At 70.6% G+C, this 81,639-nt stretch carries 73 protein-coding genes, 1 pseudogene and 1 riboswitch; of the genes and pseudogenes, 37 read left to right on the plus strand and 37 right to left on the minus strand.

The window, feature by feature from the left end; translation table 11 throughout:
- Positions 1-100: 100 nt before the first annotated feature.
- The 4 genes from GAS53_RS38085 (at position 101) to mug (ending at position 4,661) form a co-directional block, all read left to right on the plus strand.
- Positions 101-709: a hypothetical protein gene (locus GAS53_RS38085; RefSeq protein ID WP_151482349.1), complete on the plus strand. Its 609-nt coding sequence runs from the start codon at positions 101-103 to the stop codon at positions 707-709.
- 708 nt (positions 710-1,417) lie between these two features.
- Entirely contained in the window at positions 1,418-2,011 is a 594-nt protein-coding gene (locus tag GAS53_RS38090) for a DUF4352 domain-containing protein (RefSeq protein WP_151482350.1), read from the plus strand.
- A 665-nt stretch (positions 2,012-2,676) separates the two neighbouring features.
- Positions 2,677-4,119, plus strand: a complete 1,443-nt coding sequence (purB, locus tag GAS53_RS38095; protein ID WP_151482351.1) for an adenylosuccinate lyase — start codon at positions 2,677-2,679, stop codon at positions 4,117-4,119.
- Positions 4,116-4,661, plus strand: coding sequence for a G/U mismatch-specific DNA glycosylase (gene mug / locus GAS53_RS38100; protein WP_151482352.1), 546 nt, complete (start codon positions 4,116-4,118; stop codon positions 4,659-4,661). Before purB ends, mug begins: the two co-directional genes overlap by 4 nt.
- A gap of 4 nt (positions 4,662-4,665) precedes the next feature.
- Here the strand turns inward: mug and GAS53_RS38105 are convergent, their stop codons facing one another.
- From GAS53_RS38105 to GAS53_RS38115, 3 genes are all read right to left on the minus strand, one after another.
- Positions 4,666-5,115, minus strand: coding sequence for a hypothetical protein (locus GAS53_RS38105; protein WP_151482353.1), 450 nt, complete (start codon positions 5,113-5,115; stop codon positions 4,666-4,668).
- A 64-nt stretch (positions 5,116-5,179) separates the two neighbouring features.
- Positions 5,180-5,905 (minus strand): ABC transporter permease subunit, encoded by a 726-nt coding sequence (locus tag GAS53_RS38110; RefSeq protein ID WP_151482354.1) that lies wholly within the window; start codon positions 5,903-5,905, stop codon positions 5,180-5,182.
- Between the two features lie 2 nt (positions 5,906-5,907).
- Complete coding sequence (locus GAS53_RS38115; RefSeq protein ID WP_151482355.1) at positions 5,908-6,840, minus strand: ATP-binding cassette domain-containing protein; 933 nt, start codon at positions 6,838-6,840, stop codon at positions 5,908-5,910.
- Positions 6,841-6,948: 108 nt separating this feature from the next.
- On the opposite strand from GAS53_RS38115, the gene GAS53_RS38120 reads away from it, so the two are divergent.
- The 3 genes from GAS53_RS38120 to GAS53_RS38130 all read left to right on the plus strand — a co-directional run bounded on the left by GAS53_RS38120 (position 6,949) and on the right by GAS53_RS38130 (position 10,055).
- The gene (locus tag GAS53_RS38120) at positions 6,949-8,118 is read left to right on the plus strand and encodes a sensor histidine kinase (protein ID WP_151482356.1); all 1,170 of its coding nucleotides are present in this window, start codon (positions 6,949-6,951) and stop codon (positions 8,116-8,118) included.
- 14 nt (positions 8,119-8,132) lie between these two features.
- Positions 8,133-8,795 carry a response regulator transcription factor gene (locus GAS53_RS38125; RefSeq protein ID WP_151482357.1) on the plus strand — a complete coding sequence of 221 codons (663 nt, stop codon included), beginning with the start codon at positions 8,133-8,135 and terminating at the stop codon, positions 8,793-8,795.
- A gap of 102 nt (positions 8,796-8,897) precedes the next feature.
- Positions 8,898-10,055 carry an ROK family transcriptional regulator gene (locus tag GAS53_RS38130; protein WP_151482358.1) on the plus strand — a complete coding sequence of 386 codons (1,158 nt, stop codon included), beginning with the start codon at positions 8,898-8,900 and terminating at the stop codon, positions 10,053-10,055.
- A 118-nt stretch (positions 10,056-10,173) separates the two neighbouring features.
- Here the strand turns inward: GAS53_RS38130 and GAS53_RS38135 are convergent, their stop codons facing one another.
- Together GAS53_RS38135 and GAS53_RS38140 are read right to left on the minus strand one after the other, a co-directional pair.
- Entirely contained in the window at positions 10,174-10,935 is a 762-nt protein-coding gene (locus GAS53_RS38135) for a GntR family transcriptional regulator (RefSeq protein WP_151482408.1), read from the minus strand.
- Positions 10,936-11,180: 245 nt separating this feature from the next.
- On the minus strand, positions 11,181-12,074 hold the full coding sequence (locus GAS53_RS38140; RefSeq protein ID WP_151482359.1) for an RNA polymerase sigma-70 factor: 894 nt from the start codon (positions 12,072-12,074) through the stop codon (positions 11,181-11,183).
- 214 nt (positions 12,075-12,288) lie between these two features.
- On the opposite strand from GAS53_RS38140, the gene GAS53_RS38145 reads away from it, so the two are divergent.
- A complete protein-coding gene (locus tag GAS53_RS38145; protein WP_151482360.1) occupies positions 12,289-13,119 on the plus strand; it encodes an alpha/beta fold hydrolase in 831 nt (276 codons plus the stop codon).
- A gap of 93 nt (positions 13,120-13,212) precedes the next feature.
- Here GAS53_RS38145 and GAS53_RS38150 read toward each other — a convergent pair.
- Positions 13,213-14,055 (minus strand): annotated as a pseudogene (locus GAS53_RS38150) (DMT family transporter); the annotation flags it as partial.
- On the opposite strand from GAS53_RS38150, the gene pdxR reads away from it, so the two are divergent.
- The 5 genes from pdxR to GAS53_RS38175 all read left to right on the plus strand — a co-directional run bounded on the left by pdxR (position 14,046) and on the right by GAS53_RS38175 (position 23,258).
- Positions 14,046-15,488, plus strand: coding sequence for a MocR-like pyridoxine biosynthesis transcription factor PdxR (gene pdxR / locus GAS53_RS38155; protein WP_151482361.1), 1,443 nt, complete (start codon positions 14,046-14,048; stop codon positions 15,486-15,488). The pseudogene GAS53_RS38150 and the gene pdxR sit on opposite strands and share 10 nt — an antisense overlap.
- A gap of 288 nt (positions 15,489-15,776) precedes the next feature.
- On the plus strand, positions 15,777-17,357 hold the full coding sequence (locus GAS53_RS38160; protein WP_151482362.1) for an alkaline phosphatase D family protein: 1,581 nt from the start codon (positions 15,777-15,779) through the stop codon (positions 17,355-17,357).
- Positions 17,358-17,528: 171 nt separating this feature from the next.
- Positions 17,529-18,932 carry an SWIM zinc finger family protein gene (locus GAS53_RS38165; RefSeq protein WP_151482363.1) on the plus strand — a complete coding sequence of 468 codons (1,404 nt, stop codon included), beginning with the start codon at positions 17,529-17,531 and terminating at the stop codon, positions 18,930-18,932.
- On the plus strand, positions 18,929-21,589 hold the full coding sequence (locus GAS53_RS38170; protein ID WP_151482364.1) for a DUF7824 domain-containing protein: 2,661 nt from the start codon (positions 18,929-18,931) through the stop codon (positions 21,587-21,589). Before GAS53_RS38165 ends, GAS53_RS38170 begins: the two co-directional genes overlap by 4 nt.
- Before the next feature lie 226 nt (positions 21,590-21,815).
- Positions 21,816-23,258 (plus strand): GNAT family N-acetyltransferase, encoded by a 1,443-nt coding sequence (locus tag GAS53_RS38175; protein WP_225859349.1) that lies wholly within the window; start codon positions 21,816-21,818, stop codon positions 23,256-23,258.
- A gap of 178 nt (positions 23,259-23,436) precedes the next feature.
- On the opposite strand, the gene GAS53_RS38180 is transcribed toward GAS53_RS38175, so the two are convergent.
- Positions 23,437-24,603 carry a trans-sulfuration enzyme family protein gene (locus GAS53_RS38180; protein ID WP_151482409.1) on the minus strand — a complete coding sequence of 389 codons (1,167 nt, stop codon included), beginning with the start codon at positions 24,601-24,603 and terminating at the stop codon, positions 23,437-23,439.
- Positions 24,604-24,738: 135 nt separating this feature from the next.
- Here GAS53_RS38180 and GAS53_RS38185 point away from each other — a divergent pair, with 135 nt between their 5' ends.
- On the plus strand, positions 24,739-25,317 hold the full coding sequence (locus tag GAS53_RS38185) for an Lrp/AsnC family transcriptional regulator (protein WP_225859350.1): 579 nt from the start codon (positions 24,739-24,741) through the stop codon (positions 25,315-25,317).
- A gap of 32 nt (positions 25,318-25,349) precedes the next feature.
- On the plus strand, positions 25,350-27,041 hold the full coding sequence (locus GAS53_RS38190) for a DUF885 domain-containing protein (protein WP_151482366.1): 1,692 nt from the start codon (positions 25,350-25,352) through the stop codon (positions 27,039-27,041).
- Positions 27,042-27,112: 71 nt separating this feature from the next.
- Here GAS53_RS38190 and GAS53_RS38195 read toward each other — a convergent pair whose 3' ends face one another.
- From GAS53_RS38195 to GAS53_RS38205, 3 genes are all read right to left on the minus strand, one after another.
- Positions 27,113-27,958, minus strand: a complete 846-nt coding sequence (locus GAS53_RS38195) for an SDR family oxidoreductase (RefSeq protein WP_151482367.1) — start codon at positions 27,956-27,958, stop codon at positions 27,113-27,115.
- A 155-nt stretch (positions 27,959-28,113) separates the two neighbouring features.
- Complete coding sequence (locus GAS53_RS38200) at positions 28,114-28,629, minus strand: immunity 21 family protein (RefSeq protein ID WP_151482368.1); 516 nt, start codon at positions 28,627-28,629, stop codon at positions 28,114-28,116.
- Between the two features lie 117 nt (positions 28,630-28,746).
- Positions 28,747-29,265: a rhodanese-like domain-containing protein gene (locus tag GAS53_RS38205; protein ID WP_151482369.1), complete on the minus strand. Its 519-nt coding sequence runs from the start codon at positions 29,263-29,265 to the stop codon at positions 28,747-28,749.
- 211 nt (positions 29,266-29,476) lie between these two features.
- Here GAS53_RS38205 and GAS53_RS38210 point away from each other — a divergent pair, with 211 nt between their 5' ends.
- Positions 29,477-29,923: an Lrp/AsnC family transcriptional regulator gene (locus tag GAS53_RS38210; RefSeq protein WP_151482370.1), complete on the plus strand. Its 447-nt coding sequence runs from the start codon at positions 29,477-29,479 to the stop codon at positions 29,921-29,923.
- Between the two features lie 62 nt (positions 29,924-29,985).
- Here GAS53_RS38210 and GAS53_RS38215 read toward each other — a convergent pair whose 3' ends face one another.
- The 8 genes from GAS53_RS38215 to GAS53_RS38250 form a co-directional block, all read right to left on the minus strand.
- Positions 29,986-32,976, minus strand: coding sequence for an AAA family ATPase (locus GAS53_RS38215; RefSeq protein ID WP_151482371.1), 2,991 nt, complete (start codon positions 32,974-32,976; stop codon positions 29,986-29,988).
- Positions 32,977-33,013: 37 nt separating this feature from the next.
- Positions 33,014-34,177: an exonuclease SbcCD subunit D gene (locus GAS53_RS38220; RefSeq protein ID WP_151482372.1), complete on the minus strand. Its 1,164-nt coding sequence runs from the start codon at positions 34,175-34,177 to the stop codon at positions 33,014-33,016.
- A 78-nt stretch (positions 34,178-34,255) separates the two neighbouring features.
- Positions 34,256-34,882, minus strand: a complete 627-nt coding sequence (locus GAS53_RS38225) for a YigZ family protein (RefSeq protein WP_151482373.1) — start codon at positions 34,880-34,882, stop codon at positions 34,256-34,258.
- Positions 34,883-35,044: 162 nt separating this feature from the next.
- Entirely contained in the window at positions 35,045-35,620 is a 576-nt protein-coding gene (locus GAS53_RS38230) for a SixA phosphatase family protein (protein WP_151482374.1), read from the minus strand.
- Positions 35,617-36,366 carry a hypothetical protein gene (locus GAS53_RS38235; RefSeq protein WP_151482375.1) on the minus strand — a complete coding sequence of 250 codons (750 nt, stop codon included), beginning with the start codon at positions 36,364-36,366 and terminating at the stop codon, positions 35,617-35,619. Before GAS53_RS38235 ends, GAS53_RS38230 begins: the two co-directional genes overlap by 4 nt.
- Positions 36,367-36,451: 85 nt before the next feature.
- Positions 36,452-37,264, minus strand: a complete 813-nt coding sequence (locus tag GAS53_RS38240) for an ABC transporter ATP-binding protein (RefSeq protein WP_151482376.1) — start codon at positions 37,262-37,264, stop codon at positions 36,452-36,454.
- Complete coding sequence (locus GAS53_RS38245) at positions 37,261-38,277, minus strand: FecCD family ABC transporter permease (protein WP_151482377.1); 1,017 nt, start codon at positions 38,275-38,277, stop codon at positions 37,261-37,263. The genes GAS53_RS38240 and GAS53_RS38245 overlap by 4 nt, the downstream gene beginning before the upstream one ends.
- Positions 38,274-39,296 (minus strand): ABC transporter substrate-binding protein, encoded by a 1,023-nt coding sequence (locus GAS53_RS38250; RefSeq protein WP_151482378.1) that lies wholly within the window; start codon positions 39,294-39,296, stop codon positions 38,274-38,276. Before GAS53_RS38250 ends, GAS53_RS38245 begins: the two co-directional genes overlap by 4 nt.
- 66 nt (positions 39,297-39,362) lie before the next feature.
- Positions 39,363-39,549: riboswitch (cobalamin riboswitch) on the minus strand.
- Positions 39,550-39,687: 138 nt separating this feature from the next.
- Between GAS53_RS38250 and GAS53_RS38255 the strand changes: the two genes are divergently transcribed.
- The 5 genes from GAS53_RS38255 (at position 39,688) to katG (ending at position 44,351) form a co-directional block, all read left to right on the plus strand.
- Positions 39,688-40,095, plus strand: a complete 408-nt coding sequence (locus tag GAS53_RS38255) for a CoA-binding protein (RefSeq protein ID WP_151482379.1) — start codon at positions 39,688-39,690, stop codon at positions 40,093-40,095.
- A 109-nt stretch (positions 40,096-40,204) separates the two neighbouring features.
- On the plus strand, positions 40,205-40,606 hold the full coding sequence (locus tag GAS53_RS38260; protein WP_192583461.1) for a helix-turn-helix domain-containing protein: 402 nt from the start codon (positions 40,205-40,207) through the stop codon (positions 40,604-40,606).
- Between the two features lie 82 nt (positions 40,607-40,688).
- Positions 40,689-41,099, plus strand: a complete 411-nt coding sequence (locus GAS53_RS38265) for a VOC family protein (RefSeq protein ID WP_151482380.1) — start codon at positions 40,689-40,691, stop codon at positions 41,097-41,099.
- Positions 41,100-41,663: 564 nt separating this feature from the next.
- A complete protein-coding gene (locus GAS53_RS38270) occupies positions 41,664-42,101 on the plus strand; it encodes a Fur family transcriptional regulator (protein ID WP_151482381.1) in 438 nt (145 codons plus the stop codon).
- A gap of 33 nt (positions 42,102-42,134) precedes the next feature.
- Positions 42,135-44,351 carry a catalase/peroxidase HPI gene (gene katG, locus GAS53_RS38275; RefSeq protein ID WP_151482382.1) on the plus strand — a complete coding sequence of 739 codons (2,217 nt, stop codon included), beginning with the start codon at positions 42,135-42,137 and terminating at the stop codon, positions 44,349-44,351.
- 132 nt (positions 44,352-44,483) lie between these two features.
- Here katG and GAS53_RS38280 read toward each other — a convergent pair whose 3' ends face one another.
- Together GAS53_RS38280 and GAS53_RS38285 are read right to left on the minus strand one after the other, a co-directional pair.
- On the minus strand, positions 44,484-45,530 hold the full coding sequence (locus tag GAS53_RS38280; RefSeq protein ID WP_151482383.1) for a hypothetical protein: 1,047 nt from the start codon (positions 45,528-45,530) through the stop codon (positions 44,484-44,486).
- Positions 45,527-45,883, minus strand: coding sequence for a PadR family transcriptional regulator (locus GAS53_RS38285; protein WP_151482384.1), 357 nt, complete (start codon positions 45,881-45,883; stop codon positions 45,527-45,529). Before GAS53_RS38285 ends, GAS53_RS38280 begins: the two co-directional genes overlap by 4 nt.
- A 247-nt stretch (positions 45,884-46,130) precedes the next feature.
- Here GAS53_RS38285 and GAS53_RS38290 point away from each other — a divergent pair, with 247 nt between their 5' ends.
- Positions 46,131-48,050: a serine/threonine-protein kinase gene (locus GAS53_RS38290; protein ID WP_151482385.1), complete on the plus strand. Its 1,920-nt coding sequence runs from the start codon at positions 46,131-46,133 to the stop codon at positions 48,048-48,050.
- 51 nt (positions 48,051-48,101) lie between these two features.
- Here the strand turns inward: GAS53_RS38290 and GAS53_RS38295 are convergent, their stop codons facing one another.
- Positions 48,102-48,890, minus strand: a complete 789-nt coding sequence (locus tag GAS53_RS38295; RefSeq protein WP_151482386.1) for an FHA domain-containing protein — start codon at positions 48,888-48,890, stop codon at positions 48,102-48,104.
- A gap of 165 nt (positions 48,891-49,055) precedes the next feature.
- Between GAS53_RS38295 and GAS53_RS38300 the strand changes: the two genes are divergently transcribed.
- The gene (locus tag GAS53_RS38300) at positions 49,056-49,586 is read left to right on the plus strand and encodes a hypothetical protein (RefSeq protein ID WP_151482387.1); all 531 of its coding nucleotides are present in this window, start codon (positions 49,056-49,058) and stop codon (positions 49,584-49,586) included.
- A gap of 130 nt (positions 49,587-49,716) precedes the next feature.
- On the opposite strand, the gene GAS53_RS56925 is transcribed toward GAS53_RS38300, so the two are convergent.
- The 5 genes from GAS53_RS56925 to GAS53_RS38335 all read right to left on the minus strand — a co-directional run bounded on the left by GAS53_RS56925 (position 49,717) and on the right by GAS53_RS38335 (position 56,094).
- On the minus strand, positions 49,717-51,951 hold the full coding sequence (locus GAS53_RS56925) for a protein kinase domain-containing protein (protein WP_225859351.1): 2,235 nt from the start codon (positions 51,949-51,951) through the stop codon (positions 49,717-49,719).
- A 175-nt stretch (positions 51,952-52,126) separates the two neighbouring features.
- Positions 52,127-53,569, minus strand: a complete 1,443-nt coding sequence (locus GAS53_RS38320; RefSeq protein ID WP_151482388.1) for a hypothetical protein — start codon at positions 53,567-53,569, stop codon at positions 52,127-52,129.
- A 94-nt stretch (positions 53,570-53,663) separates the two neighbouring features.
- Entirely contained in the window at positions 53,664-54,545 is an 882-nt protein-coding gene (locus tag GAS53_RS38325) for an MHYT domain-containing protein (RefSeq protein ID WP_151482389.1), read from the minus strand.
- 171 nt (positions 54,546-54,716) lie between these two features.
- Positions 54,717-55,514 (minus strand): VOC family protein, encoded by a 798-nt coding sequence (locus tag GAS53_RS38330; RefSeq protein WP_151482390.1) that lies wholly within the window; start codon positions 55,512-55,514, stop codon positions 54,717-54,719.
- A 220-nt stretch (positions 55,515-55,734) separates the two neighbouring features.
- Positions 55,735-56,094 (minus strand): ArsR/SmtB family transcription factor, encoded by a 360-nt coding sequence (locus GAS53_RS38335; protein WP_192583462.1) that lies wholly within the window; start codon positions 56,092-56,094, stop codon positions 55,735-55,737.
- Positions 56,095-56,179: 85 nt separating this feature from the next.
- On the opposite strand from GAS53_RS38335, the gene GAS53_RS38340 reads away from it, so the two are divergent.
- A complete protein-coding gene (locus GAS53_RS38340) occupies positions 56,180-57,280 on the plus strand; it encodes a cation diffusion facilitator family transporter (protein WP_151482391.1) in 1,101 nt (366 codons plus the stop codon).
- A 9-nt stretch (positions 57,281-57,289) separates the two neighbouring features.
- Here GAS53_RS38340 and GAS53_RS38345 read toward each other — a convergent pair whose 3' ends face one another.
- Both GAS53_RS38345 and GAS53_RS38350 read right to left on the minus strand, forming a co-directional pair.
- Positions 57,290-57,847 (minus strand): YbaK/EbsC family protein, encoded by a 558-nt coding sequence (locus tag GAS53_RS38345; protein WP_151482392.1) that lies wholly within the window; start codon positions 57,845-57,847, stop codon positions 57,290-57,292.
- Between the two features lie 66 nt (positions 57,848-57,913).
- Positions 57,914-58,486, minus strand: coding sequence for a helix-turn-helix domain-containing protein (locus GAS53_RS38350; protein ID WP_151482393.1), 573 nt, complete (start codon positions 58,484-58,486; stop codon positions 57,914-57,916).
- Positions 58,487-58,579: 93 nt separating this feature from the next.
- Between GAS53_RS38350 and GAS53_RS38355 the strand changes: the two genes are divergently transcribed.
- Positions 58,580-59,515, plus strand: a complete 936-nt coding sequence (locus GAS53_RS38355; protein ID WP_225859352.1) for an EamA family transporter — start codon at positions 58,580-58,582, stop codon at positions 59,513-59,515.
- Positions 59,516-59,581: 66 nt separating this feature from the next.
- On the plus strand, positions 59,582-59,764 hold the full coding sequence (locus GAS53_RS38360; RefSeq protein ID WP_151482394.1) for a hypothetical protein: 183 nt from the start codon (positions 59,582-59,584) through the stop codon (positions 59,762-59,764).
- Positions 59,765-59,800: 36 nt separating this feature from the next.
- Here the strand turns inward: GAS53_RS38360 and GAS53_RS38365 are convergent, their stop codons facing one another.
- Positions 59,801-60,217 (minus strand): hypothetical protein, encoded by a 417-nt coding sequence (locus GAS53_RS38365; protein WP_151482395.1) that lies wholly within the window; start codon positions 60,215-60,217, stop codon positions 59,801-59,803.
- Positions 60,218-60,939: 722 nt separating this feature from the next.
- On the opposite strand from GAS53_RS38365, the gene GAS53_RS38370 reads away from it, so the two are divergent.
- Entirely contained in the window at positions 60,940-64,707 is a 3,768-nt protein-coding gene (locus GAS53_RS38370) for a chondroitinase-B domain-containing protein (protein ID WP_225859353.1), read from the plus strand.
- 60 nt (positions 64,708-64,767) lie between these two features.
- On the opposite strand, the gene GAS53_RS38375 is transcribed toward GAS53_RS38370, so the two are convergent.
- Positions 64,768-66,054, minus strand: a complete 1,287-nt coding sequence (locus tag GAS53_RS38375) for a hypothetical protein (RefSeq protein WP_151482396.1) — start codon at positions 66,052-66,054, stop codon at positions 64,768-64,770.
- An 883-nt stretch (positions 66,055-66,937) separates the two neighbouring features.
- Here GAS53_RS38375 and GAS53_RS56930 point away from each other — a divergent pair.
- Entirely contained in the window at positions 66,938-67,177 is a 240-nt protein-coding gene (locus GAS53_RS56930; protein WP_225859354.1) for a hypothetical protein, read from the plus strand.
- Positions 67,174-67,677, plus strand: a complete 504-nt coding sequence (locus GAS53_RS38390) for a DUF6262 family protein (protein ID WP_151482398.1) — start codon at positions 67,174-67,176, stop codon at positions 67,675-67,677. The genes GAS53_RS56930 and GAS53_RS38390 overlap by 4 nt, the downstream gene beginning before the upstream one ends.
- Positions 67,678-67,915: 238 nt before the next feature.
- Here GAS53_RS38390 and GAS53_RS38395 read toward each other — a convergent pair whose 3' ends face one another.
- From GAS53_RS38395 to GAS53_RS38405, 3 genes are all read right to left on the minus strand, one after another.
- Positions 67,916-69,013: a Gfo/Idh/MocA family protein gene (locus GAS53_RS38395; protein WP_151482399.1), complete on the minus strand. Its 1,098-nt coding sequence runs from the start codon at positions 69,011-69,013 to the stop codon at positions 67,916-67,918.
- A gap of 59 nt (positions 69,014-69,072) precedes the next feature.
- Positions 69,073-69,399, minus strand: coding sequence for an ester cyclase (locus tag GAS53_RS38400; RefSeq protein WP_225859355.1), 327 nt, complete (start codon positions 69,397-69,399; stop codon positions 69,073-69,075).
- Between the two features lie 203 nt (positions 69,400-69,602).
- The gene (locus GAS53_RS38405) at positions 69,603-70,208 is read right to left on the minus strand and encodes a TetR/AcrR family transcriptional regulator (RefSeq protein ID WP_151482400.1); all 606 of its coding nucleotides are present in this window, start codon (positions 70,206-70,208) and stop codon (positions 69,603-69,605) included.
- Between the two features lie 148 nt (positions 70,209-70,356).
- Here GAS53_RS38405 and GAS53_RS38410 point away from each other — a divergent pair, with 148 nt between their 5' ends.
- From GAS53_RS38410 to GAS53_RS38435, 7 genes are all read left to right on the plus strand, one after another.
- Positions 70,357-71,328, plus strand: a complete 972-nt coding sequence (locus GAS53_RS38410) for an aldo/keto reductase (RefSeq protein ID WP_151482401.1) — start codon at positions 70,357-70,359, stop codon at positions 71,326-71,328.
- Between the two features lie 201 nt (positions 71,329-71,529).
- Positions 71,530-71,859, plus strand: a complete 330-nt coding sequence (locus GAS53_RS56935; RefSeq protein WP_225859356.1) for a hypothetical protein — start codon at positions 71,530-71,532, stop codon at positions 71,857-71,859.
- Between the two features lie 18 nt (positions 71,860-71,877).
- Positions 71,878-72,051 (plus strand): hypothetical protein, encoded by a 174-nt coding sequence (locus tag GAS53_RS56940; protein ID WP_225859357.1) that lies wholly within the window; start codon positions 71,878-71,880, stop codon positions 72,049-72,051.
- 57 nt (positions 72,052-72,108) lie between these two features.
- Entirely contained in the window at positions 72,109-72,948 is an 840-nt protein-coding gene (locus GAS53_RS38420) for a transposase family protein (protein WP_151482402.1), read from the plus strand.
- A 71-nt stretch (positions 72,949-73,019) separates the two neighbouring features.
- Positions 73,020-73,625, plus strand: a complete 606-nt coding sequence (locus tag GAS53_RS38425) for a hypothetical protein (protein WP_225859358.1) — start codon at positions 73,020-73,022, stop codon at positions 73,623-73,625.
- A 412-nt stretch (positions 73,626-74,037) separates the two neighbouring features.
- A complete protein-coding gene (locus tag GAS53_RS55505) occupies positions 74,038-74,310 on the plus strand; it encodes a hypothetical protein (RefSeq protein WP_192583463.1) in 273 nt (90 codons plus the stop codon).
- Between the two features lie 154 nt (positions 74,311-74,464).
- On the plus strand, positions 74,465-75,043 hold the full coding sequence (locus GAS53_RS38435; protein ID WP_151482403.1) for a dihydrofolate reductase family protein: 579 nt from the start codon (positions 74,465-74,467) through the stop codon (positions 75,041-75,043).
- Here GAS53_RS38435 and GAS53_RS38440 read toward each other — a convergent pair.
- Positions 75,025-75,735 (minus strand): helix-turn-helix domain-containing protein, encoded by a 711-nt coding sequence (locus GAS53_RS38440; RefSeq protein WP_151482404.1) that lies wholly within the window; start codon positions 75,733-75,735, stop codon positions 75,025-75,027. The genes GAS53_RS38435 and GAS53_RS38440 overlap by 19 nt on opposite strands.
- Before the next feature lie 430 nt (positions 75,736-76,165).
- On the opposite strand from GAS53_RS38440, the gene GAS53_RS38445 reads away from it, so the two are divergent.
- Complete coding sequence (locus GAS53_RS38445) at positions 76,166-76,615, plus strand: hypothetical protein (RefSeq protein ID WP_225859359.1); 450 nt, start codon at positions 76,166-76,168, stop codon at positions 76,613-76,615.
- A 273-nt stretch (positions 76,616-76,888) separates the two neighbouring features.
- On the opposite strand, the gene GAS53_RS38450 is transcribed toward GAS53_RS38445, so the two are convergent.
- The 3 genes from GAS53_RS38450 to GAS53_RS38460 form a co-directional block, all read right to left on the minus strand.
- A complete protein-coding gene (locus tag GAS53_RS38450; protein ID WP_151482405.1) occupies positions 76,889-77,713 on the minus strand; it encodes a helix-turn-helix transcriptional regulator in 825 nt (274 codons plus the stop codon).
- Positions 77,714-78,022: 309 nt separating this feature from the next.
- On the minus strand, positions 78,023-79,456 hold the full coding sequence (locus GAS53_RS38455; protein WP_151482406.1) for an MFS transporter: 1,434 nt from the start codon (positions 79,454-79,456) through the stop codon (positions 78,023-78,025).
- 125 nt (positions 79,457-79,581) lie between these two features.
- Complete coding sequence (locus GAS53_RS38460) at positions 79,582-81,015, minus strand: aldehyde dehydrogenase family protein (protein WP_151482407.1); 1,434 nt, start codon at positions 81,013-81,015, stop codon at positions 79,582-79,584.
- Between the last annotated feature and the right edge of the window lie 624 nt (positions 81,016-81,639).

The following is an 81,639-nucleotide window of genomic DNA, read 5'->3' on the forward strand; positions in this document are numbered from 1 at the left end:
CTCCCACAGCCCGTCCGGAACAATCCAACTCCACGTACCCCGCCCCATGAACAGACCAACGTCCGCCTCACCACGTAGGACACGGTCTTAGGGGGCTGCCATGCGCCGCATCCGCACCTTCGCCGCGGCTGCTGCGGCCATCTGTCTGCCGCTTACCGCCCGCGGCAGCGGCTCCGACCCGAAACCGGCCGCCGAGCCAGCCGACAAGCCGTCCGCGAGCCGCACCGTCGACTGCAGCGACGAGACCCTCAGCCAGGAAGTCTGGATCGACAACTGCATGCCCGAGCCGCCGAACACGGACCTGAAGCTCGGCGAGTCGTACACGTGGCTCGACGGCGTGAAGACCTCCGTCACGAAGATCGAGCGGATCACTGGCCCCTACCAGCAGGGCGATACCCGGCCCGACACCGACGAGACGCTGTTCCGCGTCCACATCGCGTTCTCCAACGGTGCCGACATCCCCGTGAAGCTCGACGAGTTCAGCACGTTCATCGACGGCGCCACGAACGGCGGCGAGGCCGCAATCGGCTCGTACCAGGCCGGTGAGGAGCCCATCGTCGGGCGTCTCGCACCCGGCGGCAATGTCACGAAGACCGCCGAGTACATCATCGACGACAAGTACGGGACCAAGGTCGTCGTCACCGTGCAGCGCGGCAAGGAGGCCAGCGAACCGGGCGGCTACCCGGAGTTCACGGGCACCATCAGCTGACCCACGGGTTACGGCCCCGGTAGAAAACCGCTGGCGCCGTCGGCCACCATGACGTTGCGAGGCATCAGCACCGCCCTAACACCCCGCCCCGGCCGCCCTCGCTGGCCGACTCGTGCCAACTGGGACCTGATCCGCTGTTCCCACATCATGCAAGCCCACCCGGTGGCCGTGGTGACTCGACTCGAAGGGCTGGCGCTGCAAGCGCTGCCCCCGCTGCCGCACGCTCTGCGTATGGGGTGGGCTTGGCACGAGGCCGGCTACGTGGACCAAGATCTGGCGCTGGAAGAGTGGGGCGCCGTGCTGGCTGAACTTGATCCGTACGTCCGCCGCTTCATCTCGGCTCGCGCCGTGAACAGCCAGGAGCCGTGGCCCCACTACAGTCGTTTGACTGAGGAAGCTGTCGTTTGGGCGAGGCGCCGCGGCCAGTAGGCGGCCGGTGCTGGGTGTCAGCGGGCCCGGTCCTCGTACGTCCGACGCCACAAATTGTGCGCGCCGGCCGACGCGTAGCCGGTACTTGTGGTCGTGGCAGCGCGGGCACCGCTTCACCTTCCGCCGGCACTCCAACTCGCCCGCCTCTTTGAGCCGCCACGGGGACGAGCCTTCATTGTTTGCGCTCAGATCCATAACAGAACCGATCCAAACTCTTCACAGATCACCTACATCCGATAACGTCCCCCATCTCACGAAACACCGCACCAAGGGGGGACCATGCGCACCCGCGCCCGCATCCACACCATCACCGCACTCACCGCCGCTGGCCTGCTCGCACTCACCGCGTGCAGCACCGGCGAGGACACGGTGACCACCACGCCGAAGAAGACCTCCTCGAAGAAGGCTGCCGCCAAGACGGAGGAGAAGGCCGACGCCAAGCCGGCCGAGAAGAAGACGGCGGCCGTCGGCGACACCCTCACGCTGAAGGGCCTGGAGGAGGGCGAGCAGCTCGACGTCACGCTGAAGAAGTGGTTGCCCACCGCCGAGGGGGCGGACGAGTTCAACGTGCCGCAGGATGGGAAGCGTTGGGCGGCGGCTCAGTTCGAGTTGGTGAACACGGGCAGCAAGGTGTACGCCGACAGTCCGGCGAACGGGGCGAAGGCCGCCGACAGTGAGGGGCAGCGGTTCGACTCATGGTTCGGGGAGATCGCGGCCGGTCCGGAGATGTCGTCGGACGTGAACTTGCCGAAGGGTGAGAAGGCCCTGGGCTGGGTCGTGTTCGAGGTGCCGAAGACGTCGAAGCTGGTGTCGGTGCAGTTCGGGATGAACTCGGGGTTCGCGGAGCAGACAGGGCAGTGGTCGGTGAAGTAGGCCAGCGGTGTGGGGCCCGGTCGCACGAGGCGGCCGGGCGCTCGCGTTTCTCCGGGAGATCCCCCAGCCGGGCCACAATTCAACCCATGACCGCCTACCCGGCGCGCTGCCCCCCTGTCGTGATTGCGAGGGAGGCGGGTCAGGGGAGGCTGAACCGCCCGTTCCCGTTTCCCTGAGACCCGCCTCCCTGCCCTCCTTGGCCTCCCTGAGTCACCTTTCCGCAGGCCAGACCAGGGAGGCAGATCAGGGAGCCGCTCAGGGAGAACCGTGAGAACGCCGCGGCGAACCGCTTCGCGGTGGCGGGGTCGAGGCCACGGCCGATGAGATGAGTCTTGGCCGTCTGAGGGGCGCCGGTGGCCAGAGTGCGGCGAGCCTTGTCGGCAGCGTGGTAGGTGTGGCCCGGCGGCGGAGGGTGGCGCGAAGCGCGCGACGCTCTCGGCGGATGGCCAGGGTACGTTCTTGCATTAGGTCTGGCTCCTTGATCACGAAGGTGCTGGATCAAGGCCCCGTGCTGGTGATGGCGTCACCGGTCCGGGGCCGACGCCGTCTCACAGACGTCTCGCGGGCTGTGCGTGAGAGGGCGGACTCGGAGCCTCTGACCTGGACGTTCTCGGAATGTGTAGACGGTGACGGGCCACCCAGGAGGGTGGGTAAACTCCATCCACGTGACTGCTGCGCCTGCAAAGCCCCGTATCCCGAACGTCCTCGCCGGCCGCTATGCCTCGGCCGAGCTCGCCACCCTGTGGTCCCCCGAGCAGAAGGTGAAGCTGGAGCGTCAGCTCTGGCTCGCCGTGCTGCGGGCTCAGAAGGACCTCGGCATCGAGGTGCCGGACGCCGCCCTCGCCGACTACGGGCGGGTTCTCGACCAGGTCGACCTGGCCTCGATCGCCGAGCGCGAGAAGGTCACGCGGCACGACGTGAAGGCGCGGATCGAGGAGTTCAACGACCTCGCCGGGCACGAGCACGTGCACAAGGGCATGACCTCGCGTGATCTCACCGAGAACGTGGAGCAGCTGCAGATCCGGCTCTCCCTTGAGCTGATGCGCGACCGCACGGTCGCCGTCCTGGCACGCCTGGGCAAGCTCGCCGGCGAGTACGGCGAGCTGGTCATGGCCGGCCGCTCGCACAACGTGGCGGCGCAGGCGACCACCCTCGGCAAGCGTTTCGCGACCGCCGCCGACGAGCTGCTCGTCGCGTACGGCCGGGTCGAGGAGCTGCTCGGCCGCTATCCGCTGCGTGGCATCAAGGGCCCGGTGGGCACGGCGCAGGACATGCTCGACCTGCTGGGCGGGGATGCGGCGAAGCTCGCGGATCTCGAGCAGCGCATCGCGCGGCACCTGGGCTTCTCGCAGGCGTTCACGTCCGTCGGCCAGGTCTATCCGCGCTCGCTCGACTACGAGGTCGTGACCGCGCTGGTGCAGCTGGCGGCCGCGCCGTCGTCGCTGGCGAAGACGATCCGACTGATGGCCGGGCACGAGCTGGTCACCGAGGGCTTCAAGCCGGGCCAGGTCGGCTCCTCCGCGATGCCGCACAAGATGAACACCCGCTCCTGCGAGCGCGTGAACGGCCTGATGGTGATCCTGCGCGGCTATGCCTCGATGACGGGCGAACTGGCGGGCGACCAGTGGAACGAGGGCGACGTGTCCTGCTCGGTGGTGCGCCGGGTCGCGCTGCCTGACGCGTTCTTCGCCCTTGACGGTCTGCTGGAGACGTTCCTGACCGTCCTCGACGAGTTCGGCGCGTTCCCCGCGGTCGTCGCGCGCGAGCTGGACCGCTATCTGCCGTTCCTCGCCACGACCAAGGTCCTGATGGGCGCCGTACGGGCGGGCGTCGGCCGTGAGGTCGCGCACGAGGCCATCAAGGAGAACGCCGTCGCCTCCGCCCTCGCCATGCGCGAGCAGGGCGCCGAGCGCAACGAACTGCTGGACAAGCTCGCCGCCGACGAGCGCATCCCGCTGGACCGGGCTGGGCTCGACGCGCTGATGGCCGACAAGCTGTCCTTTACGGGCGCCGCCGCCGACCAGGTGGCCGCGGTCGTCGGGCGGATCGAGGAGCTCGTGAAGCAGCACCCGGAGGCCGCGGGCTACACGCCGGGGGCGATCCTCTGACGCGGTTCACCGCCGCCGACCTGGAGGCCGCCCGCGACCGCCTCGTGCCGGATGTCGTCGCGGACGGTCTCCATGTGCTGTTCTGCGGCATCAACCCGGGGCTCATGACGGCCGCGACGGGCCATCATTTCGCCCGTCCCGGCAACCGCTTCTGGCCGGTGCTGCACCTGTCCGGCTTCACGCCCCGGCTGCTCGAGCCGTCGGAACAGGGCGAGTTGCCCTCGTACGGGCTCGGCATCACCAACGTGGTCGCGCGGGCGACCGCCCGGGCCGACGAGCTCAGCGCGGACGAGTACCGGGAGGGCGGGCGGCTGCTCGTCACCAAGGTGGAGCGGCTGCGGCCGCGATGGCTCGCGGTGGTCGGCGTGACCGCGTACAGGGTGGCCTTTGACGACCGCAAGGCGGCCGTCGGACCGCAGGAGCGGACGATCGGCTCGACGCGGGTGTGGGTGCTGCCGAATCCCAGTGGGCTGAACGCACATTGGACGGCGGCGACGATGGCGGAGGAGTTCGGGAGATTGAGGGACGCGGCGGGGGCCTGAGGGGTCACGGTGGGTCTATGTCCGTGACCACGGCGAGCAGTTTGACCTCGTCCGCCTCGTCCCGGTCGGCAATGCCCACGGCAACCCAGCGGCGACGCTCCTTGACCTCCCACAGGTACATGTCGTCCACACGCTGGCTGAAGGAGAGCCAGGGCTCGGGTATCACCTCGTCGTACATCGCGGGACGCAGGCGGATGGTCTGCGTCCCGAGGTGCTCACCGACTCCCCAGAGCAGGGTCAGGAGCCGCGCGATGTCGTCCCTTTCCTCCATGAACTGCGCCGCAGTCTCCGCCCGTTGGCAACCGTCCCCCGCGCAAGGACCGTCGCCGCCCGCTGACTCGGCCATGAAATAGCCGGGTCCCCCCATGCCGACGACGTCCGTCGTGCCCTGCTCCGCGGGAAGATCGCGGGAGCACAGCGCAGCGATCGCGGCTACGAACTCCTCACTGGTCATGAAGTCCAGTAAACCGGCCACCACTGACAATTGGCGATGCATCAGGTGGCCGAGAGGCCCCTGTTCACGCATCCCGGCGGCGAACGCTCCACGCTCCCGCCAGCAACGCGGCCCCCGTCCACACCGCCGTCACCGCGAGGCCGGTCCACGGCCCGAGCGCCCCGTCCGCGGTCTCGTGCAGGACCACTTGGCCCGCCCTGTCGGGCAGGAAGTCGGCAGCGCTCCCGGACAGATCCCCGACCACGAAGGAGACGATGAGCAGGAACGGGACAAGGATGCTCAGCGTGGCGACGCCGCTGCGCAGCAGCGCGGCCAGCCCGGCCGCGAACAGGGCCATCAGCGCGAGGTAGACCCCGCAGCCGATCACTCCCCGCAGCCCCTCGCCCCAGCTCAGCCCGCTCCCCCGGTCACCGAGGACGGCCTTGCCCACGAGCAGGCTCACACCTCCGGTGAGGAGACCGACGGCCAGGGCGGGTACGCCGATGGCCATCGCCTTCGCCGCGAACCACCGGCCCCGGTCGGGTACGGCGGCCAGGGAGACCCGCAACGCACCGCCCTGGAACTCGGACGAGACCGCCTGCGCGCCGAACGTGATCGCCGCGATCTGCCCGAAGTTGACCCCGAAGAATGCCGAGAACAGGGGGTCGAAGTCAGCGTCTGCCGCCTCGTCGAGCCCGGCGAGCGCGGAGAACGCCGCGGTGACGAGGACGACGGCGACCAGCCCCGCGACGAGCGACCGAAGCGTACGGATCTTGAGCCACTCCGAGTGGAGTACGGGTGCGAACGGCACGGTCAGGCCTCCTGCGGCTGAGTCGGGGACTGGGCGGCGAACTCGGCCTCCGTGGCCGTCAGATCGAGATAGGCCTGCTCCAACGTGCCCTCCTCCGCCGTGAGTTCGAGGATGGGCACGCCCGAGCCCGAGGTGAGGCGGCCGATGTCGTCCACGCGCGCGTGGTGCACGATCCACCGTTCGCCCTCGCCCTCCACGGCGTCGTATCCATGCCGCGCGAGCAGGTCGCGGAGTGCCGCACCGTCGGTGGTGCGCACCCGTACGCGGGGCTCCACGCGCGCGTGGATGAACTCCCGCATCGGCGTGTCGGCGAGCAGCCGGCCGCGCCCCAGGACGACGAGGTGGTCTGCGAACGACGCGGTCTCGTTCATCAGGTGGCTGGAGACGAGCACCGTGCGACCCTCGCGGGCGAGCCGGCGCATCAGCTCACGGATCCAGATGATGCCTTCCGGGTCGAGCCCGTTCGACGGCTCGTCGAGCAGGACCACCGGCGGGTCTCCCAGGAGCGCGGCGGCGATGCCCAGGCGCTGACGCATGCCCAGGGAGTACGTCCTGACGCGGCGCCGGGCGACCGAGGCGAGGCCCGCCTCCGCCAGGACCTCGTCCACGCGGCGCTCCGGGATGCGGTTGCTCGCGGCGAGGACGCGCAGGTGGTCGCGCGCGGTGCGCGAGCCGTGTGCGGCCTGCGCTTCGAGCAGCGCGCCGACGTGACGCAGCGGCTCGTCGAGCGTCGCGTACGCGCGGCCTCCGAGCGTGGCGGTGCCGGCGGTCGGCCGGTCCAGGCCGAGCACGAGCCGCAGGGTGGTGGACTTCCCTGCGCCGTTGGGGCCGAGGAAACCGGTGACGCGGCCCGGTACAACGCTGAAGGTCAACTGGTCCACGGCCCGCGTGGTCCCGTACTCCTTGGTGAGGTCTTGGACGTCGATGCTGGTCATGGCCCAAGGCTGGCTGTCGTGAGGGGTGTTGGGCCTCCCCCGCCCGGGGAGAGCGTCTCCCTCGCTCGGGGGAGGCTCGTTGTCAGTGCCGACTGGCACGATGACGGAATGGCCCGCCTGCTGCGCCCGTTCATCCGGGCTGTCACCTACACACGATGGCTGCATCTGTTCATGGCCGTCGTGTGGCCGGCCATGTGGTACTACATCTTCGACGACATGTGGGCGTGGATCACGGCGGCCGGGCTGCTCGTCCTCGCCGGGCTCGTGCCCCAGATGCGAACCGTGGAAGGCTTGCAGGCCAGGCTGCTGCTGATGGGACATCGGCACGACAGCAAGAGCATGGAGATAGTCGTCGCGCCGTCCGCCACCTGGGGCGACCGCGGGCGGACCATCGTGTGGTTGGAGGCCCGGCTGTTCCTGGGCTGTCTCGTCTCGATGCTCACCGTCCAACTGCCCATCACGTCCGTGAACCTGGTGACGACGGCGCGTGGCGGGACCCCGGACGACGGCGCGATTCTTCACATCACGGGTCAGCACTGGTGGCACGTGCCTCTCGCGCCCCTGCCGCTGATCCTGCTGGCCGCAGTCGTGGTCGGCTCCGGCGAGCTGATCACCCTCATCGCGCGCCGCCTCCTCGGCGCGTCCCCCGCCGAGCGGCTTGCCGCCCTGGAGGAGCGCACGGAACAGCTCCTGGAGCGCACACGTATCGCGCGCGAACTGCACGACTCGATCGGCCACGCGCTGACTGTCGCCGTGGTGCAGGCGGGCGCGGCGCGGGCGGCGGGCGATCCCGCGTTCACCGACCGGGCGCTGGATGCCATCGAGGAGACGGGCCGGGCCGCGCTGGAGGATCTGGAGCGGGTACTCGGCGTGCTGCGCGAGACGGAGCGTCCGGTGAGCAGCCGCCCGACACTGGTGGAGGCCGACCGGCTCCTGGAGTCGGCGCGCGCTTCGGGCGCCAAGGTCGACGCCGAGGTGACGGGCTCCTTGGAGACGGTGCCCGGCCCGGTTTCGCGCGAGGGCTACCGCATCCTCCAGGAGTCGCTCACCAATGTGCTGCGGCACGCGGGATCCGTTCCCGTCCGGGTCCGTATCGCCGTCGAGGACCGGGCCCTCTCCCTGGAGGTGCGCAATCCGCTGACGGCGGAGATACCGGGACCCGGCCGGGGCAGCGGCCTGCGGGGCATACGGGAGCGGGCCGCGCTGCTCGGCGGCCGCGCGCGGACCGGACCGGACGACGGGGACTGGCAGGTGCACGCCGAGCTGCCGCTGCGCTGATCTACGCTGGCCGGATGCCGGTCACCGTTCTGCTCGTCGACGACGAACCCCTCGTACGCGCCGGTCTGCGCGCCGTCCTGGAGGCGCAGCCGGACATCGAGGTCGTCGGGGAGGCCGCCGACGGTGCGGCGGTGATCCCGCTGGTGAGGCAGCTGCGGCCGGACGTGGTGGCGATGGACGTCCGCATGCCGCTCCTGGACGGCATCGAGGCCACGCGCGCGGTGCTGCGGACGGTCGACAGCCCGCCGAAGATCCTCGTGGTGACGACCTTCGAGAACGACGAGTACGTGTACGAGGCGCTGCGCGCGGGTGCCGACGGCTTTCTGCTGAAGCGGGCCCGGCCGGCCGAGATCGTGCACGCGGTGCGGCTGGTCGCCGAGGGCGAGTCGCTGCTGTTCCCGGCCTCGGTGCGGCAGTTGGCCGCCGAGTACGGGGAGGGCGGCGGGAATCCAGCGGCCAGGGCCGCGCTGGACCGGGCGGCCCTGACCGAGCGTGAGGCGGAGGTGCTGCGGCTGATGACCCGGGGCCTGTCGAACGCGGAGATCGCCGCGCTGCTGGTCGTCGGCACCGAGACGGTGAAGTCCCACGTCAGCGCCGTACTGGCGAAGCTGGGGGCGCGGGACCGTACGCAGGCGGTGATCACGGCGTACGAGTCGGGGTTCGTGGCGCCCGGCTGATCCGGGCCGCGGGCAAGGAGGTGGTGCCCGGCACTCGCCGAGACCGGTCGCGCCGAGTACGATCCGCCCAACCAACACGCGCACGAGCTGGGAGGACGGACGTTGGGGCGGTTGACCGGCGGGGATCCCTCTTTGCTGCGGAGGATCAATTCCGCGGTGGTGTTGCACGCGCTGCGGGCCACGGATTTCGCGACTCTCACCGAGATCACCCGGGTGACCGGGCTGTCCAGGCCCACGGTCGAGGGTGTCGTCGAGGGGCTCATCGAGGGCGGGCTCGTCGTGGAGACGGCGGCCGAGGAGGGCGCTGCCCGGCGCCAGGGGCGTCCGGCGCGCCGGTTCCGCTTCCGGGCCGAGGCGGGCCATCTGCTGGGCCTGGAGATCGGCCCGCACCGCGTGGCCGTGCTCCTCGCGGACCTGGACGGCCGGATCCTCGGCTCGCTCGCCAAGGACGTCTGTGAGACGGCGTCGGCGGACGAGCGGCTCGACCGGCTGCGTACCGCCGTCGCCGAGCTGCTGCGCCGCGCCGGCGTCGCGCGCGGCTCCCTGCGCGCCGTCGGGGTGGCCACGCCCGGCATCGTCGAGGCCGACGGCACCGTACGTCTCGGTACGGCGCTTCCGGAGTGGACGGGCCTGCACCTGGGCGAGCGGCTGCGGCGTTCCTTCAAGTGCCCGGTGCTCGTGGAGAACGACGCCAACGCGGCGGCGGTCGCCGAGCACTGGAAGGGCGCGGCCACCGAGTCCGACGACATGGTGTTCGTGCTGGCCGGACTGAGCCCGGGCGCCGGATCCCTCATCGGCGGACGGCTGCACCGCGGCTACGGAGGGGCGGCCGGGGAGATCGGCGCGCTGCATCTGCTGGGCCGTGAGGTGACTCCGGAGACGCTGCTGTCGACGACCGGCGAGCCGCTGCACCCGCTCGACGAACAGGCGGTGGCGGAGGTCTTCACGCACGCCCGCGCGGGCGACGAACAGGCCCTGGCGGCTGTCGACCGCTTCATCCAGCGGCTGGTGCACGACGTGGCCGCGCTCGTCCTGGCCCTCGACCCCGAGCTCGTCGTGATCGGCGGCTGGGCGGCGGGCATCGACGGCGTACTGGAGCCGCTGCGCAAGGAGTTGGCCCGCTACTGTCTGCGGCCGCCCCGGGTGACCCTGTCGCTCCTTGGCGAGGCAGCTGTGGCGACGGGCGCGCTGCGGCTGGCCCTCGACCACGTGGAGGAACAGCTCTTCGCGGTGGAAGGCACCGTGACGGCGCGCCGCTGAACGGCCCTCGGGAGCAAGCCGCTGAACGGCCCTTGGGAGCAAGCCGCCGAACGGCCCCTGGGAGCAGAAAAGCGTCGCGCCCCGGAGGTCCGGGGCGCGAGGCGTACGAGAGCGGGGTTCAGGAGGCCCGGCGCTCCGGGTCGTGGTGGATCTCCACGCCGCCGGTGTCGCCGAAGGTCAGCCGGCAGGTGTCGGCGCGGTAGGTGGCGACGGAGACCGCCGCGGTGCACCCCCCGGCGAAGAAGCGGGTCGTGACGACGAGGACGGGTGCGCCGGGGAGCCGGTCGAGTTCCTTGGCGTCGTCGGCGCGGGCCGAGCCGAGTTCCACGGCGCGGTCCTGGCCCTCCAGTTCCTGGCGCTGGAGTTCCCGCAGCACGGCACGCGCGCGTGCCGTGCCCGAGGGTGCGTCGATGCCGGACAGGTCGGGCACCGACGAGGCCGGGATGTAGAGCAGTTCGGCGGCGACCGGCTGGCCGTGCGTCGTCCGGGAGCGGCGCACGATGTGTACCTGCTCGTCGCGGCCGGTCTCCAGGGCGCGGGCCACCGCCGCGGGCGGGACCGCCAGGGTGCAGTCCGCGGGCTGCCAGGCGTCGCCGACCGCGCCCGGCCACGCGTGCTGCTCCGATCCGACGGCCACGCCCATGCGCGGCGGCGCCACGGTCGTGCCGACGCCGCGGCGGCGCTGGAGCCGGCCTTCGAGTTCGAGCTGCTCCAGGGCCTGGCGGAGCGTGGCCCTGGCCACGCCGAACCGGGCCGCGAGATCACGCTCGTTGGGCAGGATCTCACCCACCGAGAACTCGGAATCCAGTGCTTCGCTGAGCACGGTCTTGAGGTGCCAGTACTTGGGCTCCGGCACCGTATCCAACTGCGTGGTCCCCACCCTGTCCTCCGCAATCGCCGTGACCCGGCGGCTTTTAACGCCCTTGTTTATTAAAGGTTCCTGCACTATCTCTGCGACCATATGGCCGCCCCCACCCTTGGTCAAGACCAATCCTCGATCCGTTACAGCTCGCACAGGCGTGTTGCCGCAGAGCGTTCACACGGTGTTCGCAATACGCCGCATTCGTGACACAACGGCGAAGCCCCCGTCTCCTGGACGAGGGCTCGGGCCGCGCTGGGGCTGTGTCATTCGACGGGGAGGGACAGCAGCTTCTCCGGGTTGCGGATGATGTAGACGCACTGGATCCGGCCGTCGGCGACGTCCAGCTGGTAGACGCTGTCGGGCTTGCCGCCGGACAGCATGAGGAGCGCCGGACCGCCGTTGACCTCCAGGAAGCGGAACGCCACGTCCGGAACACTCGCCAGGCCCTTGCGCGCGGCGCCGGAGATGAAGCGGCCCACCTTGTCGGCCGACTCGATGACCCGCAGCGGCGCCTGGGCCCGGCCGCCGGCGTCGCCCACCAGCCGCACGTCCGGGGCGAGCAGGGACATCAGCCCTTCCAGGTCGCCGTCCGCCGCCGCGGCGAGGAACCGCTCGGTGAGATCGCGCCGTTCGGCGGGGTCGACCTCGTAGCGCGGCCGTTTCTCCTCGACGTGCCGGCGGGCCCGCCCGGCGAGCTGCCGCACCGCGGACTCACTGCGGTCGAGGGTGACGGCGATGTCCGCGTACGGATAGCCGAAGGCCTCCCGCAGCACGAACACCGCGCGCTCCAGCGGCGACAAGGACTCCAGGACGACGAGGACGGCCAGCGAGACGGAGTCGGCGAGCACGGCCTGCTCCGCCGTGTCCGGGACGGTGTCCCCGAAGTCGGTGACGTACGGCTCGGGCAGCCACGGCCCTACGTAGGCCTCGTTACGGGACTGGACCTGCCGCAGCCGGTCGATGGCGAGCCGTGTGGTGATGCGCACCAGATAGGCCCGCGGTTCGCGCACGTCGGAGCGGTCGGCGCCGGACCAGCGCAGCCACCCCTCCTGGACCACGTCCTCGGCGTCGGCCACCCGGCCGAGCATGCGGTAGGCGACGCCCATCAGGACGGGACGGTGCTCTTCGAAGACCTCGGTCGCGATGTCGGTAGCCACGACACCATCCCAACCCGACGCGCGGGGTCGTGTCCAGGCGAAATCGGGGGTCCCGGGCACTGCGGCCGGGCAGCGGGGTTCAACCCGTGGGCGGGCGGGACGCATTGAAGGGCCTACGGACCAGGAGGTTGGCGGCAACCGGGGGCTACCCGCGGGTAGTAATTGCTGACAAGCTGTCTAGGAGTCAGCCGGTCCCCAGTCGAGGAGCAGCTCCATGTCCGCCACGGTCTCCTTCAGCGTCCCCTCTCCGTACGGCCCGCGGACCGTGACCCTCGCGTACGCGCGCGTGGGCAGCGGCGACCCGCTTCTGCTGCTGCACGGGATAGGCCACCACCGGCAGGCCTGGGACCCGGTCGTCGAAATCCTGGCGACCGAGCGCGACGTGATCGCGGTGGACCTGCCCGGCTTCGGCGAGTCCCCCGCGCTGCCCGACGGACTCCCCCACGACCTGTCGACCATGAACGCCGCGCTCACCGCCCTCTGCGAGGAGCTGGAGCTCGAACGGCCGCATGTGGCGGGCAACTCCCTGGGCGGACTGCTCGCCCTGGAGCTGGGCCGCGAGAAGCTCGTACGGTCCGTCACGGCGCTGTCGCCGGCCGGGTTCTGGTCGCCGGTCGAGCGGCGGTACGCGTTCGGTCTGCTGCTGGCCATGCGGGCGGCCGCGCGGAGCATGCCGCTGCCGGTGATCGAGCGGCTGTCGCGGTCGGCGGCCGGGCGCACCGTGCTGACGAGCAGCATCTACGCGCGGCCGGGCCGCCGTTCACCGGAGGCGGTCGTCGCCGAGACCCTCGCGCTGGCCAACGCGCAGGGATTCGCCGAGACCCTCAGGGCCGGCGGCTCCGTGCAGTTCACCGACGACATCCCCGGGCTTCCCGTCACCGTGGCCTGGGGGACCCGGGACCGGCTCCTGGTGCGCCGTCAGGGGATCCGGGCCAAGCACATCATTCCCCGGGCCCGGCTGGTGCGGCTGCCCGGCTGTGGGCACGTCCCGATGAACGACGACCCGGCGCTGGTCGCGCGGGTCATCCTGGACGGCAGCCGCTGAGCCGCGCGCCCGCCTGGTCAACGCGCCTGATCCCAGGGCGACTCCGGCGCCGACCAGGGCGCTGCCCGCGGCCTGTGCCGCCCCGTACGAGCCCGTTCCGACGAGCGGGGCCGTGCAGGCCGCCGCGACGGGGATGAGGCCGGAGAAGAGCGTGGCGCGCTCCGCGCCGATGCGCTGCATGCCCATGTACCAGCAGACGAAGCCGATGACCGTGACGATCGCCGCCTGCCACAGCAGCGCGGCGGCCTCGGTCGTGTCCGGCGTCCGCAGCCAGCCGCGGCCGTCGACGATGATCCCGGCCACCGCCGACTCGACCGCCGCGATGCCGCACACGGTGGCGGACAGCAACCGCGGACCGAGCGGCCGCAGCACGGGCACCGCCAGCACCGCGAAGCCGATCTCTCCGACGAGCGCACACACGGAGAAGGCGATTCCCGCGCCGTCGGTACGGCCCCACCCCTGAACGGTGAAGGCACCTGCGGCAACGAGCAACGCTCCGTAGAGGACGAGTCGTTGGGGCCGGCGGCCCTCCAGGAGGGGCACGAGAACGGCCACGGCGACCGGGGCACAGCCTACGAAGACACCCGGTACCGCGGGTTCCGCCGTGCGTTCGGCGGCGATCACGGCGAGGTTGAAGCCGACCATGCCGACGGCCGCGAGGAGCGCGAGCCGTATCCACTGACGCGGCACCAGTCCGCGCAGGGGCGCCGCGCCGCCCCGTCCGACCAGGGGCAGGAGCAGCAGACACGCGAGGCCGTAGCGCAGGAACTGACCACCCGCGTACGGATAGTCGCCCAGGACGCTGTTGGCGGTGAAGGAGCCTCCGACGAGGATGCCGGCGAAGGCGGCGAGCAGGGATCCGCGGGTGGTGGCGTTCATGGCTGTGACGCTATGAAGGGCGGCGGCCCGGATTAAGGTCCACTTCCATGACGCCATCGGGGACCAATCCGCGTACGCCCGGGTCGGCGGAGTGGGCCGCCGCCTGGGAGCTGCTCCTGCCGGCCGCCGCGGCACCGGCACGCGCGCGTGGCCGCTCCCTGCAGGCCGCGCTGCGCGAGGCGGTCCGCTCGGGGCGGCTCACGCCCGGCACCCGGCTGCCGTCCAGCCGTGAACTCGCCGCCGATCTGGGGGTGTCCCGGGGGCTGGTCACCGAGGCGTACGAGCAGTTGACCGCCGAGGGCTATCTGCGCAGCGGCCGGGGCGCCGGAACATGGGTCGGCGGGGCCGTCCGAGCGGCCCGCCCACGCGCGCGGGACCTCGCTCCCCGCTCCCCCGGCGCCCGCGCCGACTTCCTGCCCGGCACGCCGGACCTGTCGCTCTTCCCGCGGGCGGCGTGGTCGGCCGCGCAGCGCGGGGTGCTCGCCGAACTGCCGCACCACACGCTGGGCTACCCGGATCCGCGCGGGCTGCCCCGGCTGCGTACGGCCCTCGCGGAGCTGCTGGCCCGGCGCAGGGGCGTGGTCGCGGATCCGGAGCGGGTGGTGGTCGTCTCCGGCGTGGCGCAGGCGATGACGCTGCTCGGATTCGTGCTCCACGCACGCGGGGTGCGCACCGTCGGAGTGGAGGATCCCGCGAGCCCGGAACACGGCACCCTGTACGCGTCGGCCGGCATCCGCACCGTATCGCTGCCCCTGGACGACGAGGGGCTGGCCACCGGGCCTCTGCGGGCGTCCGGCGTTCGGGCGGTGGCGACGACGCCCGCCCACCAGTTCCCGTCGGGGATCGCGTACTCCGCGCGGCGCCGCACCGAACTCCTCGACTGGGCGCGGTCGGTGGACGGACTCGTCGTCGAGGACGACTACGACGGCGACTTCCGCTATGACCGGGCACCGGTGGGTGCCCTCCAGGGACTCGATCCGGAGCATGTCGCGTACACAGGGTCGGTCAGCAAGTCCCTGGCCCCGGGGCTGCGGCTCGGCTGGCTGCTGGTGCCGGAGTCGCTCGCGGAGGAAGTCGTCGAACGCAAGCGCACGATGGACCTCGGCAACCCGGTCGTCGACCAGGCCCTGCTGGCCCGCTTCGTCGAACGGGGCGACTACGACCGCCAACTCCGCCGCTGCCAGCGCGCGTACAAGGAGCGCCGCGACACCCTCGTCACGGCCCTGGAGGACCAATTTCCCGGAACCGAGGTCTCCGGCATCGCCGCCGGCCTCCATGTCATCGCCGCACTGCCCGCCGGCTACGGGCCGCCGGAACACTTCCTGGAGCGCACGGCCGCGGCAGGCGTCGCGGTACGCCCCCTCACGGACTACACGCAGACTCCGCCCGAGGACGACGTGGTGCGGCTGGTCCTGGGCTACGCCCATGTGTCTCCGACACGCATCCGAGAGGGGGTGCGGTTGATGGCGGAGGCGGTGCGGCCCGGCTAGAACCCCTGCTGTGCACGCCCCTTCAGGGGCGCGGGGCTGTATCGATGTGCGGCTCCGCCGCGTGGGCGCGCTCAACCCACGACAACCCGCACATGCCCACGAACCCCGCCCCCCAAGGGGCGCGGGGAACTGCGCGACCAGCCCCCACCGGCCCGCAGATACCCACCGGCCCCACCAACCAGCCCAACCCAGCGGAGCGTGTTGTTCACTTGTGGTTTGCGTGTGCGCTGCGGCGCACCAGTAGTTGTGGCCGTGCACACTGGTCGGACCCGTCCCAGGAGGCGTTCCATGTCACACCGTCCGCCGCACCCGTTGCCCGGTCGCCGCAGCGTTCTGCGCGGCTCGCTCGCCGCGTCGGCGGCGCTCGCACTGCCCGCCACCGTCGGCACGGCTCCGTCATTCGCCCTGTCGGGAAGACCGAAGGCGGAATGGGGTGTTCAGGCCGGAGACGTGACCACACACTCCGGCCTGGTGTGGGTGCGCTCCGACCGGCCCGCACGCATGATCGTGGAAACCTCCGCGACCGAGTCGTTCCGCAAACCGAGGAGATGGCACGGCCCGCTCCTGGGCGCGGACACGGACTTCACCGGGACGGTTCCGCTGCGCGGCCTTCCGGCGGGCGAGCAGATCCACTACCGGGTGACACTGGCCGACCCGGACGACTACCGCCGCACCGGCGAACCCGTACTGGGCACCTTCCGGACCGCACCCGCCAAGCGGCGCGAGGGAGTCCGGTTCCTCTGGTCGGGCGACGTCGTGGGCCAGGGCTGGGGCATCAACCCGGACGTCGGCGGCCTCTACGCGTACGAGGAGATGCGCCGCCTGGACCCGGACTTCTTCCTGTGCAGCGGCGACTCGATCTACGCGGACGGTCCGCTGTCGGCGTCCGTGACGCTGCCCGACGGCCGTGTCTGGCGGAACGTCACCACCCAGGAGAAGGCCAAGGTCGCGGAGACCCTGGCGGAGTACCGGGGCAACTTCCGCTACCCGCTGCTCGACGAGAACGTACGCCGGTTCAACGCACAGGTGCCGACGATCACGCAGTGGGACGACCACGAGGTCGTCAACAACTGGTACCCCGGCGAGATCCTCACCGACGCCCGCTACACGGTGAAGGACGTCGACACGCTGGCCTCCCGCGCCCGCAAGGCGTTCAGCGAGTACTTCCCGATCTCCACGCTGCCGTCCACCGGCGAGGACGGCCGGGTGCACCGCGTCGTGCACCACGGTCCGATGCTGGACGTGTTCGTGCTCGACATGCGTACGTACCGCAACGCCAACTCGCCGGGCCGGCAGACCGATGACACCACCGGCATTCTCGGCGCGGAGCAGCTGATCTGGCTGAAGCGGGAGCTGGCGCGGTCGCGTGCGGTGTGGAAGGTCATAGCCGCCGACATGCCGCTCGGCCTGGTCGTGCCGGACGGCGCGACGGACATCGAGGCCGTCGCACAGGGCGACCCGGGCGCGCCGCTCGGCCGCGAGCTGCAGATCGCGGAACTGCTGCGGTTCATCAAGCACCGCCGGATCACCGGCACGGTGTGGCTGACGGCGGACGTGCACTACACCTCGGCGCAGCACTACGACCCGTCGCGTGCGGCCTTCAAGGACTTCGCGCCGTTCTGGGAGTTCGTCTCCGGACCATTGGCGGCTGGCGGCTTCCCGGCGAACGCGCTGGACGGCACCTTCGGTCCCGACCGGGTCTTCCTCAAGGCGCCGACGACGGCGAACGTCTCGCCGATGGAGTCCCCGCAGTACTTCGGCGAGGTCGACATCGACGGCGACAGCGGCGAACTGACGGTCCGGCTGCGGGCGACCGGAGGTTCGGTGCTGTTCACGAAGGTGCTGCAGCCGGGACGCGTGGGGCAGTAGTTCCCGCACTCGTGAGGCTCACGGGGCTGGTGGTGCAGTAGTTCCCGTACCCTCGAACCTCGTGCCGCGTACCGGCGTCATCCCCCGGTGCGCGGCACGTTCGTTTGCCTCGGTCCTTATGTTTCCGCAGGTCAGGACCGGTTGTCAGTGGTCGCCTCTACGGTTTTTCCCATGACGCGATCTTTGCAGGCCGTGGCCTACACCCGACCCTCCGCGCTGGAGTCCGCACCGGGCGGACGGCGCCTGGGACTTGAGACCTCGCGGGGTGCGACGCCCCGCGGTGTCGAGGACCATCCCCGTTTCTTCACGGGCTTCCTGACGTCGCCTCAGGTGGCGTCGGCGGGTCTGCTCGCGGTGGCGGACGTAGCGGGCGCGCGCTACTACCAGCGGCAACTGCGGGCGTCCCTGGACCCGGTGGTCACGGGCAACGGCGACCGGCTGCGCTTCGAGTCCTTCTCCGGCTGCGGTGGGGTGTACGCGCGTCTGGACGTGCTGGACGCGGGCCTGGACGGCGGCGAGGTGGGCCACGGCACGACGAACGTCGACGTCAACAACCCGCTGCGGGAAGCGCTGTCGAGGATCGGCTCCGACGATCCGCTGCATCTTCGCGTCGGCCCGGACGAACTGGCCGTGACCACCCTGGACGGACCGGTCGTGGAGAAGAAGGTGCCGCTGCCGGACCGCTGGCTGCGCGGTTTCGCCGAGGCCCAGGTGATAGCGGCCGGCTTCGATCTGCGGGCCGAGCTGCCCGCGCCGGAGGCCGTGCGGTTCCTGCGCTCGCTGCCCCGTTCCACCGCGCGCAGCGCTTCCCGGGGCGCACGGTGGGTCGTGCCGGCGGGGCGCGGTCTGCGGCCCACGACCCGGCCGGTGCCCGGAGCGGTGTGTCTGCCGGGCCCGGAGCGGCTGATCGCGCTCCAAAGGGTGCTTCGTCATGCGACGGCCCTGCGGGTGTACGGTCCCTCGCTCGCCGGGGACGCCGCGGCGGCCAGTGCCTGGGAGGTCGTACTGCCCGGGATGCGGCTCACTCTGACGCTGTCCCCGGAGGCTTCGCGCGGCTTCTCCGGTGAGGGCGGCGTCCTGGACGCACTGGCCACCGACGAGGCGGCCGAGGACGCGGAGCTGATCGCGGTACTCCTGGCCTGGGAGCCCCGGATCGACGTCGGGGATCTGTCCGCCGCCTCGGGACTGCCGGCCGAGCGGGTGCGGGCCGCCCTGGTGCGCCTGGGCACATCGGGGCGCGTGGGGTACGACACGGCGGAGGCGGCCTACTTCCACCGCGAACTGCCGTATGACGCCGAGCGCGTGGAGCGGCACAACCCGCGCCTGCGGGCGGCCCGGGCTCTCGTCGCGGAGGGCGCGGTGGCCCTGGACGGCGCTCTCGGCACGGTGACGGCGCAGGACGGGCATGTGCACCGGGTGCGCGACGACGCGGGGGTGCTGAGCTGCAGCTGCCTGTGGTGGGCCAAGTACCGGGGCGGGCGAGGGCCGTGCAAGCACGCGCTCGCGGTGCGGATGGCCCGCCGGGCAGCGGTCGGTGGACGGACGGAGATTCTGGTCGACGGGGGTGTGCGATGAGTGGTGCGGTGCCGGTGAGTGAAGCGTTGCTGATGGCCGTGCGGGCGGGGCGGACGGGTGAGGCCGCGGGGCTGCTGGACGGGATGACGGATGCCGAACGACGGGCCTGTCTGCCCGCGTTGAAGGATCTCCGCAAGGAGCTGCGCACCGCGCCCTGGGACGCCGTGTCCCGCAAGGCGTATCCCACCCTGCACGCGGCCGGTGCGGCATGCCACACGGGAGCGGCCGGGGCGGCGGCCTGGCTCACCGCCGCCGACATGCGCTGGTCCCAGGCGTCTCCCGGAGTGCTTCTCCATGTACTGGGCGATCGGGAGCGTGACTGGCTGGGCGATGTCGCGCAGCGGCTCGCCCAACGCCCGGAGACCGCCCAGGTGCCCTACGAGCTGATGTCGGGCCTCGTCCGGCTGTCCGGCTGCGCGGTGCCGACGACGGAGACCTACGTACTGGGCTGGGTCGAGCAGGTCGGCAGTCTGTGGCAGCGCGGTGACACCATCCTGCAGCGGCTTCGCCAGGACCCGTACACGGCCGAGCTGGTCACCGCGCTCTTCGAGATCCCCGACATCGGCGGCCGCCTGAGCTGGCTGTTCGGTGACGGTCCGGACAGCTGGCCCCACGCGCTCGCGCAGCTCACTCGGGAGGGCACTCTCGGCCGGAAGGCCATGGTCGACGCCTGCGTGGCCCGGCTGCTGCGCGGCGGTGCCCCGGCCGAACACCGGGTGTTCCTGCGACTGTTGACCGCCCTGGAGCTGACCAGCGAGGAGGAGCGGGAGCGCGCCGCGGACTGGCTGGTGCTCGCCGCCGGTGCGGTGGCCACCGTGGCGTCGCACGCCCAGTCGGTGCTCGGCGCCCTGGCGCTGGCCGGTGAGTTGACGCCCCGGCAGCTCGCCGAGATGTCCGAAGGCGTGCTGTTCCGCACGGAGAAGAAGCTGGTGCGGGCCCAGCTCGTGCTCCTCGGGAAGGTGCTCCGGCGCGACCGGTCGAGCGTGGCCGAGCTGCTGCCCGCGGTGGCGCAGGCCTTCGGACACGAGGACACGGACGTGCAGCAGCGCGCACTGAAGCTGGTCGAGCGGCACCTCGACATGGCGCCGTTGGAGGCGCGGGGCGAAGTGGCCGACGCGGCCGGGCAGTTGAGCCCTGGGCTCCGCGCGCGGGCCACGGAACTGCTGGGTCTGGACGAGACCGACCTGGCGCCTGAGCCCTACGTGGAGTTGCTGCCGCCCGTGCCGGAGCCGAAGCGGCTCGCGGCCGCGCCGGACTCGATGGCCGAGCTGGCCGAGGAGGTCGGGGTCCTGCTCGTGTCCGGCGGCGACGTGGCGACGTTCGAGCGGGCCCTGGACGGCCTCGTGCGGCACGCCTACCGGGACCGGGATGCGTTGGCCGAGGCCCTGAAGCCAGTGGTGGCCCGGCGCTGGTGGATCGACGCCGATCCCCAGTACGTCTCGACGGACGCGTACTTCCACGAGAGTCCGCACGGTCTGGAGGTCGTCCTCGCGACCCTGCTGGGCCGGGTCCGTACGGCCACGCTCCACAGGGCCGTTCAGCACGGGCTCTTGGCGGACCCCTGCGTGCACAGCGCGCTGTCCGCCGCCCTCAACGCCCGCTTGTGGGAGGCGGCCCACCGGGTGCGCACCGATCCGCTGCCGTTCCTGCTGGCCACGCCCACCTGGGGTTCGGGGCTCCTGGAGCCGGACGAGCTGGTGGCCCGCCTCGACCAGTACCGCCGGCTCGGCGCCCGGCCCGGCGCGGCCGACTTCACACAGGCACTGCTGCGGGTGCGGCGCGACGACCGTGCAGCGGCCGCTGCCGCCGCCGAGCGGGCCGGTGCGCTCGGCACGGCGGAGGGAGACCGCCTGGCCCGGTGGCTCACGGCCGCCGGCCCGTCCTTGCCCATGAGTGGACGGCGGACCTCGGGGGTGCGCATCCTGGTCGAGCTCAGCGAGCTCGACGGGTTGCCGGAGGACCTCCCGCCCACGTTCCGTCGGCTAGGGCAGCCCGTGTCCGTGTTCATGGTCCGCAAGTACTGCCCCCACTACTGGAACCAGGCCGACCGGCAGCACTGGCTGGCCGTCGTGCCCGGGCGGCGGGAGTTGATGGCCGCGCGGGTGCTGCGCGAGCTCTCCACTGTCGCCGTGGAAGGCACGCGGGGCGATGCCGCCGTGCTGCCGCTGATCGCCGAGGCGGAGGGCGAGGCGGGTGAAGCCGTGCACCTCTGTGTTGCGTACGGGCTGGGCGCGCGCCACCCGGAGGACCGGCTCAGCGCAGTGGACGCCCTGCTGGTCCTGGCCGCGCGGGGACAGCTGGACGCCGAGCGGCTCGGTGCGGATCTGGGGCAGCTGGTCCGGCGCGGGGCGGTGAAGCCACTGCGGCTCGCCGAGTCCGTACGGACCGCGGCGACGACCGGCGCGTACGCCACCGTCTGGGCGATACTCCGGGCCGCGCTGCCCGTGCTGCTCGCGGACCTCGCCACGGATGGCGCCGCACCGTCCGCCCGCGGGTTCGGGGAGCTGCTGGCCGTCGCCGCCGAGTGCGCCGAACGGACCGGGGCGCGCGGCGGTCTGGCACACCTCGCGCAGACGGCGGACCGGCGCGGTTCGTCCCGGCTCGTCACCCAGGCCCGCCGGCTGCGTGCGACGCTGGATCAGGCGGCGGCCGCCTGACGCCAGAGCCCAACGCCCGTGCCCGGTCAGACCGTTCAGGCCGTTCAGGCCGTTCAGGCCGTTCAGGCCGTTCAGGCCGTTCAGGCCGTTCACCTGAGCGTTCAGTTCGCACCAAAGACTCGTAAAAAATGCAGCAAAGGGGGCAGAAGCATACTTAACCGATCAGTCACAAAGCGTTCGTGATCACGCAACACCCGTCCTGCACAGTGGCTGTATGACTCAAGACATGTCTGATGTGACGCGTGCGAAAAACGGCAGGCCGGTCCACCACTGGCGCCGGGATCTCGTCGAACTGGCCGCGCTGTTCACGGCGGTGGCGGTCGCCGACGCCGTGGCGAACCTGATCGGGCACGGCCCCGACGGCCCCACCCTGCTCGCGATCTCGGCGGTCGTGCTGGTCGCCACGGCCGGATTCCACACATGGTGGGCACGACGCCACGGCCACGCCCCGCCGACGCGCGATACCGGCACCCGGCCGACCGCAGCAGTGCGGAAGGCCGGGGCATCCGCGGCGGACCCGGCCACGCCGGAGGCCGTCGCCGGGGCGACCGTGCTCTGGCGGATGCGGACCACCGTGCGGGACGAGCCGGGATCACTGGCCGCGCTGTGCACGGCGCTGGCGGGACGGCAGGTCGACATCCTGAGCCTGCAGACGCATCCGCTGGCCGAGGGCACCGTGGACGAGTTCCTGCTGCGGGCTCCCGCTCAGGTGGCGGCCTCCGAAGTCACCCGGGCCGTGTCGCAGGCGGGCGGCGCCGGCACCTGGATCGAGCGGGCCGACGCGCACGACCTGGTGGACGCTCCCACGCGCGTCCTCGGCCTGGCGACGCGCACGGCGTTGGATGCGGCGGAACTGCCTTTGGCGCTACGGCAGTTGCTGGGGCGGTGCACGATCCGGTCGCTGCCCGCCGCGTCCGTGCGTGGTGACCGCGCGGACGAAGCGGCGCCCGTCGAGGGGGCGCTCGAGGACACCGTGATGCGGCTGCGCGCACCGGAAGGCGGAGTGATCACTGTGGAGCGGCCGTATCTGCCGTTCACGCCCACCGAGTTCGCGCGGGCCCGGGCCCTGGTCGAGCTGGACGCCCGGCTCGGTCCGCGCGTCCCCCGCAGCAAGGACGTACTGACCCTGTCCCAGGGCAACGCCATCACGGTGCGCCGCGCCGACGCCGGTGACGTCGACGCCGCGAAGGCCATGCACGAGCGGTGCTCGCCGCGCACGCTGAGCATGCGCTACCACGGGCCGATCGGCGACGCCGACAAGTACCTCAACCACCTTCTCAGCCCCCGCTTCGGGCGCACGCTCGCCGCGCAGACCGCCTCCGGGCGCCTCGTCGCGCTCGGCCATCTCCTCTGGGACGGCGACGAGACGGAGATCGCGCTTCTCGTCGAGGACGACTGGCAGCGGCGCGGTATCGGCAGCGAGCTGCTCGGCCGCCTGGTGACGATGGCCGTCGAGGCCGGCTGCGAGAGCGTGTACGTCGTCACGCAGTCGTCCAACACCGGCATGGTCGCCGCGATGCGCGGTCTCGACCTCCCTCTCGACTACCAGATCGAGGAAGGCACGCTCGTGATCACGGCCCGCCTGGACGCGACGCCGGTGAAGTCGCGGCTGCCGTACGACGAGGTCCAGGAGCACGAGCCCGAGCACGAGCACTCCGTGCGGGACTGACTGAGAGGCTGAGAGGCTGAGAGGACGAGCGAACTGCTCGTCCCGCGACGGCGGCAGGCCCCGGCGAACCACGCCGGGGCCTGCCGCGGTACCGATCTTCTCCGTACTGGTCTTCTCCGTACCGGACTTCTCCGTACCGTTCTCCCCCCGGGCCGCCTTCGGCGAGGCGGCGGGTGCGTCAGCGCAAGGCGGGCTTCCGCAAGCCACCGCTCCCCCGCCCCGCCCCCAATGCCCCATCCAGATCCCGCCAAAGATCCTCCACGTCCTCCAGCCCCACCGACAGCCGCAACAGCCGGTCGCTGACCCCACTCCCCCGCCGGTCCTCCGCGTCGACGATGCGATGACTGATCGAGGCCGGATGCTGGATCAGTGTGTCGACGCTGCCGAGGCTCACCGCCGGAGTGATGAGGCGAACGGAGGCGATCACCTCGTGGGGATCGCCATGGATCTCGAAGGCGATCATGGCGCCGCCGAGCCGCGGATAGTGGACGCGGGCGACGCGCGGGTCGGCGGCGAGACGGCGGGCCAGTTCCGCGGCGTTCGAGGAGGCGGCCCGGACGCGTACGGGCAGCGTCGACAGCCCGCGCAGCAGCAGATAACCGGCGAGCGGATGCAGCACACCTCCCGTGGCGAACCTGACCTGCCGCAGCCGCCCGGCGAACTCCTCGTCACAGGCCACCACGCCGGCCATCACGTCACCATGCCCGCCCAGGTACTTGGTGGCGCTGTGCAGCACGAGCCGCGCACCCGACTCGACAGGCCGTTGCAGCACCGGCGTGGCGAAGGTGTTGTCGGCGAGCAGCGGAACGCTCCCGCAGGCGTGGGCGATCGCCCGCAGATCCAGTTCGGCGAGCGTCGGATTGGCGGGTGACTCGACGAGGACCAGACCGGTGTCCGGCCGCAGGGCGTCCTCGATGCCCGCCGGATCGACCCATGTCACCTCGGACCCGAGCAGCCCGGCCGTCAACAGGTGGTCGCTGCATCCGTACAGGGGCCGGACGGCCACGACATGGCGCAGGCCCATGGCGTTCCGTACGAGCAGCACGGCGCTCAGCGCGGCCATGCCGCTCGCGAACGCGACCGCGCTCTCGGTGCCCTCCAGCCGCGCGAGAGCGGTCTCGAACCGGGCGACGGTCGGGTTGCCCAGCCGGCCGTAGACCGGCGGCCCCTCCGGCTCGGCCCCGTCCGTGGCGAAGGCGTCGATACGAGCTGCCTCGCCCCGACTGTCGTACGACGGATACGTCGTGGACAGGTCGATCGGCGGGGCGTGCAGCCCCTGCCGGGCGAGGTCGTCCCGCCCGGCATGCACGGCTTCGGTGGCCAGGGCGCGCGCACCGGTCCCCATCGCCTTGGCCGTCGCCTGGCCCGTTTCCTCTACGTCATCACACGCGTCGCGCACATCAATGCTGCCGAAGTCCATACCCAGCAGCCTGAACACTCAACGGACTATGAGCACGGAATCCCGTGTTACGTTCGATCCATGGCCGAATCTGTCGTACTGGACCCGGTGGATCTCCATCTTCTGCGGTTGCTGCAGAACGACGCCCGGACCACCTACCGCGATCTCGCCGCACAGGTCGGCGTCGCGCCCTCGACCTGCCTGGACCGGGTGACCCGGCTGCGCCGCTCGGGCGTGATCCTCGGCCATCAGCTGCGGCTCGATCCGGCCAAGCTGGGGCGGGGTCTCGAGGCACTGCTGTCCGTGCAGGTCAGGCCGCATCGGAGGGAGTTGGTCGGGCCGTTCGTGGAGCGGATCAGGGCGCTGCCGGAGTCCCGTACCGTCTTCCACCTCACCGGGCCCGACGACTATCTCGTGCATGTCGCGGTCGCGGACATGGCGGATCTGCAGCGGCTGGTCCTCGACGAGTTCACCGCGCACCGCGAGGTGGCCCGCGTGGAGACCCGGCTGATCTTCCAGCAGTGGGACTGCGGCCCTCTGCTGCCGCCCGGCCCGCGCACCGGCACCGGCACCGGCACCGGCACCGGCACGAGCGCAGGCACGGGCACGGGCCCGAGCGCAGGAGTAGGAACAGGAACGGGCACGCCGGAATCCGGCTGACGCGCACGACCTCTCCGTATGAGGATGGCCGCATGTCAGAGACGAAGAACCCGCTGCCCCGCGAAGTCGCCGACGCCTATGTCGACGAACTCATCGCCCTCGACCCGGTCACCGGCACGTATCTCGGCGTGAAGGAGAGTTCGAGCAAGTTGCCCGACACCTCGCCCGCCGGCCAGGAGGCGCTCGCCGAGCTGGCGCGGGCGACGCTGGCGCGGCTCGACGAGGCGGAGCGGCAGCCGGGCGCGGACAGTGACATCGAGCGCCGCTGCGGACGTCTGCTGCGCGAGCGGCTCTCCGCCGAACTCGCCGTGCACGAGGCCGAGGAGGGACTGCGATCCGTCGGCAACATGGCCACGGCCGCTCACTCGGTGCGGGAAGTGTTCACCGTGACGCCGACGGAGACGGACGAGGACTGGGCCGCGATCGCCGAGCGGCTGCGCGCGGTGCCCACGGCCCTCGACGGCTACCGCGAGTCCCTCGCTCTCGGCCTGGAGCGCAAGCTGTACGCGGGTCCGCGCCCCACCGCGACGTTCATCGAGCAGCTCACCGAGTGGTCGGACACGGACGGTTCGGGCCGCGGCTGGTTCGAGGACTTCGCGTCGGCCGGTCCCGAGACCCTGCGCGCGGAACTCGACGAGGCCGCCCGCGCGGCGACCGCCTCCGTGGTCGCACTGCGCGACTGGATGCGCGACGTGTACGCGCCGGCGATCGAGGGCGCGCCGGACACGGTGGGCCGCGAGCGGTACGCGCGCTGGTCACGCTACTTCAACGGTACGGATCTCGACCTGGACGAGGCGTACGCGTACGGCTGGGCCGAGTACCACCGGCTCCTCGCCGAGATGAAGAAGGAGGCCGAGAAGATCCTGCCTGGCGCCGAGACCCCGTGGGTGGCGCTCGCGTATCTGGACGAGCACGGCCGGCACATCGAGGGCGTCGACGAGGTCCGGGCGTGGCTGCAGGGCCTGATGGACCAGGCGATCGAGGAACTGGACGGCACGCACTTCGAACTCGCCGAGCGGGTACGGAAGGTGGAGTCCCGCATCGCCCCGCCGGGCAGCGCGGCAGCCCCGTACTACACGGCGCCGTCGGAGGACTTCTCACGCCCCGGCCGTACGTGGCTGCCGACGATGGGGCTGACCCGCTTCCCGGTGTACGACCTGGTGTCGACCTGGTACCACGAGGGCGTCCCCGGCCATCACCTCCAGCTCGCTCAGTGGGCGCACGTCGCGGAGAACCTCTCCCGCTACCAGGCGACCATCGGCGGCGTCAGCGCCAACTGCGAGGGCTGGGCGCTGTACGCGGAGCGGCTCATGGACGAACTCGGCTACCTCAAGGACGCGGAGGAGCGGCTCGGCTACCTGGACGCCCAGATGATGCGCGCGACCCGCGTCATCGTCGACATCGGCATGCATCTGGAACTGGAGATTCCGGCAGGCTCCCCCTTCCACCCGGGCGAGCGCTGGACCCCCGAGCTGGCGCAGGAGTTCTTCGGCGCGCACAGCAGCCGCCCGGCGGACTTCGTGGAGAGCGAGCTGACCCGCTATCTCTCCATCCCCGGCCAGGCCATCGGCTACAAGCTCGGCGAGCGCGCGTGGCTGCTCGGCCGTGAGAACGCCAAGAAGCGCCACGGCGACGCGTTCGACGCGAAGGCCTGGCACATGGCTGCGCTCTCCCAGGGTTCGCTGGGCCTGGACGACCTGGTGGACGAGCTGTCCCGGCTCTGATCCGGTACGGGGGTCCGGTGGCCGGGCTCAGCGCGCAGGAGCCCGGCCACCGGACCGTACGGACAGCGGCCTCAGCGTCGGAACCCGCCCTCCGAGTCGATCACCTGCCCGGTGACCCACTCGGCCTCGTCCGTCGCGAGCCACGCGATCAGCCGCGCGGGGTCGTCCGGCATCCCCCAACGCCCCGCCGGGAACATCGCGGCGATCGTCGCGTACGCGCCGCCTGTCATGTAGTCCGTGTCGACCGGGCCGGGGTTCACGGTGTTCACGGTGACCGCGTGCTCGGCGAGCGTGGTCGCCAGGGAACGGGTGACCGAGGCGAGGGCACCCTTCTGGAGGGCGTACGCGATCTCGCCCGGCATGCCGCCCGCGATGTCCTGGCCGGACGTCATCATCACCACGCGCCCGCCCGGCGTACGCGGGGGCAGGGTGGCACGCAGCCGTGCGTAGGCCTGGACGAGGAGGATCACGGACCGGGTGTCGACGGCCCAGTGCGCATCGAGCATCGCGGCGTCGATCGTGTCGAGCGGGCCGTCCGAGCCGCTGAGCGCGTGGTTGGCGACGAGGATGTCGATCCGTCCGTCGAGCGCGTCCGCGGCCGCGGCGATCAGCTCGGCCGGGGCCGCCGGGTCGGAGAGGTCGCCCGGCCCGTCGAGGACCCGCGCCTCGGGATCGGCGAGCGCCTCCCGCACCCCGGCGACCACCTCCTCGGGGCGGTCCGCACCCCAGGGCATCTCGGCGTCGTGCGGCACATGGTGGTGCACATACACACTCGCTCCGTACGCGGCCAGCCGCCGGGCCACGGCATAACCGATCCCGCCACGCCGGCTGGCACCGGTGACGAGGGCGGTACGTCCGCGCAGCGGCAGGGGGTCGCGGCGCAGGGCTTCGGGGGTGGGGGAAGGGAGTTGGGGCATGGCGGACCATGATGGGGCGCGCCGACGCGCGTCGCATGTCATTTTCCGGGGCTGGGGCTGCGCCGCCCCAGCGCCGGCCGCAGCCGCAGCCGAAACTCCGTCCCAGCCCCAGAAGCTCCGTCCCAGCAGCCCGAGTTACGGGGCCTCGCCCTCAATCACCGGCCAAGCCGCCTCAGTTGTACAAGGCCCATCCACGTCTCGGGCCCCGGCTTCACATGCGCCGCCCGCACCGCGTACCGCCCCGGATCCAGCGCGATCCGCAGATGCCCCGTCTTCGTCGACTCCTCCCCCGGCCAGGCCGCGTCGAACAGCATCACGGTCCCGGGGACCTCCCAGCTCACCTCCCGCTCCCACGCCGCGGTGTCGAGGGCGGCCGGCACCCCTGCCAGCAGCTCGCGCTCGGACTCCCCGGCGCACCACCGTACGAACGTGCCGTGCTCCGGCAGATACGCGGTCGCGGCGGGATCGTCGCCGAGGACGAGGGCCGTGGTGTTGCCGACGGGCAGCAGGCCGATGAACCCCTCCACCTCGCACGCCCTGTCGTAGTCGGAGGCCAGCTCGTCGCCGTCGGCCCCCGTCCAGAACGGCAGCACCACTTCCGGTATTGCTATGAGGGGTCCACCGCCCGACTCCACCCACTCGACCGAACTGGGATTCGCGTCTCTCGCCATGCCCAGAAACTACATGCCCGGCCAGGCCGGAATTGACGATTCCTTTGCCTTCAGCCGAGGTGATATGCGACTGAGTCCGTACAGCTGTCGTCCTCCCGTACTCCCCTCCTACGGCTGTCAGCAGCCGCAGTCCTCCGCGTCCACGGGCGCCGTCAACGGGTCGGCGGCGCGCAGCTCGCGCCCCTCCCAGGTCTCGAACTCGAAGCCCTCGCGCACCCAGTACTCGAAGCCGCCGAGCATCTCCTTGACCTGGAAGCCGAGTTCGGCGAGGGCGAGGGCGGCACGGGTCGCGCCGTTGCAGCCCGGGCCCCAGCAGTAGGTGACGACCGGCACGGTCCTGTCGAGGAGTTGCTCCGCCTGCTCGGGGATGAGCGCGGTGGGCAGGTGGATCGCGCCGGGCACATGGCCCTGGTCCCAGGACTCCGTGGAGCGGGAGTCGAGGACGACGAAGCCGGGGTCACCGTCGGCCGCCAACGCGGCGGCGACGTCGGACACATCGGCATGGAAGGCGAGGCTCGCACCGAAGTAGGCGGCGGCTGCGGCGGGCGACGCCGGGGCGACACGCAGAACGGCATTCACGGAGGTGCTGGTGTTGGTGTCGGTGTCGGTGTCGGTGTCGGTGTCGGTCACGATCATGTCTGTTGGCCTTCTCTCCCCGGTCCCGCGGCGTCGGCGCCACTTCGGCAGCCGAGCCGGTACCGTCCTGGCACCGGGCCGGTGACTCTCCTCCGCACCGGCCGCGCGGAACTCCCTGGTCAGAAATCTATGGCCGGCAGCCCCCTTCCTGAAGAAGCGATCCACGGCCCTGCTCTTGATCGACCGGGGATTCCCCTGCTATTCCTCGAGCATGACCGCGTATTCACCGGACGCCACCGACTGGCGCATCCTCGACGTCCTCCAGCGTGAGGGCCGGGCCACCTTCGCCGAGCTGGCCCGTGCCGTCTCCATGTCCGCGAGCGCGGTCACCGAACGGGTGCGCCGCCTGGAGCAGGCGGGCGTCATCCAGGGATACGCGGCTGTCGTGGACCCGGAGAGCCTGGGCCTGCCGATCCTGGCGTTCGTGCGGCTGCGCTACCCGAACGGCAACTACAAGCCGTTCCACGACCTCGTCGCCGCGACCCCCGAGATCCTGGAGGCGCACCACGTCACGGGCGACGACTGCTTCGTCATCAAGGTCGCGGTCCGCTCAATGGGTCACCTGGAGGAGGTGTCGGGCAAGATCGGCACCCTCGGCTCGGTGACGACGAGCGTCGTGTACTCGTCGCCCTTGCCGCGCCGCCCCATCGGCCACTGAAGGCTGCGGCCTCTCACGGGGGCGTTCACCATCGAGAGGGACGGTCGCTGAAAGGGGCCCCCTCAGCCCCCACCCCGCTGTCGTACGACCGACCCCGACCGGCCCTTAACGACCTCCAACTGTGCATGGATCCGGCGCCGCAGATCGGCGACGTGGCTGACGATACCGACGCTGCGGTCCCGCTCCCGCAGCGAGTCGAGGACGTCGAGGACCTCGTCGAGTGTCTGGTCGTCGAGGCTGCCGAACCCCTCGTCGATGAAGAGCGTGTCGAGGCGCACGCCCCCGGCCTCGTCGGTGACCACGTCCGCGAGCCCCAGCGCGAGCGCGAGGGAGGCGAAGAACGTCTCGCCGCCGGAGAGGGTCGCCGTGTCGCGCTCGCGCCCCGTCCAGGCGTCGACCACGTGCAGGCCGAGGCCGCTGCGGCCGCGCCCGGCGCGGTCGTCGGAGTGGACGAGCGTGTAGCGCCCGGAGGACATGCGCTGGAGGCGCGCGGTCGCGGCCGCCGCGACCTGTTCCAGACGGGCGGCGAGGACGTAGGACTCCAGGCGCATCTTGCGTTCGTTGTCCGCGGAGGTGCCCGCCGCGAGCGTGGCGAGGCGGGCCACGCGGTCGTACTCCTCACGCAGCGGGCCGAGTCGGCGCACCGAGGCCGCCGCCCGGTGGGTCAGCCGGTCGAGTTCCGTGCAGCGGCGGGCGGCCGCGTCGCGCGCTGAGGCCGCCTCTCGCACTCGTCGGCCGGCGACGGACGCGGTCTGTTCCGCCGCGACGAGGTCGGCGGGCGGCTGCTGTGCGGCGGCCGCCGTCTCGGCCTCGGCGAGCACGGCGCGGACGGCCGCCTCCTCCTGCTGCCAGGCGTCGAGCCGCCGTTGTAGCTCGCGGTGGGCTTCGTCGTCGAGGAGGGCGGCCGCCGCGGCCTGCGGTGTGTCGAACCCGGCGCGGAACGCCGCGTCGGCGAGTCGCGCGTCGGCGTCCTTGAGCCGCTGCGCGGTGTCGGCCGCGACGCGCGCGGCGTCCGCGGCCTCGGTGAGCAGCGCGACCTGCCGCTCCAGCTGAGCGGCGCGTGCCGCCACGCTGCCCGCGGCTCCCCGGGCCTGCGTCAACTCCTCTTCCAGGGCGGTCTTCTCCCGGTCCAGCGTTTCCCGCCGGCCCACACGGGACGCGACACTGACCGCTGCCTGCTGCTGGGCGGCGGCTCGCCGCTCGCGTTCCTGCTCGCCCCGTCTCAGCTCTTCGTTCGCGGCGTGCAGCCCGGACGCGCTCCGCCGCGCCGCCCCGTACTGGCGTTCCAACTCCTCGACCTGCTCGGCCAGTTGGACAGTGGGGGTGTCACCCGCCTCGGCGGTGGCGGCGGCCAGCGCCTCGCGTACGACGCCGAGCCGGCGTTCGTCCTCGGCGCGCTGCTTGTCGGCGCGCTGGTAGGCGGCCAGGGCCCGCTCCTCCGCCGCACGGTCGACGTGGCCGTCGACCTTCCGCGCGGGGGCGGGATGTTCGGTGGCTCCACAGACGGCGCAGGGTTCGCCTTCGGTCAGACTCGCGGCCAGCTCGGCCGCGATCCCGTTCAGGCGCTGTTCCTTGACGTCGAGCCAGTGGGCGCGTGCCTGCAACGCCCGTTCAGCCGAGGCAAGTACCTGCCGCTGTGTCTCATCCGTGTCGTCGGCGAACTGATCGCGCATCCGGGAGGCCGTGAGCCGCTTCTGGGCGGGCTCGCGCTGGACGGCCAGCTGCTCGGCGCGGGTGGCGGCCTCCTGGGCCGATTCGATGCGGGTCTGAAGGCCTGCCCGGGTCGCCTCCCACTCGGAGAGCCAGAGCTCGGCTTCCTGCAGCACGTCGTCGTCGGCGCGCTCCTGGCGGTCCAACGCGTCGTGCTCGGTGGCGAGTTCGGCAAGCCGGTGCTCGGCACGGCGGGCCGACTCGAGCCCGCCCAGCTCCTCGGCGGCCTTGCGCGCGGCGGCCGCGAGGCCCGTCGCCCCGGCGTCGGCGAAGGTCTCCGGCAGCAGGGCACGCGCGCGTGCCTCGGCGTCGGCAGCCCGCCGATGCTCGGCCTCCGTCGCGTCCCGCAGTCCGAGCGCGGGCGCCACCGCCTCGGCCTTGCGGGCGCGCTCCATCCGCGCCTGGGCCTCCCGGTGCGCACCGGAGCGCTCCTCCAGCAGTACGGCCCGCTCCCGCGCCTCGGCGAACCTGCGCTGGAGGCGCGCCACTTCCCGTACGTCCTCCAGTACGCGGTCCGCGGCGGCCTGGGCCGACTCGGCGGCGGTCTGGGCGCAGTGGGCGACCGTGAACCGCTCGCGGGCCGTGCTCCTGGCGATCGCCGCCCACTCCAGGACGGACTCGGCGACGCCCGGGTCGCCGGGGGCCAGGTCGGGCAGCGGCAGTTCCACGATGTCACCGGCCGCCTGCTGCATGCGGTGCGCGTCGGCGAGCAACTCCGCGTCCCCGGCGCGCACTTGGGTCTCGGCGGCGCGTCGGCGCTCGGCCAGGCACTGCTCGACGGCGGCGAAGCGCTGGGTGTCGAAGAGGCGGCCGAGGAGCTTGCCGCGGGCCTCCGCGTCGGCTCGCAGGAAGCGCGCGAAGTCGCCCTGGGGCAGCAGCACGACCTGGCAGAACTGCTCGCGGCTCATGCCGAGCAGCTGGGTGATCTCCTCGCCGATCTCCTGGTGGGAGCGGCTGAGGTCCTTCCAGGAGCCCGCCGTGGCGTCGTACTCGCGCAGCCAGCTCTGCGCCTTCTCCGTCGTGGTGCCCGTGCCGCGCTTCTTGGGGCGCTCCCAGGGCGGCTGCCGGGTGAGCTCCAACCGGCGTCCGGCCACGGTGAGTTCGAGTGTCACCTCCGTACGCGTACCGGCCAGTGCGTGGTCGCTGCGCAGGGAACCGCCCTGACGGGCGCCCGGCACCGATCCGTACAGCGCGAAGCAGACGGCGTCCAGGACGGAGGTCTTGCCGGCGCCCGTAGGTCCGTGCAGGAGGAAGACCCCGGCGGCCGACAGGTCGTCGAAGTCGACCTCCTGGGCACCGCCGAACGGCCCGAAGGCGGTGATGTGCAGCCGGTGCAGCCTCATCGGGCGCCCACCCCCTCGATGTCCAGGTCGTACGGCTTCACCGGGCGACCTCGCGGACGGTGTTGTCGGCGCGGACGGCGTCGAACGCGTCCTGGAGCACGGCCTGTTCGCGTGTGTCGGGTCCGGCGCCGCGCACATGGGCCACGAAGTCCTCCGCGATCTGCTGGTCGCTGCGGCCCGCGAGACGCCGGGCGTACGAGACGTCGGGGTCGTCGGGTGTCCGCTCGGGGTCGAAGACGAGACTGAGCGTGTGCGGGAAGCGCTCGCTGAGGCGCGCCATGGGGTCGGCGGGGCGCACCGGGTCGGTGAGGGTCGCCTCGACCCAGGCCTCCTCGTGGCGCGCGAGCGCCGGGTCGGCGAGCAGGTCCTCCAACTGCCCCCGGACGCGGGCGAGTGCGCGCGGCACCGGGCAGTCGATCCGCTCGGCGTCCACAGAACCGTCGGCCCCCAGGTCGACCAGCCACATGCTCTTGCGGTGGTCCGTCTCCGAGAAGGAGTACGGCAGCGGCGATCCCGAGTAGCGGACGCGCTCGGTGATGGTCTGGCTGCCGTGCAGATGCCCGAGCGCGGTGTAGTCGACGCCGTCGAAGACGCCGGCCGGCACGGAAGCTACCCCGCCCACCGTGATGTCCCGCTCGCTGTCGCTGGCCTCGCCGCCGGTGACGAAGGCATGGGCGAGGACGACGGAACGGGTGCCACGCGCGCGCGTGGCGAGGTCGGCACGCACCCGGTCCATGGCGGCGGCGAGCACGGCCTCATGCCCGGCCTTCTCGACCCCGAACTCGTCCTTCACGAGCGCCGGTTCGAGATACGGCAGTCCGTAGAAGGCCACCTCGCCGAACGCGTCCTCCAGCACCACCGGTGTGCCGCACGCCGAGGGCTCGGTCCGCAGGTGGATGCCCGCGCGGTCGATGAGCCCGGCGCCGACGCCGAGGCGGCGCGCCGAGTCGTGGTTTCCGGAGATCATCACCGTGGGCACACCGAGGTCGGCGAGCCGGTGCAGGGCGTCGTCGAAGAGCTCGACCGCGGACAGTGGGGGCACCGCCCGGTCGTACACGTCCCCCGACACGGCCACCGCGTCCACGTCGCGCTCGCGCACGGTCGTGACGAGGTGGCCGATGAACTCGGCCTGGGCGCCGAGCATGTTCACCCGGTGGAACGCCCGGCCCAGATGCCAGTCGGAAGTGTGCAGAAGCCTCATGATCCCCGAGACTAACGGCCGGGTCGGACATCACGGGCGGCTACTCCCGTATCGGCCCGTTATGCGGCCCCTTGGTCTCTATGCGTCCCCGTATGCCTCTCCGCCCAGTTCGAACCCGGCTGTCCCCGCCGTAATGTCTGCGAGCCATCCCCGGAAGGCCTCGACATCCGTGTCCGGCAGCCCGATCTCCATCGTGACGACCTCCCCGTACCGCACGTCACGCACCTCGCGTCCGGTCGACCGCAGATCGTTCTGCACCTTGCCCGCGCGCTGGTGGTCGACGGTCACCGTCGCCAGGCGAAAGCGTTTACGTGTGATCGTGCCGAGAGTGTCCAGGGCCTCGCCCACCGCTCCGCCGTAGGCCCGGATCAGCCCGCCCGCGCCGAGTTTGACGCCTCCGTAGTAGCGGGTGACGACGGCGACGACGTATCGCATGTCGCGCCGCAGCAGCATCTGCAGCATCGGGACGCCCGCGGTGCCGCCCGGTTCGCCGTCGTCGCTCGCCTTCTGGACGGCGGCGTCGGCGCCGATGACGTACGCGAAGCAGTTGTGCGTCGCGTCCGCGTGCTCCTTGCGGACGGCCGCGACGAAGTCCTGGGCCTCCCGCTCGGTGGCCGCCGGCGCCAGTGCGCAGAGGAAGCGGGAGCGGTTGATCTCGGTCTCGTGCTCGCCTGCGCGGGCCACCGTGCGGTACTCGTCCTGCATCGGGCCAGCGTATGCGCTGCACGCGCGCGTGCGGACGCCCCGGAGCCGCCCGGTGCGCTTCGTGATCTTCGGCGACGGCGGAAGCGCGCCCGTGCCCCGCGAGGTGCTGCGCCGTGTCGAGCCGAACCTCGAGCGGCGGCCGCGCGCCCCTGTGGGCCGATGTCAGCCCATCTTCTCGTCGCCCTTCTTCTCGTCGCCCTTCTTCTTCCCCCGCGGCACGATCATGTCCGTGAGCAGCGCCGTGCCGGGGCCGAGGGACTCCCAGCCGCCGCCGTGCCAGGCGAGGATCGCGATCGCCGACGTGGGGAACTTCGTCCGTACGTCGTCCAGCGCGTCGTCGAGGCTGTCTCCGGCCAGGGTGAGCACCAGGTCCTCCAGGCCGGGGTTGTGCCCGATCAGCAGCAGCGTCTTGGCTTCGGCGGGCGCCGCACGGACCACTTCCAGCAGCTCCGGTACGTCTGCCGCGTACAGCCGCGGATCGTGGCGTACGGGCGGGGGCGTGCCCCACTGTGCGGCGGCCAGCTCCCAGGTCTGCCGGGCGCGTACGGCGGTGGAGCAGAGCGCGAGGTCGGGCAGGCAGTCGGCGGCGGCGAGCGCCCGGCCGGCGGCCGGGGCGTCACGGCGCCCGCGCGGTGCGAGCGGCCGCTCATGGTCGGCGACGCCGTCCGGCCAGGCCGACTTGGCGTGCCGCAGGACGACCAAGCGGCGCAGCGGGCCCGCCCCGGCGCGCGTGATCACGACGGGGTCCCGCGGCCGATGTCACGGGTGAGCTCGAGCCCGAGGAGCCGGTCCGCGTAGGCGTACGTCTCGAAGCGGGCGCCGTCCGGGACGGTCCCCGACGTCTCCACCTTCCGCAGCACGCCGAGTACGGCGGGCACGTCCAAGTCGTCCTCCCAGGCGGCGCGCAGTTGTTGGCGTACGGGATCGGGGATGGGGCCGGACGGCCGGGTGGCCCACGTGGCGACGGCTCCCCGCCAGCGCCTCAGGTTCTCCTCGGCGTCCGCGAGCTCGGCCGCGCCGAGCCGGAGGGGCTCGCGGCGGGGCCGGGCGAGCAGGGCGAGACGCAGGGCCGTGGGATCGGCCGGGTCGCCCTGGTCGCTCTCGAAGCCGGCCGGGCCACTCGCGTCCTCGACCGGGGCGACCTCGACGCGCAGGCCGTCCGCCGCCTCGGCGTCCGGGCCGAGCACATGCAGTACCTGGGCCTCGCCGAGCCCGGATCCGCTGTCCCGTTCGTCCTCGAAGGGCCGGATGCCGAGCGCCGTGGCGGCGGCCCGGAGTTCCGCGCGCCCCTCTGTGCCGGTCAGCACGGTCCAGACGGGTGTCCCGCTGATCTCCAGGGCGCGAACGAGGACGTCGGCGACCAGGAGCACGCGCAGGCCGGTGGTGTCGGGGCGCGGTACGTGCGCCACGACGCGGGTCAGGCCCCGGCGGGCGGGGGTGGCGTCGGTGGGCTCGCCGGTTCGGGCGTCGGTGATACGCAGCACGGGGTGAGCGTAGGCGCGTGAGCCGCCGGGCGCAGGGAGGCTGACGTCATTCCGGACACGTGTTCGCGACTCGCTCGCGCGCGGATCAGCGCACGGTGCCCAGGAAACGCACGTGGGGCCGGTCGTCGGAGCCGTTCCGCGTGACGGAGGCGCGGACTCCGTACACCTCGGCGATGAGTTCCTCCGTGAGGATGTCGCCCGGACTGCCGCAGGCCACCACGCGACCCTCGCGCAGGACGACGAGTCGGTCGCAGTACATCGCCGCGAGGTTGAGGTCGTGCAGCGCGACGACGCTGGTGACGGGGAGCGAGGTGACGAGGGCCAGCAGGTCGAGCTGGTGCTGGATGTCGAGGTGGTTGGTCGGTTCGTCCAGGAGGAGTTCGCGGGGCTCCTGAGCGAGCGCGCGGGCGATCTGCACGCGTTGGCGCTCGCCGCCGGAGAGCGTGTGCCAGGACTGGTGGGCGCGGTCGGTGAGGCCCGTGTGGTCGAGAGCGCCGCGTACGACTTCCTCGTCGGTCGCGGACGCGGGGGTCCAGGCGCGGCGATGGGGGATGCGGCCGAGGCGTACGACGTCCAGGACGGTCAACTCAACCTGGGTGTCCGCCTGTTGCTCGACCACGGCGATACGGCGGGCGATGTCGCGGTGGCCCAGTTCGGCGAGGGGGCTGCCGTCGAGGGTGACGACGCCCGAGGCGGGGGTGAGGACGCCGGCGAGCAGACGCAGGAGGGTGGACTTGCCGGAGCCGTTCGGGCCGAGGAGGCCGACGGTGGTGCCGGGGGCGGGGGTGATGCTGACGCCGTCGAGGATGAGGCGGCCGTCGGCGGTGCGGGTGACACGGTCGGCGCGGAGGCCCTCGTTCGGCTCGTGCCGCGTATGCGTCGCGCCCTCGGTTTTCATCGCGTCCTCCGCGTCCGGTACAGCACCAGTACGAACACCGGCACTCCGATCAGCGAGGTCACCACGCCCACCGGCACCTCCTGGGGATCGAGGACAGTACGGGCCAGGGTGTCCACCCACACCAGGAACACCGCGCCGGCGAGGGCGGCGACCGGCAGCAGCCGGGCGTGCCCGGAACCCACCAACGCCCGGGCGGCGTGCGGCAGGACGAGGCCGACGAAGCCGATCGCGCCCGCCGAGCTGACCAGCGCGGCGGTCAGCAGCGCCGTGGCGCAGAGCAGCACCAGGCGCGTACGCGCCACGGAGACCCCGAGGGTCGCGGCGGCTTCCTGGCCGAAGGCGAAAGCGTCGAGCGTGCGCGCGTACCCGAGGCACACCAGCAGCGTGACTGTGAGCACCGCCAGGCAGACCCAGACGTCGGTCCAGCCGACCCCGCCGAGTGAGCCGAGCAGCCAGAACAGCACTCCGCGGGTGGTCTCGGCGTCGGCGGCGGTCATCACGACGAAGGAGGTGAGGGCGGAGAAGAGCTGCATCGCGGCGACTCCGCTCAGCACCACGCGGTCCGTCGTGCCGCCGAGGGTGTGACTGAGCAGCAGGACCAGCCCGAACGAGACGAGCGCGCCGAGGAACGCGCCCGCGGAGACCGACACCAGACCGCCGCCGGCTCCGAGGACGACCACGGCGACCGCGCCCGTCGAGGCGCCCGAGGACACGCCGAGGACGAACGGGTCCGCGAGCGGGTTGCGCAGCAGGGACTGCATCACCGCGCCGCACACGGCGAGTCCGGCCCCGCAGACGGCGGCGAGGAGCGTCCGCGGCAGTCGCAGCTGCCAGACGATCCCGTCCCGTATCGGGGTCAACTCCGAGCTCCCCCAGCCGAGATGGGACGCGACCACGGACCAGACGTCACCGACCCGGATGTCCGCCGGACCGATGGTGATCGCGACGGCGACCGACGCGCAGAGCAGTGCGACACCGGCCGCGGAGAGCAGTGACAGGCGCAGCCGCGTCACCCCGTGAGCCCGAACTCCCGTAGGGCCGAGGCGACTTGCTCGACGCCCTCGACCGTGCGGATGGTCGGGTTCATGGCCTGACCGCTGAGCAGGACGTACCGCTTCTTCTTGACGGCCGTCATGTTCCTGGTGACCGGGTCCGACTCCAGGAACTCGATCTTCTTCTCGGCGGACTCGGCGGTCTGCGACTTTCGGGTCAGGTCGCCGATGACGAGGACGTCGGGGTCGCGGTCGGCGACCGTCTCCCAGTTGATCTGGGGCCACTCCTCGTGCGTGTCGTCGAAGACGTTCTTCGCGCCGAGGGCCCGGGTGATGACGCCTGGCGCGCCGCAACAGCCCGCCATGTAGGGCGAGTCGGAGTTGGCGAACCAGTACAGGAGGGTGACGTCCGACGCGTCGATCCCCGAAGTGGCCTTCCGCATACGCTGCTCGAGCTCGGCGACGAGCTTCTCGCCCCTCTCCTCCACGCCGAACACCTCGGCGAGGTCGCGTACTTCGCCGTAGATGGCGTCGATGTCGAGGGCGGTCTTCCGCGCTCCGTCGCCGTCTCCGGAGTTGTCCTTGCCGGCACAGTCGGAGGGTGAGACGTACGCGGGCACGCCGAGCTTCTCGAACTGCTCCCGGGTGGCGACGCCGCCCTTGCCGAGCGTGGACACGAACGAGGCGGCCACGAAGTCGGGGTCGGCGTCCAGGACCCGTTCGAAGGAGGGGTTGTTGTCGGCGATCCGCTCCACCTTCGCGTTCGCCTTCTCCAGGCCCTTCATCACCGGGTCGGTCCAGGTGGCGGTGCCTGCCATACGGTCGACGAGGCCCAGCGAGAGCATGATCTCGGTGGTGCCCTGGTTGAGCGAGACGGCCCGCCGGGGCGGGGACTCGACGCGTACGGTGCGGCCGCAGTTGTCGAGGCTGACAGCGGCTCCGGAGTCCGACTCGGACGAGCCTGTCGAACCGCAGCCGGCCAACAGGAGAGCCCCGGAAAGGAGCAGGGCGGCAGGGCGGGCAAGACGTGCGATGGGCACGGGAGTTCCTCGGGCGTCGAGGGCTCGAACGCGGAGCCCGGTCGTACGGTGCTCCCCCGCCGCGCGTGACCGCGGGGGCCGCCAGCAGGTCTTCGGACTCGGGTTCACCCGGACGAGGCGCCTTCCCGGACCGTCGTGTCGGTCCAGTGGCCGATGCCCCGCCCGTCACCCTCACCGCTGCGCGTCAGCTCCGGATTCCCACCGGATTCCCTGACCCACGTACATGGGTTCGACTGGCCTCGGCAAGCTATCACGTACCGGATCACGGCCGTCGCGGGCCGTCCCCGCGGGACACGGCCCCGCTCCCTCCGGTCCGCCTCCGGGAATCACCGTGCGCCGCCCGCTGTTGCCCGGCTGAACACCTCTTGCAGCCACTCCAAGGAGGCCGACCGTGTACGGCGACCCGGCAACGATCCGCAAGATCCTGACCGAGCTCGGCGACACCTGGGCGATCGTCGGCCTGTCGTCGAATGAGCGGCGTGCCGCGTACGGCGTCGCCGGCGTCCTCCAGCGCTTCGGCAAGCGCATCGTGCCCGTGCACCCGAAGGCCGAGACGGTCCACGGCGAAAAGGGATACGCCTCTCTGGAAGAGATCCCCTTCGAAGTCGACGTCGTCGATGTCTTCGTCAACAGCGACCTCGCCGGGCCCGTCGCCGACGAGGCCGTCACCATCGGCGCCAAGGCCGTCTGGTTCCAGCTCGGCGTCATCGACGAGGCGGCGTACGAGCGCACCCGCGCGGCCGGCCTCGACATGGTCATGGACCGCTGCCCGGCGATCGAGATCAACTCTCTGCGTTAGGGCCTGTCCGGCGTATCAGGTCGGAGACGCGGGGTCTGGCGCGCATGCGTCAGAGACGCCGGGTCCGGCACGCATATGTACGGGCGGAGAACCGTGGTGTGATGACGCTGTGAGCCGTGCTGCCGAAGAGACCAACCGCCGCATGCTTCGGGCGCGGGACGCGATGGACCGCTCCTACGCGAAGCCGCTGGACGTCCCGGCCCTGGCCCGGATCGCCCATGTGTCGCAGGCGCACTTCACGCGCACCTTCCGGGCCACGTTCGGCGAGACACCGCACCGCTATCTGCAGCGCCGCCGGGTCGAGCGTGCGATGTTCCTGCTGCGGGAGACCGACCGCAGCGTGACGGCCATCTGCTTCGAAGTCGGCTTCGGCAGCCCGGGAACCTTCAGTCGCACGTTCCATGACATCGTCGGCCGCTCACCCAGGACGTACCGCAAGGAAGCCCGGCAGGCCGCGGCCACGAACGTACCGACGTGCTTCACGATGGCGTGGATGCGGCCGAGCGCCTGACCGTCCGCGCTGCCTGGAGCGTCCGTCGACTGAGCAGTTTTGGATAAGTTTTTCGTCCGGCCGGCTCGGTAGCGTGATGCACATGTTCACCGCTATCACGCACTCGCAGATTTATGTCCTCGACCAGGACGAGGCTCTCGACTTCTACGTCGGCAAGCTCGGCCTGGAGGTCAACTCCGACGCCGACCTGGGCTTCATGCGCTGGCTGACCGTCAGCGTCCCCGGTCACCCGGAGCGCCAGATCCTGCTGGAGAAGCCCGGGCCTCCGGCGATGTCCGAGGAAACGGCCCAGCAGGTCCGCGAGCTGCTCACCAAGGGCGCCACGGGTGGCCATCTCATCTTCAGCACCGACGACTGCCGCAAGACGTACGAGACGCTGCGCGGCAAGGGCGTCGAGTTCACCGAGGAGCCCACCGAGCGCCCGTACGGCATCGACTGCGGCCTCCGCGACCCCTTCGGCAACAGCATCCGCTTCACCCAGCCGAAGGACTAAGGACTAAGGACTCAGGACTGTTCGAAGATCTTGAGCTGATTGATCGTTCGCTCGAACTCAATCCTGCGGGATCCAGTAGGCCTCCCGCGCCCTGTCGAAGTCAGTGGGCCGACCGCTTTGGCTGCTATGCCGCCTGCGGTCGGCCCACTGGTGCCCGCGCCCGGGAACGGCGCCCGGGATTCGTGTGCCGGATCGGCCTCCGCCGCAGGCCACGGTGATTGCGGACGTGAACATCGCCTCGGTGATCTCGACCATCGGCACGCTCCGCGCAGGCGGCGTCACCGACCGCGCCCATCGCCACATGACCACCGACGGTGACCACCGACGGTGACCACCGACCAGTGCCTCCGCGGATGATCCGCGCCAGCCGTCGGCCCTGTTCATCACCGATCTGGCGTATGCGTACGCGTGCTGCCACCGAGGCAGCCTGACCGTGACACACGCCCGGATCCCCGTCAGCACTGGCCGCCACGCCACGACGAGGCAGACGTCGACGACACGGCACCAGACTTTAACCGTTCCTTTTCTTGAACCATTCGCGTTTATGGCTGTAGGTTCTGCGCCATGACTGCACCCCAGACCCCGACCACCGCCGAGGAGCTGCGCGGTGCCGGCCTGCGGGTGACGGCCGCTCGCGTCGCGCTGCTCGAGACCGTCCGGAACGGTGATCACCTCGGCGTCGAGGCGATCGCCTCCGGGGTGCGCGAGCGCGTGGGCCACATCTCCCTCCAGGCCGTGTATGAGGCCCTTCACGCACTCACCACGGCGGGACTCGTACGCCGCCTCGAACCGCCCGGCAGCCCGGCCCGGTTCGAAGGACGCGTCGGGGACAACCACCACCACCTCGTGTGCCGGTCGTGCGGCGCCCTCGCCGACGTCGACTGCGCGGTCGGCCATGCCCCGTGCCTGACCGCGTCCGACGACCGCGGCTTCTCGGTCGACGAGGCCGAGGTCATCTATTGGGGCCTGTGCCCCGACTGTTCCACCGCCCGCAGTTCCTGAGCACGTGATCCACCCAGTTCGGAAGGATTCCCCATGACTGAGAACCATGATGCGATCGTCACAGACCCGAAGCCGGAGGAGGCGGGTGGCTGCCCGGTCGCGCACGGCCGCGCCGCCCACCCGACCCAGGGCGGCGGAAACCGCCAGTGGTGGCCGGAGCGGCTCAACCTGAAGATCCTTGCCAAGAACCCCGCCGTGGCCAACCCCCTCGGCGAGGAGTTCGACTACGCCGAGGCGTTCAAGAACCTCGACCTGGCGGCCGTGAAACAGGACATCGCCGAGGTACTGGCCACCTCGCAGGACTGGTGGCCGGCCGACTTCGGCAACTACGGCCCGCTGATGATCCGTATGGCCTGGCACAGCGCCGGCACCTACCGCGTAAGCGACGGCCGCGGCGGCGCCGGAGCCGGGCAGCAGCGTTTCGCCCCCCTCAACAGCTGGCCGGACAACGGCAACCTGGACAAGGCGCGCCGCCTGCTGTGGCCGGTCAAGAAGAAGTACGGCCAGAGCATCTCCTGGGCCGACCTCATGATCCTCACGGGCAACGTCGCCCTGGAGCAGATGGGCTTCGAGACCTTCGGCTTCGGCGGTGGCCGTGAGGACGTCTGGGAGCCGGAGGAGGACGTCTACTGGGGTCCCGAGACCACCTGGCTCGACGACCAGCGCTACACCGGCGACCGCGAGCTGGAGAACCCCCTCGGCGCCGTCCAGATGGGTCTCATCTACGTCAACCCGGAGGGCCCGAACGGCAACCCGGACCCGATCGCCGCGGCCCGCGACATCCGTGAGACGTTCCGCCGGATGGCGATGAACGACGAGGAGACGGTCGCCCTGATCGCGGGCGGCCACACCTTCGGCAAGACCCACGGCGCGGGCCCGGCGGAGAACGTCGGCAACGACCCCGAGGCCGCTTCGATGGAGGAGCAGGGCCTCGGCTGGAAGAACTCCTTCGGCACCGGCAAGGGTGCGGACGCCATCACCTCCGGGCTGGAGGTCATCTGGACCACCACGCCCACCCAGTGGAGCAACGGGTTCTTCAAGAACCTCTTCGAGTACGAGTACGAGCTCACCCAGAGCCCGGCCGGTGCGAACCAGTGGGTGGCGAAGAACGCCGAGGAGATCATCCCCGACGCGCACGACCCGTCTAAGAAGCGCCTCCCGACGATGCTCACCACCGACCTGTCGCTGCGCTTCGACCCGATCTACGAGCCGATCGCCCGCCGCTTCTACGAGAACCCCGACCAGTTCGCGGACGCCTTCGCCCGCGCCTGGTACAAGCTGACCCACCGCGACATGGGCCCGAAGTCGCTGTACCTCGGCCCGGAGGTCCCGGAGGAGACCCTGCTGTGGCAGGACCCGCTGCCTCAGGCCGAGGGCGAGGTCATCGACGCCGGTGACGTCGCGGCCCTCAAGGCCAAGCTCCTCGACTCGGGCCTGACCGTCTCCCAGCTGGTGTCCACCGCGTGGGCGTCGGCCTCGACCTACCGCGGCAGCGACAAGCGCGGCGGCGCCAATGGCGCACGCATCCGCCTCGAGCCGCAGCGCGGCTGGGAGGCCAACGACCCCGACCAGCTCGGGCAGGTCCTGCGCGTCCTGGAGGGCGTCCAGCAGGAGTTCAGCTCCGGCGCCAAGAAGGTGTCCCTGGCCGACCTGATCGTGCTCGGCGGCGCGGCGGCCGTGGAGAAGGCCGCCAAGGACGCCGGGTACGACGTCGAGGTGCCCTTCACCCCGGGCCGCGTCGACGCGACCGAGGAGCACACCGACGCGGAGTCCTTCGCCGCGCTGGAGCCCACCGCCGACGGCTTCCGCAACTACCAGGGCAAGGGCAACCGCCTGCCGGCCGAGTACCTGCTGCTCGACAAGGCGAACCTGCTGACCCTCAGCGCCCCCGAGCTGACGGCCCTCGTCGGTGGCCTGCGTGTCCTGGGCGCGAACCACCAGCAGTCGTCGCACGGCGTCCTCACCGACACCCCCGGGACGCTGACCAATGACTTCTTCGTCAACCTGCTCGACCTGGGCACGACGTGGAAGTCGACGTCCTCGGACCAGAACACCTTCGAGGGTCGCGACGCCGCCACGGGCGAGGTCAAGTGGACCGGCACCCGTGCCGACCTCGTCTTCGGCTCGAACTCCGAGCTGCGCGCGCTCGCGGAGGTCTACGCGAGCGATGACGCGAAGGAGAAGTTCGTGAAGGACTTCGTCGCGGCGTGGGACAAGGTCATGAACCTGGACCGGTTCGACCTCGTCTGACTCGTCGGACTCGTCTGATCATGACGTCCAGGTCGGTCGGCTCGCGCCGGTCGACCTGGACGTACCGCCCCGGCTGGACTCTCCCGTCCAGCCGGGGCGTGTCGTTTCCAGTACGGGTTTCAGGTACGGGTTTCAGGTACGGGTTTTCAGAAGCTGCGCAGTCAGCAGCCACAGGGTCAGGGCGAGGGCCGCGGCACAGCCCCACAAGGCCCAGCCGTAATCGCCGTCGACCAGGCGGTCCAGCCCATAGCCCGCGAACAGCACGCCGGTCAGCGCGAGATATGTGCCGTCGCGTGTCCACCAGGCCCGCCCGCCGGCCTGCTCGGCCAGCTCCAGGGCGTAGACCTCCACCGGACCGAACTCCTCGGCCGGGGCAGCCCCGGTCGCGGCGAGGTGGAGCCGGGCATCGGTGACCAGTTGCCGCACCCGATTGCGGGGAAGGCCGTGCCTGCCGGACAGCAGGCCACCGAGGTGGCCGAGCCACTGATCGGTATCCGACGCGTCGGCCTCCACAGAGACCGCGGAGTCCGTGCCGTCCGCCTTCTGGACCGGCGCGGTCGCGGCTTTCCGCCGCGTGCGGGCCGAGGACTCCAGCCACCGGCCGAGGAGAGCGAGCAGAACCCCGCCCGCGGCGAACGCCCACGCCGGCAGCCGCCCCACAGGGTCGCGCGGCAGTCCGAGGAAGGCAATGGCACCCGCCACGACCAGGACCAGCGTGCCGACTGCTGCGGCGGCCGCGGCCCTGGCCCGTCCGGCGGCACGCAGCGCGAGGACCGTGCCGGTCGCCACCATCGCGGCCATGACCAGAACGGACCCGGCGACGCTCGCGAAGGTGAGCTCCACCCACCACTCGCCGCGGACCAGCGCCAGCCCCGACCCGACGACCAGCAGGACGACAACGCCGTACACACCTGCGCGCAGATGGTCGGCCGGACGAAGGCCGGCCCAGTCCCGCCCGGCCCGCTCACCGACCGGATCACGCTCACGAGCAACCCGCACGGCGTATTCGTCCGGATCCCCGAAAGCCTCCCGCGGGTGCTCGCCCGTCTCCGCGCAGTACTCGGCGGTCTCTTGGATCACGTCCTCCACCGCGGCCCGGTCCATACCCGGCTGCAGAGCCAGCCGCAGCTCCAGACTCGCCGCCCACTTCTCATGCGTCTCACTGTGCTGTGCGGTCATTCCGTCCCCCTCGTCGATCGGTCCGTCCCCAGCAGGCCGTCCATCAGGACCGAGAACCGGGCCCACTGCGCCCGCTGCTCCCGAAACCTGTCGTGTCCCGCCTCGGTGAGCGCGTAGACCTTGCGCCCCGGACCGCCCTCGCCCGGTTCCCAGGTGGCACTCACCACCCCGTCGCGCTCCATCCGCCCCAGCACCGGATACAGAGCGCCTCCCCGCACCCGTCCGAAGCCCTGCTCGGCCAGGCGCTGCGCCAGCGCGTACCCATGTCCGGGCCCCTCGGCCAGGACCGCGGCGAGAGCGAGTTCGAGAGCTCCCCGCAGCCATCCGGTCTGCCAGTCGGCCGACGCGTCCACCGTCCCACCCCCTAAACAGGATCCGCGAGTACCACGGAACTCGTACTAGTACGAGAATAGACTAGTCCTGTCCGAGAGGGCCGCGCAGCTGTCTCACCGTCACCGCCTCCACAACCTCTACGCATGAGGACTTCTGATGCAGGCTCCGGGTAGACCCTGCGCACTGATCGCCACACACAGTAAGTTCGGTATCACGCGCGCCACACCATTGCCGCGCGCATCGTGGAACCCGGGTGAGGGGGGAACTGTGCGTTCCGGAGAGGAATTCGCCGGCCGCTATGTCCTCAAGGAGGTCATCGGCACAGGGCGAGGCGGCGATGTGTGGCTGGCCCACGACACGGTGGTGGGGCAGGACGTCGCACTGAAACCGGAGCGGATGGAGGGCGATCGTGAGACCGAGGTGCGACGGCTGCTGGGCGAGCCGCGTGCCATGGCCAAGTTCCGCGACCATCCCCACGTCGTGACCCTGTTCGACGTCGTGACCGTGCCGCGGGACGGGGACGCGGCGGAGACGTACTGGTTCATCATGGAGTACGTGTCCGGCGGCGGCCTGGACCGGCAGCCGCAGATGTCTCCCGTGCGGGCGGCCCGCATCGGGGCCCAACTCGCCGACGCGCTCGCCTCCTTGCACGAGGCGGGCATCGTCCACTGCGACGTCAAGCCCGCCAACATCGGCCTCACGCGGCGGGGTTCCGCGAAGCTGCTGGACTTCGGCGCCGCATACCGGGTCGGCGGCACCGAGACCATCACGGCCAACGGCCCGTTCAGTTTCACTCCGGACTACGCCGCCCCCGAGCTGGCCAAGGGGAACGTCCCTCGGCCGGCCTCGGACGTGTTCTGCCTGGCCACCACCCTCTACGCGCTGGTCACCGGCTCGCCGCCGCGCGGCGGCGGGCCCGAGGACGACGAGGACCACAGCGAGCACGGGGACGGGAAGGACACCGAGCGGCTGAGGTACTGGAAGGCCGAGCAGGGCGTCGTCGAGATGGACGCCGCCGCAGTGGGACCGCTGTACCCCGTGCTGACCGCCATGCTGCAGCGCGATCCTCGGCAACGCCCCGACGCCGCCGAGGTGAAGCGGCTCCTGGAGGCCGTCGCCGGACCCGAGTCGGATGGCCCGGGCACCACGGTGAACCAGTCCGCCTGGCGCCCGCGGCGGCGCCGGTCGCTGCTCGCCGCGGTCCTCGGTATCAGCGCCTTACTGGCCTTGGGGCTCGTCGTCATCCCCGATGGCGGCGATGACGGGAAGGCCTCCAACGAATCCGACCGCAGCCGGATCGAGGAGAACGCCTCGAAGGGCAAACCGCGGGCCCTGATCGGCAATCCGCGTACCGCCGACCTGTGCGCCCTGGCCGATCCCGCCGCTCTCGACCGGTTCGGCGACGCCGAAGTGGACGTGGACTACGGGAACTTCGACCGCTGCGACGTGCTGGTCCGCCCCGACGACAAGACCCGGATCGACGTGTCGATCCAGCTCCGCCCGGGCTCGCGGCCCGAGACGTCGGAGTCCGTCAGGACCATCGGGAAGATCGGCATCGTGGAGGAGCAGCCGGAGGACGACGAGTGCGGGCTGCTGCTGGCGCCTGACGGCGGCGCCGACGGCATGGTCGTCGGGATCCGCGTCAACGAGGGCGACGGCTCTGTGGTCGGCGGCAGCGCGGCACTGTGCACGGTCGCCGACTCGGCCGCCCGGAGCGCGGCCGAGGTCCTGAACCGGGGTCCGATCCCCCGTCGTTCCCCGGCCTACCCGGACAACTCGCTGGCCTGGGCGAACGCCTGCAAGCTGCTCGACACCAAAGCGCTGTCCGTCGTTCCCGGCCTCAAGGCCGACGACCCTGACGTCGGCGTCGCGAACTGGAGCTGCGAGTGGTCGAGCGACGTCGACGAACTGGAGACGGAGGTGGGCTTCTTCCGCGATCAGCCCAAGTCCGCGGCGGACGGCACCCCCATCACACTCAGCGGATACGACGCCCTGGTCGAACCGGAGGGCAACGGCGACGAGACCTGCACGGTCTTCGTCGAATACCGCGAGTACGGCGGCCAGAACGCCGAGACCGCCGCCGAGATGCTGCGCCTGCACGTCGGCGGAAAACGGCCCACCGACGAACTCTGCGAGATGGCCACGGAACTCACGACCTCCGCCGCCGCCGAACTGCGCGCGCAGTAGATCCGCGCACAGTAGAGAGGGCGGTGCAGAGAGGGCGGTGGAGCCGTCCTCTCAGTGCTCGGGGGCCGGCCAGGCGGTGTCGTCCTCCATCAGGTCCAGGTCCGGCGGTACGAGCGTCGTGGACTCCACCAGTCCCTTGAGCAGGTTGTGCAGCAGGCTGTTGTCGTTGGGGCGGCCCTGCGACTTGTCGTGCATCAGCGCGTACCTGAAGCCGGTGCGGTCCAGGCGGCGGCGTACGGCCTCGATCCGGTGCTCGACCTTGCGCTCGGTCCAGCCCGCGTCCGGGCGGAGGTAGGTGAGCTGCTTGACGGTCATGGCGTACGTCAAGGGGCGCGGATCCTCCTCGTACAGCAGGTACCGCTGGCCGAGGACCACCAGCAGCAGCCGTTCGTCGTCGTCGAGCGCCCAGGTCTCCGGCCGCACGGTCTCGGCGCGCCTCCGTGACACCGGCCCCTGGTCGTCGTGGCCCGCCACATACAGCTCGACCAGGTGCTCCCGGTAGCCCGAGCCCTTCACGAACAGCGGGGTGTAGCCGGTGGCGAGCGGGATCGGCTCGGTGCTGATGTGCACCATCCGGCCGCGCGGCAGCCGGACGAGCTGCTGCCCGGTGTTGCGCAGCCACCACTGCCCCGCGCGGTACGTCAGCTCGCCGTGCCGCCGGCTCACCCGAAGGTCGTCCACGCCGACACCAAGGTCCACATCCGGCTTCTCGCCGCGCCCGAAACAGACCGTCAGCCCCGACCGGGGCGGGGCGCTGAGATCGCCGGTGACCGTGCGGGCGTGCAGGGTGCCGGGCAGGGCGGGCGCGACACCGCGCGCGAGGCTGGCGGAGAGGGGCATTGCTGGTCTCCTCGGTTCGTGACTTTCTCGGCACTCCTACGGGTGCACTCACCAGGGTGCCCACCCGCTCCGGGACCCCTCCCCAAAGCGGGCGCGTATAAAAGGGGGTGCCCCATCAACGGGGCTCAACGGCGTTGGTAAGCCTACGAGTTGAGGGGTTGCCCGATGAGCACGGACAGGGGCCGGGCCAGCGGCGGCGCCGTGGCGCTGGCGCTGGCGCTGGCGCTGATGGTGGTTCTCACCGGCTGCGGCGGGAGCGGCGGCCAGGACGACGGCTCCGCGGAGGGGGCGGAGCCGTCGTCCACGAGTACGCCGTCGAGGGCGAGCGGCGCGGGAACACCGGCGAAGACGGAGCAGCCGTCCTCGTCGGCGGCTTCCTCGCCCTCTCCCTCGCTCTCTCCCACGAGTGGACGGGCCGCGGCCGACGGCAGCGATGTCGGCGCCTGCTTCGACGGACGCTGCGACATCGCCTTGTCGAAGCCCACGTCCATCAAGGTCGACAGCCGGTTCGGCGTCAGCGTCCTCCGGGTCACGAAGATCACGGCCGATTCCGTGGTGCTGCAGTCCTCGGGCGCCGGCACCTTCCTGAGCGCCTCGGTCGGCGAGGGCGGCACCGGTGGCCTGAATGGCCTCGGCTTCCGTGTGAAGTCCCTCGACGGTGGTACGGCGGTGCTGGAGTTCTTCCCCAAGGGCTGACTCGCCGGCAGGGGCATCCATGGGCAGGTGTTCGAGTGTCACGGACCCTTCTCCGTCGCTCCGGATCACCTCGGCCGAACCTACTGGCCGAGCGGAACCTCGTACGGCGCCTTCACGGGATGTTCGCGGGTCAGTACGCCGGCTTCAACGCTCCTCCAGGAAGTTTCTTGCCGTCCTCCCGTGCCACGCTGCACAGCACCTGGCGGAACCCGGCGTCCCACTCGTCGTCGTTGGTCTGCCAGCCCCACATCTCGTGTCCCTGGCCGCGGGCCCAGTTGATCCCGTACTTCTCCTCGCAGAGCCCTGCCGTGTCCACGCTGTCGCTCGAGCCCTCGCCCGAGGCCCAGGCCCAGCCGACCATCTGCTCGTCGTGCGGCTTGTCGCAGCTCACCAGGGTCTTGGTGTACGTGCCGTCCTCGTCCTCTTCGGCGTTGACGCAGTCACCCGGGCCCAGCTGCGTCGTGTACACCTCGTCGCCGAGCTTGCGGAACTCGCCGAGCGGGCCGCCGAGGGTGGCGTTCTTCAGGAAGAGCAGGCAGGCCGAGGCCGGCGGCTCGCTCTGCCCGGTCTCGGGCGTGAGGACGTACAGCACCGGGTCGGCCATGGTCTTGCGCAGCTCCGCGGTGCGCCGGGTGCACTCGCCGCGTACGGCCTCCGCGTCGGATGCCGGTACGGCGCTGTCGGCCGCCACGGTCGCGATGACCTGACCCTCGGGGTCGTCTTCGATGCAGTCGAGGAGCTTCAGGCCGGGCCGCCCCTTGAACTCCCCGGCCTTCCAGTCGGCCTCGACGCACTGCCCCGGCGTGAGCCCCTCGCGCAGCCCCACCTGCTTGCCGTACGGGTACGCGCTGCGGGTCACGGTCGGGGAGGGAGTCGCGACGGCCTTCACCCTGGCCTCCGGGCTCTTCGCCTCGCCCCCCGCGTCGCGGAACGTGGCAGCGCCCAGCGCGAACCCGCCGCCCCCGACCAGCACGGCGGCGATCGCCAGCAGCACGGGCGTACGCCAGCCCGGCACCCGACGGACGCCGTCCGAAGTGCGCCGAGTGGGGGTGACTGGCTCCTTCCCGGAAGGCACGGAGTGGCCGGGGCCTGTCGCGGTGCCGAGGCCGCCGGAGTCCGCCTCGGATCCGGACTCGGTCCCGGACCCGGGTTCGGTCCCGGCGCCGGGCTCGGTCCCGGCGCCGGGCTCGGTCCCGGACCCGGGCTCGGTCCCGGACCCGGGCTCGGTCCCGGACCCGGGCTCGGTCCCGGACCCGGCGCCGGACCCGGACTCGGCCGGGCCGTCGGAGCGCTCGGAGCCGCCCGGCTTGGGCTCCCCGGAGCCATTGGACCGCCCCGACCCGGAGCCGTCGCTCGCCGAGCCGTCCCCCGATTCGTCCAGCGCGACGTCTGCCCCGGCCGAGCGGGCAGCCGAGGCGGCGACCGAGGCCACGGCCGGAGGCGACACCAGCGCCGGAGCGGACTCCGGTGCCGGCTCCCGGGCAGGGCCCGGCAGCACGGGCAGCGGCGCCCCAGGGGTGCCGGTCACCGCGGCCTCGTCGAGCAGTTCGCCCGCCTGCGTCGCCCGCATACGGTCCGACGGGTCCTTCGCCAGCAGGCCCATGATCACGCGGCTGAGCGGGTCGCTCGCGCGCCGCGGCACGGAAGGCACCGTGTTCAGCGCCGCCAGCAGGGTGGCGTCGAGCGTGTCCCGCTCGAACGGGGCGGTGCCCTCGACGGCGTAGTAGAGCGTGACGCCGAGCGAGAACAGGTCGGATGCGGAAGTCGCCTCGCCGCCGGACAGCCGCTCCGGCGCCACATAGCCCGGGGTGCCGACCACCATGCCGCTCTGGGTGATCCGGGTTTCACGGAGCCGCAGCGAGATGCCGTAGTCCGTGAGCAGGACCCGGCGGTCGGCGGCGCCGGAATGGTCCGGCGCCAGCAGGATGTTGGAGGGCTTCACGTCCCGGTGGATGATGCCGACCCGGTGCCCGGCGGAGAGCGCGTCGAGGGCGGCCGCCCCGATCCTGGCCACCTCGTCGCTCGCCAGCGACCCGCGCTCCTTCACCACGGCGCGCAGATCCCGCGTACCCGGCAGGAACTCCATCACGATCCACGCGCGGTCGTCGTCCTCCACCACGTCGTACACCGTGATCACGTTCGGATGCTCGCGCAGCTGCGCCGCCTTCAGGGCCTCCTTGCGTCCCCGGCCGAAGGGGTCGCCGACGGCTCCGTCCGCTTCGTGCGGTACGTCGATCTCCTTGACCGCGACCTGCGCCCGGAGCTCCTCGTCCTCGGCCAGCCAGACGTTCCCCCCGCCGCCGGAACCCAGCAGCCGCCGCAGCCGGTACCGTCCGGCGATGGCCCGTTCCCGCTCCCCTGCCACCAGCGTTCTCTCCCTCGGCCGCGCTTTCCCGACCAGCCGCCGGTAGCGTTCGCTTCCGGCGACCGAGGACCTCATGCTCACCCAGCCCGCTCGGGAGCCCTCCCGAACCGCGGGCGGACTGGGGGCTCTTCGCCACAGCCGATGCGCTCGCCGATTCGCCTGTCCATGTCGCCGCTCACCGGACGACCAGCGACCGGAACGCATTTCGCACGTCGGACTTGGACTCCGTGACGTACCTGTTCGACGGCGGGGTGTCGGAGTCGCCGTAGGAGAAGTACGAGATGACCGCGGGGCAACTCGAGCCGCTGATCTGGATCGTGCGCTTGGCGACGAGCTTGCCGGTGCGCAACTCGTAGACCTTCACCGGGATCGCGATCTTGTGGAAGCTCACGTACGTCAGGGCACTGGAGTCCCTGTCCCGGTACGGACACGTCTCGACGGAGGTTCCGAAGTCCTCCAGTCCCATGCAGACCACCAGGACGGCGTCGGCGGGGTCCTTGGCCTTCCAGGAGCCGGGGAGCTTGCCGGTGTAGTCGTCGCCGTACGCGTCGTTGTCGCCGTAGAACAGCGCGCGGTTGGTGCCTTTGCCCATGGGCTTGGCGCCGCTGTACTTCGCCGGCTTGGAGCAGTACTCGGGCTGGGTGCCGGTCCCGCCCGCGAGCAGGTCGCGGACATTGGCCAGCTCGATGCTCAGCGTGGCCTTCCTGGCTCCCTTCCGGGCCTTGCCCGCGAGGTCGTCGTCGCCGGGGTACTGGTCGAGCAGCCGCTCGTAGTGCGTCCGGGCCTCCTGCCAGCTGCTGTCCGCCAAGAGGTCGTCACCGCATTCGACGAGCGCGGCGGGCGCGGTCCGCTCGACCGTGTCGGCGGACCGGTCCAGCCCGTCGTGGCTCCGCTTGCGGTCGCGGAGCCAGTCGGTGACGGTGACGGTGTCGCAGGGGTCCTTGGCGGGCAGGCGGCCGAGGAATCCGTTCAAGGTCGCTTCGACCGTCTTCTCGTTGCCGGGTTCCGCGAGGACCGAGGCGAGGGTGTCGAAGCCCTCCTCCAGGGCATCGGTGTTTCCGGTCAGCGCGGTGGTCAGCTCGGTCCGGGCCGTCTTCAGCCGGTTGCACGCCTGTACGGTCTCGTCGCCGCGGGCGGCCAGCGGGGCGTCGGCGATGCGGTGCCCGAACCACACCCTGTCCTGGGCGCTCAACACCTGTGGGCAGTCGCCGCTTTCGCGGGCCTCGGTGACGCTCTGCCCGATCCTGGAGGCGTCGAACCGCAGGAGCCCCACGGCCAGCAGCACCGGCAGCGTGATGCCGAGCGCGAGCAGGCGCTGACCGCGCAGCGCGACCCGGTCGGCACCTCTGCGCGCCAGGAACCACCCGTGGGCGACGACGGCCGCCCACCACAGGAGCAGGGCGACTTCGTACGACGACGAGGCGGTCGACAGCAGCCTGGAGACGAGCACGACGGTGACGGCTACCGCGGCGATGGCGAGCCTGCGCCGCCGCAGCATCAGGTAGCCGGCCCCGAGCAGGGAGGCGTTGCCCAGGGCGACGGCCAGCGGGTCGTGCGCCCTGGCCTCGGGAGGCGCGAATTCCGGCATGGCGGGCACGGCATGCGTCGGGTCACTCATCCTGATCTCCCCCGGTGGCAGAACGGGTCTGACTGCCCGCATTGTTCGGCCCTGCCTCCGGGACCCCTCCCGAGCTTCCTCGGGGTCGCTCAGATCACCAGTTGCGCGGTGCCGATGCGCCCTGCCCGTACGTACGCCGGCCGGCGTCGGACGGCGCCTGGAACAGGGATTCGGGCTCTGCCGGCGGGCTCGCCTGCGGGGCGGCGGCGCGACGGCGGGCCGCAGGTCGGCTCCAGTCGCCGTCCCCCAGCACCAGCAGCGGATCGAACATCACCACCACACCCGCGAGCAGCAGGAAGATGACCGGGCCGATGAGCATGGGGAGCAGGAGCGAGTAGGCGGAGCCGCCCGCCCCGGGTGTGCCGGTCGCGTCGTGCAGGTGCACGCTGACGGCCGCCATGCCCGTGTAGTGCATGCCGGAGACGGCGACGCCCATGACGAGGCTCGCTCCCAGGCTCGTCAGGAAGCCGCGGATCGCGACCGCGGCCCAGAGCGCGGCGGTGGCGGCGACGACGGCGATCACGACGGAGAGGACGACCGTGCGGACGTCGTACTGCAGCTGACCGTTCACGCGAATGGCCGCCATGCCTATGTAGTGCATGGCCGCGACTCCGAGGCCGGTGAAGGTGCCGGCCATGAGCAGTGTCGTCGTGCTCGCGCCGCGATAACCGACGGCGAAGACGCCGAGGCCGACCACGACGATCGCCACGCCGAGGCTGAGAATCGTCAGCCCGACGTCATACCGAATGCGGCTTTCCTCGACCTGGAATCCGATCATGGCGATGAAATGCATCGTCCATATGCCGCAGCCGATCGACGCCGCTCCCAGCGCGAGCCAACCCGGCTTCCACGACTGGTCGTTGCGTAGCGACCTGGTGATGCAGCGCAGTCCCAGAGCGGCTCCGAGGCACGCCATGACGTAGGCCGTCACCGGCGTGACCGCTCCATAACTGAATCCGTCGACCGTTCCTTGCATGTGCCAACATCCCCCCGGAACACGATTGTTGCAGGGGACAGGTGTACGTGCCGTGACCGGACGGGAGCAAGCGGTTTCGGTCGATTCGCAGATAACTGCGTGGCCCATCAACCAATTCAGGTCATCGATAGGATTCTTTCAGCCGGAGTGAACCATTCTGGTGGCGCGATCTCACCGCCGCTTCTCCGACGTCACCGTGAACTGCGCCCCGTCGGGATCCCGAAGCACCGCCTCGACCGAGGACGCGCCTTCCTGGACCGTGCCCCCGTGGGCCAGCGCGGCGCGGACGCAGGCCTCGACGTCGGTGACCGCGAAGTGGACCTGCCAGTGCGGTCGGATCGTGGGATCGGGGGCGGCCTCCACCGCGCCGGAATGGATACGGGCCACCACGTCGCCGTCGCTGCGCAGCACGACGTCGTCCCCGTCGTAGTGGACCTCGCAGCAGCCGGGCTCCGCGGTGGCCCACTCCAGGACCTCGCCGTAGAACATGGCGGCGTCGAAGGCGTCGCGTGTGTGCAGCCGTACGAAGGCGGGGGCGGCCCGGCGCCAGGTCTCCCAGCCGGTGACGAGCTGACCCTCCCAGATGCCGAAGACGGCTCCGTCGCGGTCGGCCAGCAGGGCGGCGCGGCCCGGCGGAAAGGCGATGGGCCCCACCGCTGTCGTACCGCCGCGCTCCTGGCCCCGGGCGACCGCCTCGTCCGCGCTGGCCACGGCGAAGTACGGGGTCCAGGCGACGGCCATCTGCCACATGGAGGCCACGGCGGCGATACCGGCGACCGGCACCCCTTCCGCGTACGCGACCCGGAACCGGTCCATCAGCTTGACCGTCCGGAACCGCCAGCCAAGCACCGCCTGGTAGAAGCCCTCGGCGGCGTCCTGGTCGCGCGCCGTCAGGCTGACCCAGCACGGGGCGCCGACCACCGCATGACTGGAGATGACGTCGCTTCGGAGTGTTGCGTCGCGGTTCATGGCAGTACCGTCCTGAATCGTGCCGACCGGCGTGCTCGGACGTCCGACAGCGTCGGAAGCATCCTCGGGGCCGTGGTTCCATCACCTCCAGCATCGCCCGCATCGGCGTCCCGCGCTCCGCACGCCGCACCCGAGCCGCGCCTGATGACGGGCCGCACCTCGTGCCCCGAGTACCCGGGGGCCGCGGCCGAAACAAGCCGCCAGGGCGGCACGGGCCGCCTCAGTCGTGCGCGGGGCGGTCGCTCAGCCGGTGGTCGGCCAGATTCAGCGCCTCGTCCACGACCCGGCGCAGATGTCCGTCCCGCAGGGAGTAGATCACCCGGCGGCCCTCCTTACGAGTGTTGACGAGCCCCGCGAGACGCAGCCGGGCCAGATGCTGACTGACGGCCGGACGGGCGGCGCCGCACCGCTCCGTCAGCGTCGAGACGTCGGCCTCGTCGTCGGCCAGGGCATGCAGCAGGGCAAGGCGGGTGCGATCCCCCAGAAGGGCGAGCAGCTCCGCGGCGAGGGCGAACTGCTCCTCGCCCGGGGTGCGCGGATGCTCATCGTTCGCAGGTGATAGGTGCATGCGTGCGCTCATACGCACATAATGGCTTCGTGGGCGTCGCCGCGTCCACCGAGCACACCGAGCACACCGGAAACGGGAAACCGGAAAGGGGACCCCTGTGAGCGCCGAGCACGACGGGCACACCCATCAGCACGGGCACGGGCACGGGCACGGGCACGGGCACGGGCACGGGCACGGGCATCATGAGGAAGGGCACGGGAAGGCGCACGGCCGCCGCCTCTCCCACCGCCTCGGCCACCTCTTCACCCCCCACTCCCACGTGACCACCGACAAGGTCGACCCCGCCCTGGAGTCCTCGGCCCGAGGCATCCGCACCCTCTGGATCTCCCTGGCCGCACTCGGCGCGACCGCCGCGGCCCAGGCGGTCGTCGTCGCGGTCTCCGGTTCGGTCGCGCTGCTCGGCGACACCGTGCACAACGCGGCGGACGCACTCACCGCCGTACCGCTCGGCATCGCCTTCGTTCTGGGCAGACGAGCGGCGACGCGCCGGTTCACATACGGCTACGGCCGGGCCGAGGACCTGGCGGGCCTGGTGATCGTGCTGACGATCGCAGCGTCCGCGGTCTTCGCGGGCTGGACCGCGATCGACCGGCTGTTCGCGCCACGCCCCGTCGAGCACATCCCGGTCGTCGCCGCGGCGGCCGTCATCGGCTTCGCGGGCAACGAGTGGGTGGCCCGCTACCGCATCCGCGTCGGCCGCGAGATCGGCTCGGCCGCGCTCGTCGCGGACGGACTGCACGCGCGCACCGACGGGTTCACCTCGCTCGCCGTGCTCCTCGGCGCGGGCGGCGCGGCGCTCGGGTGGCAACTCGCCGACCCGGTGGTCGGGTTGGCGATCACGGCGGCCCTGCTGCTGGTGCTGCGCGACGCCGCGCGCGAGGTCTTCCGCCGGGTCATGGACGCGATCGACCCGGCGCTGGTCGACACGGCCGAGCGGGCGCTGCGCGAGGTGCCGGGCGTGCAGGGGGTCGGCGAGCTGCGGCTGCGCTGGATCGGCCACCGGCTGCGGGCCGAGGTGGCGGTGGTCGTCGACGGCGAGGCGAGCGTGCGGCAGGCCCATGGCATCGCGGTCGAGGCCGAACACGCCTTGCTGCACGCCGTCCCCGGCCTCACCGCCGCCCTGGTCCACGCGGACCCGTCACCCGCGCCGGGCGAGACCGACCCTCATCAGGCTCTGGCCCACCACGCGACGGTCTGAGATTCGGGATCAGGCAACCCCGAGTCCCTCCAGCACCACGGCATTCGGCAGCTCCGCGAACGCCTTCCCCGGAACGAGCAGCTTGCCCCGGCGGCGGCCGCTGCCGACGAGCACGTACGGAAGGTCGACCACAGCCGAGTCCACCAACACCGGCCAGTCCGCGGGAAGTCCGATCGGCGTGATCCCGCCGTACTCCATGCCGGTCTCGCCGGTCGCCGTGTCCATCGAGGCGAACGACGCCTTGCGCGCGCCGAGTTGGCGGCGCACCGCGCCGTTCACGTCGACCCGGGTGGCGGACAGGACGACGCACGCGGCGAGCGTGGCTTCCCCGCCGCGCTTGCCCGCGACGACCACGCAGTTCGCGGACTGGTCGAGGAGTTCCGGACCGTAGTGCTCGAGGAACGTGGCGGTGTCTGCCCACTCCGGCTCGGTGTCGACGTACACGATCTGGTCGGCGGGGACGCTGCCGCGCCAGTGGCGTACGGCATCGGCGACCGGGCGGATCAGCGTGTCGAGGCAGTCGGGAGCGGGCGTGGCGTTGTCGAAGTGTCCGATGGGTGCGCGCATGACGGCACGCTAACAGCCGTACGAACAGCCCCGGACGAAGCCCCGGGCGATGGTCTCCGGGGGGTCTCAGTGGACGCCCGGGACCGACACGGTCATGATCATTTCCAGTGGCGCGTCACCCGAATTGGCATACGTGTGGGGGGTGTTGGCCTCGAAGGAGGCGCTCGCGCCTGCCGGTACCCGGTACTCCGTGCCGTCGACGGTGAGCGTCAGCTCGCCCTTCGTGACGTGGAGGAGCTCGACCGTGCCGGCGGGGTGTGGGTCCGAAGGGCTGCCCTCGCCCGGCATCAGCAGCCAGTCCCACATCTCCAGCGGGCCGGGCGCCTCGGTGCCCGCGAGAAGCCGGTTGTAGCTGCCCGCGTCGGTGTGCCAGAGCCGCACGGCCTGCTCGGCCGGGACGATCCGGACCTTCGGGCCCTGCTCGTAGTCGAGCAGCGTGGTGATGCTGATGCCGAGCGCGTCGCCGATCTTGACGACGGTACCCAGGCTGGGGTTGGTGCGGGCCTGCTCGATCTGGATGAGCATGCCGCGGCTGACCCCGGCACGGGCGGCGAGCGTCTCCAGGGTGAAGCCGCGCTCGCTCCGCCAGCGCTTGACGTTGCGCGCCAGGGACTGGGTCAGCAGGTCGAGGTCCGACACATTCCGTCCAATATTCTGGATGACAGAGTTCAATGCATTGAACTACGGTGTGGTGCACCGGATCGTTCACCGAACTGTACTGCGAGGCGTCCCATGACAGCACTCTTCGCCCTGGCCACAAGCCTCCTGTGGGGGCTGGCCGACTTCGGCGGCGGGTTGCTGACACGGCGTACGTCCGCGCTGACGGTGGTGGTCGTCTCGCAGTCGATCGCCGCGGCCGTGCTCGGCGCGATCGTCCTCGCGACGGGCGCCTGGAGCGAGGCGAGCCCGCAGCTGTGGTTCGCGGTGGCGGCGGGCCTCGTCGGCCCCGTCGCGATGCTGGCCTTCTACAAGGCGCTCGCCCTGGGCCCGATGGGCGTCGTCTCACCGCTGGGCTCCCTCGGAGTCGCCGTCCCGGTGGGGGTCGGGCTCGTCCTCGGCGAGCGTCCGGGCCTGCTGCAGTTCGCGGGCATCGCGGTCGCCGTCGCGGGCGTCGTACTCGCGGGCGGCCCGCAGTTCAGGGGCGCCCCCGTACAGCGCCAGGCCGTGCTGCTCACCCTGATCGCGGCCTTCGGCTTCGGCGCGGTGATGGCCCTGATCGCCGAGGCCTCGACGACGCTCACCGGTCTCTTCCTCGCCCTGTTCGTCCAGCGCGTCACGAACGTCCTCGCGGGCGGCACGGCCCTGTACGTCTCCGTCCGGCGCGGCACCGAGGCTCCTCCGAAGGTCGCGTGGGGGTCCCTGCCTGCCCTGGCGTTCGTCGGCCTCGCGGACGTGGCCGCCAACGGCACGTACTCGCTGGCCGCCCAGCGCGGCCCGGTCACCGTGGCCGCCGTCCTCGCCTCGCTCTACCCGATGGAAATAGGGGCCGCGCGGGTGCCATCGTCGCCCCGTCGGTGCCAGTCCTGGCCGCCTACCCACCGCGACCCTGTGACAGGGAACACACGCTCCTGTAAACGGCCTGGTCAGAGCAGGGTTGCGGGGCTAACCCGCGTGTCCGTGACTCTGGCGCAGCCTGTCCGGAAGTCCTGGTCGGTGGCCCCGGAATGATCAAGGCTGCTGCGCGCCGACCCTGCTGCCAAGAACTGCTTACCCGATCCGAGGGGGGAACCAATTATGTCCACGCTTGCGCTGCTGGTCGTCCTGCTGCTGGTGCTGGTCGTCTTGCTGATCGCCGGCGCCGTCTTCTGCGTCGTGCTCCGCCGCCCGTCGCTGAGCAGCCCGGTCACGGCCGGGCTCGCCACGGTCGGCGCGCTGGCCGCGGTGGTCGCCATCGTCGTCAGCGTCGGCGGCCGGTGAAGCCCGCCGACTGGCGGCGCGTAACGCCCGGTCGGCCTAGCGGCCAAGCCAGCGCTGCAGCGCCTCGAGCGCGTTGTTCGGATGCGTGTTGAAGCTCAACCGGATGCCCGGCTGGAGGTCGATGAGCACGTTGACGATCCGCTCGAACAGGACGGTGTTCTCCGGGACGTTCCGAATGCCGCCGCCGATGAGCGCCACTCCGAACGACTGCCCGTCGAACTTCCGGCGCAGCTCGGCCTCGGCCTCGTCGACGTCCAGGCCGATTCCGCACACCTCGCCGTCGATGCCTGCGGCCTGGAGATCCGCCCAGCCGCGATCGAGCGCGGCGGCCAGCTCCTCGAGCGTCGAAAACTGCGGCGGCAAAGTGTCCTGCGTAAACGCGTCAGCGCGGATGCCGATGGCCAGCACGCGCTCATTGAGCGGAGGCTTCACTTGAGAGTTCTTGTGGGACATGGGGTCGCTCCTCCACGGCAATATGGCCCCCTCTGGTGGTGCACCCATGGCTCCTCAGTTCTGTGGGGGAGCTCACGAGTAAGTTGACACATCAACGATTGACGTGTCAACGTTCGATTCCTTCGCCGTTCACCAGGTGCGAGAACAGCGCTCTTGTGAGTGTTGCGAGCGTGCTACAGCCCGATCCAGTCCGCCGGATGCGGTCATCCGCCGGGCCGGTCGGCAGGACATGGGCCGCCTTGCTGTCGAACGCCAAGGGCGCCACAGCCCGTGGATCGCCGGTGAGGTCGAGGGCCTTCCGGGTGGGCGAGCCGGTGCCCGCCGGACTGCCGTCGCCCGCCGTCGGGCCTGCGGTGCACGAGGCCAACAGAGCCACTGCAGCCAGGGCGATGGCGCTTTCACGTACCGGACTTCTCATCCGACTCTCCGCGTTCCGTGACCTGCACTCTTGATGTCGGCAGATTCGGCCACGGGCGGAACGGGACGGGTCCCGTCCCTCGAGTCAGGGCGTCGCTGTCCGCACCGGCGGCCCAGGAGCCCCGGGGAGTGGGCTGAACGGTATGGGTGAGGTGGGCGGGACCCGTCCCGTCACAGGACTGACACAGTACCTCCGCATTCGGAGCACCGCCTCAGGTGCGCCACCTCACGGTTTTTGACCACAACCGTCCGGCCCCGGACCAGCCGTCTCGGTCGCCCGGGGCTGTCAATCGAAGCGAGGCCCTATGAGACGCATGTTTCATGCGCTGTTAGTGGGTGCGGTCGCCGTCGGAGTCTCGGGTGTGTTCCACCCGGTCGCGTCGGCCGCCGACACTTCTCAGCTGGAGGTCAAGAGCGTCACGGCGAGTCCCGATGACGGCAACGTTCCCGCCAACACCCTGGACAACAACCTGAGTACCCGCTGGTCGTCCGAGGGCGACGGGGCGTGGATCCGCTACGACCTCGGCTCGGCGCAGACCGTCGGGTCGGTGTCGGTCGCCTGGCACCAGGGGAACAGCAGGAAGAACACCTTCGACGTCCAGCTGTCCGCCGATGGATCGTCGTGGACCACGGTCCTGAACCGGAAAGCCAGCAGCGGTACCACACTTGAGCAGCAGAACCACGACTTCGCCGACGCCTCGGCACGCTACGTGCGGATCGTCGGCCATGGCAACACGGTCAACGACTGGACCAGCATCACCGAGACCGACATCAACGGGGCCGACGGCGGCGGTGGCGGCGGCTCCTGTGCGTACCCGGCCGACGTGCTGGACCTGACGAACTGGTACATCGGGCTGCCCGTGGGCAAGGAGGAGTCCCCCACCAACGTCTACCAGCCGGAACTCGCCACATACGCGAACGACCCCTGGTTCACCACGGCCGACGACTGCGCGACCGTCCGGTTCCGGGCCCCGGTCAACGGAGTCACCACCAGCGGCTCCAAGTACCCCCGCTCTGAGCTGCGGGAGATGACGGACTCGGGGGAGACCAAGGCGAGTTGGTCGTCCACGTCCGGCACCCACACGATGGTGATCGACCAGGCCATCACGGATCTCCCCAAGAAGACCCCGAACGTCGTCGCCGGGCAGATCCACGGCGGCTCCGACGACCTCAGCGTCTTCCGCCTGGAAGGCACGAAGCTCTACGTCACCGACGGCGACGAAAAGCATCACAAGCTGGTGACGGAGAACTACCAGCTGGGGACGAGGTTCCAGGCGAAGTTCGTGGTCAGCGACGGCAAGATCAAGGCGTACTACAACGGCGTGTTGCAGACCACGCTGTCGAAGAACTTCTCCGGCGCCTACTTCAAGGCGGGCGCGTACACGCAGGCCAACTGCGACAACTCGGATCCGTGCAGCGCTGACAACTACGGCCAGGTGAAGATCTACGGGCTGAACGTCACGCACGGCAACGGCAACGGCGGGGGTGACGGGGGCGACGGTGGCAGCGGCGGCGACGGGGACTCGACCGAGGCCGCCAAGCGCCACGGCTGGGGCACCCCGCTGCCGATATCCGACGAGTTCGACTACACCGGCCCGGTCAACCCCGCGAAGTGGGACGTACCGTCGGGCAGCGTCGGCGGCACGGCCCAATGCTGGGAGGGCCACGGCAAGAACGGCCGCCGGTGCGGGAAGAACAGCACCGTCGCGGACGGCATGATGACCATGCGGGGTGAGGCGAACGGCGACACGGGGTGGATCAGGCAGCACGAGGCCACCCAGTACGGCCGGTGGGAAATCCGGTCCCGCTCACGGAACACCGGCTCGGAGGGCGGGCTTTACCACCCACTGCACCTGATCTGGCCCACCGACGGCAACCGGCTCGAAAACGGGGAGTACGACTGGGTCGAGAATTCCGACCCCGAATCGCAGTGCCTCGCCGCATTCCTGCACTACCCGAAGAGCCCGTCGGACGAGAAGGAACACCCCGAGCTCTGCCCCATGGACATGACGCAGTGGCACAACTTCGCCTTCGAGTGGACGCCCAAGGCGCTGGTCGGCTACGTCGACGGTGTCGAATGGTTCCGGCGGGCGGACGGCGCGAACGCCGACCGGGGGAACATCCAGGACATGCCCCTGGGGAACCTCGTCATCCAGCTGGACAACTTCACCGGCGACAGTGGCCTGCGCCCGGCCGTGTTCGAGGTCGACTGGGTCCGGACCTACGACATCGAGCCGGCGGGCGAGGACCCCACCGATCCCACCGATCCCGGCGGGGACTCTCCGGTCCAGGTCACGGGCGTCACGGCGAGTCCCGATGACGGCAACGTTCCCGCCAACACCCTGGACAACAACCTGAGCACCCGCTGGTCGTCGCAGGGCGACGGGGCGTGGATCCGCTACGACCTCGGCTCGGCGCAGACCGTCGGGTCGACGTCGGTCGCCTGGCACCAGGGGAACAGCAGAAAGAACACCTTCGACGTCCAGCTCTCCGACGACGGATCGTCATGGAAGACCGTGCTGGCCCGGAAGACCAGCAGCGGCAGCACACTTGAGCAGCAGAAGTACGACTTCGCCGATACCTCGGCCCGCTACGTGCGGATCGTCGGTCACGGCACCACGGTCAACGACTGGACCAGCATCACCGAGACCGACATCTACGGAGCCGACGAGGGCGGTGACGGCGGCGGGGATCCGACAGATCCGACGGATCCAACGGATCCGCCCCCCGTCCGCACGGTCCGTGTCGCCGACTCGACCGCGTTGAAGAGCGCGTTCGGGGACGCGCGGCCCGGGGACCGCATCGTGCTCGCGGACGGCACGTACTCGATCGGCAAGATGACCGGCAAGAACGGAACGGCCGCCCAGCCCATCACTGTCGTCGCGGAGAACCGCGGCAAGGCGGTGATCGGCGACGGACAACTGGAGGTGGCGAACTCCTCCTACGTCACCTTCCAGGGGCTGAAGTTCACCAACAGCAACACACTGAAGATCACCAGCTCGAACAACGTACGGCTGACCCGCAACCACTTCCGGCTGACCGAGGAGTCCTCGCTGAAGTGGGTGATCATCCAGGGTGAGAACAGCCACCACAACCGGATCGATCACAACCTGTTCGAGGAGAAGCACCAAACCGGGAACTTCATCACCATCGACGGATTCGAGAAGCAGCAGTCACAGCACGACCGCATCGACCACAACCACTTCCGCGACATCGGCCCCCGCGCGGAGAACGAGATGGAAGCCGTCCGGGTCGGCTGGAGCGGAATGTCCCAGTCGAGCGGATTCACCGTCGTCGAGTCGAACCTCTTCGAGAGGTGCGACGGCGATCCGGAGATCGTCTCCGTCAAGAGCAACGACAACATCGTCCGCCACAACACCTTCCGCGCCTCGCAGGGCGTCCTGTCCCAACGGCACGGAAACCGCGGCGAGTTCTACGGCAACTTCTTCTTCGGGGAGGGCAAGGCGGGAACCGGCGGGATCCGCATCTACGGCCAGGACCACAAGGTCTACAACAACTACTTCGAGGGCCTGACCGGCACCGGCTACGACGCCGCGCTGCAGATCGACGGCGGCGACGTGGACACCTCGGGCGCGCTGAACGCGCACTGGCGTGTCTACCGGGCGACCGTCGTGAACAACACCTTCGTGAACAACGTGTCGAACATCGAGATCGGCGCCAACTACAACCTCGCCCCGGTCGACTCGGTGATCGCCGACAACGTCGTCACGGGCAGCCGGGGCAAGCTGCTCAACGAGGTCAAGAAGCCCGTGAACATGGCCTACGCCGGGAACATCGCATGGCCGACCGGATCGGCGACCGTCGGCGTGTCCGTGCCCTCCGGCTCCGTCAGGGCGGTCGACCCGCTGCTCGCCTCCGACGGATCGCTGTACCGGATCGGTGCGGGAAGCCCGGCGATCGACACCGGCACCGGCGGCCACGCCTTCGTCACCGACGACATGGACGGCCAGGCTCGCGCCGACGGCGTCGACGCCGGCGCCGACGAGCGGTCGTCGTCCACGGTCACGCGGGCTCCGCTCAGCGCGACGGACGTCGGCCCCGGCGCCGTGTAGGACGCCCCGCGCGAAAGGACCGGTGGCGGGCCAGCCCCGCCACCGGTCGTACGTACGCGCTCACTTGGCGAAGTGGACCTCTATGCCGTTGTCGGTGTAGACCAGCGCGGCATAGGCGTTGACGCGATCAGGCACGATTCCCACGTCTGCGCTGACCGTTCGTCCGGTACGCCCATCGACGACGAATGCTCCGTCCTTGCCCTTGGCGTAGAACAGATCCTTGAACTCGGCTTCCACAGTGGCGTTCCAGTCGCCCGGGCCGTCACCCGCCGCCCGGCGCCACAAGATCTTGCCGGTTTTGTCCACCGCGAGCGCCCCGTCCTGCTTCGAGGCGCACAGCAGGACGGTGCCGCCCTCGCCGTGTTCGCAGTTCATGCGGCTGGTCGGGCCGGCTCGCCTGGACAGGACGAAGTCGCCGGTCGCGATCTCGATCAGCTGCGCCTGCTCGCCGGCGTCGACGAGTTTGGCCAATGGTGTGCCGTTCCCTTTGACCCCCCAGGTGGCTCCGGCGGGCACCTCCTTGGCCCACAGGTCACGGCCGTTGGACGCGGCGACACCGGCCAGCGAGAATTCCTCGTCCGGCTCATAGCGGAACCCCAGAAGGGCGTCGCCGGATCGGCCGACCATCCCGAAGCCCGCACGCTGCCACAGCATGCGGGGCTCGTCGTCAAGGGAGAACGCGAAGGTGCCTCCCATGAACGTGGAGTCATTCTCCGTCCAGGTGACGGTCACCAAACCGTCCCCGGGCTCAACCAGTTGCGCGCCGAGCTTGCCCTCCGGGTCTCCGTAGATGTCCACGGGAAGCCGCCAGATCAGCTTGCCGTTGTCCGCCCGGGCCGCGATCACCTCGAGCCCGGCCTGGGCCGAACCTTTGCCGTTCTTGGCGAGCTGGACCGGCACGACGGCGACCACGGCCGGTACTCCGCCGATCTGCACCGACACAGGGAACGACACGCGGCTTCGTACCATCTCGGCCTGTTTCTTGCTCAGATCGCGTGGCGCCGGCACATCGTACGTGGGCGTGTTCTGGGTCTTGATGGTGGTGACGGCCTTGCCCGTGGCCAGGTTGTACATCGTCACGCCGGACGCGTGCGTGAGCCAGGCCGCACGCCCGTGCAAATTGATAGGAGGGAAGCCCTTCGGGCCGGTCGGCAGGACATGGGCCGCCTTGCTGTCGAACGCCAAGGGCGCCGCAGCCCGTGGATCGCCGCTGAGGTCGAGGGCCTTCCGGGTGGGCGAGCCGGAGGCGGCCGGACCGTCGCCTTCCCCGGCCGGGCCTCCGGTGCACGAGGCCAACAGAGCAACTGCAGCCAGGGCGATGACAACTTCACGTACCGGACTTCTCATCCGACTCTCCGCGTTCCGTGACCTGCGAGGCCGCCCCCGGTCGGTGACCAGGCGGGCACCCCTGACACCAGCACATGCGACCACTGGTGGGCCGGGACCGGTCCCGACCTCGAATCGGGTGGAGCCCTCTGTCGCGAGGGGATGATGACAGCTGGCATCGATCTCGCCGCGGAGGCCGTCGGGATGGTCGAGCAGGATGTGATCGCACAGCCAATGGGCCAGCCACAGGCCGTAGCCGCATTCAGGGCCTCAGCCCAACACAATCGAACACCGCGGTCGCCCTCCGCGACCGCTCCCCAAGATCTGTGCCAGCGCCCAGAATTCACAGACATCGACCTCCGCAGAGAAACACCAGGGCCTGGCCTGGAATCAGCCACCATCACTGGGAATTCTGGAAGCGGGCGTCTCGGCGTCCTGACGAGGCCCAGCTCGACAAGCACCTCCCTCGCCATGATCGATGAGATGCGTGCGCGACGCTGGCTGCGCCTCGCCCGTCGTGAGTCGCATTCAACCTGTCACCCCACAGGTCAACGGCCCCACATCTGCAAGATCTAATGAGGCGTGACAGCTCGTGAGACAGCGCAGGTCAGCTGATCGTCGCCCTCGGTCGGCCTGAGGATTTGGACACGGCCGTGAGACTGGACGGTTTGGCCACGGCCCGAGACACCGCAAGAAGCCCGAGGTCACACCCCCGCCGTAGGCCACGAGCCGAGGCCCTGGCCATCGACCTCACCCGCAAATCCACACCCGCCGAGGGCGGCTTTTGCACCTTCCAGCCCGTCGTCAACGGTGACGCATGTCCATGGGGTCTGAACTGCCACAGCTGCCAGGAGTTCGTGATGTCCGGAGCGGACCTCGTCTACTGGCACCGCAAGCGCGAGCAGTGGCGGATGCTCGCCGAGCGAGCGCCGGACAGCGCGACCGCGACTACCTGCACGAGGTATTCGAACCCACGGCCCGGGCGATCGCCGGCTTGGAGAAGGCCCTGGAGAGCTTCGGCCTCCTTGAAGAGGCGCTCTCGCTCGACCTCCGCCGCCCGCAGGACTACTTCGGGCGCGTCTGGAGCACGTCGTTCCGGGCGCGTGAGCTCGCGGAACTCGACACGGAGGGTGAGGCTGCATGAATCCTCATGCCACTACGGCGGCGATCGAAGCACGCCGCCGCCAGGCCACGCAGAAGCTCGAGCAGGTCGAGAAAGCCATCGGTCAGCTTCGCCGCGAACGCGGTCGCCTGACCGTCCGGGCCGTCGCAGAACGAGCTGGCGTGTCCGTCACGTTCCTCTACGAGAACTCCAAGGCCCGCACGCTCGTGAGCGACGCGGTCGACGCCAGCCGCACTCGCCAAGTCCGAGCAGCCCAGGCCGAGCACGAGCAGATCGAAGCGTCCTGGCGCGAACGCGCGCTGAACGCTGAGGCCGAACTCGGCCGCACGCAGAAGGAGGTCTTCGCGCAACGGCAGCAGATCGGCGAGCTGACGGGAAAGCTCCGCGACCTCGACCAGATGGTCCCGGGGGAGTCGGTTCAGGCTCTGACCTCCGAGAACATCACGCTCAAGCGCCGCGTCCAACAACTCACCCGGGAACACCGCACCTTGCAAGAACGCCTTGAGACCTGTGCAACATGAAGTACGCAGGTCACGGGTCTGGTGTGCGGGGTACTCGCGCTGGTCGTCGGCGGGTGTCCATGGTGAAGATCGTCTGACCTGTCGCCAGGGCCGTTGTCGGGTTCTGCTGCGCCGAACGCCACGCTCGCTCGTGTCCGCTCTCGATCGGTCAGCGTGCGGCCGAGTATGCCGGCACACATGGCAGGGGCCGATGTGGCGAAGTGATGTCGGACAGTGTCGAAATCGACTGGCTGCGCGCCTAAGGATGGAGGGCTTTTCGTTGGCCTGTGGCGGCGGACCGTACGATCGCGTCAAGGAGTCGGTGGCGCTTGACGGCGTGGGTGAAGTCCGGGGCGACAGCCGTTCCGTGGACGAGGTCGTCCCGAATCGCGGCGTAGGCGTGCACCAGCGTGTGGATCACTGTTCCGGCCAGGCCGGGATAGTCGTCGTAGCCGCTGGGCAGCGTGACCTTCGTAGGCCGACCGCCGCTGCGTGTGCCACGCACCGTGACCGGACCGACGTGCGGGAACTCGGCGGCGGTAATCTCAAGTCTCCCCTCCGTGCCGTCGATGATCAGAGAGAACCCTGCACTCGATGCCGCGCCTCCACGGTGGTGGACGGACAGGATCGCCCCGCCCGCCACGGTGCCCGAGATCGCGATCTGGTCCTCGGCGGTCATCGGAACGACCTGCCCGGTGCGCCCGAGGGGAACCTGGCGGCGCCGGGTCGCGGTCGTAGCGACCACTTCCTGAAGCTCGCCGACGACCATCGACACCAGGTCGATCGCGTGTCCGAACGCGATGGTCAGCATCGTGGCCCCGAGCTTGCGGTCGAGCGTGTAGACCATGTTCGGAGACACCGGAGTGCCCCATTCGGTCGAAGACGCCACGACGGTGGCGGAGAGCACTTCCCCCACGAATCCTTCGGACACGAGGTCGGCCAGCCAGCGGAAGGTAGGCGAGGAGCGTCCCTGAAGACCGACGAAGGTGCGCGTCGTCCCGGCGGCACGCTCCATCTCCTCGGCCTCGCGCAGGTCGACGGCGAGCGGCCACTCGGAGAGCACCGGCACTCCCGCCTTCAGCACGGGCAACACGAGTTCCCGATGCTGGGGCACTTTGACGGCGACAACAACGAGGTCGACGTTCTCGTCGCCGGCGAGCTGCTCGACCGACGTGTACGCGGGTACGCCATACGCCGCTCCCGCGGCCTGGGCCGAGGCTTCGGAGCTCGCCGCCAGCGCGCGAAGCTCGATCCCGTCGACGGCTCTCAGCGCGGGCAGGTGAGCCCCGGCCGCCCAGCCTCCCGTGGCGCTCAGGCCGACGATGCCGACGCCGATCGGCTTACGGGGGTCAGGCACCGAGCTGCCGCCTCAGGGTCTCGGCGTCGTGCAGGGCCGTCATGTGCACGAACCGCCCGTCACGAACGTGATAGATGGCGTACTCGACGATCTCGAACGAGGCGCCCGGTGGGAGCCACGCCGAGCCACTGCTTGGCGGGCGTGCCCGTGTTGGTCAGACGGGCGGCCAGGCGATCACCACCGCCCGCGATCTCCCGGGGCTCCCAGTGGAAGTCCGGGACCGCGTCGATGTCGCCGTTCAGCACAGCGATGACCTGGCCCCGAGTGCCCGGCTCGCCGTTCAGGGTGGTCTCGTCGTTGATGAACTCGTCCATGCGGTAGATCTCGTGGGCGTTGAGCGCCCCGATGTAGCGCAGGTAGAACTCGCGCAGGTCGGTGTCGGACATGATCTCCTTCTTCGGCCCCCGGAGCGGAGGTCATGCTCGGTGTTTTCGCGACGGCCCTTGACGGTTTCGTCGCGTTGATCGTCGGCAGGGGGAGGAACCACTGCTCGAAACTTCTGTCCCGGACGGTACCGAAGTTTTGCCGCACCGTCACGGCCCTCACGTGCGGAGAATGTCTCACCGGGGCGAGCACAGGGGTGCGGCCGCTACGCAGGCCAGCCGAGCAACGCCGTGTCGACGATCTCATCGAGCTCAGCAGGACCAAGGCCGTTGGCGGCCTGCACCGCGATGCCGAAACCCATCGTCATGATGAACCGGGCAAGGCGCCGAGGGTCGGCGTTGCGCGGAAGATCACCCTCGTTGACGGCGCGCCGGAAGCGCTCCTCGAGACGGACCCCCGCGTCGTTGCGCCAGTCGACAAGCAGGTCGTGGACGGCCCGGCTCTCGTCGCTCGACGCCAGCGCACCCTGCACGGTCAGGCACCCGGAGGGGCCGCCGGGAGGGGTCGTGGTGCAGACCGCTCCGCGGAGGAACGCCAAGGCCACAGCCCGTGCGGTGGGCTCCTCCAGGGCGCGCGTGGCGTAGGCGGCCGGCCCCGCGCCGTAGCGCTGGAGGGCCTTGCGGAACAACTGCTCCTTGTTGCCGAAGGCCGCATACATGCTCGTCTTGGTGATCCCCATGGCGCCGGTCAGTTCAGCGAGGCTTGCACCTTCGTACCCTCGCGCCCAGAACACCCGCATCGCCCGTTCCAGCGCCTGGTCGATGTCGAATCCTCGAGGCCGACCCATGACGGCCCTACGGGAGTCACTCATGCCGCAAGCGTACCCCTCGGTACAGATCTACGCTGACCGGCAGTTTCATCCTGCCAAGGTGGCGAACGCTGTTCAGTACCGATCGGTCTTGATGTGCTACGGTTCTGCACCGACCGGTACTTAAGTGATGGGAAGGGAAGTCCGCGCCATGAAAAGCATTTCGCTCGGCAGCCTCAAGGTCTCGCGCATCGGTCTCGGAGCCATGGGAATGTCGGCGTTCTACACCGGCGCCGGCCAGTTCGACGACGAGTCGATCCGCACGATCCACCGCGCTCTGGACCTCGGGGTCACCCATATCGACACCGCTGAGGGGTACGGCCCCTTCATCAACGAGGGGTTGGTCGGCCGGGCCGTGCAGGGGCACCGAGACGAGGTCGTGCTGGCGACCAAGTTCGGACTGATCTCCCACACCGGTGGCTCGGCTCCGGACAGCACCCCGGCCAACATCCGCCTGGCCGTGGAGGGATCACTGAAGCGCCTGGGTACCGACTACATCGACCTCTACTACCAGCACCGGGTGGACCCCAGCACGCCCATCGAAGAGACCGTTGGCGCGCTGGCCGAACTGGTGGCCGAAGGCAAGATCCGCCACATCGGCCTGTCGGAGGCCGGCCCCGCCACGATCCGCCGCGCTCACGCCGTGCATCCGGTCACCGCGGTCCAGTCCGAATACTCCCTGTGGACCCGCGACCCGGAGGCCGAGATCCTGCCCGTCCTGCGTGAACTGGGTATCGGCTTCGTGCCGTACTCCCCGCTTGGCCGCGGCTTCCTCACCGGCAGCATCCGCTCCCTGAACGATCTTGACGCCGACGACTGGCGCCGTACCAACCACCGCTTCGCCGACGGCAACCTGGAACGCAACCTGCGAATCGTCGACGAGGTCCGGGCCGTAGCCGCCGAGGTCGACACCACGCCCGCACAGGTCTCCTTGGCCTGGCTGCTCGCCCAGGGTGACGACATCGCGCCCATCCCCGGCACCAAGCGAGTCGCCCGGTTGGAGGAGAACGCCGCCGCCGACCACATCGAGCTCACTGCCAGCCACGTCGCCCGCCTGAACGACCTGCCCCAGGCCTCCGGCGAGCGCTACGACGCGGACACCATGGCCGCCATCGACCGCTGATCGAAGACGTACCAACACGCACGCCGCGGGTCGGCATCCGGGCGAAGAGTGCCGCATTCCCAATGAGACTGTGCAACATGAAGTACGCAGGTCACGGGTCTGGTGTGCGGGGTACTCGCGCTGGTCGTCGGCGGGTGTCCATGGTGAAGATCGTCTGACCTGTCGCCAGGGCCGTTGTCGGGTTCTGCTGCGCCGACCGCCGTGCCCCTCCTACGATCCCTGACCGGGCCGGTGCTGGGAGAGCGCGGGGAGGGCGTGGGGATGCTGGAGCTGGAGCGGATCACGGCTCGCCGTAATGAACTGGACACGCTCGCCGAGGAGTTGGCCAAGCAGCTGGCGGAGGTCCAGGCCGAGCGGGAGGAGTTGGTGATCGCCGAGCGGGTCCTGCACCGGCTGGCCGAACAGGACCGGGCTGTGCAGGAGGCCGCCGCGGCCGTCGCCCCGACGGCGGCCCGGGTGGCGGGACGGGCGGTTTTGCTGATCCCGCACCGCGGCGGGACGGGCGATGAGGCCGCGCTGCCTGCTGACTAGCGCAAGATCCTGGCGATCGTGCGGGCTGCCGACGGCCCGGTGCAGGTCAGGGCCGTCGGCGAGGAGCTGGGCCTTGAGGTGACGGTGCGCGGGAAGCTGGAACCGTTGCGGGCGAAGATGACCAAGCTCGCCGACCGCGGCTGGCTGCACAAGCGTCCTGACGGCAGGTTCGCCGCACGCTCCCAGGCGTAGGGAGGCGGGCGCCGACGGGGCGTAACTGGCGGGCCCCCGGCGGCAGTTGAGTTTGGTGTGAAGAAAAACAACCATCCCGTCGAGGGCCCTGACGGCCTTGTCTACACTGCCCGCCTGCCGCTGTCGAGTGCCATCCTGAACTGGCGCGCCGGCCTGATCCGCGGCCACTTGAAGAAGATCAGGTCACGGTGGCGGGCCCTGCCTCCGGGACGGATCGCCGCCCTCGTGCTGGCCGTACTGCGTTGTGACCAGCGGCCGGGTGATCTGGCCGGTGGCAACGGGATACACCGCACCACTGTGACCCGGTGGGTCAGGGAAGTCGTCGGCCTGCTGGCCGCCCGCGCCCCGCGCCTGGACCGCGCCCTCAAAAGGATCGCCCGCAAGGGTGGCGGGATGGTGCTGCTGGACGGCACGCTGATCCGCACCCGCCGGCGCTCCGGCAAAGAGAACCGGAAGAACTACTCCGGCGAGAGCAAATGCCAGGGCCTGCTCGTGATCGCGCTCACCGACGATGGCGGCCGGCTGCTCTGGGTCTCGGCGGCCCGGCCCGGACGGACCTCGGAGATCACCGCCTGTCGACACGACCAGCTCACCGCCAAGCTGCGGGCGGCCGGTCTCGGGGCGATCGCCGACCTGGGCTTCGTCGGGCTCGACGACAGCGGCCCCGACACCGGCCCCGCAGTGATCACCGGTTACAAGGCCGCCCGGAACCGGCCCCTGACACGAGGACAGAAGCTGTCGAACACCGCACTGGCAGCGGTCCGGGCACCGGTGGAGCACGGCTTCGCCCATCTCAACAACTGGCGCGTGCTCGGCAAAGTCCGCACCGACCCGACCTGGGCGACCGCCCTGGTCAGGGCCCTGCTCGTCCTCACGAACCGCGAAGTGTCCCGGTGACCGACGATCTTCACCGAAGTCATCCACCCACGACCAGCACGAGCATCCCGAACCCCGCGCACGCCAGACCCGTGACCAGCAACTTCACGATGCACAGTGCTCAATCGGCGAACAGCGAGCACACATCAAAAGTACGAGCCCTGTTCGAGGGCCTCAGGCAGGTGCTGGATGATCGGGCCACGACCATGCCCCGGGAGCCTTTCGGCAACGTCCCGTTGACCACGCTCTTCCCGCACCTCTCAGCAGCCGACGTGGAATCCTTGAGGCGCACGGCCCGCACGGTCGACGCGGCTCGTATGGCCGGTGGTCCGGCAGAGTGGGAATGGGCACCGGACCATGCAGTCTTCCCCGGTTCACGGCCGTGGACGCACGTCGTCCTCGGCCTGGGGGTCATCGAGCAGTCAGCTGAAGGAGATGGACTGGAGTTCCATCTGGACGTGGAGTGGACGAACGAGGGCCTGCTGGCAGTAGATGCGGCAGTGAACGTGGCCTGCTGGTGCGACACCGATCACGCCACTCACAATGTCGAGGCCCTCCGCCTTGTGGTCGGTGAAGAAGCCTCGCTGCCCCAGGCATTCGCGACCTGCGCTGAGCGGATGGCCGGATGGCTAAGCGATCCACAGGACGCGGACTACTGGCGCGACCGCGCGACTCTGCCACCCCGCCAGCCTTGCTAAGGCTGGCCGAGTCCATGACTCTGCGTGACGCCCGAAGATAAAGCACAAGCTCAGTAGGTGTTTTTGATCCCTGGCCGTGAGGTGCGTGCGTCTGGATGATCTGAGGTGTGGGGGTTGGCGGGACGGCTCGGCGGTACGGCCGGGAGTGCGGTGATCCGCTGCCGCAGACTATGGCGGCGGAGGCGGTGTTCTGCTCGGGTCGGTGCAGGTCACGGCAGTGGCGGAGGCTTCAGCGGACCCGGCAGCGGGTGGCCGCGATGAAGCGGGGAGAGCGGGCGGAGTGCCCGGTGTGCGAGCGGTCGTGGACGGTGGGGGTGGAGCGATCGAAGGCGGCGGTGTACTGCCCGGACCGTTGCCGGGTGCGGGCCTGCCGTCAGCGGCGGGCGTCACGGAACTGCGTTACGGAAACGCCATGCCGAATGTCTCGAAAAACACCTCGAACACCCCAAGTTTTGCAGGGGAGTTGGGATCGATTGTCGAGGACTTCGAGCGCCCCTGGCTCACGCCCTGCCCCGGCGTGTCGCGCGCGTCACGGCGGACGGTGACCGGGGCCGGCGCCCCTTTGACCGGTCACGTCGTCGCCGGAGAGGGCGCCGGGTCCAAGCGGGCCAAGGCCGAAGACCTCGGCATCCGTCTGGCAACACCGGACGAACTTGCCGCGCTCGTCGGCGACTTCCTCGACTGACCCGTGCGCGTCGATGACGTGCCCGAGGGCAGGCCGGTCGCGGCGGTGTTCCGGTACGCGTTCTGAACCCGCTGTCGTTTCCGTCCAAGACGGCCGCCGCAGCCGCGATCTAACGTGGGCCCAGCAGCTCGCCCGATCATGAGGAGACAACACCATGCGTGACCTGGTCTACACCGGTTTCATGTCGCTCGACGGCGTCGTGGACTCGCCCGGCGGCGGGCCGGGGGAGGAGCACCGCAGCGGCGGCTGGGTGTTCAAGGATCTCGAGTTCGTCCCGGAAGCCTGGTCGCTGAAGGGCGAGGAGCTCGCCGACACGACGGCACTGATGTTCGGCCGCCGCAGTTACGAGGCGTTCGCGCGGGTCTGGCCCGGCTCGGAGGACCACGCCGACTACAAGGAGCTGCCCAAGTATGTGGTGTCGACCACGCTGTCCGACGATGCCCTCGTCGACGGGTGGGGGCCGACGACAATCCTGCGCTCGACCGAGGACGTCGCCGCGCTCAAGGAGGGCGAGGGCGGCGCGATCTTCATCCACGGGAGCGCGGAGCTGGCCCGGCGACTGTCGGACGCGGGCCTGATCGACCAGTACAACCTGCTCGTCTTCCCCGTGCTGCTCGGCGCCGGGAAGAGCGTGTTCGGCCGGGCCGACCGCGACAAGCAGGTGCTGGCGCTGCGGGAATCGGAGAGCTACTCGAACGGGATCCTGAAGCTGGTCTACGACGTCAAACGCTGATCCAGGTCGAGGGCGATCGCGCCGCCGGCGCCCTCGCGCAGCTGCCTGGCGGTGCGTCCGACATAGGAGCGCAGTGCCCGGGCCAGGTGCGGCTCGTCGAAGTAGTCGAGCTTGGCGACGACGTCGGCGGCCGGGTCGCCGGCCGCCAGCAGCTCCGCCGCCGTGCGGGCCCGCTCGATCTGCCGGACGGCACCCCGCGTCAGCCCGGTCGCGGCACGGAACCGGCGTTCGACCGTGCGCCCCGAGACGGCCGGGCGGTGACCCCGCAGCACCTCGGCGACGAGCGGGTCACGGACCACAATCCCGGCCCGGACGAGACGCTCGACCAGGGCCTCGGCGTCGTCGGGGCTGGGCGTCTCCCAGCGGGCGCCGTCCAGCCGGAACGTCCGGCGCATGGTGTCGGGGAGCTCGACGCCGCCGTCGACCAGCGCCGCCGTGGGCACGGCCCGTAACGAGGTGCCCACGGCGAACTCGATGCCCGTGAAGGTCGCGCCCTCCGGCACCGGCGCCGTGCCGGTCCGGGTCTCGGGACCGGTGATGCCCGCGTACGCCCGGCTGTCCTGCTCCCAGAACACCAGGCCCCAGCGCACCCCTGCGACGGACGTCATCGCCGTGACGTGCTCGCTCGTGCAGGTCCACACAGTGTCAACCCACGGCGAGTCAGACGGGCGCGTCTCGAAGCACAGTTCCACGGGCGAAGGATACGTCGCGTCGGGCAACCGCGTCGTGGCCGACGAACCCACCGGATAGATCGTGAAACCAGGCTGGAGTACTAGAACTGCCGAGCATCGACAAGAGGAAAGGCATGAGCACCGAACTCCCGGCCTTGACCGGCACAAAAGCCCCTCACTCGATGCCGGCCACGACGTCGTCCGCATGGCCGACGCGCTCCGCGGCCGCCCGCCTATCCGCTTCGTCGCCGACACTGAACCGGCGACGAAGCGGTCTGGTTCACCGACGCAAGCGATGTCGGCTTCGCCCTGTCCCTGGCTACGTGCGAGTGGGTCAAGAAAGGACACCGTGGGTTGCGCTGAGCGGGACCGGACCGATGAGTTGAGCACGTACATCCGGTCTTCCTTCAGCGACGGCCGCAAGCCCCGTGGCCCTACCGAAGGAGACCTTGTGACGTACTCGGTGAACGACGACGCGCGCCCCCAGCTCAAAGCCCTCGACGTGCTCGTCGGAACATGGAAGTTGAGCGGCGAAGCGGAGGGCGAGACGACGTACTCGTGGATGCGCGGCGGGCACTTCCTGATCCAGCGAGCGAGTCTGACCCAAGGCGGTGAGACGCACCACGTGACCGAGGTCATCGGCTATGAGAAGCCATTCATGGCCGAGCAGGCCGCCGAGACCATCTCTTCACGGGCCTACACCGACAGCGGGGACACTCTTGACTACACCTGGGAGCTGGAAGGCGAGGTGCTGACCATCTGGGGCGGCCAGAAGGGGTCACCCGCGTTCGCGCGAGCGACATTCAGCGCCGATCGCAACGTAATGACTGGCGCCTGGCAGTGGCCTGGCGGCGGATACGAGTTCAGCGCGACCCGGGTGGTGTCCAGGGCCGGCTCGTAAGCACGGCGGAGTCGGGGGGCACATGCTCTGCCGCAGCACGATGGGGAATGTGGCCAGTCCAGGATGCGGTTTGCATTCCGGCGGGTGAATCCAGCGCCGTGGGGGAGAGGATGGAGGGCCTTCGGGGTGATTGATGCGCGAGTGGCGGGCTTGATGCTGTGGCGTGGGTGCGGGCGGGATGGATGTTTCGCGCTCTGGGGCGGACTTCGCCCGGGGCTGCCCGGGCCCGTGTGCCGATCTCCAGGCGGCCACGGAGACTTGTCGGGCGGCATCTCAGCCGAGGAGGGACAGGAGTTGGAGCCCGGTGTGGCTCTCCGTGCCCGGTACCGCGGTGTAGACCAGGAGCCGTTGAGACTGGTCGGGGTCGATGAGTGTCTGGCAGTGCAATTCCAGCGTTCCGACCTGCGGGTGCTGAAAGCGCGTGGCCGCGCAGTAGGGGCCCAGCACGGGGTGTTCGCGCCACAGCGCGGCGAACTCGGGGCTGGCCTTGCACAGCGCGTCGACGAGTTCGGCGGCACGCGAGTCGCCGCCGTCGCGGGTGTAGGCGCCGTAGAGGTCCGCCACCAGCAGCCGGCTCTGCTCCGGGTGGTCGCTGAGGGGAACCAGGCGGGAGGCGGGATCGGTGAACCACCGGTAGTGCGCACTGCGGGCCCATCCGGTGTAGGCAGTCTGGTCGCCCAGGAGTGCGACGGCCAGCCGGGTCTGCTTCAGGGCCTCGCCCAGATGGTTGACCACCAGGGCGGGCGTGTCGTCGGCCAGGTGATCCAGGATGCGCATCATCCCCGGGTTGATGTGGTCGCCGCGCCGTGCCCTGCGTGGCAGGGCGTGCCCGGCGAGCTGGAACAGGTGATCGCGCTCCTCGAGCGAGAGGCGCAGGCCGCTGGCGATCGCGGTGAGCATCTGCTCCGAGGGGTGGGGTCCGCGCGGCTGTTCGAGCTGGCTGTAGTAGTCGAAGGACATGTCGCACAGCGCCGCTACCTCCTCCCGGCGCAGCCCGCCGGTACGCCGGCGACGCCCACGGGGCAGCCCGACGTCTTCCGGCTGTAAGGCCTCACGGCGTGTCCGGAGGAAGGCCGCAAGTCCGGTTCGGTCCGCCATATCTCGTCCTGCTTCTCTCGGCTTTTTGATGTTTCCCTCACGGGAGTCGGTGGTCCGTGGCTGCTCCCCGCAGTTGCTGTTCAAGCGATCGCTCACTGTGCCCGGTGCGTGGAGCGGTTTGTGAGTACGCGCCACGCAGCATGTGAGCCCTCCGGTATCAGGTCCGTAGGTCCCTTGCGGGCCGGTCCCGTGACGCGTAACAACTGCTTCTTCTGTCCTCGCGGGCGTGGAGCGGCGCTGGTGGGCCCGGGATGAGCAAAAGCCTCCGTGCCGATGTCCCCGAGGGATGTGTTGTCTCGGTCGTGCCTGTCACGCGTCCACTTCGGACACTGCCCCCCGCGAGACACTCCCTGACCGACTTCGTCGGGCGACGGGAATGCAGAGGGCGACCACCGCGGACACCAGCGCCGCGGCGCCCGTGATCATCAGGGTGTGTCGGAATCCGCTTTCCAGCGGAAGGCCCCGGCTTTCGGCCGACACGGCCCCGGCGAGTACGGCACCGACCACTGCGGCCGACACCGAGCTACCGATGGAACGCATCAGTGTGTTGAGGCTGTTCGCTGAGCCGGTCGCCGTGTTCGGTACCAACCCGATGATCAGCGCGGGCAGCGCGCCGTAGGCCAGCCCTGTACCCGCCCCGCCGATGCTGGTGGCGATCAAAAGGCCCCACGGCGAACTCAGCCACATCAGGGAGATGCCGTAGCCCAGTGCCAGGACGAGACTGCCCGCGGCAAGAGTGGTCTTGGGGCCGCGCGCGTCCGACAGTCGGGCCCCCAAGGGCGCGACAGCCATCATGACCAGGCCAGAGGGTGCCATCCAGAGCCCCATGGCCAGCATGGACTGGCCCAGCCCGTATCCGGTGGAGGTGGGCAGCTGCAGCAACTGCGGCACGATCAACGTCTGACCGTACATGGCACACCCGATGACCAGGGAGGAAGCATGGGTCAGCAGCACGGGTGTGCGGCGGGCCAGGCGCACGTCGACCAGGGGGTGGGGGACCCGCAGTTCCCACCAGCCCCAGCCGACCAGCACGACGACGGCGAAGGCGAGCAACGTGAGGATGGTCGGCTCTGTCCAGCCCCAGGCCGCTCCCTTGGAGAGCACTACGAGCAACAGGGTCAGGCCGGTACTCAGGCCCAGCGCTCCGACCAGGTCGAACCGGCCCGGAGAGCGGGCAGGGGTGTCGGGCAGGAATCGGCGTACGAGAACCGCGACGAGCAGGCCCAGCGCACCGGCTCCCCAGAACAGGACGCGCCAGCTGGTGGTCTGCGCGATCGCCGCGGACAGCGGTAGTCCCAGTGCGCCTCCGATGCCCAGGGAGGAGCCGATCAGCGCGATCGCGGAGCTCAGTTCCCGCGGGGGCATGACGTCGCGCAGGGCGCTGATACCGAGGGATATGACTGCCATGCTCATGCCCTGCAGCCCGCGCCCGATGAGCATCGGTGTCAGAGAATCGGCCACGGCACACAGGAAGGAACCCGCGACAAGGGGTGCCAGGAGAACGAGGATCACGCGACGCTTTCCGTGCAGGTCCCCGAGCCGTCCGGCCACCGGGGTGGTGACCGCGGCCGTCAGCAAAGTGATCGTGACCAGCCAGGAGGCATTGCCGGGGTCGGTGTGCAGCAGACGCGGCAGATCGGTGAGCAGCGGCACCACCAGGGTCTGGGTCAGTGCGGCGGTGACCCCGGCGAGCGCCAGCACGCCGGCCGTCACACGGGGTCTGGGGGCAACGGAGCTCTTCATACGACGTCTCTTCGTGTTCATGGTGAACGACGGGGGCGGCCGCAGATGATGTGGTGGTCACCTGCGGCCGCCCTGCCCGGGAAGGGCGGATCACCTTCCGGGGAGTTGTGGTGGTGCGGTGGCGATCAGCGGGTGATCGCCTTGGTCTCGAGGAACTCCTCGATCCCGGCGCGGCCCATCTCCCGTCCGTTGCCGGACTGCTTGTAACCACCGAAGGGGGCCTGGAAGTTGATGGCTCCGCCATTGATGTCGACCTGGCCGACGCGCAGGCGCCGGGCGATCGCCATGGCGTGGTCCTGCTCACCGGTGACGGCACCGTTGAGGCCGTAGATGGTGCTGTTGGCGATCTCGACGGCCTGGTCGTCGTCGGTGTAGGGGATCACGACCAGGACGGGGCCGAAGATCTCCTCCTGTGCGATGACGGAGTTGGGGTCGACGTCGGAGAAGATGGTGGGCTTGACGTAGGCACCGGTCTCGAAGCCCTCCGGGCGTCCGGGCCCGCCGACCACCAGGGTGGCGCCGTCGGCGATCCCTCGCTTGATATAGCCCTCCACGCGCTCGCGCTGCGTCTCCGAGGCGAGCGGGCCCATCCGGGTGGCCTCGTCCTGGGGGTCGCCCACCGCGTACTCGGCGGCGGCGGCCTTCAGCTTCTCCACCACCTCGTCCTGCTGGTCGGCGGGAACGAGCATGCGTACGTAGGCACCGCAGGCCTGACCGGCGTTGCCCCAGGCGAAGGCCAGACCGCGGATGACGGCCTCGTCGAGGTCGGCGTCGGGGAGGATGATGTGGGCGGCCTTGCCACCCAGTTCGAGCGCGACCCGCTTGACCGTCTCCGACGCGGCCACGGAGACACGCTTGCCCGCCGCGGTGGACCCGGTGAAGGAGATCATGTCGATCTTCGGGTGCCGGGAGATCGCTTCGCCGACGACGGGGCCCGTACCGTGCACGACGTTCAGGACGCCGGCCGGAAGTCCGGCGTCGGTGGCGATCTCGGCGAAGATCCGAGCACTGACAGGTGACATCTCGGACGGCTTGAGGACGACCGTGTTGCCGGCCAGCAGCGCCGGCACGACCTTCGTCACCAGCTGCTGCAGCGGGAAGTTCCACGGAGTGATGGCACCCACCACGCCGATCGGCTCCCGCACGATCAGCGAGTTCTCCACCTGCTCCGTCCACGGGAACTGCTCGGCCGCGGTGATCGCGGCGGAGGTCGACGCCACCGGGAATCCGGCCTGCGCCGCACGTGAGAAGGAGATCGGGGCGCCCATCTCGGCGGTGATCGTGGACGCGATCTCGTCGGAGCGCAGCTGCATCCCCTCGACCACACGCTTCAGCACGCCCACCCGGTCCGCGGGCGAGGTCGCGGACCAGCCGGGGAACGCCGCGGTCGCGGCGTCGACCGCCCTGTCGACATCCTCGGCGGTGCCCCGGGGCACCGAAGCGAATACGGCGCCGGTAGCGGGGTTCACCACGTCGATCAGCGGCCCGGATGCCGGGACGGCACGACCATCGATCCAGTGCGAAGGGGCGGGAAAATGAAGTTCAGCGGATTCGTTCATGCCGCCCAGGAAACATCGGTTTTCAGGCGGTATCCATGCTCAGTCATGCCCATGATCTGAGTCACTGCTCCGTTTCTCCTTCCGCCGGTCGGTGCGCGTCGTGTCGCACCGACCGGCCCGCGGCAGGTGTGCCTGTCACCGCATGCACCCGCCGTCGCACATGCGGCGACGCGGCTCACTCGCCCAGAACGCGGTCCGCGCCGCCCGCACCGCGCACGCCGCCTCGCGGGACGACCCATGCCGCGACCTCTGCGGCGGCCGCGCACGCCGGCGAACACAACCACAGCCACGACCAGGCGGCCTCGCACGCCGTCGACCATCAGGACCGGGCCGCCGCCCTCACTCCGGCGCAGCGGGCCGCCGCCGTCCACGCCCACCAGCAGGCCACGATGACGGAGCAACTGGAGGGCCGGACGACGGACCCTGCGACGTGGCTGAGCACGCCCGAGAACCTCACCGCCTCACCGCCTCGCCGCCTTCAGGCGGGAAGTCGGCGCCTGCCGCCGCGCCATCCAAACAGCAGCAGGAGGAGCAGCACTAGGCGGTGTTTCTCGGATCTCCTGATGTGAGTGGGGTGTTGGGGTCAGGCTGGCGGTATGGGCCGTGGGGATTTAACGAATGCGG

The sequence above is a fragment of the Streptomyces albicerus genome (genome assembly GCF_008905045.1).
GTDB lineage: Bacteria > Actinomycetota > Actinomycetes > Streptomycetales > Streptomycetaceae > Streptomyces > Streptomyces albicerus.

Coding starts and splice junctions, on each gene's coding strand:
- GAS53_RS38120 (WP_151482356.1), top strand. CDS start 6,949: ATGGCCCGCCTGCTGCGCCCGTTCATCCGGGCTGTCACCTACACACGA.
- GAS53_RS38365 (WP_151482395.1), bottom strand. CDS start 60,217: ATGTCCCACAAGAACTCTCAAGTGAAGCCTCCGCTCAATGAGCGCGTG.
- GAS53_RS38320 (WP_151482388.1), bottom strand. CDS start 53,569: ATGAGTGACCCGACGCATGCCGTGCCCGCCATGCCGGAATTCGCGCCT.
- GAS53_RS38205 (WP_151482369.1), bottom strand. CDS start 29,265: ATGATCGTGACCGACACCGACACCGACACCGACACCGACACCAACACC.
- GAS53_RS38115 (WP_151482355.1), bottom strand. CDS start 6,840: ATGACCAGCATCGACGTCCAAGACCTCACCAAGGAGTACGGGACCACG.
- GAS53_RS38460 (WP_151482407.1), bottom strand. CDS start 81,015: ATGAACGAATCCGCTGAACTTCATTTTCCCGCCCCTTCGCACTGGATC.
- GAS53_RS38345 (WP_151482392.1), bottom strand. CDS start 57,847: ATGCGCGCACCCATCGGACACTTCGACAACGCCACGCCCGCTCCCGAC.
- GAS53_RS38085 (WP_151482349.1), top strand. CDS start 101: ATGCGCCGCATCCGCACCTTCGCCGCGGCTGCTGCGGCCATCTGTCTG.
- GAS53_RS38435 (WP_151482403.1), top strand. CDS start 74,465: ATGCGTGACCTGGTCTACACCGGTTTCATGTCGCTCGACGGCGTCGTG.
- GAS53_RS38215 (WP_151482371.1), bottom strand. CDS start 32,976: ATGAGGCTGCACCGGCTGCACATCACCGCCTTCGGGCCGTTCGGCGGT.
- GAS53_RS38090 (WP_151482350.1), top strand. CDS start 1,418: ATGCGCACCCGCGCCCGCATCCACACCATCACCGCACTCACCGCCGCT.
- GAS53_RS38210 (WP_151482370.1), top strand. CDS start 29,477: ATGACCGCGTATTCACCGGACGCCACCGACTGGCGCATCCTCGACGTC.
- GAS53_RS38355 (WP_225859352.1), top strand. CDS start 58,580: ATGACAGCACTCTTCGCCCTGGCCACAAGCCTCCTGTGGGGGCTGGCC.
- GAS53_RS38390 (WP_151482398.1), top strand. CDS start 67,174: ATGAATCCTCATGCCACTACGGCGGCGATCGAAGCACGCCGCCGCCAG.
- GAS53_RS38335 (WP_192583462.1), bottom strand. CDS start 56,094: ATGAGCGCACGCATGCACCTATCACCTGCGAACGATGAGCATCCGCGC.
- GAS53_RS38225 (WP_151482373.1), bottom strand. CDS start 34,882: ATGCAGGACGAGTACCGCACGGTGGCCCGCGCAGGCGAGCACGAGACC.
- GAS53_RS38330 (WP_151482390.1), bottom strand. CDS start 55,514: ATGAACCGCGACGCAACACTCCGAAGCGACGTCATCTCCAGTCATGCG.
- GAS53_RS38170 (WP_151482364.1), top strand. CDS start 18,929: ATGAGTGGTGCGGTGCCGGTGAGTGAAGCGTTGCTGATGGCCGTGCGG.
- GAS53_RS38190 (WP_151482366.1), top strand. CDS start 25,350: ATGTCAGAGACGAAGAACCCGCTGCCCCGCGAAGTCGCCGACGCCTAT.
- GAS53_RS38300 (WP_151482387.1), top strand. CDS start 49,056: ATGAGCACGGACAGGGGCCGGGCCAGCGGCGGCGCCGTGGCGCTGGCG.
- GAS53_RS38370 (WP_225859353.1), top strand. CDS start 60,940: ATGAGACGCATGTTTCATGCGCTGTTAGTGGGTGCGGTCGCCGTCGGA.
- GAS53_RS38175 (WP_225859349.1), top strand. CDS start 21,816: ATGTCTGATGTGACGCGTGCGAAAAACGGCAGGCCGGTCCACCACTGG.
- GAS53_RS38105 (WP_151482353.1), bottom strand. CDS start 5,115: ATGACCAGTGAGGAGTTCGTAGCCGCGATCGCTGCGCTGTGCTCCCGC.
- GAS53_RS38145 (WP_151482360.1), top strand. CDS start 12,289: ATGTCCGCCACGGTCTCCTTCAGCGTCCCCTCTCCGTACGGCCCGCGG.
- GAS53_RS38375 (WP_151482396.1), bottom strand. CDS start 66,054: ATGAGAAGTCCGGTACGTGAAGTTGTCATCGCCCTGGCTGCAGTTGCT.
- GAS53_RS38265 (WP_151482380.1), top strand. CDS start 40,689: ATGTTCACCGCTATCACGCACTCGCAGATTTATGTCCTCGACCAGGAC.
- GAS53_RS38240 (WP_151482376.1), bottom strand. CDS start 37,264: ATGAAAACCGAGGGCGCGACGCATACGCGGCACGAGCCGAACGAGGGC.
- GAS53_RS38410 (WP_151482401.1), top strand. CDS start 70,357: ATGAAAAGCATTTCGCTCGGCAGCCTCAAGGTCTCGCGCATCGGTCTC.
- GAS53_RS38455 (WP_151482406.1), bottom strand. CDS start 79,456: ATGAAGAGCTCCGTTGCCCCCAGACCCCGTGTGACGGCCGGCGTGCTG.
- GAS53_RS38270 (WP_151482381.1), top strand. CDS start 41,664: ATGACTGCACCCCAGACCCCGACCACCGCCGAGGAGCTGCGCGGTGCC.
- GAS53_RS38185 (WP_225859350.1), top strand. CDS start 24,739: ATGGCCGAATCTGTCGTACTGGACCCGGTGGATCTCCATCTTCTGCGG.
- katG (WP_151482382.1), top strand. CDS start 42,135: ATGACTGAGAACCATGATGCGATCGTCACAGACCCGAAGCCGGAGGAG.
- GAS53_RS38180 (WP_151482409.1), bottom strand. CDS start 24,603: ATGGGGACCGGTGCGCGCGCCCTGGCCACCGAAGCCGTGCATGCCGGG.
- GAS53_RS38450 (WP_151482405.1), bottom strand. CDS start 77,713: ATGGCGGACCGAACCGGACTTGCGGCCTTCCTCCGGACACGCCGTGAG.
- GAS53_RS38220 (WP_151482372.1), bottom strand. CDS start 34,177: ATGAGGCTTCTGCACACTTCCGACTGGCATCTGGGCCGGGCGTTCCAC.
- GAS53_RS55505 (WP_192583463.1), top strand. CDS start 74,038: ATGCCGAATGTCTCGAAAAACACCTCGAACACCCCAAGTTTTGCAGGG.
- GAS53_RS38295 (WP_151482386.1), bottom strand. CDS start 48,890: ATGCCCCTCTCCGCCAGCCTCGCGCGCGGTGTCGCGCCCGCCCTGCCC.
- GAS53_RS38160 (WP_151482362.1), top strand. CDS start 15,777: ATGTCACACCGTCCGCCGCACCCGTTGCCCGGTCGCCGCAGCGTTCTG.
- GAS53_RS38400 (WP_225859355.1), bottom strand. CDS start 69,399: ATGTCCGACACCGACCTGCGCGAGTTCTACCTGCGCTACATCGGGGCG.
- GAS53_RS38200 (WP_151482368.1), bottom strand. CDS start 28,629: ATGGCGAGAGACGCGAATCCCAGTTCGGTCGAGTGGGTGGAGTCGGGC.
- GAS53_RS38125 (WP_151482357.1), top strand. CDS start 8,133: ATGCCGGTCACCGTTCTGCTCGTCGACGACGAACCCCTCGTACGCGCC.
- GAS53_RS38325 (WP_151482389.1), bottom strand. CDS start 54,545: ATGCAAGGAACGGTCGACGGATTCAGTTATGGAGCGGTCACGCCGGTG.
- pdxR (WP_151482361.1), top strand. CDS start 14,046: ATGACGCCATCGGGGACCAATCCGCGTACGCCCGGGTCGGCGGAGTGG.
- GAS53_RS38195 (WP_151482367.1), bottom strand. CDS start 27,958: ATGCCCCAACTCCCTTCCCCCACCCCCGAAGCCCTGCGCCGCGACCCC.
- GAS53_RS38405 (WP_151482400.1), bottom strand. CDS start 70,208: ATGAGTGACTCCCGTAGGGCCGTCATGGGTCGGCCTCGAGGATTCGAC.
- GAS53_RS38280 (WP_151482383.1), bottom strand. CDS start 45,530: ATGACCGCACAGCACAGTGAGACGCATGAGAAGTGGGCGGCGAGTCTG.
- GAS53_RS38165 (WP_151482363.1), top strand. CDS start 17,529: ATGACGCGATCTTTGCAGGCCGTGGCCTACACCCGACCCTCCGCGCTG.
- GAS53_RS38360 (WP_151482394.1), top strand. CDS start 59,582: ATGTCCACGCTTGCGCTGCTGGTCGTCCTGCTGCTGGTGCTGGTCGTC.